Raw genomic sequence first — 111275 nt, forward strand, 5'->3', positions numbered from 1 at the left:
GACGCCGGTTCGGCCGCCAACGGCGGGGAATTGCCACCCTTCGGCACGGGCCGCATGATTCCGAGCTTCGAGGAAGCCGCTTTCAAGCTCCAGAACCCCGGCGACCTGGCCGCGCCCGTGCAGACGCCCTACGGCTGGCACATCATCAAGCTGATTGAAAAGCAGTCGGTGCCCAAGTTCGAGGACATGGAGCCCGCCCTGAAAAGCAAGGTGTCCAAGGACTCCCGCTCGGAGCTGAACCGCGCCGCCTTCCTCAAGCGCATCCGCACCGAAAACAGCTTCACCGAAAACGCCGCCAGCAAAGAGTACGTGCTGGCCAAGGCCGACACGGCCCTGGTGCACGGCCGCTTCAAGTACATGGCCCCGGCCGCCACGGCCAAGGCCACCAAAGCCGCTGGCGACAATTCCCCTCTGTTTACCATCAAGGGCAAGCCCTACCTGGTAAAGGACTTCCTGACCTATGCCCAGCAGAACCAGCGGGCCCGGCCCGGCGCGGAGCCCCGCTTCACCATGCAACAGCTCTATGACCAGTACGCCGACCAGCAGCTGACCGACTACGAGAAGGCCAACCTCGAAAATAAGTACGAGGACTACCGCATGCTCGTCAAGGAGTACCGCGACGGCATTCTGCTGTTCCAGCTCATGGACGAGAAAGTGTGGTCGAAGGCCATTGAGGATACGGTGGGGCTGCAGAAGTTCTTCACCGAAAACCAAGGCAAGTACCAGTGGGATTCGCGGGTGCAGGGCACGGTTATCAGCGCGGCCACGCCCGAGCTGCTCGCCAAAGCCCAGCAGCAGCTCAAAGGCGGCCGCTACCCCGTGAAGGCCGGCGTACCCGCTACCGTGGCTTTCCGCCCCGGCACGGCCGACATTCTGAAGGGAGCCTGGAGCGGCCTCGACCGGCTGGCCAGCCAGATGCAGGGGGATTCGTCGCTGCAACTGGTGGTGACGGGCCGCGCCAAGAAAGGCGAAAGCGCCGCCCTGGCGAAGAAGCGCGCTAACAATGTGGTGACTTACCTGAAAAGCAAGGGCGCCCCCGCGAGCCGCGTGCGGGCCGCGGCCAACACCCTGACCGCCGCCGATGGCTCGGCCCAACTGGCCATGACCGGCACCAACACGGCCGCGCTGGAGGAAATGCTCAACGAGCAGAACCCGCTGGCCGTGCAGGTAATGCAGCGCAGCTTCCAGAAAGGCGACAACAAGGTGGTTGACGAGCTGATGGGCCGCGGCCCCGGCTCCTACAACGTGCAGAAAGACGGCCGCTACTACGCCGTTACCATCGATAAGGTGCTGCCCGCCGGCCCCAAAACGCTGGCCGAAGCCCGCGGCCAGGCCACGTCCGACTACCAGAACTACCTGGAGAAGCAGTGGATTACCCAGCTCCGCGACATGTACCCGGTGAAGGTGAATCAGGCCGAAGTCGACAAGCTGGTTACCAAGTAGCCCCACGCGCACTAGCAGTGAAAAGCCCCGGCATTGGTCGGGGCTTTTCTTTTAGGCGCCCGGCCATGCAACGCGCCCGGGCCGGAGCGGCTCTATGCTGAAGTCGGCCGGGCTTGCCAATAACTAGTGGTTTTTGCCGGAGAAAGGATTTATGTTGAAATTTACGGGCGGCTTTGCGCGTTTCATAAGCCGACCGGTCCGGGCTGCTGCTCAGCACTCCGGACGTTACTCTTCTCGATTCCATGATTCAATTCGTTCGTTTGTCGGCCCGCGTAGCGCTGCTGGCCATGGTGCTGCTGGCCGGTACCGTTAGTTCCAGCCAGGCCCAGCTTGGCGTAGGCCGCCCGGTGGGCCGCACCGTGGTGGACGCCATCATTGTCAAGGTGGACAACCAGATTGTGCTTAGCTCTGACCTGGAGGCCATTTATGCCCAGCAGTTGGCCCAGGCCGAAGGCAAGCCCCTGCCCCCCGACCTGCGCTGCCGCATCCTGCAGAGCATCGTGCTCAACAAGCTGATGCTGGCCAAAGCCGAAACCGACTCCGTGGTGGTGGAGGATGCCCAGGTGAAAAGCGAACTGGACCGCCGCATGGCTTACTTCGTGCAGCAGATTGGCTCGGAGAAAAAGCTGGAGGAGTACTATAACAAGCCCATCAAGCAGCTCAAGGACGACCTGCGGCCCCAGGTGAAAGAGCAGCTGGTCCAGCAAAAAATGCAGGAAACCATTGCCGGCAAAGTCACCGTGACGCCCCGGGAGGTACGCCAGTTTTTCAGCCGCATGCCCAAGGACAGCCTGCCCTATTACTCCACGGAAGTGGAAGTGGGCCAGATCATCAAGCTGGCGCAGGTGAACCCCAAGGCCAAGCAGGAAACCATTACCAAGCTCAACGATATCCGGGCCCGCATTCAGGCCGGCGAAGATTTCGCCACCCTGGCCAAGCAGTACTCCGAAGACCCCGGCTCGGCCGCGGAAGGCGGCTACCTGGGCTTCTTCAAGCGCAAGGAGCTCGTGCCCCAGTACGAAGCCGCAGCCCTGAAGCTGGAGCCCGGCCAGATGTCGCCGGTGGTAGAGTCGCAGTTCGGCTTTCACCTGATTCAGCTTATTGAGCGCAAGGGCGACTCCTACAGCACCCGCCACATTCTGCTCAAGGCCGCAACCGGCAACAACGACGTCAACGAGGCGGCCAACCAGCTGGCCAAGCTGCGCACCCGCATTCTGGCCGACAGCATCAGCTTCGCCAAGGCCGCCAAGGAACAGTCGGACGACAAGCTCACCAGCGGCAACGGCGGCCTGATTGCCAACCGCCAGGACAACAGCACCTACCTGCCCCTGGACAAGATTGACCCGGCCATTTTCTTCACCATCGATACCATGAAGGTGGGCCATATCACCCCGCCCCTGCCCTACCGCACCGACGACGGCAAGGACGCCATGCGCATCATCTGGCTGAAGTCGAACACCCCGCCCCACCAGGCCAACCTCAAGGACGACTACCAGAAAATAGCCCAGGCCGCCCTGAACGAGAAGAAAAACAAGGCGCTGGACGAGTGGTTTCTCAAGAACCGCGGCAGCGTGTATATCGAAGTCGACCCCAAGTACGCCGACTGCAAGCTGCTGGACCAGGTTAACTAAAGGTGACGTTGTGAAATGGTGAAGTTGTGCTGGCCGGTTCTGCGTATGCAACCGACACGGCAGATTTACGACAACTGACCATCCAACTCCCAATTTCACCACTTCACTATTTCACCGTTAGATGCGCACATTCTCCTCCGATAAAGAAGCCGCCGACGCGCTGGCTGCCTCCTACCAAACGCTGCGCAAGGAAATCGGCAAGGTGATTATCGGGCAGGACGACGTGGTGCGCCTCGTGCTGACGGCCGTGTTTTCCCAGGGCCACTGCCTGCTGGTGGGCGTGCCCGGCCTGGCCAAAACCCTGCTCATCCAGACCATTGCCGACTCGCTCGACCTGTCGTTCAACCGCATCCAGTTCACCCCGGACCTGATGCCCTCCGACATCGTGGGCTCCGAGACCCTGACCCAGCAGCGCGACTTCCAATTCGTGAAGGGCCCTGTGTTTGCCAACATCGTGCTGGCCGACGAAATCAACCGGACCCCACCCAAAACCCAGGCGGCCCTGCTCGAAAGCATGCAGGAATACTCCGTGACGGTGGCCGGGCAGCGCTATCCGCTGGAGCGGCCGTTTTTCGTGTTGGCTACTCAGAACCCGATTGAGCAGGAAGGCACCTATCCGCTGCCCGAAGCCCAGCTCGACCGGTTTATGTTCAACATCGAACTGGGCTACCCCAGCTACGAGGCCGAGCTGCAAATTGTGAAAAACACGACGTCGGATACCAAGCCGACGGTAGGCAAAATTCTGCACGCCGACGATATCCAGGCTTACCAGCACTTGGTGCGCCGCGTGCCCGTGGCCGACAACGTGGTGGAATACGCCGTGGGGCTGGTGCACAAAACCCGGCCGAACACCGACCGTGCCGCCGGCCGCGCCACCCAGTTGCTGGAGTGGGGCGCCGGGCCGCGGGCTTCCCAGCACCTCATTGTGGGGGCCAAGTGCAACGCCCTGCTCAACGGCAAGTATTCCCCCGACATCGAAGACGTGAAGGCCGTAGCTTTGCCCATCCTGCGCCACCGGCTGGTACGCAACTTCAAAGCCGAAGCCGAAGGCATCAGCGTCGAGCAAATCATCAAAGAACTCCTGTAGGTGGTAGGGCCCGGCCCCTGCTCCGGTTAGCCGAAGCCCAACAACCTACGTCCCTAAGCCCTAACCAATGGAAGCCCAGTCTTATTATCAGCAATTTGAGCGCAACGTCGATATGATTCTCGACGCGGTGCGCGTCGGTCTGGATCTGCGGACCACTTCCCTGCTGACCTCCCTGCCCCTGGAAGTGTACGTGCTCTGCGAAGTGCTCAACCAGGGCGGCGGGCAGTACCGCCTCACTACCGAGGGCCTCGACCGGCTGGCCGAGTTCAAGCAGCAGTATTTGCAGCACGAGTCGGAAACGGAAGCCATCATGCGCCGCATCCTCGACGACAAGCGCGCCACGATGCGCACCCCGGAAGGCCGCGTGCTGACCAAGGAAATGCTGATTCGCCGCCTGGAGTTTTTCAACGAAACGGCGCGGCAGGTAAACGTGATGCGCACCCAGCAGGCCCTGGGTAGCCCCATGCAGTACCAGCACCCTCATTTCACGAGCCTAGTCATCAACAAATAACTTCCGGCCCCCAGCCGGCCCAAAAGCGCCTCCCAACCCGGGGGCGCTTTTTTGTTGGGCGTCCGGCGCCCACCCAGCTGCCAGCTTCGCCCGTACACAGGCGGGCCTGGCTTCTTTGCTGCTGCCCATGAATGCTACTCTGCCCGTCGTTCTCTCCCTGGCGCCAATTTCAACGGCCCGCCTGCTACTGCGCCCCTACGAGCCCACCGACGAAGCCGACTTTTTCGCCGTAATCGACGCCAACCGGGCTTACCTGAGGCCGGCCTTTCCCACCCGGGTTTCGTCGGTGCAAACCCTGGCCGATGCGCGCCGGGTGCTGGCCACCTTCCGGCAGGACTGGCGCACGGGCCGCCTCTACGTCTTTGGCATCTGGCACCACCTCACCCAGGCCTACCTCGGCGACATCAGCCTGAAGCCCACCTGGAGCGCCGCCGTCACGGCCGAAATCGGGTATTACCTGGCTCCCGAAGCCCAGGGTCAGGGCTACGCCAAGGAAGCCCTGGCCGCCGCCGTGCACTTCGGCTTTCACTCCGCCCTGCGCGCCGCCCGCCTCGACCTCCGCTGCCGCGCCGACAACCCCCGCAGCTGCGCCGTGGCCGAGCACGTGGGCTTCCGCCGCCTGCCCGTCCGGCCCCGCCTCTGGCCCTTGCGCAGCGCCGCGGCGCCCGAAATTCTGCACTACGCCCTGTATCCGGCAGCCTAAGCATAGGCCAACCTCGGCCCTATTCCACGTCCCCCCCGCGAATTGTTTTCAGCAGGAAGCTCTGGTTGAAGTTGAAGTAGAGCGCCATCGAGAAGTCGAACAGGCCGTGGTTGAGGTCGTAGAGCGGCTCGAGCCGGGTGGTGATGATCAGCCCACCCGGCAGGTGGTAATCTTTCAAAAACCGCACGATGAGCAGCTGCCGGTTCTTTTCGGTGTAGTTCGGGTCGCTGACGGTGCTGGAAATGGAGCGGTAGAGCCGGCCGCCCAGCGGGGAGATGTAGCCGTTGCCCCGCCAGTAGGCCACCTGCACGTTCGACAGCTTGGTATCGACGCCGGCGTTCAGGTAGAGCCCGCTGCCCCGGCGGAATGCCAGCACGTCGGTGAAGGAGTAGTCGTCGAAGTACGTGACGTAGCCATCGAAGTGCACCGCGTGGAAAAACTCCGTGGCTAGGGGCCGGCGCACCCGCACCCCGCTCGCCACGTTGAAGAGCGTCTGCAAGGGCTTGTCGATGGTGTCAATCTGCCCGCCGCGGTGGGTGGCCGTAAACTGCACCGGGATGCGCAACGACCAGCCGGTAGAGTCGCCGAGCACGGCCGCTTCGGCCGACAAGCCCCCCGCCACCTCTTCCTGAAAATTGCTGAACCGGTACTGCTGCCGTTGCCAGTCGATCCAGGCGTCCAGGTTCAGGCGGGGCTTGCGCATTTTGTACTGCAGGCCCTCCTCCAGCCGGTTGGTCATCACCCGCTCAAAGTCGAATAGGGGCTCGATGTAGCCGTGCTGCAGGTTGCCCTCGATGTTGCCGAACAGCAGGCTGTGGGGTCCGTTCTGGTACTTCACCGTCAGTAGAGGCCGCACTTGGCGCAGGCGCGGGGTGCCGTAGTCTTTCCACAGAAACACGCCCGCCTCCACCCGCAGGTTAGCCGTCGGGAAATACACGAGCCGGGGCAGCAGGTGGGCACCGAAGTACGTACGGCCCTCGTCGATCTTGTTGAAATACTCGTTGTCCTTGTTGAAGAGGAAAGCTTGTACGTCGAGGCGCAGCTGCCGCTCGTACTGCGGCCCCACCGGCAGGGGGCGGCCAAAAGCGGAGTTGTCGAGTTGGGCCCAGGCCTGCTGCTGGCCGCCGCTGACTGCTAACAGCACCAGAATCAGCCAGTAGCACCGGCCCTGCTTTGACAAAAATTTTAGCATTACTCTATACTCCGAAATTCAGCAAATTTTTTTAGCATTGTGGGCACAAAATATAGCCGGGGTATGTTACCCATTGCCGACCAGAAACAGCCTTCTTCGCCCTGCGTAAAAGGCCAGTTAATGGTAGGTTAGGCGGCCAAAAACGCCTACATTCACCAAACCTAAGCATTTATCCTCAACCCTCTTCTAATGGCTGCTACCACAGACAAAGCCGAGAAAACTCCCGCAAACCCACAGGCCGAAAAGCTGAAAGCCCTTCAGCTCACGATGGATAAGCTCGACAAGGCTTATGGCAAAGGCACCGTCATGAAGCTGAGCGACAACAAAGTGGTCGACATTCCGGCCATCAGCACCGGTTCGCTGGGCCTGGATATTGCCCTGGGCATTGGCGGCCTGCCCCGCGGCCGGGTGGTCGAAATCTACGGCCCGGAATCGAGCGGTAAAACCACGCTCACGATGCACTGCATTGCCGAGGCCCAGAAGAAAGGCGGCATTGCTGCTTTCATCGACGCCGAGCACGCTTTCGACAAATCCTATGCCGAGAAGCTCGGCATCGACACCACCAACCTGCTCATTGCCCAGCCCGACAATGGCGAGCAGGCCCTGGAAATAGCCGACCACCTGATTTCGTCGGGTGCCATCGACATCATCGTTATTGACTCCGTGGCCGCCCTGGTGCCGAAAGGCGAACTGGAAGGCGACATGGGTGACTCCAAGATGGGTCTGCAGGCCCGTTTGATGAGCCAGGCCCTGCGTAAGCTCACCGGTACCATCAACAAGACCGGCTGCTGCTGCATCTTTATCAACCAGCTGCGCGAGAAAATCGGCGTGATGTTCGGCAACCCCGAAACCACGACCGGCGGTAACGCCCTGAAGTTCTACGCTTCGGTTCGCCTCGACATCCGCCGTATCGGCCAGATCAAGGAGGACAAGGACAACGTGACCGGCAACCGCACCAAGGTGAAGGTGGTCAAAAACAAGGTGGCGCCGCCGTTCAAGGTGATTGAGTTCGACATCATCTATGGTGAGGGCATCAGCAAAGTGGGCGAAATCCTCGACCTAGGCGTCGACATGGGCATCATTGCCAAGTCGGGCTCCTGGTTCTCCTACAACGGCGACCGGCTCGGTCAGGGCCGCGAGGGCGTCAAGCAGATTCTGCTCGACAACCCCGAGTTGGCCGACAAGATTGAGCAGCAAATTCGTCAGATGGTAAAGGGTGAGCCTGAGGCGGCCCTGGCGGCCATCCCCACCGACGAATCCGTTGACGAGGACGACGAATAGTAGAATTTCGTTTTCGCTATTTAAAAAAAGCCTTCCCGGGAAACCGGGAAGGCTTTTTTTGTCGTTAGTGATGGCCCGCTGAAAATCTGACCGTCAACCCCCTGAACGGGATTTGCGTTCCTTTTGCTGAGGTACGGTGCAAGTTTGCGGGGTTACTAATATCTTTGCTGGCACCCCGTTTGAATGAGCACCGGCCAGATCCAATTTTGCCAATTCCTTATGAAGCGCCGCTCGCTCCTGCTTTCTACTTTGCTGCTGCCACTGGCAGCACTCCTCGCTTTTGGCCCCGGCGACGCGGTCCGCAGCGTGCCCAATACCAGCTTCGAACGGGGTGAGGTGCTGCAGTACAAAGTGCACTACGGCCTGATCAACGCCGCGGAGGCGACTATCGAGGTGTCCAACGACATCCACCGCGTTAATGAGCGGCCCTGTTTCAAGGCCACCGTGACGGGCAAGACCACTGGCTCCTTCGACTTTTTCATGCGCGTGCGCGACACCTGGCGCACCTACATCGACACGACCAGCATTCTGCCCCAGAAGTTTTTCCGCAACATCGAGGAAAACAGCTACCGCAAAAAGGAAACCATCGACTTCGACCACCACCGCAACACGGTGCAGGTCGAAACCCAGAAAAAGAACAAAGCCGACCGGCACGAAACCTTCAAGGTGCCCGACAACGTGCAGGACATGGTCAGCGGCTTTTATTTCCTGCGTACCTTGAGCTACGATAACCGCCGCATCGGCGACATCATCCGGGTGCAGGGCTTCTTCGACAACCAAGTATTTACGATGGACGTGATTTATAAGGGCCGGGAGACGGTGGAAACCAAAGCCGGCAACGTGCGCGCCATCAAGCTGGTCCCGAAAATGCCGAGCAACAAGCTCTTCCGCGGAGAAAATGCCATATCTGTCTACCTCTCCGACGACCGCAACAAGATTCCGGTGCTGATTCAGGCCGAGTTATTCGTGGGGGCCGTGAAGGTGGATATGTTCAAGTATCAAGGACTTAAAAGCCGGTTGAATCTGGTGGCTCAAAATTGACTTTCATTGAAAAGCGACTCCTTTCGGGTCGCTTTTTTTATGCCCATACTGCATGTCCGACCGCCGCTCCACGTTGCCTGCCACCACCCGCCGCTCCCGCCTGGCCGCAGCGGTGGCGGCCTCAGTTCACAAAAAGGTAACACGCCCCGCCGTCCGGCAGGCGGTATTTTTGTCTTCGCGCATCTTCTTTTACCCCCAAACCCCTCGACCCGTGCACCCAAACGCCTCCTCCCATCCCTACAAGATTCTCGTCGTGGATGATGACCCGGATATCGTGGAGCTGCTGGAATATAACCTGCGCAAGGAAGGCTATACCGTGGCCAGCGCCCCCGACGGCCGCAAAGCCCTGGAAGTAGCGCCCGCCTTTGCCCCCGACATCGTGCTGCTCGACGTGATGATGTCCCACCTCGACGGCATCGACACCTGCCGGCAGTTGCGCGAACAGCCTAAGTTCAAGGATACCTACATCATCTTCCTTACCGCCCGGGCCGAGGAATTCTCCGAAGTGGCGGCCTTCGAGGCCGGCGCCGACGACTTCATCGCCAAGCCCATCAAGCCCCGGGCCCTACTCAGCCGCCTGGCCGCCTTCGTGCGCCGCGACAAAGACCCGCAGGCCGTGTCGGAAACCATCGAAATCAACGGGCTGACCATCGACCGGACTGGATTTGCCGTGTATCAGGAGGGCCGCAAGATCAGCCTGCCCAAGAAAGAGTTTGAGCTGCTGGCCTTTCTGGCCGCCGCCCCGCACAAGGTGTTCGGGCGCGACGAGCTGCTGCAGAACATCTGGGGTAACGACGTATTCGTGCTGGCTCGCACCGTGGACGTGCACGTGCGCAAGGTGCGCGAGAAAGTCGGCGACCACCACATCCAGACCATCAAGGGCGTCGGCTACAAGTTTAACAGCGACTAACTGCCCCCTGGCTTTTAGGGTCAGGCGTCTGTGAGCGGGAATAGCGGCCCGCTCACAGACGTATTTTTATAGCTCACCTTGGCTGCTTTCGGCGTGTTTGCTTCCTCCCGTACCATTGCCATTCTGATTGCGTTCCTGGTGGCCGGAGTGCTGACCACGCTGGCTTGGATTGCCCCTACCCTGACGCTGGAAGACGGCGCCCTGGCCGCGGGCATCACCGTGGCAGCCTGCTTTCTGCTCGTTTACCTGGCCTTTGAAGCCCTGATCTTCCGGGAAATCAACAACATCTACGCCGGCCTGGAAAACGTGAAGCGCAAGGAGTTCCGGCGCCTGTCGAACAAGTTTCTGTTCCGGCCCGAGCCACTTAAGCGCATGCGCGACGAAATCCTGCAGATGGCCGAGCGCAAACAGCAGGAAATCGACGAGCTCAAGCGCCTGCAGGCCCTGCGCCGGGAGTTCCTGGCCGACGTGTCGCATGAGCTGAAAACGCCGATTTTCGCCGCCCAGGGCTTTTTGCACACCGTCCTCGACGGGGACGTGGACGACGAATTTCTGCGCCACAAGTTCCTGAACAAGGCTGCTACTGCCCTCGACGCGCTGGATGCGCTGGTCCAGGACCTGGTTACCATTTCCCAGCTCGAAAAGGGCGTGGTGCGCATGCGGCGGCAGGCGTTTGACCTGGCCCAGCTGGTGCGCGAAATCTTCGAGCAGCTCGAGCAGAAAGCTGCCCAGCGCCGGGTGTCGCTGGAGCTGTTTCCACCTTCGTTGGCCACCGAGCCAGTGCGCGTGCTGGCCGACCGCAACCGCATCCGGCAGGTGCTTATCAACCTGATCGATAACGCCGTGAAATATGGCAAGGAAGACGGACACGTGGTGGTGAGCCTGGTGGAAAACAGCAAAAGCGTCAAGGTGTCGGTGCGCGACGACGGGGCCGGCATTGCCAAGCAGCACCAGAGCCGCATCTTCGAGCGGTTTTACCGCATCGACAAGAGCCGCTCCCGCGACTCCGGGGGCTCGGGCCTGGGCCTGGCCATCAGCAAGCACATCGTGGAAGCCCACAAGTCGACTATCCGCGTGCGCAGCGAGGCCGGGCTGGGCACCACGCTTGAATTTAAGCTGCCTAAGCCCCGCAAGCCCGGCCCCGACGCCTCAGCGCCGGGGGCCGAGGCCGGGGCGTAGGCTTCCCAAGTCTTCGCCGTACCTTTGCGGCCTCTATGAAGCTTCCCGATTTCCAAGACCTTATTCTGTTTGAAGACGACGACTTCATCGTCATCAACAAACCCCCGTTTCTGGCCACGCTCGACGAGCGGTTCGGCAACGCGCCCAACATTCTGCGCATGGCCCGGCAGTACACCGACGACGCCCAGGCCTGCCACCGCCTCGACAAGGAAACGTCCGGCGCCCTGGCCCTGGCCAAGAACTCGGAGGCCTACCGCCACCTGTCCATGCAGTTTGAAAACCGGGAGGTGAAAAAACTCTACCACGCCGTGGTCTGGGGCGTGCACCGCTTCGACAATCAGTTGGTAGACCGCAGCATCGAAACCACGACCAAGGGCAAAGCCCGCCTGGCGTATAAGGGCAAGCCGGCCGAAACCTACTTCACCACCCTCGAAGCCTTTGCCCGTCACACGCTGGTGCAGTGCGTACCGGTCACGGGCCGGATGCACCAGATCCGCCTGCACCTGATGTATCTTCAGGCGCCCATCGTGGGCGACGCCATGTACGGGGGCGAAGATTTCTACCTGTCGTCGTTGAAAAAGAAGTTCAACGTGAAGGAGGGCGAGGAAGAGCAGCCCTTCATCAAGCGCTTCGCCCTGCACGCCGCCAAGCTGATTTTTACGGGTCTCAACGGCCGGGAAATCGTGGTTGAAGCACCCTACCCCAAGGATTTCCGGGTGCTCGTCGATACGCTGCGGCAGTACAGCTAGCCGCCCGCCCCCGCCCATATTCTACGGGCAGGTGCGGGCAGAGACTTGGTTGTAGCCGTAATCCTGCAAAGCGGAAAAAGTCCTGCGCTCAGCGCCGCTATAGCGGAGGCGGAGGCTTGCTTCGCAGAGTGCCTTAGCGCCCTGCCAGGGTCAGTAAGGCACTCTTTCAGAAACAATTATTGAATCCCGGTTTGCATTTGCCCGCCAAAAGGGTAACTTTGTGTCCGTTTTTCCCGAACCCTTGCCGGGTTCTATCTCATTTTCAAACGCTTACTCAACTCCCCAATGGATCATCTGAGCTTCAAGACGGTATCCGTCAACAAAGCCAACGCCAACAAGGGCTGGGTCGTAATTGATGCTGGTGACAATACCCTGGGCCGCGTGTCCAGCCAAATTGCCAACATTCTGCGCGGCAAGCACAAGCCCTCGTTCACGCCCAACTCTGATTGCGGCGATTCGGTTATCGTTATCAACGCCGACAAACTGCGCGTGACCGGTAAAAAGATGACCGAAAAAATCTACGTATCGCACTCCGGCTACCCAGGTGGCCAGAAGCGTAAATCGATGCGCGAAGTGATGGAGAAATCCTCGATCCGCGTAATCGAGCACGCCGTACGTGGCATGCTGCCCCACAACCGTCTCGGTCGGGAGCAGTTCCGCAGCCTGTTCGTGTACGAAGGTGCCGAGCACCCGCACGAAGCCCAGCAGCCGAAATCGGTTGATCTGACGAACCTGTAAGCCTTCGCCGGCTTCTCTTTTTTCCCCAATTCGTTTCATTAAATGGACATCCTCAACACCTCTGGTAGAAGAAAAACCTCGGTGGCCCGCATCTACATGCAGGCCGGGCAAGGGAATATCACTATCAACAACCGGGACATGAAATCGTACTTCGGTAACGAGCTCCTGGAAAACATCGTGAACCAGCCTTTCGCTACGCTCGAGAAACTCGGGCAGTACGACATCAAAGTGAACGTAAGCGGCGGCGGTATCTCGGCTCAGGCCGAAGCTATCCGTCTGGCTATTTCGAAAGCTTTGGTTGAGCAGGACGGCGAAAGCCGCCCGGCCCTGAAGAAAGAAGGCTTCATGACGCGCGACCCCCGCATGGTTGAACGCAAGAAGTTCGGCAAGCGCAAGGCCCGTCGCTCGTTCCAGTTCTCGAAACGCTAATCCCAGAGGAAATACATCATGGCTCAGTCCACCACCTATAAAGACCTGCTCGACGCGGGTGCCCATTTTGGTCACCTTACGCGCAAGTGGGATCCGAAAATGGCGCCGTACATCTTCATGGAGAAGAACGGCATCCACATCATTGACCTGAACAAAACCCTGGTCTCGCTTGAGCAGGCTTCGCAGGCTATCCGCAACATCGCCAAGAGCGGTCGGAAAATCCTGTTCGTAGCCACCAAGAAGCAGGCCCAGGAAATTGTGACGGAAGAGGCCAAGCGGCTGAAAATGCCTTTCGTCACCGACCGGTGGCTGGGGGGCATGCTCACCAACTTCGCCACGGTTCGCAAGTCGCTGAAGAAAATGAGCACCATCGACAAGATGGTGAAGGAAAACACGGCGTACGCAGCACTTGCCAAGCGTGAGCGGCTGATGATGTCGCGCGAGCGGGAGAAACTGGAGCGCGTACTGGGCGGCATTGCCGACCTGAGCCGCCTGCCCGCTGCCCTGTTCGTAATCGACGTGAAGCGTGAGCACATTGCCGTGAAAGAAGCTCAGAAATTGGGCATTCCGGTATTTGCCATGGTTGACACCAACTCCAACCCCGAGCTGGTTGACTTCCCAATCCCCGCTAACGACGACGCCTCGAAGTCGATTCAACTGATTGTTGGCGTTATCAGCAAGGCTATCGAAGATGGCCTGTCCGAGCGCAAAGTCGACAAGGACGAAGCTGACAAGAAGCAGTCGGAAGACGAAGGCATCAAGGAAAAACAAGCTGCTGACGAATAAGCCCGTCAGGTAGCGAGAAGAGGGGAACATGCGAAGCACTCGGCTCCGGTGTTCCCCTTTTCTATTGTCAGTTGTTAGTTGTCCATTGTTTGTTGTCGGTTAATTCAACGATTACGAACAACTAACCACGGACAACTAACAACTAATAACTCATCAACACCCCCACTCCTAATCTCACTAGAATGGCCGCAATTACTGCCGCAGACGTGAACAAGCTCCGCACCATGACTGGCGCGGGCATGATGGATTGCAAAAAAGCCCTGACCGAAGCCGATGGTGACTTCGAAGCCGCCCGCGACATCCTGCGCAAGCAGGGTCAGAAAATCGCCGACAAGCGCGCTGAAAACGAAACCTCGGAAGGTTTCGTGGCCGTAGCCCTCAACGACGACTCCACCTCGGGCAAACTGGTTGCCCTGGCCTGCGAAACGGAATCGGTAGCCAAGGTTGCCAACTTCCGCGAGCTGGTGCAGCGCATCCTGGACGCCGCCGTGCGCACCAACGCCGCGACCAAAGAAGATCTGCTCGCTACGAAGGAAGAAGATGGCCTGACCATTCAGGAGCACATCACCGACCTGATGGGCAAAATCGGCGAGAAGCTGGACTTGACCTACGCCACGCTGAGCGCCGAGAAAGTAGCTTCCTACATCCACTCCGACAGCAAGAAAGGCGTACTCGTGGGCCTGAAGAACGTGGGTGGCGCTGACATTACTGCCGTTGGCCGCGACGTCGCCATGCAAATCGTAGCCATGAAGCCCGTTGCCGTTGACAAAGACGGTGTGGACGCTGCTACGGCTGAGCGCGAAATCGAAATCGGCAAAGAGCAGGCGCGTGCCGAAGGCAAGCCCGAAGCCATGCTGGAGAAGATTGCTCAGGGCAAACTCAACAAGTTCTACAAGGAGAACACCCTGCTGAACCAGGAGTTTGTGAAGGACGGCTCTATGACCATCGCTCAGCTGCTCGACAAAACGTCGAAAGGCATGACCGTAACCGACTTCAAGCGCGTGGCTATCGGTGCCTAAGCTTTAAGTTTAAAAGTACAAAAAAGCCCCGCTAGCATCGTGCCGGCGGGGCTTTTTTGTGCCCCTTCCCCAAGCTCTACTGGCAGGTAGTAATCGGTGCGGACTATGAATGGCAATAGAAACTAGGTAGCTCCTGATACTTCAGCGCGTAGTTGCTCTCTTCGTCACAAGATCATAAGGTGAAGCCTGAAAAATAGTGGAAACAAATAAAACATTCCTAATAATGGCCTGAGCTCAACCGTATAATAACTAGTAAAATATGATTGCTATATATTTATTAAGTACCATTCCCATTTTGGGATTAGGCATAATGGATTACTATTCTCGTTATCCGGAATATTTACAATAATTATCGACTGGAGCTTGCAGCTTAGATCATGACAAGCCTCAATAGCGCTGATTACCGATGAGCCCACTATATCATCTATGCTAAATGCAATATATAAGCTACTTCGATACTAATCCTGGTAGTAACCGCTCAGTAAAACCCCTCCAAGAATGGGAAAACCAACTTATTCACCGCGTGATTAGGCTGGTTCATGGTCGGTTTTATTCTATTTTATCGAATTATGAATATTTTCATGAACTCTTACGTATAAGTTTACAGCTTGGCGCGTTCATGGCGCCTGCCGCCCTTACTTTTCTACCACCTGTTTCAACATCATCCTATCTGATGGCACTAACCGCATACCCATTTCACCCGACAACTGGCGAATTGCTTCCCAGTTATCGGGATGCCTACCTGCGAGGCGACTTAACCCTCAAAAACGCCGAGCTCGTTGATGCTTACCTGAAAGCCAACCCGGCCCAGGGCGACGAAACCCTGCAGCGCTTCTACGCCATGCAAACCAAGGGTGACAACGTTAAGCCCGTTGGCTGGATCCAACAGCAATTTCACCTCATGCGTACCGAGCCCGTGCGTTTTCGCCGCCGCGCTGGTTCCATCATTCTCGTAGGTTCCCTGCTCAGCGGAGCTCTGCTGGCGGGCAACAGCCGTCCCGCAACCTTGCCCACCGATTTGCCGGCTACGTCTCCCACCACCCTTACTAATGACAATGTGGTAGCGTCGGCAGAAGCCAGCGGAACGGCTGCCACCGCGGCCAGCACCATGTCCGTTATCAAAGGTCGGATTCTGGATGAAAACGGCCATCCGCTAGTTGGTGCCACCGTGATTGATAAGGTAAGCGGCCGGGGCATCAGCACCAACGCTCAGGGCGCCTACACCCTGCTCGTGCCCGCCAACCAGACTTCGCGCCTGCAGTACGGCTACGGAGGCTACAGCGAGGAAGAAATCCAGGTGAAAGGCCGCAGCACGCAGAACGTGACGCTGCTGCCCCGCACCGACGCCCCCGCCAAAACAAAGAAGCGTCACTGGCGCCTGTTTTAGCCCTGTAGGCTTCCTGCTTCCGAACGATGCAAGCTTGGCGGCAGCATTCGTTCGTGAGCAGGTCCCAGCCGGGTAAGCCTTGCTTAGGGTACCCTACCAACCAACAGGCCTGAATCCAGGCCGCTTCTACTCTCTATCTAGTTTTCCTGCTGCGCATGGGGCTGCCTAGCGTTGTCCCAGGCCCATCCGCAGCGTCGACCGGACGTCTTTTGGTTTCCTTATTCCTGAATGAAATTCCCATTTTTCAATCGACTGCAACTCAAGAAAATCACCGTAGCGGTGGCCGATGAAACGGGAAAGCAGGCGCAGAAGGTACTGGAAGGACTGCTGGCCGAGCTCCCGGACCTGCTAATGACTTGCGTGGTCGATATTTCCTCCGGGCAGGTGCTGGCGTTTTACACCGTCAGCAGCGACTACAATCCCAACCAGATCAGCCTGCGCCATGCCAAGCTGCTGCGCACCATGGATCAAGCCCTGGCCAGCAACGCTTGGGTGGGCGGCCCCCTGACGGACGTGTCCGTCATGCTGGAAGACCAGCTTCATCATCTGCGCCCAATGAATGCCGGCAAATGGTACTGCTTCCTGGCCGTACGCACTGCCGACGTGAACCTGGGCATTGCCAAAGAAATCATGCGCCGGCATACGGCCTGATTCTCCTCTCCTGTTTTCATTTTTTCAACTACCCCCTAGTTTTCCCCTTGTATGGCCACCAGCCCCAAACAAACCGTTCAGGATATCCTTGCCGAACTCCCCACGTTGCTCGCCGTAGCCGTAGTAGAAACCGAAACCGGCATGCCGCTGGCCTCGCACGCTAACATTGCTGATTTCGACATCGAAACTGCCGCCGCCTACAACACGGAAGTGGTAAAGGCCAAGCTGAAAGCCATCCAGGCCCTGAAGCTTAACCAGACGGTACAGGACATCCTGCTCACGCTGACGGACCAGCTGCACCTGCTCAAACTCTCCCCCGACGGTTCGAAGTTCGTGTACCTGGCCGTTAACGCCCGGGATACGAACCTGGCGCAAGCCCGCCAGATCCTGAAAGCCCATTCCGGCCTCTAAGCCCGAAAGCAAACAAAATGCCCCGCTGGCATTCTGCCGGCGGGGCTTTTTTTGTGTTATACTTATCAGATGGAAAACTTGCGCAAAGCCGCTTACCGAGGCATTCTATATAATTTTCTAGTCGGTATCAGATGTGCGCCCGTTGCGCTGACGGACGCTGAAGAGGCTAGAGCAATCCGCATCGGCCGACACGCTGGTCCTGTGGCTTATTTGCTGCACAATCTGGCTTTGGCCTCCGTGCAGGATTTTGTCGGCTTTGACGAGGATGCCTTCTGGCGGTCAGTTGAAGCGTTTAACAACCGTAATCCTAGTATTGCAGTGCCGCACTTTCGCAAGCAGTTTGAAGCCGATTTATTTGCTCACTGAATACCAGGCCCGCACCCGCGCCTCGGCGTTCTGGCGCAGGTTCATATAAAACAGGCCGTAGTCGGCAATGTGGAAGGAGTGACGGAGCTGGGGCTGGCCGGGCAGCAGAAAGCGCGGGTAGCCCAGGGGTTTGGGCGGGTGAATCCAGAGCAGGCCATTGTGCACTTTAGCGTCGACCACGGCCGTATCGATTCGGTCGAAGCCGATGGGTACGCCACCGTGGTTTAATGCGCTGGAAGCCGTCATGGTGTCCAGCTTCCAAGTGAGCGGATTAGTGGCCACGCCCCCGGCGAAGGGCGGATACTCATTGCCCCACTCCACCGCGTTCCAGGTCACGTAGCAGCCCGTCTGGGTGGAGTCGGCGCAGGGACGCACGGCCTGATACTCGTCGGTTTTGACTTTGAAGCCTATCAGGTAAGCTACCACCAGCTGTTGGCGCAGCTTGGGGTTGGTATCGAAAAACTCGTGCAGCAGGCGCGTGGCGTGGAAAGTGCCCTGGCTGTGGCTGGCAATGATAATAGGCCGGCCCTGGTTGTAGTGGGCTAGGTAATACTGAAAAGCGGCCTTCACGTCGCCGTAGGCCAGGTCGAGAGCGCGGCGGCCGTTGTCGCTCTGCTCGTCGAAGAAGGAGTAAAGCGTAGCCTGCCGGTAGCGGGGCGCGAAAATGCGGCCGGCGGAGTTGAACACGCCCGCCTGCTTGCGAATCACGCTGCCGTCGGTGAACCGATTCAGGCGCTCATCGGTCAGGTCGGCATTCCAAGCTTCGCGCTTGAAAAAGGTGGTGGGATGCACGTAGAACACGTCGGCCCGGGCCGTCTGCTGCTCGTCGCGCAAGGCCGTGTGGCGCGGCACTACGTCGGCGGAGTCGCGGCGGCTGGGCAGGGCGGCCCAGCTGGCGGGCAGGGAATAGTCGGGAGCCAGGGCGGGCTGGTAGGCCGTAAACTGCTTGCCGGGCTTGATAAGGGTGGTGCAGGAACTCAGCGCGGTGCTGCCGGTCAGCAGCACACCCAGCGCCGCAGTCCGCAGAAATACAGAAGTAGTAAGCATGACGACTAGTTAGAACACAAAAATAGCTCACGCCGGGTTGGCGGGAGCTATTTCGTTTGGGCTAACCAGCTGGTGACTACTCCGTGAAGGTATTTTCCAGCAGTCGTTCCTGCCGCAGGTACTTGATTTTGAAGTTGCGGTCGAACCGGACGCGGACCTGGGCGCGAGTTTGCTGGTGCTTTTGCAACGACTGCCGCAGGGCGCTGCTTTTTTCCAGGAACGTGACCACGCGGGAGCCGTCGTTGACGGGGGCACTAACCTGCAGGCTGCCGGGCTCAATCTGAGTTTCGGCCTCCAGAAACTCCGGGAAATGGCTTTTGGTCAGCTCTTCGTTGATGGCGGCCGGCGTGGTATTCTGCATCGTGTAGAACCGCTCCACGGTGGGCGCAAAATACTGGGCTGCGCTAAACGGAGCCGCTTTCAAATCCTCGTAGTAAGCCGACAGCACGCCCTCAATCCGGGTGCGGGCGGCGCTGTCGTCGGCGGGAGTTTCGGCGGGCGGCGCATCAGCGGGGGAAGTGGCGGGAGCCGTGCGGGCCGAATCCGGGGCCGCTGCCGGGGACACGACGGGCGGCGCCACCCGAATCGTTTCGGGCGCCGGGGCGGGTGGCAGGTCAATCTGCTCGGCCTGGGGGCCGGTTTCAGGCTCTACCTGCACGCTGTCGGCCTCGGTCTGGCTGGTACTGCTCAGGTGTTCCGACTCCCGGTTGCCCAGCATCAGGTAGGCCACCAGGGCCAGCAGCGCCACGATGCCGCCGATGATAAGCACAGTCATCAGCGGGTTGCGGGCCGGGGCCACGTAGGGCATATCGACCTCTTCCGCTTCCACCGGCGGCAGCGGCTCGGCGTCGTAAACGTCTTCCGCGCTGGGCGAAGCCCCTGGCCGCCCCGACTCGATGGGCCGGCTAAATGGATCGGCCGGCGGGGCCGGCGCGCTCGGGGGCACGATGGGCGGCACGGATGGCGGCGGCGGATGGGACACGATGGGCGGCAGCAGGGGCTCCTCCACCGGGGCGCTGGCCGTCAGCGGCGGGGGCATTTCCATCGGCGGCGGCGCAACAGGGGCCGACTCGCTGAAAAGGAGCTTTTGTTTGAGCGTGGTAAACTCTTCGGGGGTGATGGTGCCCGCGTCGAGCCATTCTTTGAGCTGACGCAGGGTATCGAGGGGGGAAGGATCTTTTTCCATTGGGAGCTAAGCGGAGAACTTGACGAAGCCAGCCGGCCCGCCTACTTACGTTCCAGGGCCGTCATTCGGTCACGCTTGCGCTGGAGCTGGAGCTTGCGCAGGTCCATCTGCTGGGCATTGCCGATGAGCTTAACGGAGTCTTCGCGGGCTTTAAGCGTGTTGCTGATGTTCTGCTGCTTGAGGGCCTCGATTTTCGCCAGGTTGCTGGTGGTGTTGGTCTGGAGGCTGGTGCGGTCCTTTTCCAGCTTCTCCTTTTCCTTCTCGGCTTCCTTGAGCTGCTTTTCGGCCTCGGCAATCTGCTCCCGGTAGGCCTTGAGGCGGGCAGCCGAGGCAAAGCTCTGGGTGATGGTGCGCAGGGCCGCAAACTCGGTGGCGTTCTTGTCGGGGCTCAGGAAAGTGTCGGCGCCGAAAGCGGCCCACACCGACAGTTCGGAGGTAGAGTCGGTGGGCGAGGTGACGGTGGAATACAGGTCGATGAGCTTGCCCGACACGCTGGAGGCCGGCGTCTGCTTGGCCACGAGCAGGTCGCTCTTGCCCAGCCCAAGCACGCCCCCACCCTTGAGGCGAATGTTGTAGGTATCCTTGAGCCACGACTGCCAGAAATCCCGCGTCCAGGCGGCGGTGCCTTCGACCTGCACCTTCACCGCGTCGCGCTCCTTTTTCTCGAAGTTGACGCTGGTCGTGCGCGCGTCGTAGAGCTGGGCCTGCACGGCCGTGCAACAGGAGCAGAAAATCAACAGAACAGCAACGTAGAATTTCATAGGATTCGAAAAATTAAAAGCTCACAAATTCACTAGTCCGCCACTCTACAGGTCGTGGCGGTCGAAAGCGGCCTGCAGGTCGTGGCGCATCTGCTGGAAGCGCTGCACGGCGGCAGCAATAAACTCGGCGTCGAGCAACGTGCGCACGTCGTCCTCACTGGTCACGTCCATCTCGCTCACCTTGTAGGTTTGCTCGAGCTGGCCTTTTTCGAGCTTGATGAGGTACTTGCCGTTCCAGGAAAAGAGCGTGATTTTGGCGTCGGGGTGGGGAATATCGGCGAGTTGGCGCATGGCGGCAAAGGTTGGCGAAATTGACGGGGCGAAGATAGGCAGGCGGCCGCTACCAGCCCGCCGCCGGCAAGCTCGACATAACACCCGGCTGGCTCCCGCGTAAGCCCTCGTAACGCAGTTTTGTTTCACCTAAACCATTCTTGCACCATGCCCCAGGGAGATAAATCGGCCTACACCGACAAGCAGAAGCGGCAGGCTGAACATATTGAAGAGAGCTACGAAAAGCGCGGCGTCTCGGCCGATGAAGCCGAAAGCCGCGCCTGGGCCACCGTCAACAAGCAGGACGGCGGCGGCAAGAAAAGCGGCTCCGGCCGCAAGAAAGCCGACAAGTAACCTACCGAGTATCCAAAAAAGCGGGCCGGCCTCCTCCCAGGAAGCCGGCCCGCTTTTGCAATTTCAGGTCTGGGCAGCGTTTAAGTCCGGGCTTAGGCTACCGCGTGCAGGATCACCCACAGCGAAACCGTGGAAATGACGGCCCACAGCAGCACGCCCTGCACGAAGGGCCGTACGCCCACCGAGCGCAGTACCCGGGCCGACAGCCCCGCCCCGATCAGAAACAGCGTGACGGTGAGACCGAGCTTGGCCACGGTCACGATAAACGGGGCCAGCGGGTGCAGGGCCGGCACGTAGGTATTGAGCAGCATGGCCCCCACGAAGCCCAGAATGAAGTAAGGCAGCTTGAGCTTGGTGCCGGGCGTTTTGAAGAGCAGAGCCGTGCCCAGGCTCACCGGAATAATCCAGAGGGCGCGGGCCAGTTTTACGGTGGTGGCAATCTGCAGGGCCTGGTCGCCGTAGTGGCTGGCGGCGCCTACCACCGAGCTGGTGTCGTGGATGGCAATGGCGCACCAGAGGCCGAACTGGTTCTGGGTCATCTGCAGCCAGTGGCCCACGGCCGGAAACAGGAACAGGGCCACCGAGTTGAGCACGAACACCGTGCCCAGGGCCACCGACATCTGCGACTCTTCAGCCTTCACTACTGGCCCCACCGCCGCAATGGCGCTGCCCCCGCAGATGGCGGTGCCGCAGGAAATCAGGTGGGCGGTTTTACGGTCAATTTTCAGCCAGCGGCCCACCAGAAAGCCCAGCACCAACGTGCCGAAGATGGAGGCCACGGTGAACAAGATTCCTTCCCGGCCGGCCTGCAGGGCCTGCTGCGCGTTCATGCCGAAGCCCAGCCCGACCACCGAGTACTGCAGCAGCTTGCTCGTGTACTGCCGGCTTTGCGCCGGAAAGGGGTTGCCGAAGATTAGCGCCACCACCAGCCCCAGGGCCAGGGCTAGCGGCGGGGAGCCCCAGGGCGTCAGGCACAGCAGCAGGGCCAACCCGAATACCAGCATCGGCAGCGTCAGGCGCCGGCCGAAGAGCGGAAAAGACCACTGCCGCAGGGCAGCAGCGTCGGGGAAAATACGGGAAGAGGCAACAGGGCGGGATGGGTGGGCAAGCTTCATGGCGGGTGGCAAAGGCTACCCCAAAAGTACGGCTCCCCCACCCCGGTCGATAATCAAAAATACGAATAGCTTATTACCTGAGGTAATCTGTGAATTAGTGAGTTGGTGCTTTCGTGAGTTGTCGTTCTGGTACTTAGGAAAGCACTAATTAACTCACCACTTCCCCGCTAAGGCTCCGGTGGGCGTGGGCGAGGAAGCGCTGGGCCTGGGCCGACAGGGGCTGGCCCTGTACCCAGACGGCTTCGAAGCGCCGGGGCAGGTGGAGTTCCCGCACCGGAATGATTTCCAGCTCCCCGGCGGCTACCTCCTTGGTCAGGGCCCGCTTCGAGACGAACCCGACGCAGTCGGGGGCCGCCTCCAGGTAGGCCTTGATGGCTTCGGTGTTGTCGAGGTAAAAGGCCACTTTTAGCTCGGCGAGCTTGATGTGGTGGGCGCGCAGGGCAAACTCCAGCACTTCCAGCGTGCCCGAACCCCGCTCCCGCAGCACCAGCGGGTGCCGCAGCACTTCGGCCAGGGGCAGGGGCTCGGCGGGCGGACCGGTGGGCGTGGCCCGGCGCACGGCCAGCAGCTCGTCGTGGAGCAGCAACTCGTAGTGCAAATCCCGGCTTTTTACCTGCCCCTCCACGAAGCCCAGGTCGATGTGGCCCCGCAGCAGGGCCTCGGCTACCTGCTCGGAGTTGGCGTTGAGCAACGTCAGCTCGACATGGGGGTAGCGCTGCTGGAAGCTGGGCAGAATGGGCGGAATCAGGTACTGGGCCAGGGTGGTGCTGGCCCCCAGACGCAGGCGGCCCGCGGCCTCATCGTGTAGGGTGTGGAGCTGCTCGGTAAGCTGCCGGTGCAGGCTCTCCACGGCGTCGGCGTGGGCCAGCAGCAGCCCGCCGGCGGTGGTGAGGCTGACGCGGTTGCCGCGGCGCTCAAACAGGCGCTGCCCGTAGAGCCGCTCCAGCTCCCGGATGTGCTTGGTCACGGCGGGCTGGGTGATGTAGAGCTCCTGGGCGGCCTTGGTAAAGCTCAGGTGACGGGCCACCGACTGAAATACGCGCTGACGAAAATCGGGCATGCGCGCAAGATAGGATGGTTTTTGGTGGGTGGTTTTTGGTTTATGGCTTCCGGAATGTTCAAAAGCCATAAACCAATCACCAAAAACCAGTCTTACCTTTCCCTTCCAATTCCTTCCCTCCTTCTTCTCCTGATGAATAAATCCATTCTGACTGCGCTGCTGGCTTTGCCACTGGCCGCCGGAGCCCAGCAAAGCGTGCTGACGCCCGAAAAGCTCTGGCAGCTCGGCCGCCTGGGCGAAATGCAGGTTTCGCCCGACCACCGGACCGTGGCCTTTACCGTGACCCGCTACTCGCTCACCGACAACAAGGGCAACACCGACATCTTTACCGTGCCCGTGGCCGGCGGCGCGGTGCGGCAACTGACGACCACGCCCGGCTCGGAAAACACGATTAATTGGCGCCCCGACGGCAAGCTGACCTTTATTTCCGGGGAAGGCGGCACCGACCAGCTCTACGTGATGAACGCCGACGGCACGGGCAAACAGCAGCTCAGCGCCTTTCCCGACGAGGGCCTGAGTAACCTGAAGTACGCGCCCAAGGGTAACTTCATCCTGTACACCCAGGACGTGAAGACCGGCAAGGAAATCAAGGACTGGTACCCCGACCTGCCCAAGGCTGACGCCAAGATTATCGACGACTTGAACTACCGGCACTGGAACGTCTGGGACGATTTCAAGGCCACCCACGTGTTCTTCCAGCCCATCGGGGCCGACGGCAAGCCCACCGGCTACGGCAAGGACGCCATGGCCGGGGAGAAGTTTGACGCGCCCCTGCAGCCCCTGGCCGGCTCCGAGCAGCTCGCCTTTTCGCCCGACGGCTATTCGGTGGCCTACACCTCGCGCAAGCTCACCGGCAAGGCCGAGGCCGAAAGCACCAACTCCGACATCTACCTCTACAACCTGCGCGACGGCAAAACCGAGAACCTGAGCCTGGGCCTCGAGGGCTACGACACGGAGCCTGCCTTCTCTCCCGACGGCACTAAGGTGGCCTGGCTGAGCATGGCTACACCCGGCTTCGAGTCGGACCGCAACGGCATCGTGGTGTACGACTTCAAGACCAAGAAGCGTGCGGACATCACCGCGGGCTCGGAGCAGGCCGCGGGCAACATCCGCTGGAGCCCCGACGGCAAGGCCATCTTCTTCACCGGCGTGGTGCAGGGCACCGACCAGCTGTTTTCGATTCCGAGCAAGGGCGGCAAGATGCGGCAGCTGACGAGCGGCGCCCAGAACTACAACTCTTTCGAGCTGGCCGACGCCACCACCGCCATTGCCAACAAAACCACCATCGGCAGCCCCGCCGACCTGGTGCGCCTCGACCTGAAAACCGGCAAGGAAACGCCGCTCACCACCCTCAACAAAGACGACCTGGCCGGGGTGACGATGGGCAAAGTGGAAGACCGCCGCGTGACCACCACCGACGGCAAGCAGATGCAGGTCTACGTCATCTACCCGCCCGGCTTCGACCCGGCCAAGAAGTACCCGACCCTGCTGTACTGCCAGGGCGGCCCGCAGAGCCCGATTACCCAGAGCTGGAGCTACCGCTGGAACTTCCAGCTGATGGCCGCCAACGGCTACATTGTGGTGGCGCCCAACCGCCGCGGCCTGCCCGGCTTCGGCACCGAGTGGAACAACAGCATCAGCGGCGACTGGGGCGGCCAGCCTATCCGCGACTACCTCTCCGCCATCGATGACGTGAGCAAGGAAAGCTACGTGGACAAGGACCGCCGCGGCTGCGTGGGCGCTTCCTACGGCGGTTACTCGGTGTATTACCTGGCCGGCCACCACGAGGGCCGCTTCAAAACTTTCATTGCCCACGCCGGCCTGTTTGACCTGACCAGCTGGGACCCGAGCACCGAGGAAATGTTCTTCGCCAAGCACGACATCGGCGGGGCGCCCTGGGACGTGCCCCAGCACAAAAGCTACACCCAGTTCAGCCCCCAGCTGTTCGTGGGCAAGTGGGACACCCCGATTCTGGTCATCCACGGCGGCAAGGACTTCCGGGTGCCCGAAGGCCAGGGCATGGAAGCCTTCGGCTCGGCCCAGCTGCGCGGCATTCCGAGCCGCTTCCTGTACTTCCCCAACGAGGGCCACTGGATTCAGAAGCCCCAGAATGCCGTGCTCTGGCAGCGGGTGTTTTTCGAGTGGCTGGGCCGCACCCTCCACCCCGACAGCCCCGCGGCCAAGTAAGCCCGGATTACCCAACAGGTCCCGCCGCATCCGGCGGGACCTGTTTGCTTTTGGAGTTTTCGCGCCTTAGGTCTTATCTTCTGCCTCCTTTCTATCCAATTAGCTTCGCCGTGTTCCGCTACCTATCCTGTCTGTTGCTTGCACTGCTGCTATCCCCCCCAGCGGGTCGGGCCCAGAATCCCTACCCCCAGAACACCTACCCCAGCCAGTTTCGCCAGCCCATCCGGAGCTACGGACCGGCCCAGTCGGGGCTGCAGTCCCGCTCCAACCGGATTACCATTGGCCCCAGCATTCCTATTGCGCTGCAAAGTGCCGACGACCTGATTATTGGAGAGCCGGACTCAGCCCGCCGCCGCCAGTACGTGCAGCAGCGGGTGCGCTCCGTGGTAAAAGTGCGCCTTGATGGGCGGGGCCAGGTCCAGGACACGCTGGAATACCAAGCCTTCAACGAGCAGGGCCGCGCCACGGAAGCGGGCACTTCTCCCGGCCGGATTAGGCGGCAGTGGAGCTACAATGCCCAGGGCCACTGCACGGCCTTGGTAGTGCTGCCAGCGACCAGTCAACCCTACACCTTCATCACGAGCTACCATCCGGGCTTGCGTCGGGGGCAGCAGGAAGTGCTCCAGCCCAATGGCACCCGCACCGTGGTGGGTGAAAGGCAGCTCTACCAGCACGCCGACACGCTTCTCACGGAGGCCGTCGGCCACAACCTGCTGGTGGGCAACCACCAGTACTTGGACTATTACCAACGCAGCCTGCGGCTCCAGCCCCACCCCGACACTGTACTCTGCCTGACCGGCTTCTACGACCAGAACAAGCAGCTCACCGGCTCCCGGGTCGACTACTTGCTTTATCAAGCCGGGCAGCTCACCGAAAGCGGCCGGCTCGACCTTGGCCAAGCCGCCAAGGCCCAGCCTGAAGCCGGGGGCGCGGCCGGAACGGTAGTGCCGCTGCTTAGTTCCCACCAAGCGCTGCTGGCGTTGCGCCGCGGATCGGGGCGGCTGGAGGTGCGCCGCTCCCACTACGATGCCCGCCGCCGCCTGATCAAGCAGGAAAATCTGCCCCAGGCCGGCACCAGTCGGGAAGTGCTCAACACCTACAACTCCCTCGACCAGCTCATTGGCCAGCAACTGGTTACCTCCGGCATCTCCTCCCCGACCCGCTCGGCCTTCACGGTTTATTCGTATTCGCCCACAGGGCTGCTGCTTGGCGAAACTACCAATGCCCGTTCCAGCAAGCCGGTATTTTACCGGTATCTGTACCAATACTACCGTTGAGGCTGGGCAGCGGCCGGGGAGGTCGTTCTACGGTTCACCTTGGCTGTTTCGGGCGCTTTTCCTCCTCCCCGTCGGGAAAGAGGAGGCTGTATTTAATATTATAATTCCTATGTTTGGTGGTACTGCGGGGCGGAGTGGGCGAGAAATCAGGTATCCGTTTATAATCCATCGGCATTGCATACTCCCTATCCTTACCTGACGAGCAACGCGACCCGGCCCGCGGCCCCCTGGTTGCTGGTACTGCTTTTGCTGCTGGGCAGCTGGCTAGGCAGCCCCGCCGCCCGCGGCGCCGAGGCCCCCCACATCGTGCGCGACACGCTGTTGCTCAAGGACCCCAAGGGGCCCCACATTTCGGAGGCTTACCGCTACTACACCGAGCCCTTCAGCACCCCGCCCGACCCCGAACGAGTGGAAGCCCTGTGGCGGGCGGGCAAGCTCCAACCCGGGCCCTGGCACAAAACCCTGAATCTGGGCATCCTGCACGAGCGGGTCTGGATGCGGCTGGTGGTGCGCAACACTGACCCGGAGCGCCTGCGGTTTCTGTGGAGCATCTTCAACTTTGCCGACAGCGCCGCCCTGTACTGCCGCCGGACCGGCGAAACGAAGTTTACCCGCCTGGGCGCGGGCAGCTCCTGGGTGCCGGCCGCCGACCGGCAATTCCCGGCCCGCTCCCTGAGTTTTCCCTTCGCCCTGGCGCCCGGCGAAACAGCCGTGCTGCTGCTGCGCATTGAGGTGCACACGGGCGGGGTGTACCTGCCCACCTACATCGAAACCACCGAGCACTTTCTGGCCTGGGAAATGAACTTCCCCTTCGACCGATATTGGGTGTGGTTGCTGGGCTTCTACTTGGGCAGCGCGCTCTTCAGCCTGGTGCTCTACGCCTTTCTGCGCGACCGAATCTACCTCTGGTACGTCACCTACGTGGCCTGCATCACCCTGTTTCTGATGATGGAAGACGGCCTGGATGCCATGCTGCTGCCCGCGGGCCTGTACCGGGTGCTCTGGTCGGTTGGGCAATATAATCTGATGATGCTGGCGGCGGCGGCGGGCATCCGCATCATGCAGCTGTTTCTGCGCCTGCGCGCGGGCTGGCCCCGCCTGCACCGCACCGGCAACTGGCTGGCGGGCCTAGCCGTGGGATTCGTGGTGCTCTACGCCGGGCTCTATCCCTGGGCCGTGCGCCACAACAGCCTGCTGCTGGTGCAGATTCTCAACGATGCCCGGGAAGTGCTGCTGCTGACGGTGTTCGGCTACGGCTGGGTGGCCCTGCTGGCGCTGATCCTGAGCCCGCGGCGGCGGCTGGCGGGCTACTACCTGCTCACGTACTTCTTCTTCATCGTGGGCTTTGCTTTGTTCTGGCTCAACCACATCGGCCTGACCAGCTTCAACCCCATTTACCCCAACGCCCTAGCCTGGGGGCTGTTTTGCGAGCTGCTGGTGCTCAGCGCCCTGCTCACCGGCCGCTTCCGCCACACCCTGCGCCACAACGAGCGGCTGCGCACCCGCCAGCTGCGCCAGCGCAACCTGCTCGGCAGTCGCCTGATTGCGGCCCAGGAAGAGGAGCGCGAGCAGCTGGCCCGGGAGCTCCACGACGCGCTGGGCCCCAACCTGGTGGCCCTGAACATGGCCTGGCAGGGGCCGGCCCTGCAGGAAGCCCTAGCCACGACGCCCGCCGCCGCGGCCGTGGGCCGGCAGAGTGAGCTGCTGCTGCGCCACCTCTACGACAGCGTCCGCTCGATGAGCCACTCCCTGCTGCCAGCCCAGCCCGGCCTGGGCAGCCTGGTCGATTCGCTGCAGGCTTTGGGCGAGCTGTTCAACCTCTACGGCACGCCCGCCGTGCTCATTCGCTGCGACCCGGGCCTGAATGAGCTGCCCGCCCCGCTGCAGCTGGCCACCTACCGCATTGCCGCCGAGCTGCTCAACAACGCCATCCGCCACGCCCACGCCACCGAAGTGCAGGTGCGGGTCCGGCCCTCGAATGACCGCCTGGAAATCGTGGTGCAGGACAACGGCCGCGGCTTCGGGGCCGCCGTGCCCGAGGCCGGCATCGGCCTGCGCGGGGTAAAGGCCCGCGCCGCCTATCTGCGCGGGCAGGTCGATATCAACAGCTCCCCCCAGGGTACTACCGTTCTGGTGCTGCTGCCGCTTTAACCGGCCAGACGCATCCCCTGCTATCCCACCCCATTTCATTACTTATGAAACCCACTTTATTCCTCTACGCGGGCCTGCTGCTGCTCACCCAGTGCAGCAAGTGCAAAAAAGACGACCCCACCCCTGCCGAGCAGTTGCCACCCGCCACGCAGACCGGCGCCAACACCTTCGGCTGCCTGGTCAATGGGCAGCCGTACACGCCTAGCGGCTATAATGGCGTCAGTAATTATGCAGTGCTCTATGATCCTGGCTTCAAAGGCGGAAGCTTGGACGTGCGCACCTATCGATACCCAAGACCAGGCAAAAGTCAATACCTGATCTTGAGTAGCACTAACATTGATAAGCCAGGCGTTTATCAATTCTCTCCTACAGCAGGAGCGTTTTTTACGGATGCGCTTAGGCCTGTCCCATGCAACAATTACGACAGTAGTGATAACAACACCTATTCGAAGGGAACCATCACCATCACTCGGCTGGACCTTAATGCCGGCATCATTTCCGGCACGATTGACTTCACCTTAGCCCAGCCTGGCTGCGACACGATTAAGGTCACGCAGGGGCGCTTCGACAAAAAGCTGTGACGCCCCGCGAAATGCCGGGTTGGTCCTGCTCAAGCGGTTTTAGGCGCCTGCGGCTCCTTGGGGCGGCCATTCGGCTTTCAGTACCGACATCACCAGCTTGTCGTGAAACACGCCGCGCCGGCATGCCGCCTGGCGGAGTCGCCCTTCCAGGATGAACCCCGCTTTGGTATAGGCTTTCACCCCGCCCGGGTTCAATTCGGAAACCGTGAGCATAATCCGGTTGAGCTGGTGGCGGGTGAAGCCCAGGTCGACGATTTGCTGCGTGACGGCCGTCCCCACGCCCTGGCCCCAGGCGGCTTTCTCGCCGATAAAAATGAAGTATTCAGCCGACTGGTTTGCTGTGGAAATGCCGGTGAGGCCGGCGTAGCCAATCAGCTTGTTGGTTTCCGCCCAATAGATGCCCAGGTTCAGAGTGTTGGGCTGCACCAGGGTGGCGGCAAACCACTCGTCAATCTGCTCCGTGGTTTTTAGGCGTTGGAACACTGAGAGCGAATACTCGATGACCTCGGGGTCACGGAGCCACGCGTAGAAGTGCGCGGCGTGTTCGGGTTGCAAAGGAGCGAGCTTCACCATGGCCTGGGCTGGTCGTTAGCTGCCTGGGAGCAGGCAGGCGCTAAAGGTAAGCACCCACCGCCCCGGCGCACACTCGCGGCATAAAGAGCCAGGGGCGGTGGGCGGCCAACCGGGCAGGCGGCGCAGGCCTTACGCCAGCACTGCCTCGGTTACCTTGCCGATGTCGGAGCTGACTTTCTGGATGAATTCGAGCTGTTCGAGCAGCAGCCGGTCGTCGGCGGTGAGGTCGGCTTTCTTGAGCTGCACGGGCTCGATGAGGGCCGTGTCGGCGGGGGCGGGCGGGGCCGGGGCTTCGAGCTTCTTCTGGCTGCGGCTCAGCACGGCCATGGCCTGTTTCACGGCCCGCATGCCCTCGGCCGGGTAAGCGGGTCGGTGCTGGGCCAGCACGGCCGAGGTGATGGTGGCAATGTTGGAAGACAGAATGTGGTTGAGCACCACGAACTGGTGCACTTGGGCGCTGTTGCGCTGCTTGCTCTTGGGCTCCGACAGCATCCGCTGAAACGCCGCCGCCAGGTTGGCCGAGCTTACGTAGACCGTTTTGCGGGTCAGGCGGTAGTCAGTGGCCTGAATGGGGGTACCGGCCAGGCTGTCGGCCAGCTTCTGCAGATAGCTCACGTTGGCTTGCAGCACGGCACGCATAAAGTCACGGAGCTGGTCGGACTCCCAGCGCGGAAACAGCAGATAGCCGGCCATAAACGCAATGATGCAGCCGATGACGGTATCCAGAATACGCTCCTCCACCACGTCGAGGTAGCCCAGGCCCAGGAAGCTGAACAGAATCAGCAGGTAGGGCGTGAGCGAAATCACGGTGACGATGTAGTTGATGCGCTGGAAGCTGTAGGCCACCACCATCAACACCACCAGCAGGGCAAACTGGGCCGTCTTGTCTTTTACCAGCAGCAGAATGGCCACCCCAATCACTCCGCCCACCACCGTACCCAGGATACGCTGGTAGTTGCGCTGCTTGGTCAGGCTGAAGGCGGGCTTGAGCATGTAGGTGGTCGTCATCAGAATCCAGTAGCCGTGGTGGCCGTGCAGAAAAAACTTCGACACGATGTAGCCCACCAAGCAAGCCAGCGTCATGCGCACGGAGTGGCGAAACACCGAGGAGTTGAAGGTCAGGTTGTCGCGCAGGGCCTTGCCCTCGATTTCCTGGTGCGACACGAACTGATTGTACTCGGCGGCCCCGCCCCGGGCCGGGGCCAGGGCGGCCCGGTCGAAGTAGTTGAGGATGTCGCGCACGCGCTGGGTGAGGTTGCGCAGGTTCACCAGGATTTTCTTGAGCACGATGCTACTGACCTCGGGGTGGCGGGCACTCACGGCGTCGGTGCGCTGCTTGAGGCGTTCGAGCTGCCCGGTCAGGTCGGCTTGGCTACGGTAGGGCCGGTTGGCCTGGATGGCCAGCCCGATGCGGTCCAGCTCCACGGCCAGGTCCCGGATCAGGCGGGCCACGTCGTCGAGCACGCCGGTGGGGCCGTACCGCTCGCGCAGCGCCGCATAGTCGTAGTAGGTGGCCGTGATGTGCTCGTAGAGGTCCACCACGTCGACGAAGGTGAGCACCATGCGCCGCCCCACGCTGGTCGACTCGTTTACAATCTGCCGGCTCTTGAACAAGACCTCGCGCACGGCGTCCTGCTTTTCGCTCACCACCACCTGCTGGGCCACGAGGCGGCGGTAGTCTTCGTCGAGGTTGGTAGTGGCGCTGTAGAACTCGGCCTTGATTTCGAGAAACTGCGAAATGGCGTGAATGCACTGCCCCAACGCCTGCTGGGCAGGCCGGTAGGGCCGCACCCGGTAGAAAATCAGGGCCAGGGCCATGTACCAGAGCCCGCCGGCCAGCACCAGGCCGCTGTAGGGCAGCACCTGGGCCGGCGTCAGGGGCCGGTCCATCATCAGGATCATAATCAGCAGCGAGGCCGTGCCCACGAGCGAGGCGCGGTTGCCGTACACGAGCAGCATCGTGAAGACGAAGCTCAGCGCCACCACTTCCAGGCCCATCAGCACCACGCTGCTGCGCACGAAGCCCGTGAGCACGGCCACCAGAAACACCGACAGGCAGGTAATCAGCATGCCGTTGCGCTTGTGCGCCACCGGCCCGGGCGTGTCGACCACGCTCACGCACACGGCCCCAGTGGACAGCGTGATGCCGGTTTCGAGGTAGCCAAGCTGGCCGAAGAGCAGGGACGGAATCAGGATGGACAGCGTGATGCGCACCCCATCGGAGAAATCCTGGCTGGAAAAGAAATATTGAACGGAACGGGTGGAAGGCGACATCGACGGCGGCGGGCAGCGGTTTTGGCTCGGAAGCCTATACGGCGCTACCCGCTGCATAGGCCGCTCCGGGCCGGGCCAAGCTACCAAAAATCCGGCCCGCGGCCCCCGGGGCCAGTAACGGCCGGCAAAAAAAATCGGGGCGCAATGCCCGGCGCGTTGCTAGCTTTACGAGGGGCCGCCGGCCCGGCCGTTTCACTATCTGCTACTTTCTGCGCGCTATGCGTCACTCGTTATTGCTGCTGGGCCTGCTGGCCGCCACTACTCTCCCCGCCCGGGCCCAGTGGGTGCTGCAGCCCATCAGCTTTGCCTCCCAGGACCACGAGCCCGAGGTAATTGCGGCCCTGGATGCCAACACGGCCTGGACGGCGGCCAACTTCCGCTTTTACCGCGCCGCGCCGCCCCAGGTGGCCCGCACCGCCGACGGGGGCGCCACTTGGCGGGTGAGTACCGTACCCGTGCCCACGGGCAGCCAGGGCAATGGGGTCATGGACCTCTCGGCTCTGGACGCCAACACGGCCTGGATTGCGGTAGCCAACCACTTCAGCGGACCAGCGGAGGGCAGCATCCGCAAAACCACCGACGGGGGCCTGACCTGGACGACCCAGACCACGGCCGCCGAGTTTCCGGTCAACGGCGCCCAGCCCAGCTTCGTGCACTTCTTTGATGGCAGCACCGGCATCTGCGGGGGCGGCTACGGCGGCGACCCATCTTTCCGGCTCTTTACCAGCAGCAACGGCGGCACCACCTGGACCCGGGTGCCAGCCTCCCGGCTGCCGGCTTTGCTGCCCAACGAAAACGGCCTCGCGGCCACCTACGCCCGCGGCAACACCATCTGGATCAGCACCAGCCTGGGCCGGGTTCTGCGCAGCCCCGACCGGGGCCTGACCTGGACCGTGGGCAGCACCGGCCAGCCCAACGGCCTGGCCAGCCTGGCCTTCCGCGACGACCTGCACGGCCTGGCCGTGTACGCCTACAACCGCAACAACCTGCTGCTGCGCACCACCGACGGCGGGCTGACCTGGACGGTGGTCAACTACTCCGGGCCCCTGCGCGGGGATATGGCCGTGCAACTGGTACGCGGCTCCAACACCTACTTTTCCCTGAGCGCGGCCCCGCTGCTGAACCGCGGCTCGGTGATTTCCACCGACGATGGCCAGACCTGGACGGCCCTCGAAACCACGTTTCTGCACGGTTACGCCGCCGACTTTGCCTCACCCACGGCCGGCTGGGTCACCCAGTTTGAGCCCGACGCCGATGGGGACCCCAACGGCAGCCGGGGCTTGCACAAGTACGTGGGCACCCCGCTGCCGACCCGGGCCAGCCAGCCCCAGGCCGCGCTGGGAGCGTATCCTAACCCCAGCACCGACGGCCGCTTCCGCCTGCCTCTGGACGCTGCTTTGCGCCAGACGGCCACCCAGATGCAGGTTTACGACGCGCTGGGCCGGTTGGTGCTGCGCCAGGACGTTCTTAAAGACGCCGGGCAGCAGCTGCTCGACCTCGGCACCCAGCCCGCGGGCTGGGATTTGGTGGTGGTGCCCACGCCCGCCGGGCCCCGTCAGCAGCGCGTGCTGGTGCAGCCCCGCTAGCGTACCTAGCTTACCCCGCCAGCCGCTGCGGTGCCCAGACGTGGTTGATCCGCTGCTGACAATACTGCTGGGCATCGAGCAGAGTGGGCACAATCAGCGGGGCGAGGGCGGGGTCTTGGGTGAGCAGCTCCTTGCGCACGGCCTCGCTCAGGTGACACAGAATCAGGCTCACGCCCTGGCGGTTGAGCTTGCGGCCGTAGCGCGTGAGCAGGGCCGCGGCGTGGGCGGGCAACTGATGCAGGCTGCTGCAGTCGACCCAGACGCTGCCCTTGCCGCTGCGGGCGGCCCGGCTCAGGGCCTGGTGCAGCACGGTTTCGGACGGCGCCGTGGGCAAAGCCTCATCTACCAGGATCAGCAGATAGCTTTCGGGTAAAATCTCTCGATAGATTTCCATTAACGTAACGTGCAGTTTGCAAAGGTGTCGGGGAAAGCAGGGCGGAACTAACGACTCCGGACGCGGGTACGAGCCGGCCGGTACTGAACTACTAGCTAAAACCAAAGCCGCGGCCAGCAGCCGGGACTTTGCAGATTCTTCGCCCGCAAGGCTGGCCGGATACGGCTGCCCAGCGGCGGCATTGGCGACTTCTTCCGGCGCCCCCACGGGCAGCCCACACAGGCTCAGCAGCTTACCTGACTACCAGAAGATGATGGCCTCTAGACCCGATTTTGCACGGGATAGTTTCCCAGCGCAATCCGTTATTAGAATTACACAAAACAACTTCACCCGCCTATCCTTGGCCCGCTCCCGCGGCTTCTCCCCGCCATATTACCCGGTATAGCCGGACTACTGCTCTCATGCGCCGGCATCGCCCAGCTTTAGGCTGATACTTGACCCACAAGAGGTTAGCTATATTTACTTCTAATAATACAACTCCTTCAACGCCCTAGTACAGAATGTCATCCACCGGCTTGAGGACTTCGGGCAGGTTGGTTTCGCCCAGCATTTCGCGCAAGTCGATTTCGATGGTCCGGCACAGGGCCGTCATGGGCACGTCGTTCATCTGGTTCTCAAACGGATTCTCGCTGGTGTGGCCCACTACCTCAATCGTGTTGAACACCCACGACACGAGCATCGAAAACGGAATGGTAAGCCAGATATGGTCGGGGCCGAGGCGGGAAAACTCGGCAATCAGGCCCAACGGTAGCAGGGCCACGAACAGCCACACGAAGAGGTAGCTGAAAAAGGCGTACTGCCGGGGAAAAGGCGTGTTCTTGATTCGCTCGCAGCCGCCCTGCAGGTCGTAGAGCCGGTCCAGGGTGCGCATCATGGCCACGTGCTGGAAATCGTTGAGCAGGCCCCGCTCCTCGCGCAGGCGGCGTAGCTCGGCGCCCTGCTCACGCACGAGGTGGGTGGGCGGGTTGCGCTTGTGGCGCGTCGCCTCCGACTCGGCCGGGTCGAGGAAGGGCGCCACGTCGGTGTCCCAGAGCTCGGGCTGCTGGCGCAGACGGATGCGCAGGGCGTTGCACCAGGCCAAGTGGCGGTAGAGCAGGCGGCGGTGGCGCACGCTCAGCTCCTCGAGTGTGGCGGCCGGGGCCTCCACGCCGGGAGCATCCACTACGGAGGTCACAAACTCCAGGGCCTGCACGGCCCAGCTGCGGCTGCTGTTGACGATGCCGCCCCAGATCTGGCGGGCGTCGAGGAAACGGTCGTAGGAGCCGTTGTTTTTAAAGCCAATGTAAAAGGACACGGCAATACCGAGCGTGCCCACCGGCTGCCACGGAATAGCCACCGAGTGAACGTTCAGCGGCCCGTACACAATGCAGACCACCGCCGACCAGATGGCGAAAGCCAGCAGGCTGCGCCAGGAAGATTCAAAAATGAGGCGCCAACGGAGGTTACTGCGAACGTACATGGAAGGAAATTGAGCGGGAAACGTGAACGAAATAACGGCGGCGCTACTGTTTAGTTGGCCGGCTTAGGCTTCATGGTCATCTTCCAGGTCGATGCCCATGAGCTGCATGAGCTTGCTGGCGTTGAAGCTGCCGCAAACCCCGGGCGTGAGGTGGTAGTCAAACAGAATCCGGTCCCCCTCGATGACGCTGTTGAAGCTGTAGTTGGTCACGGCCCCGGGCAACTCGTCGGCCATGGCGGCCAGCTCCAGGTCGTGCGTGCTGATCAGGCCGCTGGCCGGGCGGCGGTGTAGCTGCCGGATCAGGGCCCGGGCCCCGCGGTGCCGGTCCCGGGAGTTGGTGCCCTTCAGGATTTCGTCGAGCAGGTAGAAAACCGGGAATTCGGGAGGGGTTGTCGGCGCACCGGCAGCAGCCGGCCCGGCCGTAAGCTCCAGCAGCAGGCGCAGGCGCTTGAGCTCGGCATAAAACGAGGACGTGCTTTCGGCCAGGTTGTCCTGGGTGCGCATGGCCGAGTACACCCGGGCCGGGCTCAGGTGCAGCCGTCGGGCGCAGACCACCCCGCCGGCCAGAGCCAGCACCATATTCAGCCCCACGGTGCGCAGGAAAGTGCTTTTACCCGACATGTTGGAGCCCGTAATAACGCCTGTCCGACCGTAGCCGGCGGTGTGGAAGTCGTTGGTGGTGCGCCCGGCGCTGAAAATGAGCGGGTGGCCCAGGGCTTCGGCCGTTACTTCCAGGGGCTCGGGGCTGAGCGTGGGCACGGCGTACGCGGGGTTGGCAAACTGAAATCCGGCCAGGCTGACCAGGGCCTCCAACTCGGCCTGCACTTCCAGCACGGTGGTCAGTTCGGGCCCCAAGTGGCGTTTCCAGCGCTCCAGCTGCCACATGGCGTGCAGGTCCCAGAGCAACAGGCTGTTGGTCAGCAGCAGGGCCAACGGATGTTCCCGCACCGAAAACATGCCCGCCACCGTGGCCAGCCGCCCCAGGCGCACCGTGGCCGCCGTACCGTGGCTGGCCGTGCGCAGCCGCGCGCGCAGCTCCCGCAGCCGGGGGGCCTGCCAGTCCTGCTCGGTGTCATCTTCAAACCAGGCCAGCTGAGCCTGGGTGGCCCGCAGGGCGTCGCGCATGGCCAGGGCCTGCTCCCCGTACTCAGCCCGGATAGCGCCGAAACGGCCGTTGAACAGACTGATGGCCAATACCACGAAGGCCACGGACCGGTAGCCCAAGCCCAGCACGCCGGCCCCGATGGCCGCCAGCAGCAGCAGGGGCAGCAGCACGAGCATCGGCTTGAGCCAGGGCTTGTCAGCAAAATAGTCGGGGCGGGCCAGCCAAGTGCTGAAGGCCCGCGGGTCGGCCTGCTGGTGGGGAAAGTGCCGGGCCCGGGCCTGCCACTCCTGCCGCCAGCTGGTTTCGGGGGCCAATTCGGCGGCGGCCTGCTGCCGGGCCACCACTTCCGGCGCCGCCGCCGGGGCCAGCAGCCAGCCGGCCAGCCAGTCGTGGCCCAGGCGGGTGGTAGCGCGGTTCAGGAGTTGAAACAGGGACTGGGCCCCGAACACGTCGAGGTCGGCGGCGTAGGCGTGCTGGGCGTCGAGGTAGCGCAGGCCGCCGTCGAAACCCGAAAGCTGGCCGGACAGGCGGCGCAGCTCCTCCTGGTTGAGCTGGGCCAAAAGGCGGTGATGCTCCCGCTGGTAGTGCATCCGGGAGTGCCAGCGCACCAAGAGCCAGAACGCCAGCCAGACCGCGGCCAAAAACCCGATGCCCGCCCCGATCTGACCGTTCGTAAACAGCCCCCAAGCCCCGGCCGCGCCCAGTCCGAACAGCAGCACCCGCAGCCAGCCCCCAAGCTGGTGCCGGCCGGCAAAGTGCTTTTCCTGGTCGGTGTGGACGGTCAGGTTTTCGGTGAAAACGTCGGCGGGGGCAATGGAAAGCGAACGAACAGCGGCGGAAACGGGCATAATAACGAAACAAGTAGCAGCCACGAAGGTACGCCGCCCCGGTCCGCTTCGGCCACTTATTTCCCGGTTTCAGCCGGGCCCGCCTGGTCCCAGTCCGCCGGGAGCTGCTTGTGCGACCCGTCGCAGTAGGGCTTATTGGCCGATTGTCCGCAGCGGCACAGGGCGGTGCGCGGGTGCAGTTGCTGCTGCCCGTCGGCGCCGCACACCAGCACCGGGCCGTGCACCAGCAGCGGCCCGCCGGGACTTACCTCCACCCGCGGCAGGTCGGTGGGGCGGGTTTCGGCCACGGTGGCCCGCACGTCGTCGGTAACGGGCAAAGTGGCCGGCTCGGCGGCCCGGTCGGCGTTGCGGAAGTAGCTTAGCGCCCCGCTGGGGCAGGTTTCAATCTGCCGCTCAATGGCGGCCGAGGATGCCGCCGTGGGGTCAATCCAGGGGCGGCGCTCAAAGTCGAACACGGCGGGCAGGCCCTGCACACACTTTTTGGAGTGAATGCACAGCGCCGGCTGCCACACCACCGTGACTTCACCGTTGGAGTAGTGCTTAACGATGGGGCGCGGAGTGGGGTCGGCGGAGCTCATGGCAAGGCAGGGTGGCGGTACAGGTGAGCTTCAAGCTAGCATTTTGGCGCCAGATGTCGGCACTATCCTGCTGCTGATGGAGCAGCGCAAAGTAGAATTCGGGAATTATTGCTGCCTGCTCAGCATTATTTTCCCCACCGAATTTCCGCCCGGCTTTATCCGCAATCCACGCCCTTTATTGATGATTACCTGTAGATTAGAAACTAAGAAGTTGGACATGTTGATAAAAAACAAAATCTTGTGTCAGCAAATCAATTGATTCCTATCTACCGCTTATTGCCATGAAACTATCCACCCGTCTGGCCCTGGGGCTGGCCCTGGCCTTACCGGCCTGCCACAAGAAAGACGTACCCGCCGACCCCTGCAAGAAGCTGCAGCTCCCCCACCTGAACATCCGTTACCTCGAGGGCACGGGCACCCCCTCCCCCGACACGGTCTACACCGGCCAGGTCGTCGGCTTCGAGGCCCCCGCCGCTCCCTATACCAGCTACCAGTGGCAGGTGGGCAGTGCGGCCAATACCCGTACCGAGCGCCGCTTCGCGCTGGACTTCCCCGAGGCCGTCACCGGCCGCATTCCCGTGCGCCTGATTGCTCGCCGCCCGCCCAGCACCGCCTGCTTCCCCAAGGACGACGGCGTGGACACGCTGCTGACCACGCTCACGCTCATGCCCCGCGGCGACCTGCGCGCGCCCATCTACGGCAAGTTTCAGGGCGCCAACGTGGACGCGCCCCGCGACACGTTTACCGTGCGCATCTTTCTCGGGCCCAACTATGTTTTCCCCAACAACCCGGCCGCCCCGCTGCTGAACTACCTGCGCAACCTGGGCAAGGGCTGTCAGTCTCCTTCCTTCGAGGTAGGCCTGCGCTGGCGCGGCATCAATATCAACCATGACATGAATGACTCCGGCTGCCTGAGCCCTTACGGCAAGGGCTACCTGACCACGCGCGACAGCCTGCGCATCGAGTACGACGAATATCTATCCTCTACAAGCTTACAGAAGCGCAGCCGCGTGTTCCTGGGCAAGCGCGTCAAATAGTAGCTTTTTCATCCGCTATCATTTCAAACCTCCTGGTACGGCTTTCGGAGCGGGAAGGACGGCAACGCCGGGCCAGTCAACCTTTACACCGCACTTGCGCACTTCTCCCCTACCGCTCAAACCGCACGGCCAGGAAGAAATTGCGGCCCGCGCCGCTGATACCGGAGGCAAAGACGCGGTAGTTGGTATCGAGGATATTTTCCAGGCCCGCCTGCACGGCCCAGCTACGGGTGAGCTGGTAGCTGGTCCGCAGGTTGAGCGTGTACCAGCCCAGCGCCCCAACAGGAGTAGCCTGGGGCAGGTTGTCCTCGCCGGACGGGCTGTACTCGTGCACCCGCTTGCGGCCGTTGAACAGCACCGAGCCCTCGGCCGTGAGCTTGGCCTGCTGGTAAGTCAGCGCGGCGCGGCCGTAGAGCGGGGAAATATGGTCCAGGGGCACGTCGGCCACCCGGTCCCGGCCCTGGGTGTAGGTCAGGGTGCCATCGAGGCGCAGGTGGGCGGGCAACGCCAGCTGGGCCCGGGCCGCCACGCCCCGAATGCGGGCCTTCCCGGTATTCACGGTGGCCACGGTAGCGTAGGTTTGGCCGTTGTAGGTCGTGGTGGTCTTGCCGTCGGGCGTGGTGAAGGGGCGTACTACCAGCGCGTCGCGCAGGGTGGTGTAGAAGCCGGTCAGGGACACCAGCAGCCGGTCCTGCACGGTTTCTGACAGTTCCACCTCGTAGTTCACCACGCGCTCCGGCTTCAGGCCGGGGTTGGGCACGATGAGCGTGCCGTTGTTCTGCTCGAAGGTTTTGTTGATGTCGTCCACGTTGGGGTTGCGGAAACCCGTCGCCACCAGCCCGCTCAGGCGCAGGCCGGCCGGCAGCAGGGCCACCAGCCCCACGTTGCCGTCGAGGGAAGCGGAGCTCTGGTCGACCTGCCGGTACTGCGTATCGAAAAAGCGCGGGTCAAACTCAGCATTCACCTGCACCCGGCTGTAGCGCAGACCGTCGGAGAGGATCAGGCGGTCCGTAATTTCCCAGCGGTGGGCCGCGTACAGACCCTGGGTGGCGTAGGTTGAGCCGTTGGGGTAGCGCGTCACGATGGGCGTCACGGCCCCGGTCACGACGTTGACGCCCTCGCCGATGCTGCGCACCCGGTTGTGGGTAAGCTCGGCCCCGTAGCGCAGCTCGTGCCGGCCGATATTCTTGAACAAGTCCAGGTTGGCACTGAGTACCCGCACTTTCTCGGTGTTTTCCTGGCGTACGTCCTTGCCAAAGTCGCGCACGAGGCGGCTTTCCTCCACGGCCTGCACGGCGGGCGTGAGGCGCAGCACATCGAACAGGCCGCGGCGGCGGGTCAGCTCGAGTTGGTAGGAGCCGAAAAGCCGCTTCTGGGGACCATAATCCCACTCGGCGTAGCGCAGGGCGCCGTTGCGGTAGGTTTGCAGCCTATCGAAGCGGGGCACGTCGGAGGTCGTGGACAGCTGTAGGTTGAGCAGGTGGCGCTGGCCGGTTTTGGGCTGAAACAGCAGCTTCTGCACCACGTCGAGCTGGCGGTAGCCGGTGAACTTCTGGCGGTTCACCTCGTCGTTGGCCACCACCACGTCCTTGCCGTTTTGGCGCTCCACGTACTGCTTCACTTCCCCAAAGCCGGGGTAGGCGTCGATGCCGTGGCGGCCTTTGCGCAGGTCGTCGAAGTCGGTGGCGGTGATGCTGGTAAACGTGGCCCAGCGCTTCCAGCCCAGGGAAAAGTCGGTGTGGGCGGTTTTTTCGCGGGCGGCGGTGGCGTAGCGCAGCAGGTTGGTGGTACGGGCCGCGAAGCCGGTGCTGTCGGCCAGCCGGGGCTGCTTGGTGTAGAGGCTGATAACCCCGCCCAGGGCGTCGGAGCCGTACATCACCGCGCCCGCGCCATTCAAAATCTCCACCCGCTCCAGGGCGTTGGCGTCCACGCTGAGAATGTTCTGCAAATGGCCGGCCCGGTAGATGGCGTTGTTGAGCCGCACCCCGTCGACGACCAGCAGCACCTTGTTGGCCTCGAAGCCGCGCATCACCGGGGAGCCGCCGCCGTGCTGGGACTTCTGCACGAACACCCAGCCCGAGTTCTGCAGCGCATCGGCTATGGTGGCCGGGTTTTGCAGGCGGATGCGCCGGGCCGTGAGCACGTCAATCTGCTGGGGAATGTCGCGCTTGGTTTCCAGAGTGCGGTTAGCCGACACCACCACCTCACTGAGCCCGATAACCTTGCTCGAATCGGGGGAAAACTGCTCGGCGGGGCATTCCGGGCCGGCAAAGAGCTCCAGCAGAGCGGGTAGCAAATGTTTCATGAAGAACAGATGAAGAAGGAAGCCAAAGATAGGCTACGCGGTTCTTTGTCGAGCTTACTCCAGCCTGTTCAGCGCGGCATAAGCCGCCGCAGCGGGCTGTCGGGCTTCAGAAAAGCGTCGAGCTCCGCCCAGCTGAAGTCCCCCGTGAAGCTGCCCTGCAAGGTCCGGAACAGGAAGTTCGACATGCCGTACTGAGTCGGGTGGTCGAAGGTAAGGCCGTTGGGTGCCACCTTGAACTCGCGCACACTGGCCAGGGAAAACTGCTCGGCGCGCAGACCCTCCCGGTCTTCGTCTTGCAAGAGCTCCTGCTGTTCGGCGATAATGCCTTCCAGCACCGGTCGCAGCTTCTGCTGGCCCAGGGCCAAAAACCGGCTCAGCTGCTCGGGCCGGATTTCATCGGCCAGGTCTACTGCAAAGCCCGTGTTGAGGTCAATGGCCTGGGACTGGTAGCTGTGCCAGATGCTGGCGCCCACGCCCTCCTCCCAGACCGTGATGCTGAGCAGGCCCCGCTCGTTGCAGTTCACGTCGTAACGAAGCTCCTGGGAGCCGTAGTGTACGCCGCTTTCCCGCTGGTCGGCGGCGTGGGCCCGCAGGCTGGCCAGGTCTTCCCCCATCAGGCTTTGCAGGGAGAATCGGTGCGCCAGCAGGGCCCTGACGCCCGCATCCGGCACGGTCACGACGGGTACCTCGAAGGTGCGCAGGTAGGTACGGGTCTGCACCCGGGCCGCCGCCACCCGGGCCGTTGTGGGCACCCGGGTCAGGTGGAAGGGCAAAAGCACGGTGCCCGCCGCGTTGTACCAGGTGCCCGTCAGGGAGTGGTCGGGCTGCAGGCGCAACACAAACCGCCCCGTGGTGACCGTGTCGTTTTCGGCCGTTTCGCGCAGGGCCACGGCGCCGCCCTCGCCCGTGGGGCGGCCGGTCAGATCCAGCAGGCGGCCGTTGGCGCAGTAGTAATACTGCCCGGTCAGGGCCGAGTCGCGGGTGGAAAGCTGCAGCCGGATGGGGTAGCGGCCACCCAGCGCGCCTTCGTAGGAGCCCACCAGGGGCTGCGCCTGCCGCAGCTCCCGAAGCTGCGCGGCCCGGAATTGTCCCGGGTCCTGTTGGCCGAATGCAGCTCCACCGGCGGAAAGCAGGGCAACTACCAGCAGGCAATACCGATGGTGCATGCTAAGCCCCGGCAACCGCCGCCACGCACTTGAGCTCGATGGCAATGGGCGTGGGCAGGCAGTTGATTTCGACCGTGGTCCGGCAGGGCTGGCTGCTGGCGAAGTACTCGGCGTAGAGCCGGTTGTAGACATGAAAGTCGTCCTTCATGTTGGTCAGAAACACGGTCACGTCCACCAGGTCTTCCCAGCGGGCGCCGGCTTCTTCCAGGATGTAGCGCACGTTCTGAAACACGGCGTGGCACTGGCTTTCGAAGTCGTAGCTCAGGATGTTGCCGTCCTCGTCCAGCTCCACGCCGGGCACGGCCTTTTGCCCCCGCTGCCGGGGCCCGACGCCCGACAGAAACAGCAGGTTGCCCACCCGGCGGGCGTGCGGATACAGGCCGACCGGTTCGGGGGCCCGGCTGGAATTGTGCGCAGAGGAGGTTTCGTCAGGTGCCATACGGCCAAAACTACCGAATTCCGGCGCAATTCGTAAGGATAATGACCTGTTTACCGGCTGGTGCGGTTGTTGTAAACTTCGCTGGCATCCTCTCCTTCTAACCCCTGCTTCCTATGCTCACCTCCGTCCGTCGTCTGGCGCTGCTCGTAGTACTCAGCACCGTTTCGCTCACCGCCGCCCAGGCCCAGAAAAAGCTTAAGTACCCGAAAGTGCAGGCCGACCAGATCTACGACGCCGTGCAGAAGCCAGCCGTGCCCGTGGGCGGGCTGCAGGCCTACGCCGACTACCTCGAGAAAAATCAACAGTACCCCACCAAGGCCCTGCAGGCCGGGCAGGAAGGCACGGTCAACGTGACGTTCGTGGTGGAAAAATCGGGCGGTATTTCCAACGTGGCCGTTACGCAGGCCGTAGCCCCGGAGTTGGACGCGGAAGCCATTCGCCTGATTAAAGGCGGGCCGAAATGGACGCCGGCCGAGCACAAGGGCGGCAAGGTGCGGCAGCGCGTGACGGTCCCCATTTCCTACAAGCTGCCCCTGGGCGCCGGCGGTCCCGCCCCCGCCGTGGCCGACGACGGCACGCCCCTGAAGCCCGCGGGCACCAACGGCGCTCCGGCCCCGACGGTGGTGGCGCCCGAGCAGCCCGCCCGGCCCGTGGGCGGCACCGACGCCTTTTTTGAGTGGATCCAAAAAAATCAGCGCTACCCCGCCTTGGCCCGGCAGCGCAAGGTGGAAGGCCGCGTGCCGGTGGAGTTCATGATTCAGAAAGACGGTACGCTGACCGACGTAAAGCTGGCTGGCAAGCGCCTGGGCTCCGGCCTCGACGAGGAAGCCCTGCGCCTGATCAAGGCCGCGCCCAAGTGGACGCCCGCGCAGTTTCAGGGGCAGCCCGTAAAGCAAAAGATGGTGTTGCCGGTTATATTCCAGTTGTAGCATACTCCGCGCCTTGCCGCGGGTTAAAATATCGGCCGTCGTTATCCGTCCTGCCTAGAGACCTTCCTTTCCGTTTGCGTTATGCTTGCCCCGCTGCCCTTGATTTCCGCCCCGCCCGTCGCGCCCATGCTGCCACCGCTGACCCCGGTGAACGAATTAACCATCTGGCCCTACCAGGCGCGTTTTCGGCAGGCGGCGCAGGGCATTGCCGACGGCATCTTCGAGGCCCTGGACGATGAGCTGGACCCGGACGTGATTGTGGTCGGAATTCCGCTGGACCAAACGACGCCCGAGCCGACGGCCGTCTGCCTGGAACCGGCCGACTGCGGTCTCGACTTCCGCCGCTTCGGCGACGTGCTGGCCCGGGGGGAGCATTTTCAGCTCACCGAGCCCTGGCCTTCGACTTCACCCTCACCCGAACGGGAACATATTACTACCGAAATGGCCGTTCGGCGCCAGCACGCCATGGGGCTGCGCCGGGCCATGCAGGAAGTCCTCGACGAGCTGGATACGCCCACTGGCCGGCGCCAAAGCTTTGCCGGCTGGCCTATTCAGGTGGGCAGCTACTACGTGATAACCGTACTTCAGCTCAACCGCAAAGCCCTACGCCTGCACCCGACGCTGCGGCCCAACCGGTTTTACACCGACGGTAAGCTATTGGCGCCTTCGCTGCTGCAGGCGGCCATTCTGCGCTTCAATGAGGAGTGCATGAAGTCGCTCACCGAACCGGAGCCGGGCTCGGGGCTGCTGGTACGCCCCCGCGAAACGGAGGAACTGGTGCGGGCAGCCGGCAAGTTGCTAATGGATACCCTGGCGCAGGCGCTGGGCATCAGCCCGGGTTCGGCCAAGCTGTTTGCGACCTGTAACACGATTTCGTCCTTGCGCTACGAGGGCGCCGAGGGCGTGGGTAAGCTGATTCTGGCCGCCCGCCGCCACCCCAACCTGGAAGAAGTTTTTGCCCTGACCTGCCCCACCCCGCTCACCGATTACCGGGCCGTGCGCAAGCTGCTCGAAATGACCACTGCCGACGTAAGCCTGCTCGCCGACGGCGAAAATGTGTACGCTCTGGGCCGGCAGATTGGCACCTACGACGCCTCCCGCGAGGACTTGTTTCTGATCAACTTCGTGACTCATTACGCCTGGGAATTTCAGCACGACGGCAAGGTGCTTATGCGCAGCAACTACGGCCTGCCCAGCCTGCCCCGCGCCCGGCTCAACCGTTCCAAGTTCCGCAAAGACCTCAAGCGCACCTTCGAGTTGACCGACCCGATTAAAGTGGAGCGCCTCTGGGACGTGGTGCTCGAAGCCAGCCGGCAAAAGCACGGGACGTTGGTTGTCATCACCACCGAGGCCCTGGCCGAAGCCGACCGCCTTAAGCTGCAGTGCACCCTCATTGAGCCCGTCCCGCTGACTCCGCTCATCACCCGCCTCATCACCGCCATCGACGGCGCCATCCTCATCGACCCCGAATCGTACTGCTACTCCATCGGCGTGATTCTCGACGGCAAGGCTTCCGGCAACGGCACCAGCACCCGCGGCGCCCGCTACAATTCGGCCATCCGCTACGTGGAAAGCAGCCCTTACCCCTGCATGGCCATCGTGGTCAGCGAGGATGGCCTGGTCGACGTCATCACCAAAGACAGCAACCGCGAGGAATAATGTCGTTACGAGGGGGCTCGCCGCAGCACGCCGCCCTGTGCAATGCAGCCAACTCTTTAGTAGCAAAAAGCCCGGTCGATTAGCTCCGACCGGGCTTTCCATTTTACAAGGCGCTGCTTATGGTTTGCAACGGATTGCTTCGCCTTGCTCGCAATGACAGTTTTTCCCTGGAAGAGAGACTTTATTTTTTGGCCCGGTACGACCACGTGATGCGGAACACGGCCACCGTGTCGCCGGCCTGGTCGGTGCCGGTGCTGGTGCAGACCACGGTGCGGCCCTCGCCGGTGGCCCGGCTCTCAGCGATGGCTTGGGCAATACGGGGCCCGTCGGAGCTGGTGAAAGCAATCAGGCCCACGGCTTTCTTGGTGAATTCCGCTTCCAGCCCCACCACCAGCATCGACACGCGCCCGCCCTGGGTGTGCATCATGGAGAGTACGCCGCTGGCCATTTCGGCGGCCATGCTCAGGCAGGCGAAGTAGATGCTGCGAAATGGATTTTTGGTCAGGTACTTAAACGGCACCGTCACCGTGGCTTGCTCGGGCGTGATTTCGCGGATGCGCAAGCCGGCCAGGTAGGCCATGGGCAGGCTGCGCAGCATAAACAGGCGCAGCTTCAGCGGGTTGGAAATGGTACGCCGGAAAGCCGCCGCCTGGGGCGTATCCGGGGAAGCGGGAACAGCTGCGGAAGTAGACATGGCCAGCGGACTACGTGGAGAAGCTGCAAAAAGCAAAAAATATTCGGCATGCCGAGCTTTTTCACATGTTTATCCGCGGGCAGTATTTACAAAGTTTCTTAACGGGGTACTGGGCCTACTTTTTAGGCTTTGACGACCGGGTCGGAGTCGCGGGGCGCGGGTAGATACTCAGCTCCTTGTAGGTGGAAACCGGGTCAGTTTCGCGGCGAAAATCCAGCTCGTCCAGCACGCCAATTACCAGCTCCACGGTGGTATAGACAATGCAGCCGTCGAGCAGGTGGCCACCCAGGGTGCGGCCGGTGGAGTCGGCCACGGACAGGTGTAGGTGGCTGCCGTTGGTGGAAAGCGTGCCGACCAATGACACAATTTCGAAGTGCCCCCGGTACACGGTCGGGCCGGGTTGATTGGCCAGGCGCAGGGTGGTCGTGGTCAGGCTGCCCACGCTGGTCACGAGGGCGCCGGCCCGGATCTGGTGCTGCTCGGTGAAGGCTTGGAGCTGTTGGCGCAGGTCGTCGCCGGGGCGCAGGCGCAGGGCGTACGTGCGCATGATGGAGGCGTGGGCGGTGGGAGCCGCGGAGGAAGTGGACATAGCAGAAGCCGTTTGCTGGGCCCGCGCCGCCGAAGCGCTCAGGCACAGCATCAATAACCAAAGACAACGCATCGGGAGCCGAAAGCAGGTGAACCATAAAGGTACGCGCGGCCCACCAAGCGGCTGGACGGCAACGCAAAAAAGCCGGCAGGAGCCGGCTTTCAGATGATAATTGCTCACTGAAGTATAAATCAGCGGTTGAAGCGCACGTCGCCGTAACGGACTTTCACGCTCACGTTGCCGGCGTTGCGCACTGGCACCACCCCGAAGCGCCCCTGCATATCACTGGATGACGAGCTGTTTTCCTCGGCGTCTACTTTCACCAGGCGCTTGTCCACGAGCAGCTTGCCGTGCTGGGTGTTCACGTCGAAGTTGAAGCCGGCCCCGTCAGGGAAGTTGAGCAGAATGGTGCTGAAGCCCCCATCCACGTTGATAGCGCGGAAATTGCGGCCCGTGGTGCGCACCTCAAACGAAGGGCAGTACTGCACGGCCATGTCCAGCCGCTCGTCGATTCGGTCGATGCTGAAGCGGGAGTAGCCCGAGGTGCCGCGCAGGCTGCGCACGGTGCCTAGGGCCACGTCGCCGTACTTGCTGTGCACGGTCAAGTCCTGCACGGTGCCCATGTCGATGTCGGAGTAGTTGTTGCGCAACGTCACGAGTTGGCCCTCATCGAGGCGGAGCTTGGAGTAGGAAGCATCGATGCTGGCCCGGCGGGCGTAGCTGATAGCGGCCTGCCCGTTGCCCACGCGCAGCAAGTTCTGCGGGCCTTCGAGGCGGCCGGTGCGCAGGGTGCCATATTCGACGGCCAGCTCGGTGCTGCCGGTCAGGTCACTGGCAATGCTGATTTCTCCGAAGGCGTTATACACCCGCAGGACCGTGTTTTTGGGCAGCCACACTGTATAGTTGACTTCGTAGAGCTTGGCGTGGCTCCCGCAGGCCTTGGGCATGGCCCCAAACTGAGTGCGAAAGGCAATGCCGCCGGTTTCGGCGTCGTGGTCGGTGCTCTGCACCCGGATCATGTCGAGCAGCTGCTGGGCTTTGTCCTCGCTGTCGGCGCGGCTGAGCACTTCCACGTCGGTGCGAATCTCGTTGCGGGTCCAGGTATTGATCTGCACCCGGCCGTAGCGGGTGTCTACGGCGTAGGACCGGCCAGCGGCCGGGTAGGTGCGGCTCAACTTGCGGCTGCGCTCCACCAGCAAGCCGGGCTGGGCTTCATCCTGGGGGCCCTGCGCGGTCTGCGCATTCTGCTGGGGTTCCTGGGGCTTGCCGCCATTTTGCAGGGGCTCCGCTTCCGCGGCCGGCAGGTCCCGGTACAGGGCAAAGGCCGTCAGCGGCACGGGCGTCGCGGTGGGCCGCTCCCGGGCGGGGCTGACGGTGGTCAGACCCAGCAGAAAGAGTGTCCCGAGGGCGCAGGTGCGCAGGATCTGGCGTGGGTTCATGGCTTACTTGGTGACCGGCTCAACGTATTGCTGGACCTGGGCCCGGGTACGCAGCTGCTGATTCAGAATATCGAGCCGGATCTGCAGGTTGCGGTTCATGGCGTCGAGCACGACGTCGGGCTCGGGGTTGCGGGCCAGCTCCACCTTGAGCTGCTGGTAAGTCGAGTCCAGGGTCGCCATTTCGCGCTTCCAGTCGTCAGGACCCGCACCGAGCTGCTTGTCGAGTTGCACCAGCTCAGCCTGGCGCTCCTTGATCTGGCTGGCGTAGTAGGTTTCCATGCGCAGCACGGCGGCGGCGGTCCGCTGCACCGGCGTAGCGCCGGCAGCCGTGGCTACCGATTCGGAGCCCAGCCCGAAGGGGTTCGACTCCACCGCCGCGGCCTCGTCCTCGGAAACAGCCGCCACGGTGGCGGTACCAATGCTGGTCCAGGCGCCCGATTGGGGGTCGTTTTTCAACCATACCACGCCCACGCCGGCCAGCAGCAATACCAGCAGAGTGGCGGCTATGCCGTAGGCAAAGCGGCGCCGGCGCCCCGGCGCAGCAGGCGTCGACGTAGCCGGCCGCAGGGGCAGAATGCGCAGCGGAGCGGCGTCGGCCACCTCTTCGGCGTCCAGGCTCTGCTCAATGGCATCCCACAAATCCGGGCGGGGCTCGAATGCGTCGAAGTCGGCGCGGTGCCGTCCGACGAAGTCCTCAAGTCCGGTTTTATCCTTTTTCATAACGGTGAGTATACGCACAATTCTTTCTCCAATCGGTTCCCGGATACGCTATCCGGGGTTTTGGGCTTTCTTACAACCCATGCTGGCGGGCCAGCTCCAGCAGCTTCTTACGGGCCCGGCTGTACTGCGACTTCGAGGTGGACTCGGTGATGTTCAGAATGCCCGCAATTTCGGCGTGGTCGTAGCCTTCGAGCAGGTACAAGCTTAGTACCACGCGGTAGCCGTCGGGCAGTTCCTGCACGCAGCGCCGCACCACGTCGGCCCGCCACGAGAGTTCCTCAGCGTCAAACTCGCCCTCGGCTTCATCGGCCGTGGGCGCGTCGTGCTGGTCGGCCAGGGGCACGAGCTGCAGGCGCCGGTTGCGCAGGCAGTTGATGCTTTTGTTGATGACGATACGCTTGAGCCAAGAGCCGAACGAGGAGTCACCCTTGTAGCTGTGCAGCTCCCGGAAGGCGCTCAGAAACGACTCCTGCAGCACGTCCTCCGCCTCGGCGTAGTCGCCGGTGATGCGCACGGCGGCGTTGAACATGGCCTTGGAGTAGCGCTTGTAGATTTCGGCCTGAGCCCGCCGGTCGCCCAGGCGGCAGCGCTCCACGAGCGGGGCGTTGATGTCGGTGTACGCGAATGCCTCCATACGGTCCTGGGTTGGGGGTGAGCTGGAATCTGGGGGAGGGTAAATATCCAACTTTCCGGGCTAAGCAGCTAGTGCTGATGGGTAAGTGCCAAAAAGACAAGGGAAGTTCCGCCGGGTTGCACCCCGCCCCAGGATATCCGCTGCCGCCGCCCTACCTTAGGGGTTGCCTTGTATACTTCCCTACTTTTCTCCATGCGTTATACATTCGTTTTGAGCGCCCTCTGCGCCACGGTGCTGCTGACCGGCTGCGGCAAGAAAATCGACTTCGGCCAAGACGCCGGCATCACCATGCGCGATGAGCGGAACGTGCCCCAGGGCGCCGGCGACCCCACCGACTGGACCACCGACGGCACCTGGAACAAGACCGAGCGCGGCCTCTTTCACCTCGCCCCTGCTGTTGACCTGAACGGCAGCCAACAGGGCGGCGTGTCGGGTCTAAGTTTTTATCCAAACCCGGTGTCTTCCGCTACGCGGTCTGCCCATTTCAATTCCGGCACTGCCCAGGCCGATATGCAGCTGAAACTGGTGTTCGTGGACCGTAAATACAAAGTGGTGCTGGAGCAGGATGCCCAGGCTGCCAAGGGCAAAAACATGCTGTTTGCCCTCACTCTGCCCGCCGACAAGTTCAAGGCCGACGCTACTTACCGCCTGTACTACGTGTACTACGGCGCCGATGGAACGCTCTACTACAAGGGCCACGGCGACATCCGAATCGATGAGTAGCGCGCCCCGCTTCCAACGAAAAAGGCCCGTCCGGAACTTCCGGACGGGCCTTTGTATAACGGTTGAGCAAGCTGCTTACACGTCGAACTTGATGCCCTGGGCCAGCGGGAGCTGGTCGGAGTAGTTGATGGTGTTGGTTTGCCGGCGCATGTACACTTTCCAGGCGTCGGAGCCGGACTCGCGGCCGCCGCCGGTTTCCTTCTCCCCGCCGAAAGCCCCGCCGATTTCGGCGCCCGAGGTGCCGATGTTCACGTTGGCAATGCCGCAGTCAGAGCCGGTAGCCGACAGGAAGGCTTCAGCCTCGCGCATGTTCAGGGTGAAAATGCTCGATGAGAGGCCCTGCTTCACGCCGTTTTGCAGCTCAATGGCGTTTTCCACGCTGCCCGAGTACTTAATCAGGTACAGGATGGGCGCGAAGGTTTCCTCCTGCACGGTGTGGTACTCGTTCTTGGCTTCCACCAGCGCGGGCTGCACGTAAGTGCCCGTGGGGTAGTCGGCGCCTTCCAGCACCTGACCGCCGGTGAGCAGGGTACCCCCCTCGGCCTGCACGGCCGCCAGCGCTTTGGTGAAGCCTTCCACGGCGTGCTTATCAATCAGCGGGCCCACGAGCGTACCTTCCTGGAGCGGGTTGCCGATGGGTAGTTTGGGATAAATGGCGAGCAGGCGCTGCTTCACATCTTCGAAAATGCTTTCGTGGATGATGAGGCGGCGGGTGGTGGTGCAGCGCTGGCCGGCGGTGCCCACGGCCCCGAATACCACGGCGCGCATGGCCATGTCGAGGTCGGCGTGCTGGGTCAGGATGATGGCGTTGTTGCCGCCCAGCTCCAGCAGGGCGCGGCCTAGGCGGGCGCCCACTACCTCGCCGACTTTCTTGCCCATGCGGGTGCTGCCCGTAGCCGACACCAGCGGTACGCGGGTATCGGCGGCCATGGCGGCCCCGATTTCGGCGCCCCCAATGATGACGTTGAATACACCCTCGGGCACTTCATTCTCGGCCAGCACGTCCCGGATGATGTGCTGCACGGCCACGGCTACCAGCGGGGTTTTCTCCGAAGGCTTCCAGATGCTCACGTCGCCGCAGACGGCGGCCAGCATGGCATTCCAGCTCCACACGGCCACCGGGAAGTTGAAGGCCGAGATGATGCCCACGATACCCAGGGGCTGGTACTGGTCGTACATGCGGTGGGCGGGCCGCTCGGAGTGCATGGTGAAGCCGTGGAGCTGGCGCGAGAGGCCCACGGCGAAGTCACAGATATCAATCATTTCCTGGACCTCGCCCAGGCCTTCCTGCATGATCTTGCCCATCTCGTAGCTCACGAGCTTGCCCAGGGGCTCCTTGAACTCGCGAAGCTTGTTGCCGATCTGGCGCACGATTTCGCCGCGCTTGGGCGCCGGCACCAGGCGCCACGACTTGAAGGCTTCCTGAGCTTTGAGGACCACCTGCTCGTAATCGGCGGTAGAGGCCATGTGCACGCTGGCAATCTTGCGGCCGTCGGCGGGGGACTGGATGGCCGTGGCGTGGTCGGTGGAGCCACCCCAGGCGCGGCCGGTGCTGTAGGCGGCATTCTGGGGCTCGACGCCTAGCTCGCGCAACACGTGCTGGATACCGTGCGGGTCGGCGTGGGCCGGGGCGTCGCCGGTGGCGGTGGCTTCTTCGAGGGCTTGTTTCATGGGTACTGCTATGGGTTGGATGGGATGTGCGGAAGCGGGGGCCGAAGCCGGGCCGTAAAGCTAAGAAATCGGCGCGGGCCGGACGAAGGGCCGGCCTCACGTATTAGTTTTCTCCGTGGGCATGCAGGTCATTGCGGGCGCCATTCAAGCAGCCAAAGAATAACCTGGAAAGCACGAAAAAGCCCCACCAGATACCTGACGGGGCTTTTTCAGTGTTAAGGCTGGCCGCTAAGTTAGTTCGACTGCCCGATGGGGTAATAGGCTTTGCGGCCGTCGGGGTACACGCCTTCCACCAGCGTGCCGTCCCCGTTCTTGGCGTCTTCCAGGTAGCGCTGCACATCCTGGGGGTTATTCACCCGGTTCTTGTCGATGCGGGTGATGATAAAGCCGTCCACGATGCCGGTTTCCTTGAAGTTGGAGCCTTTGATGCCGCTGATTTTGGCGCCGCCTTCCAGGCCCAGCTTGTTGAGTTCCTGCCGGCTTACCGGCGAAAGGGTGGCGCCTTCGTACTTCAGGCCGCTGCTTTCGCGTACCACGTCGGTGGTGCCGGTGGCGTTGCGCAGGGTGGCGTTGGCTACGCGGGCATCATTGCCGCGCAGGAAGCCCACCTTGATTTTGTCGCCGGGGCGGAAGCGGGCCACCTGCTCCTGCAGCTGGGACGAGGTGTTCACCTTCACCCCGTTGATTTCGGTGATGATGTCGCCCTCCTTCAGGCCGGCTTCCTGGGCGGCGCTGTTGGCCGTTAGACCCACCACGTACACCCCGTTGAGGGTAGCCAGCTTCTTCTCGGAAGCCAGCGTGGCATCCACTTCGCGCATGTTCACGCCCAGCAGGGCGCGCTGTACCACTTTATACTTGAGCAGGTCGTCCACGACTTTGCTCACAATAGCACTGGGCACGGCGAAGGAGTAGCCCTCAAAAGCGCCCGAACGGGAAGCAATGGCCGAGTTGATACCTACTAGGTCGCCGTTCAGGTTCACCAGGGCCCCACCCGAGTTGCCGGGGTTTACCACGGCGTCGGTTTGCAGGAAAGACTCAATGCCCATCCCCTGCCGGTCGCGCAGAATGTTGATGTTACGGCCCTTGGCGGAGATAATGCCGGCCGTCACGGTGGAGTTCAGGTTGAAAGGGTTGCCTACGGCCAGTACCCACTCCCCTACTTTTACGTTGTCGGAGTTGCCGTAGCGCACGAAGGGCAGGTTGTCGGCCTTCACTTTGAGCAGGGCCAAGTCGGTATTGGGGTCAGTGCCGACCAGCTCCGCCTGAAACTTACGCTTGTCGTCCATGACCACCTCAATCTTATCGGCCTTGTCGATAACGTGGTTGTTGGTCACGATGTAGCCGTTGGCGGCAATGATAACGCCCGAGCCGGAGCCGACTTGCGGGCCCTGCTGCTGCCGGAACTGCTCGGCATCGTCGCCGAAGAACTGGCGCAGGAAGGGGTCCATGCGCATGGCGGCGTTGTTGTCACTCGATTTAGGACCGTATTCGGTCATCACGTGCACCACGGCGGGCGTCACCGAGGAGGCGGCGGCCACAAAGTTGAGGCCTTCCGGCACCACGTACTTGCTGCTGTTTAGTTCGCTGGTGTAGCGCACGTTGGGGTCGGCAGCCACTACCACGGGCGCGTTGGTGCGCTCGGGCTCCAGTAGCTTATACCCACCCACGGCCACTCCGCCACCGAGAACCGCGGAACCGAGCAGGCCGAGCATCATCTGTTTTGCTTGCATGGGGGTTTAGATAAAATTGAGGGGAAGGGAAGTTTAGGGGAAGTTACAGCAGCAGCGTGAGCTCTGAATGAACTACAGCCTGCTAACGCTAGAGTCGGGCTGGGTGGTATAGAGTTGCATTAAGTTGCATTCCGGGCTTTAAGCTACTAACACCGAAACCAACAAAAAAGACACCGCCGGGGTGTCTTTTTTGCCGGCAACGGGAGCCTTAACGCACCTCAATGTGGTGCTTGGTCACTTTTTTACTGTCAAAGGGCAGCGTCACGCGCAGCACCCCGTCGGTGAGTTCGGCTTCGATGGCCGTGGCGTCCACGGTGTCGGGGAGGCGGAAGGTGCGGCGGAACGTGCCGTAAGCCGTTTCCACGCGGCGGAACTTCACGCCGTTTTCCTCACCGGTGACGGGGGCTTTGCGCTCCCCGCTAAGTACGAGGTTGCCTTCCTGAAAGTCAATAGAGAGGCTGTCCTTAGCCACGCCGGGCAGAGTCAGCAGCAGCTCGAAGCCGGTGGCCGACTCGAGGATATCAGCCTGGGGCACAAACGAGGTGCCGGGCGTGGTGGACGCTACCTGCGGGTCGCGCAGCAGCTCATTGAGGACGGAGTTGAAAGCGGCGCGGGAAGGACGAACGGAAGGGCGGTTGTTATAAACGAGAGTTGCCATGGGAAGCAGAATGGTAAAGTTGAAGGATTGAACTACCGGTTGCGGTATGCCCCTAACCTATAAATTCTGTACCAGTCGGCCTCCAGTCCTTTTTCAAGACAAAAAGTCCTGATTCAGCGAATTCAGTTTTGCCTTTTTTTCACTCGTCTTCATAAATGTGCCTTCAAAAGCTCTCGATACACTTTTCAGCTCTATCAGAAACAGACTTATTGTCAGTAATCTGTTTCCGTGCGAGCATTTAGTGTTGGGAAGGCAAGGGTTGCCGCTCCGTCACGGCGCCCCCGCGGAACAAAGTCAGGCGTAGGTCCAGGCCCGCGACGGGCGTCACGAAATTGGTGCGCCCCCCGCTTACCTGCTCGCCGGCGCTGTTGAAAAACGGCAAGGAGTTGCGGTAGATGGTCTGGTAGGCGAACCACGGGGTCAGGTCGAAACGGGGAGAAAACCGCACGCCCACTTCCGCCCGCAGGCTGCCAAAGTCGAGGGTGCGCTCCTTGAGCTGGTTTTCGTCGCGCTGGAAGCGCAGGTAAGCCACTGCTTCGTAGGCTAGGCGGGGGCGCAGGGTGAACTGGTCGCCCAGGGCAAAAATGCGCTCAGCATCGAGCCGCAGGCGGGCCAGGGCGCGGTTGTCATTTTCGACCAGCTGATTGCGGGTAATGACGTATTCCACGCCTAGGCGCTGCCCCAGGCTCACGGGCCCGAGGGCCCCGCGGTGGCGCACCAGCAGGCCGGGCACCACGCTTCCCGGCAACCCCAGCAGCTCCCCGTTGCCGCGGTTAGTGCGCGGCACGTAGCGCAACGTGGCGCCCCCGCTCCAGTGCTCGGACCAGAAATGCTCGTAGCCCAGGCTCAGCTGCCCCTGCTCCAGGCGGGTCCGGTAGCCCGCCCCGGTGAAGACAACCGGGCTGTAGGCGGCCAGCAGATAATCATTGCCCGCCAGCGCCATTTCCACCTGGGCCTGGGGCACCAGCACGGTCAGCGGGTTGGCAAGGCGTTGCTGGGCAGCGGCAGCAAGGGGAGCAACCAGGCTGGTCAGGGCCAGCAGAAAGCGGGGAGCAGCAGTCATAGCAGAAACTACGGGATAAGGATACGCAAGGCAGGCTGGGGCCTTATTCGGCGGCCAGTTCGCGTAGCGTGAGCCAGGTCATGAGGCCGGGGCCAACCTCGAGGGCCCTGGAGTCGATGTCGAAGGTGGGCGTGTGCACCGAGGCGGCAAAGCGGCCGTCGGCGGCCCGGGTGCCCAGGCGGTAGAAACAGGCATTGGTAACCTGGGAATAGTAGGCAAAGTCCTCGGCGGCCATCCACTGGTCCAGCTCCACCACGTTTTCGGCGCCCAGGTACTCCTCGGCGGCGGAGCGGGTACGGGCCGTGAGTTGGGGCTCGTTTTCCAGGTAAGGATAGCCGCGCCGGATTTCCAGCTCGCAGCTGGCCCCCATCGACTCAGCCAAGCCTTCCACGAGCTTGCGTAGGTGGCCGTGGGCCTCGTTGCGCCACTCCTCGTTGAGGGTGCGGAAGGTGCCCTCCAGCTTCACCTCGTTGGGAATTACGTTGGTGGCGCCGTTGGCAATGACTTTCCCGAACGAGAGTACCGAGGGCAGCTTCGGGCTGGCCCGGCGGCTGACAATCTGCTGGGCGGCCACGATGATGTGGGCGGCCACCAGCACGGGGTCAATGTTCTGCTCGGGCATGGCACCGTGCCCACCCTTGCCGCGCACGGTCAGGTAGAGCTCGTCGGTGCTGGCCATGTAGCGCCCGGAGCGCAGCCCCACCTGTCCGGCCGGCAGTAGCGGAAACACGTGCTGGCCCAGAATGCTGGCCGGGACCGGGTTTTCGAGCACGCCTTCTTGTATCATCAGGGAAGCGCCACCGGGCAGCAGCTCCTCGCCGGGCTGGAAAATCAGCTTCACAGTACCCTCAAACTCGTCGCGCAACTGGCTCAGGATGCGGGCCGTGCCCAACAGGGACGACGTGTGCACGTCGTGGCCGCAGGCGTGCATCACCCCGGCGTTGGTAGATTTGTAGGGCACCTCGTTTTGCTCCTGAATAGGCAGTGCGTCCATGTCGGCGCGCAGGGCCACGACCCGCCGGCCGGGGTTGCGCCCTTCGATGAGCACCACCAAGCCCGTGGTGGCCAGCGGCTGGGGGTGCAGGCCCAGCTTTTCGAGCTCCTGCCCTACGAAGGCCACCGTCTTGAACTCCTTGAACGAAAGCTCGGGGTTGGCGTGCAGGTGCTGACGCAGGGCCACCGTGTCGGCGGCGGCTTCGGCGGCGAGAGTTTTGACGCGGGCAAGCAGGTGTTCCATAGTAGGGGCAGACAAACCAAAACGCCCTGCGCGGGGCTCCGGCACGGCGTTCGGCAACAGAAGAAAGCTTAGAAAGTGGTTTTGTTGAGCAGCACCTGGGTGGGTTCGAGCTCGGCCTTGGGGGCCAACGGGCGCAGGCGCAGCATGGCCTGCTCGGCTTCGAGGCGGGTCAGGTAGTCGCCTACCCAGAGGCGGTACACTGGCTGGCGGAAGGTCAGATAGTCGGTTTCCTCAGGGTAACGGCTGATGATGGCGCGCCGGATGGCCATGGCCTGCTCCCGCTCCAGCCCCACGTAGGCCAGGATGCGGAAACCCTGGGCATACTTCACGTTCTGGTTGGTAAAAGCCTGGTCGCGCAGGCGCTGCTCAATCTGGGCATTAACCTGATTGGTGGGCGTGACAACCGTCTTGGGGCCCGCGCCGGGTGCCAGCGCAGTCGGCTTAGGGGCGGTGAAAACGGGCCGGTAACGGCTTAAGTCTTCGGGCGCCGCGGTAGCTGGGCCGCGGCGGGCCGTGTCGGGGGCCGCGGTGTTAGAAGAGGCAACGGGTGCGGAGGCTGCGCAGGCACTCAGCGCAATCAGGGCAGGAAATAAGAGCACGTTAGGAAACAGGTTTTTCATTTTCTTCCAGCAAAGCTAAGCTATTGGAGGAGCCAATCCGGTCGGCGCCGGCCGCCACCAGCGTCAGGGCCGCCGCCCGGGTCCGGATTCCACCCGCCGCCTTGATACGCATCGTGCCCGGTAGCGTACGGCGCATGAGCTCAATATCAGCCAGGGAGGCGCCCCGGCTGGCGAAGCCGGTGGAGGTTTTCACGAAGTCGGCGCCGGCGGCCACGCAGAGCCGGCAGGCCTGCACGATTTCCGTTTCCGTGAGCAGGGCCGTTTCGATAATGACTTTGAGCAGGGCATTTTTGAAGTGGCAGAGTTCGGCCAACTGCCCGATTTCGTCTTCCACCTCCTCCAGCCGGCCCGACTTAAACGCGGCCACGTTGATGACCATGTCGAGCTCGGTGGCGCCGTCAGTGAGGGCCTGGTGGGCTTCGAAAAACTTGACCTTGGTAATCTGGTAGCCCAGGGGAAACCCGATGACGGTGCAGACCGGTACGCTGGTGCCCTGGAGTTGCTCGGCGGCATAGCGCACGTAGCAAGGCGGCACGCATACGGAGGCAAAACCGGCCGCCGCCGCCTCGGCGCAGAGCGTGGCAATCTGGTCCTGGGTGGCATCGGGGCGCAGCAGCGTGTGGTCGATGCGGGCGGCGAGGTTGGTAAAGGTTGGGCTCATAAGGGTGGTGGTAGTTAGAGCAGAACGGCAGCATGACCGAAGCCGCCCGCAGGAGCTCCCAGTCACCTAATACTAGTCATTTTCCGGCGGGCGGAGGGCGGCCCATATGTACGGAATACAGCGGCCAACGGCGGTGAAGGAAGCAGGCTGTTGTACGCGCAAAAATATTGCCTCAAAGTCGGGGGCCTGCTGGCCGCAACGCTAATGGCCGGCAGCTCCTTACGGAACTGCCGGCCATTGGTACGGTTTGCGCGTCGAAACCGACTTTAGTCGATAATCGTGCAGCGGTTGTGGGCGAGGTCTTCTTCCACGCTCTTGTACTTCACGTCGCGCACGATGCGGCCGTCCATGTACTGCACGCTCACCTTCTCATTGCGGTTGGCGACTTTCTGGCTGCGCGCGGGCTGCTGCTTTTCCAGCACCGGCGTGGGCTCGGGACCCATATCCTCAGGGCCGGCACCCAACGATACCGACGAGACTTCCTTCTCAGCCTTGAGCTTGGGAGCCGGGGCCGCCTTGGGCAGTTCGTCTTCGATGTAGTACTCCACCTCCTCGGCGTGGCCGGGCTGCTGGTTCATGGGCACGTCGGCCTTGAAGAGGAACGAAACCGTTTCCTCGTTCACCTTGCCAATCATGAGCTTGAAGAGCTCAAACGACTCAAACTTATACACCAGCAGCGGGTCTTTCTGCTCGTACACCGCGTTTTGCACCACCTGCTTGAGGTCGTCCATCTGGCGCAGGTGCTGGGTCCAGGCCGTGTCGATGACGGACAGCACCACCACTTTCTCCATACCGCGGATGGCCTCGTGGCCGCCGTTGGCCTGGGCCTTGCGCAGGTTGGCCACGGCCGTTACCTGCTTGCGGCCGTCGGTAAACGGAATGGCAATGTTCTCGTAGGGGGCGTTGTTCGAAAGCAGGTCGTTGACCAGTGGCAGGGTGTTGCCGGCAATGTGGTCGTTCTTGCTGTGGTAATAGCCCAGGGCCTCGTCGTAAAGCTTCTGGCTGAGTTGAGCGGCAGGCAGGGCGCTGAACTGTTGCTGGGTCAGGTGGGTGTCGTAGCCGAAGACGCGGATGATGGCCAGCCGGAAGCTTTCGAAGTCGTTGGTGACTTTGTGGTTGGCCACAATGTCGTCGCAGACGTCGTAGATCATGTTCCAGATATCCAGCTCCAGACGCTCCCCAAACAGGGCGTTGCGGCGGCGCTTGTACACCACCTCGCGCTGGGCGTTCATCACGTCGTCGTACTCGAGCAGGCGCTTGCGGGTGCCGAAGTTGTTTTCCTCCACCTTTTTCTGAGCCCGCTCAATGGAGCTCGTGATCATGGAGTGCTGAATCACTTCGCCCTCTTCCAGACCCATGCGGTCCATGAGCTTGGCAATGCGGTCGGAGCCGAACAGACGCATCAGGTTGTCCTCGAGGCTCACGAAGAACTGCGAAGAACCCGGGTCGCCCTGGCGGCCGGCGCGGCCCCGCAGCTGGCGGTCGACGCGGCGTGATTCGTGGCGCTCGGTGCCGATGATGGCCAGGCCCCCGGCTTCGCGGGAGGTTTCGCGCAGCTTGATGTCGGTACCACGGCCGGCCATGTTGGTGGCAATGGTCACGGTGCCGGGGTAGCCAGCGGCGGCCACAATCTCGGCTTCACGCTGGTTCTGCTTGGCGTTCAGCACCTGGTGGTTAATGCCCTTGAATTTGAGCATGCGGCTCACCAGCTCCGAAATTTCCACCGAGGTGGTACCCACCAGCACCGGGCGGCCGGCTTTCACCAGCTCCTGGATTTCGTCGGCCACGGCGTTGTACTTCTCGCGCACGGTTTTGTAGACCTTGTCGTGCTCGTCTTTGCGGGCAATGCCGCGGTTGGTCGGAATCACGACCACGTCGAGCTTGTAGATTTCCCAGAACTCGCCGGCCTCGGTTTCGGCCGTACCCGTCATGCCGCCCAGCTTGTGGTACATGCGGAAGTAGTTCTGGAGCGTCACAGTGGCGTAGGTCTGCGTCGCGTCTTCCACGCGCACGTTTTCCTTGGCCTCAATAGCCTGGTGCAGGCCATCGGAGTAGCGGCGACCTTCCATCACGCGGCCGGTCTGCTCGTCCACGATTTTCACCTTGCCGTCCTCAGTCAGGATGTACTGGTCGTCCTTTTCGAAGAGCGTGTAGGCTTTGAGCAGCTGGTTCACGGTGTGTACCCGCTCCGACTTCTCGTTGTAGTCGGCCATGAGCTGCTCCTTCTGGTGGAGCTTGTCTTCGGTACCGAGGGCTTTGTTGTTTTCGATGGCCGCAATTTCCATCCCGATGTCGGGCATGATAAACAGGTGCGGGTCTTCGCCCTGGGCCGTAATCAGGTCGATGCCTTTCTCGGTCAGCTCGATCTGGTTGTTCTTCTCGTCGATGGTGAAAAACAGCGGCATGTCGGCCTCCGGCATCTGGCGGGAGTTGTCGGCCATGTAGTGGTTTTCCACCTTCTGCAGCACGGCCCGGATACCGGTTTCCGACAGAAACTTGATCAGGGGCTTGCTTTTGGGCAGGCCGCGGTAGGCGCGGAACAGCATCAGGCCGCCGTCACCTTCCTTGGGGCCGTCCTTGCCCTCAGCAATGAGCTTGCGGGCCTGGACGAGGTAGTTTTGCACGAGCTTTTTCTGCTCGTCCACGAGGCGCTGAATGCGGGGCTTGAGCTGGTAGAACTCGTGCACGTCGCCGCGGGGCACGGGGCCGGAAATGATAAGCGGGGTCCGGGCGTCGTCAATCAGCACGGAGTCCACTTCGTCGACCATGGCGTAGTGGTGCTTGCGCTGCACGAGCTCTTCCGTTTCGCGCGCCATGTTGTCGCGCAGGTAGTCGAAGCCGAACTCGTTGTTGGTGCCGTAGGTCACGTCGGCCGCGTAGGCCTTGCGGCGGGCGTCGGTGTTGGGCTGGTGCTTGTCGATGCAGTCGACGGTGATGCCGTGGAATTCGAACAGGGGCGCGTTCCACTCCGAGTCACGCTTGGCCAAGTAGTCGTTGACCGTTACCAAATGCACGCCGCGCTTGGCCAGGGCATTGAGGAAGGCGGGCAGGGTCGAAACGAGGGTTTTGCCTTCCCCGGTGGCCATCTCCGAAATCTTGCCCTGGTGCAGCACCACGCCGCCAATCAGCTGCACGTCGTAGTGCACCATATCCCAGGTGATTTCGGCGCCGGCCGCGGTCCACTTGTTGCTCCACGTAGCCTGGTCGCCGCTGATGGTCACGTTGCCCTTGCGGGTCGCAATTTCGCGGTCGAAATCGGTGGCCGTCACCACCAGCTGACCATTCTCCTTGTAGCGGCGGGCCGTTTCCTTCACAATGGCGAAGGTGGCGGGCAGCACTTGCAGCAAGACCACTTCCAGCTCCTTATTGCGCTGTTTTTCCAGCTCGTCGATCTGGTCGAAGACCTTTTCCTTTTGGGTGATGTCGAGGTTGGGGTCGGCGCTGATGCGCTGGTGCAGGCCGGCAATCTGGTCGTCGATACCCTTCAGGTGGGCGTCGATGCGGCCGCGGACTTCATCCGTGCGCTGGCGGAGCTGGTCGTCGGAGAGCTGTGCCAGTTTGGCATATTCAGCGTTGATAAGCGCTACATACGGGATAATCTCCTTCAAGTCCCGGTCCGATTTGGTACCGAAAAGCTTGGCGACGGTCTTCCCAAAGAAATCTAACATACTGGTCTTTTTAAGCTGAAACGCCGGGGCGTACCTCAAATTTAAGGCGTTTTTCGGGAATTCCCCGACCAAAGCGCCCGCCATTCATCGCCCCGACCTCCGAAACGACGAAACCCCGTACCTCAAAGAGTGTGCGGGGTTTGCCAGGAGTGCATTGTTGTCAGGCGCAGCCGGCAGGTGCCGTTGCCAGCAAAGCCCAGCCTTCCGGCCCGGGCAGTGCGCCCGGGCCCGTATAGCAACAAGCCCCGCCATTGGTGCACGGCGGGGCTTGATAGATCAGGACAGTGCTTTGGGTTTGGCCAAGCCCGCGCCCGGGAACTACTCCTTCTGCGGAGCCCGGCTCACGAGCTTTTCAACCAAGGAAGCTGAGCCGCTGATGGCGGGCTTTTTGGCCAGCAGAGCCTCCTCCGACTTTTCAGTGAGCTTTTTGTAGAGCGTCAGGGCCTGGGCTACTACCTGGTCCATGTTGTAGTACTTGTAGGTCGCCAGGCGGCCTACGAAGTGCACGTTCGGCGTTTCATCGGCCAGCTTCTTGTACTTGTTGTACAGCTCGGCGTTTTCGAGGCGCGGAATGGGGTAATACGGGTCGCCCTCGGCTTTAGGGTACTCATACACCACGCTGGTTTTGGGGTGCTGCTGACCGGTCAGGGCCTTGAACTCCGTGATGCGGGTGTAGAGGTGCTCGTTGGGGTAGTTCACAACCGGGGCGGCCAGGAACTTCTCCACGTTCAGCGTTTCGTGCTTGAACTCCAGGGAGCGGTAAGGCAGCTTCCCAAACTTGAAGTCGAAATACTCATCGACGGGACCCGTGAAGATGATTTCCTTGAACGGAATGAAATCGATGATTTCATGGTAATCCGTGTTCAGCATCACCTTGATGTTGGGGTGGTTGAGCATGTTCTCAAACATCCGGGTGTAGCCGTGCAGGGGCATGGCTTGGTAGGTGTCGGTGAAGTACCGGTCGTCGCGGTTGGTGCGGGTGGGTACGCGGCTCGTCACCGACTTATCCAGCTCCGAGGGGTCCATTCCCCACTGCTTGCGGGTGTAATTCTTGAAAAACTTCTCGTACAACTCCCGGCCCACTTTACTCACCACCACGTCTTCCGACGTTTTGATGACCGGAATTTCCTCGGCCAACGACTCCAGAAACTGCTCTACCTCGAAGCTGTTCAGCGAGAGGCCGTAGAGCTTGTTGATGGTATCCAGGTTAATGGGCATCGGCACCATCTGTCCATCGACGGAGGCCAGCACGCGGTGCTCATAGGGGCGCCAATCGGTGAAGTTGGACAGGTACTCGAATACGTCCTTCGAGTTGGTGTGGAAGATATGGGGGCCGTATTTGTGCACCAGCACGCCCTCCTCATTGTAATGGTCGTAGGCGTTGCCCGCAATATGGTTGCGCTTATCGATGATAAGCACTTTTTTGTTTGAACGGGTGGCAAGGCGCTCGGCCAGAACACTGCCGGCAAAGCCGGCCCCAACGATGAGATAATCAAACATAGCGAAGCGGGTCTTGGTGGAAAGAATGCGGTGTGGAAGGAATAATACGGGCAATACGAAAGGGGTACGAGTGCAGTTAGGTCGAGCTTAGGCCTTGGCCTTCAGGCGCTGCTGCATCAGCTCCACCATACGTTGCCAGGTCAAATCCCAGGAAATGGTTGCCAGGTACTCATCGGTGCGGGTGCGCCAGTTAGTATCCTGGGTTTGGTGCAGGGCCGTACCAATAGCTTGGCCGAACTCGTCGGCCGTGGAGGCAATCTGCACCAGGTTCAATTCGCCGTAAGGGCGTACCACGTCCCGAATCGGAGTACTCACCACGGGTTTACCGGCCGCGAGATATTCGGGCGTTTTGGTGGGTGAGATAAACTTCGTGCTTTCGTTGTCGGCGAACAGCAGCGTGGCTACATCCCAACCGCATAAATATGCCGGGAGTTCCTTGTATTCTTTACCGCCCAGATAATGGATGTTGGCCGTGCGCGGCAGGTCGGCCGGATCAATCTTGACCACGGGCCCGATGATGACGAACTGCCATTCGGGATGGGCGGCGGCCAGTTCCCCGAGCAGGGCAATGTCCAACCGCTCATCAACCACTCCAAAAAACCCAACCCGTGGGTGGGCAATGCCGGCCTGGTCGGCCGGCTCCGCAAGCTTGGTCCGCGCCTGCCCAAAGTGGTCTTTATCGATGCTGCTGGGGAAGGCGTGGGCATCGTGGTGCTGCAGGCTTTTGGCCTCGTACAGGCTCTGGCCGCCCGTAAACACCAGGTCCGCCTTCTGAAACAGCTCCTGCTCCAACTCGCGCAGCTTCGGCGGCGCAAACTTGAAGGCCGCCAGCTCGTCCATGCAGTCGTACACGGTGAGCACGGGGTGCAGGTGGCGCGACTTGCTGAGCGCCATCGGGGTATAATACCAAAAAAGGTATTTGCTTATATTATTCTCGGCGAAATAAGCCGTGAGCAGCTTGGCCTGCAGCGCGTCGGACTGCTCCTCGGAGAGGCCGACCGGCAGGTGAGCAACCAGCACCTTGACGCCGTTCTGGCGCTCTTTTACTTCGAAATGCGCAAAGCTTTCTTCGGTCTGGTCGTGGTGCAAAAAGGGCTCCTCCACGTAGAAAACGCGGCCGTGCTGGGCGAAGCGCGACAACAGGTGCTGGGGACGCTGCCAGACAAAGTCCCAGTGCAGGTGGGCAAAGCACACCAGGTCGGGCAGGGAGTACGTAAAATCAGAACCAGATACGGCGGATTTAGCGGCGGAAGATGGGGCAGTGAGGTTGTTGACGGAGGTGCGCGGGGCAGCCTCCGCTGCAGTTGAGGGCGGCATAGAAAGAAGCTGGGAAGAAAAGGTTGGGCCGCGAAAACCCGAAATTGCTCCCTGTGCTTTTCCGCGGCTTACTCTTATACGTTACCGCCCGAAAAAAGGATACCGCCCGCGGCCCGCACCAGCCAGCCCCGCTTTTCGGAGCTCAACGCTACTGCTCAGCTGCTTACGCCTGACCCCGGCTAACGTGTTCTGCCTCATCTTGCTGCTACGCCAGCAAGTATTGCATTTCGACGGCGTGCTGCCAGAGATTTTCTTGCCGCAGCCAGTCGCGACGCACGCCCACGCGCCGAAAACCCGCCTGCCGGAACAGCCGCAGGCTGGCGCGGTTGTCGGCCGCCACGGTGCAGTAGAGCTGGTGCAGGCGCAGGGTACGGCGGGCGTAGGGTAGCAGCAGCAGCAGGGCCGCCTGAGCGAAGCCCCGGCGCCGCTCGGCGGCCAGCACCGTGATGCCCACACCGGCCCGCTGGTGCAGGGGCTCGAAGTCGAACAGATCGAGCGTGCCCACGGGCCGGGCATCAGCGGCGGCGCAAATTATGAGGCGCAGCTGGCGCACTTCGTGAAAATCGGCGGTGGCGTGCTCGAGGTACTGTCGCAAGGCGTGGCGCGACACCGGCGCCAGCGTGTCCGAAACGCCCCAGATAGAAGGATCATTTTCCAGCGCGTAGAGAAACTCCAAGTCGGAGGGCTCGAGGGCACGCAGAAAAACCGGACCGGACTGCAGCAAGGGACGAAACGAATTATAAGTGGTCAGACAACGCGCGGCAACTCCAAGCCGGCCCCCCAGCCGCTGCGGGATTAGGTCAGGGAAGGTACGTCAATCTGCCCGCCGAACACGCGCACAGCCGGCCCGCTCAGGTACACCTGGGTAAAGGAGCCGTCGGGCTGGGTTTGGAAAGCCACCTGCAGGTCGCCGCCGGGGGTGCGCAAACGCACCGGGCTGGTAGCGCCCCGCCGGGACGCGGCCAGCGCCACGGCCGTCACGCCGGTGCCGCAGGACAAGGTTTCATCTTCCACGCCCCGCTCGTAGGTGCGCACCTGCCAGGGCTGGTCGTCGGCCACCGGGCCTTCCACAAAGTTGACGTTGGTACCTTTCTCGCGAAACCGCTCACTGTTGCGCAACAGGCGGCCTTCGGCAAACACGTTGAGCTCGGCCAGGGTGCTGGCGGGCAGAAACCGGACGAGGTGGGGCGAGCCGGTATCCAGAAATACACCCATCTCGTCGATTTCCTGCTGCCCCAGCACGTCCTGCATGCGCAGATGCACGATGTTGTCGGCGTCGACGTGCGCCTCGTGGGGGCCGTCGGCGGCCAGGAAGTGGGCCCGGTCCTGCATCACGCCCAAGTGGCGGGCAAAGGCCACGGTGCAGCGGCCGCCGTTGCCGCACATCGAGCCTACGTAGCCGTCGGCGTTGAAGTACACCATCTCAAAGTCGTAGCTGGGGTGGTTGCGCAGCAAAATCAGGCCGTCGGCGCCGATGCCCCGGCGCCGGTCGCAGAGGTGGCGCACGAGGCGGTAGTCGGTGGTGTCGAACTGCTGGGCGCGGTCATCGAGCATCACGAAGTCGTTGCCGGTACCCTGGTACTTATGGAAGGTGAGCGTCATGGTCATAAAGTATACAAAGATGGCAGGAAACCCCGGGAAGCCAGCCGCGGGGCTGCGCTACTCCCCCCCTGCTTTGCGCAGCAAGGCAATCTGACCGGCGTGGTAGAGGTTGTGCTGGGCCAGTCCGTGCAACAACACGTAGCGGGTCACATCCGTGCCCGGCGCCCCTACTGTCTGCTCCAGCTCCTCGTCGGTCAGGGTCGGCAGCTGGGTCAGCAGGCGGCTCTGCGCCTGAACCAACGCCTGCCGGGCCTGCTCCCAGGCTGCCGCGGTGGCAGCTTCGGGCACAGCGGGCCAATCCAGCGCGTCAGGCACAGGAACTTCCAGCCCGGTAACTACCCGCTCATGCACCACGTTTATCCAGGTGGTCAGGTGCAACACCAACTCCCAGATGCTGTGCGCCCCAGGTATCGGCCGCCGGGCCGCCCGAACGGCGTCCACCCCGCGCAGCGTTGTGAGCAGGCTGGGGCCCGACCACGTGTCGCCATCGAAGGCGCGGGTCAGCTGGTCGGTCAGGCGGGAAAGCTCGGTCATGGCGGGCGGCGGCAGGCAAACGCAGGGAAGATACGAACTCGGGCCGGCACCCGGGCACGGGGCCGCCGCAAAAGGGGATTCGGCGCGGATGCCCTACCTTTGACGGCCCGCCCGGCGGCGGCTTAGCTTTCTACTATGTACTCCTTTCTGACCACTGGCCCTTGGCCTGATTACGAGCTGATCGACTCGGGCAACTTCGAAAAGCTCGAGCGTTTTGGCCAGCACATCCTGGCCCGCCCCGAGCCCCAGGCCATCTGGGACCCACACCTGGCTGCGGCCGAGTGGGGCCGGGCCCACGCCACGTTTACCCGCGAAAAAGGCAGCCAGGAGCGCGGGCAATGGAAAATCAAGCCCGGCACGCCCGAGCAGTGGCTCATCAACTACGACCAGCACGGGCTGAAGCTGCGGTTTCGGCTGGGCATGTCGTCGTTTAAGCACGTGGGCCTGTTTCCCGAGCAGGACCCCAACTGGCAGTTTATCTACCAGCAAACCAAACAGCGCAAGGCCGCCACGCCGCGGGTGCTGAATTTGTTTGCCTACACCGGCGCGGCTACCCTGGCGGCTCGGGCCGGCGGCGCCGACGTGACCCACCTCGATTCGGTGAAGCAGGTCAACTTCTGGGCCCGCGACAACATGGAAGCCAGTGGCCTCGACGGGGTGCGCTGGCTGGTGGAAGACGCCATGAAGTACGTGAAGCGCGAAGTGAAGCGCGGCAGCAAGTACCAGGGCCTGATTCTGGACCCGCCCGCTTACGGCCGCGGCCCCAACGGCGAGAAGTGGCAGCTCGAAGACGAACTCAACGAGCTGCTCAAGCTCTGCAAGGAGCTGCTCGACCCCCAGGACCACTTTTTTCTTATCAATCTGTACTCGCTGGGCTTCTCGGCCCTGATTCTGGACAACCTGGTGACTGAAATCTTCCCCAAGAATCACGCTACCCGCGAAATCGGGGAAATCTATCTGCACGACTGGGGCCAGCGCAAGCTCCCGCTGGGCACGTTCTGCCGGTTTGCCACCTGAGTTTAGTTGTTAATTGTCAGTTGCTAGTTGTTCATTGTTAGGTCGTTCAAGAACTGGCAACGAACAACTAGCAACTGACAACGAACAACTGACAACTAATAACTAACAACCAATGCTGCACCACCGCCGCCTGGCCCTGATTGACATGGGCACCAACACGTTTCACCTGCTGATTGTGGAGCTGCCCGAGGCCCGGCACGCCGAGCCCCAGGTGCTGCTGCGTACCAAGGTGGGCGTCAAGCTCGGCGAGGGCGGTATCAGCAAGGGCGAAATTGCTCCCGAGGCCTACGCCCGGGCCCTGCACACGCTGGCCGCGTTTCAGGAGGAAATCGAGCTGCACCAGGTCACCGACGTGCGGGCCACGGCCACCAGCGCTGTGCGCAACGCCGCCAACGGCCCCGACCTAGTCAAGGATATCTTCGAGCAAACCGGCATCCGCGTCGACATCATCCCCGGGGCCCGGGAGGCGGAGCTGATTGCCAAGGGCGTGCGCCAGGCCGTGAACCTGGGTCAGGAGCCCCACCTGCTCATGGACATCGGTGGAGGCAGCGTGGAGTTTATCGTGGCCGAACAGCAAACCATCTTCTGGAAGCAAAGCTTTGAAATCGGGGCCCAACGCCTGCTGGACAAGTTTTTCCGCCACGACCCGCTCACGGCCGCCGACGTGCAGGATGAACAGGACTACCTGGCCCAGGTGCTGAGCCCGCTCACGGCGGCCATTCAGCATTTTCGCCCCCGGGCCCTGGTGGGCGCATCCGGCACTTTCGACACGCTCGGCGACCTGCAGGCGGCCCGCGACGGGGCCCCGCGCGGCACCAGCGTGCCCCCCGAAACGGCCATTCCGCTCGACAGCTTCTACCGGAGCTACGACGAGCTGCTCAGCACCACCCACGCCCAGCGCCTGCTTATGCCGGGCATGACGCCCCTGCGCGCCGACATGATTGTGGTGGCCTGCGTGCTGATTGACTTCGTGCTCAAAACCTACGACTTCGCCCACATCCGCGCCTCAGCCTACGCTTTGAAGGAAGGCCTGCTGTCGGAACTGCTGGGCGCGGAGTAGAACCTGCTGCGCCGTAGCGCCTAGCCGCCCGCGCCACCGCCACCGCCACCAGAAACGTTTTTTCTTTGCTTCCCTTCTCTGGTTATGACCAACACGTTTTCCTATAACCACCTGTTTGCCTTCACCGAGTCCGTGTTTCGCAGCATGGGCTGCCCCGAGGAAGATGCCACGCTGGCCACCGAAGTACTGCTTTCCGCTGATTTGCGCGGCATCGACTCCCACGGCGTGGCCCGCCTTGTGGGCTACGTGCGCCTCTGGGAAGCCGGCCGCATCAATGCCACGCCTCGGGTAGGCATCGTGCACGAGACGCCCAGCACGGCCGTCGTCGACGGCGACGGGGGCCTGGGCCTGGTAGTAGCCCCCAAGGCGATGGCAATTGCGTTGGAAAAAGCCCGACTGGTGGGCACAGGCTGGGTATCGGTGAAGAACTCCAACCACTTCGGCATTGCCGGCTACCACGCCATGAAGGCCCTGGCCCACGACATGATTGGCATGGCCATGACCAACGCCAGCCCGCTCGTGGCCCCTACTCACTCCCTCGACCGGCTGTTGGGTACCAACCCCATTGCCGTGGCCATTCCCGCTGGCGACCAGCCCGACTTCGTGGCCGACTTTGCCACTACCACGGCCGCCAACGGCAAGCTCGAAATTGCCCAGCGCAAGCAGAAGCCCGTGCCCGAAGGCTGGGTGCAGAACGCTGACGGCTCCGGCTCCACCGACGCCAACGCCGTCAAAAACGGCGGGGCCCTGCTCCCGCTCGGCGGCGACACCGGCTCCCACAAGGGCTACTGCCTGGGTAGCATCGTGGACATCTTCTCGGCGGTGCTGTCGGGAGCCAACTACGGGCCCTGGGTGCCGCCCTTCGTAGCCTTCCTGCAGCCCCCGGCCGACCCGGTGGGCCAGGGGCTGGGTCACTTCTTCGGGGCCATGCGCATCGATGCCTTCCGTCCCGCCGCCGAGTTCAAGGCCCACATGGACAACTGGATCAGTACCTTCCGCAACGCCCGGGCCGTGGAAGGGCAGCAGGTGCTGATTCCCGGCGACCCGGAGCGGGAAATGGCCGCCGTGCGCCTGCTCGACGGCATTCCCCTGCTCGACCCCGTGGTGAAAGACCTCGAAACCGTAGGCGCCAAATTCGGCCTGACGCTGTAGCGCAGCAGTCTACGTACATAAAAAAGCCCGTCTGCATCGTGCAGACGGGCTTTTTTATGTCACTAATAGCTGAGCCTAGCTGTTGTTGGCCAGCAGGGTATTCATGGCCACGTCCTGATTGAGGTATTTCGACGAATACGAAGCGTCGTTGCCATTCAAAAACAGGCAGGTGCCATTACCGACGGCGTCGATAATCTGGGCGTACTGGTCCATCGGCAAAGCCGGGCAGCCGAGGCTGCGGCCCAGGCGGCCGTACTGACGAATAAACTCCTCGCTCACGTAGTCGGCGCCGTGCATGACCACGGAGCGCATCATGGCGTTGGTGTTATAGCCCTCATCGACGCCCTGCAGCTTCAGGGAACGGCCGTGCTTGCCGTTGTACTCGCTTTGGGTCACGTAAAAGCCCAGACTGCTCATGTTCGACTCGTTCTCGTTAGAGAAGTTGGTCGCCACGTTCTCGCCCGAGTTGTGTCCGTGGGCCACCAGGGTGTGGAAAACCACCTGCTTGCTGGCCAAATCCAGCACCCACAGGCGCTTTTCGGTCGAGGGCAGGTCGAAGTCAATAACGGTCAGCAGTTTTTTGTCGCCCAGCTTGCCTTCTTTCTCCAAGTTGAGGTAGCCGGTCATGGCTTTCTCAAACACGGAGTAGTTGAGGCCCTGCTGCTCCACCTTCAGGTCGCGGTACAGATCGTGCAGCTCCTGGTCGAAGAAAGCGGCCTGCATGGCCTTGGGCGAAGGCATTTTGGCTGGTACATCCGTAGCGTGCGCCAGCGACTTGCTGACGGGCGAAGCCATGGGCGTCGCGAGAAACAAGGCGGCCACGAAGGGCAGTACCCGGCGCGTCAGCACGCGACGAGCCCGGATTTTAAGACGCTTCCGCTTGGTTACACTCGGCTTTTCCATTTACTCAGGTGTTTCAGTTGTAAAAAAGGCCTCCCAAACTCCGCAAGCCCCAACAAACGCACATACGCAAATCAGCGGCATTCCGATGCATTCGTTCGGGCCGCAATTCATTCAACATCATCAATATTCAATTAATTCCCTCAATGCGCTAAGCGGAGGAAGCCAAAGGAAAAATTTCGGCATTGTATAAATAATATCATATTCCTAAATATCTTACAACCCGAAAATATTACGCAAGTAATTTTTCCTTCCCGCGCCTTTTTCCAACCCAAATTCCCACGTACGAATGCAAAACTCTACTCGCCGGCCCAGCCGTTGGCTGCTGGCTGCCCTTGCCCTGTTCCTGACCATGACCAACAGCCCGGTCCGCGCCCAGAAAGTGGTGCTGCAGGGCTTCTGGTGGGACTATTGGAACACGAATTACCCCAATGGCTGGGCCAACTACCTGGCCGACCTGGCCCCGCGCCTGAAGACGATGGGCGTGGATGCCGTCTGGCTGCCACCATCCATCAAAAACGCCAACCAGGGCAACGGCTACTCCCCGTTTGACAACTACGACCTCGGCGACAAGTACCAGAAGGGCTTTGTCGGGACGCGCCTGGGCACCAAGGACGAGCTGCTGCGGGCCGTAGCCATTCTGCACGCCAACGGCATTGAGGTGGTGCAGGACGTGGTGCTCAATCACAACGACGGGGCGGGCTCAGCCAACGGCTCGGGCGGGCAGGATCCGGCGGCCTGGGAAGACGGCACCACGAGCAAGTACAAAAATTTCCGCTACGTGAGCTACGCCACCCCGGCCACCGACGAGACGGCGGCCAACTATCTGGCCCGCAGCGGACGATTTTCCAAGAACTGGGAAAACTTCAACCCCAACCAGGGCAACAACTCCACTTCCGGCGACTGGAACGCGGTGTATTTCGGGCCCGATGTGAGCTACTACCCCGGCTCCTACGGGCAAAGCTCCAACGCCACGTTTAACCCGGCTCAGAGCAGTGACTACATGCGCAACAACGCCCGCAACTGGCTGGTCTGGTACAAAAAGCAGGAAGGCTTCGACGGGGTGCGCCTCGACGCGGTGAAGCACTTCCCCGACTTCGCCACCGAAGATTTTCTCTACAACCTGCAAAGCAACGCCGGCTGGGCCAGCGGCAGCGCCACCATGTTTGCCGTGGGCGAATGGGTGGGCTCGGCGGGGCAGATGGACGGCTGGGTGAGCAACGTGCAAAACCGCGCCGGCACCTTCGACTTCTCCCTGCGCAACGGCCTCTACAGCATCGTCAGCGGGGGCGGCAACTTCGACCTGGGCACCTTGCCCGGCTACCAGCAGGGTACCCGGGTGGTGCTCATCAACGGGCAGTACGTGCACCGCACCGTGCCGTTTGTCAACAACCACGACACGTTCCGGCCCCAGGTCAGCGCCGCCGGCGACTACACCGGCTGGAACTCGGGCTCGGAGCTGGCTCCCCACATCGACCCGTTTGATCCGCGCCTGTCGGCTACCTACGCCGCGGCCCTGGCCCTGGACGGCTCGCCCCAGATTTTCTTCGAGGACCTGTTCAATATCGGCAGCACCGGCAAGCGGTATTCGCACAGCCCCAAAAGCACCGTGGACCTGCCCACCCGCGGCGACCTGGAAAACCTGATCTGGTGCCACCAAAACCTGCACTTCAAGGACGGCGCTTACAAAGTCCGCTGGCAGGCCGCCGACCACCTCGTGATTGAGCGCAGCACCAAGGCCATCATCGGCATCAACGACAACTACTCCACCTGGCAAAACAGCGTCGTGAGCACGGACTTCGCCCCGGGCACCGTGCTCAAGGACTACTCCGGCGCCAACGGCACGGCCACCGTCACGGTGAGCAGCTCCCAGACCGTGGCCATCAACACGCCGCCCTGCAACGGCACGGCCGCCGGTGGGCGCCGCGGTTACTCGGTGTGGGCCCCCACGGGCATCGGCACCAACTACACCCGCGCCGCCATGAGCACGACCCAGGAATGGGAGCTGGCCGACGACCTCGGCGACAAAGACACCCGCTCGTTGCAGCAGGGTGGGCAGTTGCCCGCCGCCTCCACGGCTTTACGTACCGCCGGCCGCATCTACTCCGACGCCAACAAATCAATCACTTACAGCCTGTTTCCGACCGACGCCACCCGTAGCCTCACGGTGGCGCTGTATAACAACGCCGGTACGCTGGTGAGCTCCCAGACCGGCACCGGCAACCTGACCGGCACCTACACGCCCACCACCGCCGGCTGGATTACGCTCAAGGCCAAGAACGCCTCGACGGCCAACCCTGCCCAGCGCGCCTTTGTGAAAGCCACCTACACCGCGCCCACCGTGGTCAGCGGCTCGATGACGGCCCGCGAGGTGACGGCCACCACGCCGCCCGCCGCGGCCACTGCTGCTGCCGACAAAGCCGAGCTGGCCGTGTATCCAAACCCCACGGCTTCGGACCGCATCGAGCTGACGCTGAAAACCAGCCGGGAGCAAACCGTATCCCTGCGCCTGTTTGACCTGACGGGCCGCCTTGTGCACGAGCAAGCGCTGAAAACCTACCCCGGCGCCAACCAGCTCCGGCTGGCCGTGACCAAAGTCCTGCCCGCAGGTGTCTACCAGCTGACGGTGCCCGAGCTGGGCCTCAGCCAGAAGCTGGCGCTGCGCTAACCGATAGTCTGCCAGAAAAAAGCCTCCCCGGTTTCGGGGAGGTTTTTTTTATATGAGCTACTCATGTCGGCGGGTTGTAACAATTCTGTCTGCAACAATTTAAAATGTTACTGGAAGAAATGTTACAACCCGCCCGTGTTCTGGCGCCTGGCACCGACTCAGCGCCAGCCCCGGGCGGCGAAGGCCCGGCCGGCGGCAGCCCCGTCGAGCCAGCGAGATTCCAGCGCCGAGCCGCTCAGCAGCAGGCAGGCACCCTCACCCACCGCCCCGATAATGGCTTTGTACTGCTCGGGCGGCAACGCCGGGCAGCCCCGGCTGTAGCCCAGCTGCCCGTGCTGCTGCACGTACTGCGCGCCGGCGTAGTCGGCGGCGTGCAGCACGATGTAACGGTCCTGGGCATTGCTGTTCTGCCCAGCATCGAGGCCCCGCAAGCGGCGGGAGAGGCCGTGAATGCCGTCGTAGGTGTCCTGGGTGCGGTAGAAGCCCAGGGCCGTGCACGCCGACTTGATGCGGTTGGAAAAGCGGCGGGCCAGCAGCTTGCCCGAGCCGCGCCCGTGGGCCACGTAGCTGTGGTGCAGCACCCGGCCGGCCCGCAAGTCCACGACCCAGAGCCGCCGCCGATTCGAGGGTAGCTCCATATCGGCCACGGCGAGCACGCCCGGGCGGCGCACCCGGCCCTGCTCCCGCAGCGTGAGGTAGCCCACGCAGGCCCGCTCCCACACGGCTGGGCGCAGGTCAGCCGCCGCTGGCCCCAGGGCCGCGCGCAACTCCGTAATCTGCTGCCGCAAGGCGGCGGGCACGGCCGGGACCGGAGTTAGCGGGGGCGGCGTTAGGGAATCAAGAGCCGCGGGGGCGGGCGCGGCCGCGCACAGCGTCTGGGCGGGCACCGCCGCTACCCGCTGTCGGGGCGGCTCGGCCGACTGGCAGCCGGTTAGCAGTGCCAGCGCCAGCAGCGTGGTCAGCTTGTTTTCCCTTACCCGGACTGGAGTGAATTTCATCGACAAAGTAGCCGGCGTAACTCCGGCGCTGGTCTAAAGTACGCCTTCTGGCCACAACGACCGGAAAAAAGCAGGAATTCTGCGGCCGATGGGCCAGGCGGGCGCTTAAAAAAACACGCTGGCGTTGAGCTTCAGGAAAAAGGGCGTACCGGGCGTGAAGTGCAACTCATCGACGGAAGAACCCAGCGGCTCGGTGGGCAGGCGGGTTTCGGTGGCAAACTGGGCCTGGTTCCACTCCACGTTGAGCAGGTTCTCGACTGTGGCCCCCACCTGAAAGCGGGATTTGGTATAATTCACCACCGCGTCGAGCAGAAAGTAGCCCCGGGCCGTGATACTGCCGTCGTCGTTGGCGGGCCGGTCGTCGATGTAGCGGTAGCGCAGGCTGGCATTCAGCCCGCCGGGGCGCTTGAGCGTGAGCCCGCCGGTACTGGTAAAGCTCGGCGCCAGCGGAATGTAGTTGGCCCCGGCGGGCGCGCCTACCTGTCGGCCGTGGTTGTAGTTCAGGTCCGCGTCGGCAAACAAGGCCTTGGTCAGCTGGTAGCGCACCGACACGTCGAGGCCGAAGCGGCGGGTGGGACCGGCGCTTTCCACCTCGCCCGCATCCCCGATGTAGACCAGCTCGTCCTGTAGGTGCAGGGCCCACAGCGCCGCATTCACTACCAGGCTCGGCCGGGGCTTGAACGTACTGCCCACCTCGTAGCCGATGGCCCGGGGCAGGGCGTTGTCGGCGCGGGTGCTGCGGATGACGCCGCGGGCATCGTTGGAGTGGAAGCCGAAGCCGGAGCGGGCAAACAGCTGCACGGCGGGCGTGAGCTGGTAGTAGGCGTTGAGCTTCGGCGACACCCGGGCCCGGGTTTTGCGGCCCCGCAGCGGGGTCAGCGCGGCCGCCGTGGTGTCGTAGAGCTGCCCGCGGAAGTCGAAGGTGAACACGTCGAGCCGGACCGAGCCGTTCAGCGTCAGGCGTTCGGTGAGGTTCAGCGTCTCGTCGAGGTAGGCGTTCAGGTTCCGCTCGTAGAGCCGGCCGTTGGTGATAGTGCCCAGCCGCGTGTCGCGGCGCACGGTGTGAAACAGGCCCAGCGTGGAAAAGTCGTTGCGGGTACCCGCGCCCAGCGTCGAGTGCAGGCCGCGCCCGCCGAGTTGCGCGTCCCGGTCGTAAGTGGCGGTATAGCCCAGCAGGTGCCGGTCGTCGGTCTGGTGAATCTCGTCGCCATTGACCGGGTCCTGGAGGTAGAACGTGAAGTTGGAGTACAGGCTGAAATCGTACTTCGAGTAGTACACCTGCTGGCGCAGCACCGCGTCGTGGGGCAGGCCGGTGGTGAGCACCGCCGAGGCGTTGGTACGGCTCGTGCTGCCGCCCTCGGTGGGGTCGATGCTGCCGTAGCGCGAAATCAAGCCTTCACGCACGCCCCGCTCCGGAATCTGGCCGCTGGCATCCCAACGGGAAGTGAAGTGGGAGCCCAGCACCATTAGGGAGGTGCGCTCGGAGAGTTGGCCGGTGTACTTGGCCAGGCCGTTGAAGCGGTTGAAATGCTGCTTCTGGTCGAAGTAGGAGTTGGTGAAGTTGTACTCGGCCGCCAGATAAGCGCTTTCGGGCTTTTTACTCAACAAATGCCGGTCGTTGTGCCCCAGCAAATCGAGCAGCACCAGGGCCCGGCGGGTATCGAACTGGCCCAGCTCCAGCTTCACTTGGCTGTGCTCGAGGCTGGTCTTGGTGGTAAACTCCCCGGCCCCGGCCGTGGCAAAATCCCCGAAGCGCGCCGTGTATGGCCCTTTATAAACCCGCAGCTGGTCCACGGTTTCCGGAATCACGAAGTGAAAGTCGGCGTAGCCCTGGCCGTGGGCGTGGCTGACCATGTTCACCGGCAGCCCGTCGATACTCACGGCGAAGTCGGTGCCGTGGTCGCAGTCGAAGCCGCGCAGAAAAATCTGCTCGGCCTTGCCCCCGCCCGCGTGCTGGGCAATAAAGAGCCCCGGCACCAGCCGCAGCAGATCCTGGGCCGAGCTAACGGGCCGCAACACCTGGTCGATGTGGGAAATAGCGGCCAGCGACTGATTCACGTCCCGGGGCTGCGACACGGTGACTTCGCGCAGGCTCAGCGCCGCCGTGGGCAGGCTCAGGGAGATAGTGCGGGATTCACCGGCTTTGAGCAGCACGACCTGGGTGCGGGTGCCGTAGCCCAGGGCCGTGGCCTGCAGGGTGTAGGTGCCCGCGGGCAACCCACTGAAGCGGAAGTTACCCAGCGCGTCGGAGGCCGTGCCGCCGGGCTGCCCGAGCAGGCGCACGCCCACCCCCGGCAGCGGTTGTCCGGAAGCGGAGTCAGCCACGACGCCACGAATAACGCCGGCATTCTGGGCCAGCAGCGGCAGCGAACTGAGCGTCAGCAGAACCACGCATAACCAGCGCAACAGTGGTTGAAAACGCGTTGGGGCAACCTCAAAGCAGTTGGGGACAACGGCCGGCCGCGCCCAGACAGTGCGGATAGGAGAGCAGCATCTCATGGCTACCAACGCTTGGCCGAAGTGCGCACCGGCGTCCGGCGCTGGGTCAGCACCCGGGCGCGGTGCTCGGCCACGGTAGCGAGCTGGCGAACCTTATGCTCCTGCCGGGGCAGGGTACGATACGCAGTGGACGATGCGGTGGCCCAGGCAGCCGGGGCGGGCAGCGTCATAGGGGCAGCTTGCGTCGGGGTAGCCCGAGGCAGCTGAAAAGCAGTAAAGAAGGAGTTCATACGTCGGGAAAGTGCAGCGCGGACCAAGCCGCACAGCTGCAGGTAGCTTAGGATAAGACGAGCAGCGCGGAATTCTCAACGCGCTGGGTGGCGAACGGCAAAGCGGTTCACCGGCGGCTTATCCCCGACGGGGAGGGAAATCCAACCGGGTTCCGAATCCGGTTGCTAAGGGCTGCACCAACTCGGCTGCAACCAGGGGCAGGCGGCCGAAACGAGGGCGGGAAATAAGAATGGGCGTCGTTAGGCAGTGCAGATCAATGCCCTTGCTCATCGTGAGTAGCTGCTGCGAGGTGGGCGCTTTCTGCTGTTTGTCCAGGGCATGCTGGTCGCCGTTGCAGGTGCCGAAGCAGTCGAGGCGCAGGTAGTTCTGCTGCTGGCAGGCGTGGCTGTGCACGTAAGGGTGCGCAGCGGTATAGCGGGGTGCTTCGGGCCGGTTCACCAAGCCGGCGCCCACTACCAGCAGGTAGTTGCAGAGCAGCAGCAGAATGAGCCAGGAACGCAGCATTGGTGAATTGATTACGCTAAAAATCAGGCGAAGAAAACCCGCTCCACCGTCCAGTAGGCCGCCACCAGCCCGATGAGCACGGAAGCCGGCACCACCACGCGGCGCTTGTACCAGGGCTTGTCGGCAAACCAGCGGCCGATAAGCAGCCAGGCCAGCAGAATCACTGACACCTGGCCCAGCTCCACGCCCACGTTGAAGGAAATCAGGGACTCGAAAAACATGGACCGCGGCAGCCCCAGCGAGGTCAGGGCGCTGGCAAAGCCCAGGCCGTGAATTAACCCGAAGCCGAACACGATGGCCACCCGGAACGGATTGAGCCGGTCGGCGAAGATGTTTTCAATGGCTACGAACAGAATCGACAGCGCAATGACGGGCTCCACAATGGCCGCCGGCGGGTTGATGAAGCCGTACATGGCCAGCCCGAGCGTGATGGAGTGGGCAATGGTAAAGGCCGTGGCCTGCCACAGCACCGGTTTGAGCCGGGGTTCCAGAAAAAAGATGCTGAGCACGAACAGAATGTGGTCGAGGCCCAGGGGCAGAATGTGCGTGTAGCCGAGCTTGAGGTAGGTCCAGACGATGTCGGTGCGGGAAAGCTTACTCAGATCCACGTCCAGCACGTGGGCTGCGGCCAACTGCGGCAAGGCCAGCAGCAGCAGCGGCACCCAGTGGCGCCCGCGCAGCAAGGAGAAAACAGCTTTCATAGCAGCGGGAAAAGCGCGTTAGTTAACGGCCAGCAGCTTTTTACCTTCGTCGGCCAGGTCCATGCTCAGGTACGGGTTGGTAGCTAGGGCCTTGCGAATCAGGGCTTGACCCTCGGCGGCGCGGCCGTTTTTGGTGGCAATCAGGCCGGCCCGGCACAGCAGCGTCGGGTTCTGCGACTTGGTGCGCAAAGCTTTGGTGATGTAGGTTTCGGCATCCCGGTACTCACCGCGCTTGTAGTGCACCCAGGCCAGGGTCTCGTTCACGTCGATGTTATCGGGCCGCCGGTCGTATTCAAGCTTGGCGTGTTCCAGGGCTTTGTTCAGCTCGTTGGTTTTGAGGTAGGCATAGGCCAGCTCCCGGTCGGCGTAGTGGCCCATCTGCTCGTTGTCGTCGGCATTTTTGGCATCCGAGGCGAGCATGGCAATAGCTTCCTGAGCCATTTGCGCGGCCTTATCGGGCTCGTGGTTGAGACGGTAGAGGTCGGTGAGCTCATCGGCAAAAGCGTAGTCTTTCACCGTGGCGCGGGCCTTGCGGAAGTAGTCGATGGCGGCAGGATAGTTCTTACGCGCTTTTTCCACCCGGCCCAGCCCGGCCAGGGCGTAGGCGTAGTAGGGCCGCTCCAGCAAAGCCTGCCGGTACTGCTTTTCGGCCTGCAGCAGGTCGCCGGTGCTTTCGTAGAGGTGGCCCAGCGTGGTGCGGGCCCACTCGGTTTGCTCCAGCCCGGCATAACCGGCCTTGGTGGCCATGTCCATGGCTTCGATGGCGCCGGGGTAGTCGCCGTAAATCTCGCGCAGATACGACACGCGGGAGTAGGAGCGCAGATCGGGGCGCACCTGGTTCATCTTGTCGGCCATCTTCACGGCTTCGGCGTAGCGGCCCAGCTCCACGTTGGCATCGCAGAGCAGCCCGTACACGAAGGCGTTGTTGGGATTGATAGCCACGGCTTGCTCAGCTACGGCCAGCCCTTCGGAAAAGTGGTGCTGGGTCAAACTCAGCGAAGCCTTGCAGCACAGGGCCTCAAAGTTTTCGGGCTCCTGCCGCAGCACGCCGTCGAGCAGCTGCATGGCGGCCATGTCGTAGTAGGGATGGTCGCCGGTGACGCGGCCCTCCTGCATGTAGGCCTGGGCCAGCAGCAGCTTGGCTTTGTTGTCGTCGGGCTTAGCCCGCAGTTGGGCCAGCAGCCCGCCAATGGCATTTTTGGTGTTGAGCCACTCCCCTCCCAGCGCCAGGTCGCCGTGGCGTTCCTTGAGGGTCGGAATGGGCTCGGGCTGGCGGAAGAAGAACAGGGCCGCCACGGCCGTTGCAAAGCTCAGCACCAGAATCGGGTAGAGGTATTTACGCAAAGCGGTTGGTTCTGAAAGGTGGGAAAAAGGGGCCGGCCTGCGCCGGCCCCGACGTTTCCAAAAAAAGACAGCCGGACTCACCCGGGCCCGGCTATCAATCTACCACTCTATCGGTACGGCCCCAAAAGAAAGCCTTTGCGGCCGTACCGACGGGTTATGGTTAGTTGGTATGCACAAGCTTGATGGACTGCAGCACCGTTTCGCCCGACTTAACGGTTGCAATGTAGGTACCGGCGGCCAGGGTCGGCACGTTCCAGACGAAATCATAGGCGCCGGCGCGGTGTTCCTTGTTGTTGATGAGCGTGGCCACCTTACGACCCATCATGTCCGATACCACCAGCGTCACGGGACCTTTCGCCGCTACCTCGTAGTGGAACGTGGTCTTGCTGGTGAAGGGATTCGGGAAGTTTTGGGCTACCTCAACCGGCGAAGTCGACATGTTCAGACCCGAGCCAGTGCGCTGGGCCAGGGCCACGCGCTGAGCCTTGGTGCCGCTCCACGGCGTCTGCATGTAGGGGAAGGTCGATTTGAAGGTCGTGTCGTTGGCTTCAATCCCGGTGCGGAAGCCCAGGTTGCCGGCCAGACCGGGCGTGTTGGCTTCGTAGGGCAGGCCAATGGCAGCCAGCACTACGCCACCTACGGCTTGCAGCTCGATGCGGGTCACGTCGTCTTCCAGACGGCGGCCGTTGGGGAAGCCGTCCATGTTCGGAATGAATTCCAGGTTGGCGTTGGTGTTGTAGGGCGCCTGGGTCAGACCCAGCACTGCCGCGGCCAGCAGGCCTTCCGAGCTAAACAGCGGGGAGTTACGGGGCGTCGCGGGCACGGCCATGTTCAGGCGGAGCATGTCACCACCCACGCCGGCAGCAGCGGCGGGGTTATCCACCAGCGGCATGAAGTTGTTGATAAACGGCTTGCCGGGCGTCAGAGGCTGCCCGGCGGTTTTGCCGGTGGCCAGCTGGTAGGGCGGCAGGTTAGGCACCCCGGTGTGGAAGATGGGTAGAATGTCGACCGAGCGGGGCTTGGCCGCGCGCAGCAGATACTCGCCGTAGCCTCCATCAGCCACTTTGGCGAAGGCCGTACCGGCCACCGCCGCCGCCGGGGCGCTCAGCAGGGCCGATACCCCGCCTTTGCCGTTGGCAAAGTCAAACGTGTTGAGCGAGTTGCGCTGAATCCGCAGGGCATTCAGGCCGGGAACGGCGGCGCCGAAGTAGCCCGTGCCCTCGGCCATGTACAGGCCCAGTTCGGGGTTGGAGAGGTAGTCTTCCGTGGCGGCCACTTCCGTGTAGGGAGTTACGGCGTTCCAGCGGTCCTTGGCCCCAATGGGGTTGATAACCTCGTTGAGCAGGGGCATGCCGATGCGCGACACCTGCACGTAGTTGCCGCTGTGGGTCTGGGTGCCGTCCACGTTCAGGGTGCGCAGGGCGGGCCGGCTGGCCGAGGCCCACACCCCAATGATATAGTTCGAATCGAGGATGTTGGCGGCCTGCGCCCCGGTTTTACCGTCCTTTTGCAGAATGGCAATGGGGAGCTGCATAGCAATGGTATGGGTATTTTTGCGGGCCAGGCCGTCGCGGGCCGCAGCGGCGCGGATACCACCCAGGTCGAAGATGCCACCCAGGTCGGCGAAGAACGGGTCATCCACGGGGCCGCAGAACACCCGGCCCGTGCCGCCACCAGCCGGAATCGTCTGGATGGCGCCGGTCATCAGCGTGTTGTAGTCGGCTGCTCCCAGGCCCGCCGGGCCCGAAATGGAGCGCGGCCCGATGTTGGTCGGGGGCACCACGCCGTTGGTTATCACGTTGGTAAAAGCCCCGCCGTTGCGGCTGACCTCCATCGTGTAAGTCGTTTTCAGGTTTTGCTTCGGACCCGCGCCGGCGTTACGGATGTTGAAGAACGTGGTAGGGTCTTCGTTGGTGCGGGTGAAGGTGAAGCGGTAGGTGATGTCATCCTGGTTCACGTTCGTCGCCGAGTTCTTGATGTGAATCTCGTAGCGCACGTTTTCCCCGAACGTGTTGTAGTTCGGTCCGCCCTGGGGCAGCTCCAGCGGAACATAGTTGGCGATGATGTTGATCATCTCCGAATTGACCGGGTCGCGGAAGGCGTACAGGTCGGTGTTGTCGGCCAACGGGTCGTCGGCAATAAGCGGGGCTTCCCGGTGGCTGGAGGCTTCCAGACGGGTGTTTTGTCCGCTCCAGACCAGGGCTCCGGCCACGGCGGTAGCCGCCAGCGACAAATGGAGAATCGGACGCGTAAATGTCTTCTTCATGATGAAATGAGTGGGAAAGTGGATAAAAAAAGGGCACGCGGACCAGCCCAAGAATTCGGGTGGCAAAAGCAGGAAAGCAACAGGTAGTGTGGCGGTAAGCGGAATAGAAGCGCCGGGGGCCGGCTGGAAGCACCCCCGGATAAGAAAAGCCGGTCCGGGGGCCGGAGGGGCTTAGTAAAGCGCAAGCAGCTTGCCGCTTGCTGATCCACATACGGACCATCTTCCTTTCCCGGATTCGCGGCAGTTGAACTTTTTTCAGAAAAATTTTAGGCCTGGCTTTGCATCCGGCCCGCCCCGGCAAGGCCTACCACGAGCGGCCGGCAATTCTTGGTTACTTTTGGCCCCCCAAAGCGGTTATGCCACTCGTATAGCTCAATCCGTTCTTTCACCTGCGCGCCCCGCGCGCCGCCCTCCATTCGCATGGCTAAAGTCGCAATCAACCTTTCCACCGGAAGTATTCAGCAGGAAGAGATTATCGTCGGTATCGACCTGGGTACGACCAACAGCCTGGTGGCCTATATCCACCCCGAAGGCCGGCAGCCGACGGCTATCAACGACCTGGGCCGAGGTACCATTGTGCCCTCGGTGGTGCACTTTCCCGCCGGCGGCGTCGAGCCTATCGTGGGCACGGAGGCCAAGGATTTCCTGCTGACCGACCCGCAAAACACGATTTACTCGGTGAAGCGCCTGCTGGGCAAAAGCTACCACGACCTGGGCGGCCACGCCACCGACCTGGGCTACAAGGTTATCGACGACAACTCCGAGGGTTTGGTCAAGATCCGGGTCGGCGACCGGTTTTACTCCCCCATCGAGCTCAGCGCCGAGATTCTGAAGGAGCTGCGCCAGCGGGCTGAGCACGCCCTGAAAACGCCCGTCAACCGCGCCGTAATTACCGTGCCGGCCTACTTCAACGACTCCCAGCGCCAGGCCACCCGCGACGCCGGCCGCCTGGCGGGCCTCGAAGTGCTGCGCATCGTGAATGAGCCCACCGCCGCGGCCCTGGCCTACGGCATCGGCCTGAGCCCCGACGAGCACAAAACCGTGGCCGTGTACGACCTGGGTGGCGGCACCTTCGACGTGAGCATTCTGCGCATTCAGCAGGGCATTTTCGAGGTATTGAGCACCAACGGCGACACCTACCTCGGCGGCGACGACCTCGACCGCGCCATCATCAACCACTGGACCGGCGAGTATCAGCTCGCCGCCTATCTGTACGACAACGGCAGCGCCCAGCAGGAGCTGCGCCTCCTGGCCGAGGAAGCCAAAAAGCACCTGAGCCAGCACGAGGAATTCGGGGCCGACTTCGGCGGCACCCGCCTGCCGCTGACCAAGGCCAAGTTCAACGAGCTGATTCAGCCGTTGGTGGCGCGTACCATCGACTCGTGCCGACGGGCCCTGGCCGATGCGGGCCTCACCCCCAAAGACCTCGATGCGGTGCTGCTCGTGGGCGGCTCCACCCGGGTACCGCTGGTGTACGACTCGGTATCGGAGTTTTTCCAGCAGCCGGCCAACAACTCGCTCAACCCCGACGAAGTCGTGGCCCTGGGCGCCGCCATTCAGGCCGATATTCTGGCCGGCAACCGCCGCGACGTACTCCTGCTCGACGTGACGCCGCTCACGTTAGGCATCGAAACCCTGGGCGGGCTGATGGACCCCATTATTCCGCGCAACTCCAAGATTCCAACCAAGGCCGGCCGCCAGTACACCACCAGTGTGGACGGGCAGGTGAACCTGAAAATCTCGGTGTATCAAGGCGAGCGGGACCTGGTGAAGGAAAACCGTAAGCTGGCCGAGTTCGACCTGCGCGGTATTCCGGCCATGCCCGCCGGGCTGCCTAAGGTCGACGTGAACTTTCTGCTCAACGCCGACGGCATTCTGCAGGTCGAAGCCATTGAGCTGCGCTCCAACACCCGGCAGGCCGTCGAAATTAAGCCCCAGTACGGCCTTACCGACGAGCAGGTGGAGCAGATGCTGATGGATTCGCTCACCCACGCCCGCGAGGACGTGGCGGCCCGCATGGTGATTGAGGCCCGCACCGTGGCCGAGCAGATGATTTACCAGGTGGAGCGGTTTGTGGAAAAAAACTCCCAGTACCTGACCGAGGACGAAATCACCCAGACGGCGGCCCAGACCCAGGCCCTGCGCGAGGCCCTCGACACCGGCGACAAAGACACCATCCTGGGTGCCGTCGACAAGCTCGAGGAACTCACCAGCCCGTTCGCCGAGCGGGTGATGAACATTTCCATCAAGCAGGCCATGGCAGGCAAGAAAATCGAGTAGAGCTGCCCTGCTCCCAACGCCCCGACTTCCGCCCGAAGTCGGGGCGTTTCTGTTTAGTCGGCTTTCTTTGCTGCTTTAGCCCGCAAGCCAGCCGCCCGGCGGGTTCGATGGGCGGTGTTGTCCGTTTTATGCTCGTTAGCTTATGAATGCCAACCTCACCCGGCTAGTTGCCAGCGCCCAAAAGCCCTCGCGGCGCATTATCGGCCTGATGTCGGGCACCTCCCTGGACGGCCTGGACGTGGCCTTGTGCCGTTGCGAGGGCCACGGCCCGGCCACCCGCGTGCAGGTCGAACAGTTCCGAACCGTGCCGTATACCGACGCCATCCGGCAGGAAATCCGCCGCGTGTTTGCCCGCCGGGAAGTGGAGCTCCAGCACCTGACGCTGCTCAACGCCTGGCTGGGCCGGCTGCACGGGCACCTAGTGCTCGACTGCCTGGCGGAGTGGAACATCGAGCCCGGCGCCGTGGATGCCATTGCCAGCCACGGCCAAACCGTTTTTCACGCCCCTAGGCACCAGCACGGTCTGCCCGACTGGCCCGACGCCACCCTGCAGCTCGGTGACGGGGACCATCTGGCCGTGCAAACCGGCATTCTGACCATCAGCGACTTTCGGCAGAAGCACGTGGCCGCCGGCGGGCAGGGGGCTCCGCTAGCCGTGTACGGCGACTACCTGATTTTTTCCCAGCCTGGGGAAGACCGGCTTCTGCTCAATCTGGGCGGCATTGCCAACTTCACCTACCTGCCCGGCTCCCTGGCCGCCCCCGACGTGTTCAGCACCGACACCGGGCCGGGCAACACCCTGCTCGATGCCTTCGTGCGCATGTATTATCCTACCCAGGAATACGACGAAGGCGGCGCGCTGGCCGCTCAGGGCACCGTGCACCCGGCCCTGCTGGCGCAACTGCTGGCCCACCCCTTCTTTGCCGAGGAACTGCCCAAAACCACCGGCCCGGAGCTGTTCAATCCGGACTACGTGCGGGCGGCCCAGGCCCGTACCGCTACCGGCCACCTCTCCCCCCTTGATCTGCTGGCCACGCTCACAGAGTTTAGTGCGGCCGGAGTGGCGCTGGCCGTGGAGCGGGCATTTGGCGCCCAACGCCCGTTTTGGGCCTACGCCAGCGGGGGCGGCATGCACAACCCAGTGCTGATGGCAGCCCTGCAGCGCCGGTTGCCCCAGTGCCGGTTTGCCACCACCGAGGCCCTCGGCATTGCCCCCGACGCAAAGGAAGCAGTGTTGTTTGCCATTCTGGCCAATGAAACGCTGGCCGGCGAGCCCATGCCCATCGGGGCGGGTCAGCAACGGGTGCCGGCCGTGGCCCTGGGCAAGATTTCCTTTCCGGGCTAGCTTCTACTTGGCGCGGCGAGCCTTGGTCTGCGGGGCCGGAATCAGGCCAAAGGACAGGATGCGGGTGGCCGTGGAGTCGCGGAAGGTCACGTCGAGCTGCACCTCGGGCTTGGCGGCCAGCGTATCGCTCTTGAACATGAAGCTGTAGAAGTGGCGCACATCGTTGTTTTCCTGAATGCGCATGCCCAGCTTGTAGAGGTCGATGGCGGGCTGAAACTGCTGCCCTTTCTCGTAGAGCGGCCGGGCCGCAGCCCGGAAGCGGGCCGGCGTGACGGCGGCGCTGACCTCGGGCGCGAGCAGCTGGTAGGCGTGGTTATAGTCGGCGCGGAGCACGGCCAGCAGAAACTGCCGCGCCACCTGCACCTGCGAGAGGCGCACCCGGGCTACGGCGGGTGGGGCCAGGCTCAGGGCGGCCAGCAGCCCCAGGGTCAGAACGCGAAATCCGGATTGCCGCAGACGAAAAGGGAATATCATGTGCCAGCAGCAGTCAAATACGGGGCCACGCTGGCCCAGCTGTGGTGCGCCGCCCGGCCTGGCGCGGTTAGTTGGCTTCCTGGGGCACTAGGATGAACACGTCTTCGCCGGGACGCTTCATGATGTATTTCTCGCGGGCAAACTTTTCCAGCAGCTCCGGACTACTCAGCAGCTCGGCCCGGTCCTTTTTCACCGTTTCAATGTTTTTCAGGTAGTACTCCTTCTCGGCCTGCAGCTCCCGCCACTTGGCGTACATGTCGTACTGCTTGAGCAGGTCGTTGGAGTCGAAAACGAACATCCAGAGTAGGAAGCCCACCGTGGTGAAAAAGTAGAAGCTGCGGAGAAACCGGGGCACCCGGTCGAGAATGGCGGAAATCTGCATAGCTCTCAAAGATAAACAAAGCGCGCGTACGCCAAGCTACCGCAGCAGCACCCGCTGGGTAGCGTTCAGGCCGGGGCCCGTAGCGCGCAGCACATACACGCCCGCCGGCAGGCCCTGGGTCGGCAGCTGCGTACGTGGGCCGGCCGCCGCCATTCGGGTCACTTCCCGGCCCAGGGCGTCATGCAATCTGAGGTCGGCGGCTTGTGCAAAGCCCGGCAGCAGCACGGTTAGCGGCGCGCCCACGCCCGCCGGGTTCGGATACACGGCCAGCTGCGGGGCCGCGGCCGGCGCGGTACCGGTAGGGCTGCCTGTCACGCGCAGGGGCAGAGCCCGGGAGTTGTTGTTTTCGTTGGACTCAACGACGAGGTTTCGGGGGTCCACCATCAGCACGAGGTAGTAATTGCCCGGCGTGGTTGTGGCGGGCACTGTCAGAATCGGAATGGAATGGACTGTGCCCCCACTTGGCGGCAGGTTACTTCCCGTCACTAGGCCCATGAATACATCGGTACTGGCCGAGAATACCGTATCCGTCGACAGAAAGTAGCCGATTTCGTAGGCCCCGACCGAGCCGGTACCCACGTTATTGATAAAGGTAAAAGACCCGGTGCTGCCGCCGGCTGGCACGGCGTTAAACGAAATCGATGGGCGCCACAGCGTCAGGTCCGGCCGGTTGGTAGCGCCGGCCGCCGCTACGGTCAGTGCGAAACTCACGACGTTGTTGTTCTCGTTGAGCTCGGGCTCGGCGTTAAGCGGATCGGCCACCAGCACTAGGTAGTAGTTGCCCGGCACTGTACCCGCCGGAATGGTGGCCGTGATACTGCACGGCCCCGACTGCCCCGGAAACATCAGGCCCTGACAGCTGGTGCCCAGGAAAGCGTCGTTGGCATCCCAGGTCGCATTAGTCGACAGATAAAACCCGATGCAGTTGAACTGAGAGCCGTTGGTGCCCTGGTTTTTTATCACGGCCGACATCGGGTACAAGCCCCCGGCCTGCACCGTGGTGGGCAGGTTGAAAGGCGCGACAATAACTAAATCCGTCAGGTTTTGGGCCCCGGCCACTTTGGACAGGCCGGCCAGTAGCAACAGAACCAGCGTAAAGATTTTAGGCATACAACAATGCGTTGAGAATTAGAGGATAGCTAAATGGCAATGGGCCGCTACAAAAGTAAGGTATTGTCCGGCCATCCTTCGGGAAGTCAGCCCACAAAAAAAGCCCACCCGATGTTGGTCGGGTGGGCTCTGAAGTCGGCAGCAGCGGCCGCAGCGGGTCCTTACATCTTCCGGCCGGGGAAGTAGGCTACTTCGCCCAGCTCTTCCTCAATGCGCAGCAACTGGTTGTACTTGGCCATGCGGTCGGAGCGCGAAGCCGAGCCGGTCTTGATCTGACCGGTGTTCAGGGCCACGGCCAGGTCGGCGATGGTGTTGTCTTCGGTTTCGCCCGAGCGGTGGCTCATGATGCTCTTGTAGCCGTTGCGGCGGCCCAGGTTCACGGCGTCGATGGTCTCGGTGAGCGTGCCAATCTGGTTTACCTTGATCAAGATGGCGTTGGCAATCTGCTCGTCGATACCGCGCTGCAGGCGGCTCACGTTGGTCACGAACAGGTCGTCGCCCACGAGCTGGGTGGTGCTGCCGATGCTGTCGGTAAGCTGCTTCCAGCCCGTCCAGTCGTCCTCGTCCATACCGTCCTCGATGCTGATGATGGGGTACTTCTTGGTCCAGTCGGTCCAGTAGGCTACCATTTCCGAGGAAGTCAGCTTGTCGCCGGTGCTTTTCTTGAAGTGGTAGTGCCCATCGGAATAGAACTCCGACGAGGCCGCGTCCATGGCAATCATCACGTCGTCGCCGGGCTTGTAGCCGGCCGTTTCGATGGCCTGGAGCACAATCTTGATGGCGTCCTCGTTCGACTTGATGTTGGGAGCAAAGCCGCCTTCGTCGCCCACGTTGGTGCTGAAGCCCTGCTTTTTGAGCACGTTCTTCAGGTGGTGGAAAATTTCGGTACCCCAGCGCAGGGCCTCCGAGAACGAAGACGCGCCCACGGGCATAATCATGAACTCCTGGAAGTCGATGCTGTTGTCGGCGTGGGAGCCGCCGTTGAGGATGTTCATCATCGGCACGGGCAGCGTGGTGGCCCCTACGCCGCCCACGTAGCGGTACAGCGGCATGCCGGCTTCCTGGGCCGCGGCCCGGGCAATGGCCAGGGAAGCGCCCAGAATGGCGTTGGCACCCAGGTTAGCCTTGTTCGGCGTACCGTCGATTTCGAGCATGATCTTGTCGAGCAGGCCCTGCTCAAACACTGAGAAGCCCATCAGCTCTTCGGCAATCTTGCTGTTCACGTTTTCTACGGCCTTCAGCACGCCCTTGCCCATGTACTTGCTCTTGTCGTCGTCGCGGAGCTCCACGGCTTCGTGCTTGCCGGTGCTGGCGCCCGAAGGCACGGCGGCGCGGCCCACGGCCCCGCTTTCGGTCGTCACGTCAACTTCGACGGTTGGATTACCGCGCGAATCAAAAATCTGGCGGGCATGGATGGCCGTGATAATGCTCATGTGGAAAAAACTAAGGTTGAAAATGGGGTTTCGACGAGAAAAGCGCAATACAGCACCAGTCGGGCACCGGGCAGCACCGAAAAGCGGCGCCGCGGCATTGCGGGGGCCAAGGTAAGGAATTCGGAAAAGAGCCGGCCCTACTTTTTGCCGGCCGGCCCCGCTCCTACCCTTCCAGCCAGCGCCGAAACTCCGGGGTTTGGGCGGCACTAGTGGTCAGCACCACGGCCCCGCCGCGCAGCTTCACGGCCAGCCGGTTGTTGAAGTAAGGCTCCACTTTCTCGATAAAGGCAATGCTGACGAGCTCGGAGCGGTTGAGACGGCCGAAGCGGGCCGGGTCGAGCTGGCGCTCCAGCTCGGTGAGTGTGCCCTGGAGCGGGTAGCGGGTGCCGGCCCCATCCACGGCGAAGGTCACGCCCTCGTCGGCCTGCACGTAAGCCACGTCGGCCACCTGCAGAATGTGCAGCCCCTGGCGCAGGCGCACCGAAAAGCGCTGCTTGTACTGGGGCTGGACACTTTGGCGCAGGGCCTGGCTCAGCTCCCGCACCACTTCGGCGCTGAGCCCCGGAGCTTCGGCCGCCGGCGCCGCGCCGGCCGCAAAGCCCTGCTGGAGGGTGCGATATTTGGCCAGGGCCGCCGCAAACTCCGCGTAACTGAAGGGCTTAAGCAGGTAGGCAATACCGTTGCCGCGGAAGGCCGGGAGCAGAAACTGGTCGTAGGCGGTGGTAAAGATGATGGGGCAGCGCACGGCCACCCGCTCGTAGAGGCCGAACACGTTGCCGTCGAGCAGCTCAATGTCGGAGAAAAGCAGGTCGGGCGCGGGGTTGGCCTCCAGCCAGGCCCGGGCTTTTTCCACGCTCCGCAGCACCGGCACGGGCTGGGTGGTCAGCTCGGCCAGCGCCACAAACTCCAGCAGCTGCCGGGCGGCGGGTTCTTCGTCTTCAAGGATCAGAATGCGCATAGGAAAGGATTGCAGCTAAAACGGCGCGAGAAGCGGCCCAGTATTGCCGGTTTGGGCTCATTAGGTGGCCCGCTGCCAAGCCGGCAGGCGCCCGGCCCGGCTGTTACCGGCCGTCGGCAGCACCGGCACGGTCACGCAAAACTCCGCCCCGCTGCGCACCTGAAGCAACTGGCCGGTCAGCAATTGGTACCGCTCCCGCAGGTTGGCCAGCCCGGTGCCGGTGCTGTCGACGGCCGTCAGCTTGGGTCGGCGCGGGTGGCGCACGGTCAGGGCCGTGGCCGTGGCCTCAATGGTAATAACGAGTGGGTCATCCTCGTCGCCGGCATTGTGCTTGATGGCGTTTTCAAGCAGCAGCTGCAGCGTGCCGGGCACCACCAGCAGCTGCTCCAGCTCCGCCGTGGGTAGATGTTCCCGAAACGCGTAAGCTGCCCCGAAGCGGTGGCGCAGCAGGTAGATATACTCCTGGCCGAAGTGCAGCTCCTCGGTCAGGGGCACGAAGTCTTCGTCCTTGTGCCGGATCAAATAGCGGTACAGGCCGGCAAAGTGAGTCAGGTATTCGTCGGCCACCCGCGGGTCGTGCTGAATCAGGCCGCGCAGTACGTTGAGATTGTTGAACAGAAAGTGCGGGTCGAGCTGGGCGCGCAGGTTGCGCAGCTCACTTTCGGCGTGGGCCTTCTGGCTCAGCACCAGGCGCTGCTGCACCTCGAAGTAACGCTTGCCGGTCAGCAGCACGGCCAGCATCCCGTAGCTGAAGGCGTGGCGGATGATGCCGGCCACCAGCGCCATGGGCGTCCAGGCTACCGGTTGGCGCAGAATCAGCCCGTACCCGCCTGCGTACAGCACCCCGCTGGCCAGCATAAACCCCACTAGCAGCAGCAGGGCCGGCCGGCGGTAGCGGGCCACGAGCAGGTTGGGCACTAGGCCGAAGACGAGGCAAAACACCGTGGCCGAATCGAGCAGCACCGTGTAGGCCATGGTAGTCAGGGCCAGGGGCCAGCCAAACTCCTGCACGTAGGCGGGCAGAATGACGGCCGTGGCTACCGGCCAGTAGGCGGCGGCAGTGAGAATATCGGAGCGGGAAGGACGCAGAAACAGCATACGCAGCAGCTTAACCAGCCCGGTGGGCGGGCCGGCGGAAAGTTGCCACTCTTTCCCCACAAGTGCAGCATTCCATCCGGCTGCCCGGCTGCTCCGGCCATCCGTTGGGGCGATGCGCATGGTGCTCAGGGCTGCAGGGGCTGCACCATTGGGGAGTCGCGCACCAGCACCAGGTACTGCACGTAGGCCGCCGCGGGCCGCTGAGGGTCAAAGCGCATTTGCTGCGTGGTGGGCACGCCCGGAGCGTACGTTACCTGAATGGGCTGCCGAGTAGTGGCCGCGCCCGGAGCGTCGAGCCGGAACAGCGTCAGGCTGCCGGGCGTGGTTCGGGTTTTGAGCTCGTCTATTCCCCGGATTACCGTCAGGGGCCCGTCGTGGTTGAATTTGTCGGTGCCAGTATAGGTCTGCCCCTTGCTTTGCCAGGGCGCGGGCAGCCCGGCCGTCGGGTACAGCATCTGGCAGCCCGAAAACGCGCACATAATGGACACCACTTTGTCGTGCGCGGGCAGCGCACTCTGCCGCACCAGGCCCGCAAACATAGTCTGGCCGCCCTGTAAGGGGCTTTGCAGCACGTGAGCCAGGCCCCAGAGGCCGTACATCTTCTGGCCCGCCAGCTTCTTGGTCTGGCTCAGGGCCCGGAAGTTGGCGAAGATAATTTGTTCCCGCCCCAGGCCGTCGGCGCGGTACGTGAGGTTGGTCAGCAGATGCCATAGCCGTTCGTAGGAAGCACCCAGCGCAAACCGGTAGGCCTTCTCCTGCTGCTTTAGCTCGGCCATAGCCAGGCGGGCCAGCGGCGGTAAAGCGGCCGTAGTGGGCTGCCGCAGCAGCATTTGCAGGGAGTCGCCCTGCCGCCATAGCTCGTCGGTACGGCCCTGGACGTGCTTCCGGCTCAGCAGCCGACGCAGGTAGTCGGCAGCCAGGGCCCGGTCCTGCACCTCATCGAGGCCGACAAATTCAAACCGGTGCTTTTCGGGCAATTCGAGGTTCAGGGCGCGCAGCTTCCGAAACTTGTTCAGTAGCGCCTGATTCGCCCACTGTGACTGGTCGCGCACCCAGCTGCGGAATACCAGCTGCAGCAGGCTGTCGTTGCCGGTGCGCAGGTAGTAGTTGAGGTAATCGGCCTTGGCGCAGTCAAATTCACCCACGTAGTACCGCACGCCGGCCCGCTGGTTGAGGTGTTTGAACAGCGCAAAGTCAACTTCCTGGGGCTTGGCTACCCCGTGGGCCTCGCCGAGCAAGAACAGCTGGTTGGCGTAAAAATCCGCGCCAAACGGTGGAAAGCTTACCTCTGCCCCGGAGGCAATGGATTCCTGGGGCACTCCGGCAAACGTGGCCGCAGCCGGGGCCACGGCCTGAGCCGCCGCGGGCCGCGGATGTAGCAGCAGCAGAAGGCCGCTACCCAAGAAAAGGCAAAAAAAGCGGAGAGTACGCATCGGACCGGGATTAGAGTGAATCGATGCCGAAAGCACGCTCACCGCCGGCCGTTTACCCGGCGCGTTCTGGCCAACTGCCGCAAATTGTTGATAAACCCGGGTAAAAGTCCCTCGAACAGCGGCGCGAGGCTGGCGTCAAACCCGTTTCCCGGCGTGGGTACTACCACCTCACCGGCGCCGCGGCATATACTGTGGTTCTGATATATTTGACGAGGCGAGAGAATTTCCCTTCGGCCCGTAATTTCACCGTACCCATGTTGTGTGCCCGTCTGCTCACGTTGTTGGTTGCTTGCCTGCTCGGCTGGATGGCTTATCCTGTTAGCGGGCAAGTCCCTACGGGCGGTTCAGTCACCGATTCCGTCCGCTGCCGAACCCACCCGGAGCTGACCTACGCGCTGTATCTGCCGAAAGGCTATGCTTCCGGCCGCGCCTGGCCCGTGCTGTACCTGTTCGACCCGGCCGGGCATGGGGCCGAGCCCGTCCGACTGTACCAGGCCGCCGCCGAGGCGCTGGGCTTTATTCTGGCTGGCTCCAACGACTCCCGCAACGGCTCCCTGCAGAATTCGCTGGAAGTCGCCGAAATCATGCAGCAGGACGTGCAGGCCTGCTTCGCCGTCGACGGCCGCCGCATCTATACGGGCGGCTTTTCCGGCGGCTCCCGGGTGGCGGCGACCGTCGCTCTACTCTCCGATAACGTGGTGGGCGTACTGGGCTGCGGCGCGGGCCTGCCCACTCTGCCTAACGTCCCCACCAAGCCCCCGACTTGGGTGTATGCCGGCTTTGCCGGCCTGGAAGACTTTAATTACGCCGAAATGCAGGAGCTGCAGGGCCGCTGGAATCAGCAGCAGGTCGTGAACACCTTCTTCGCCTTTGACGGCAGCCACGCCTGGCCGCCTGCCCCCACGATGCTGGAAGGGCTAACCTGGCTGGAGCTGCAAGCCTTGCAAGCGGGCACTAGCACCCGGCCTTCCACCTGGCTTGACTCCGTGTACCAACGCTCTATTGCCGCTGCCGCCGAACAGGAAGCCGCCGGCCTGCTGGTAGCGGCCGCCAACGCCTACCAACGCACCAGTGCCAGCTTTTCCGGTCTGCACAACGTTGCCGCGGCGCAGCAGGGCACGGCCCGACTGGTTAACTCCCCGCTATTGGCCCAGCAGCAAGCCCAGCAGCGCACTTTGCACCAGCTGGAGCTCACCCTGCAGCGGGAGGCAGTGCGGGCCTATCAGCAGGCCCTGAGTACCCGCAACGATGCCGCCGCGCTGGATGCGGCTTGGTGGCAGCAGTATGCCGCCCAGTTAGGTCAGTTGCAGCACAGCGCCATCCCGGCCGAGCAGCACCTCGGCGCCCGCGCCCTCAGCAGCCTGCGGGTGCAGATTTTCTCGCGCGGCTATGCCGCTCTTACCGCCGCCGACTATTGGGCCGCTACTACCACTTTTCGCCTCTGGACTTTCGTGGAGCCCACCGCCGCGGAGCCCTACTTGCAGCTGGCCACGGCTTATGCCTTGTCCGGGCAGACCAGCGCCGCTTTAAAAACCCTGGAAGCCGCAGTTGCCAAAGGGCTCACCGACCGGCAGCAGCTTGAAGGCCCGGCGGCTTTCACCAAGCTAAAGCAGGAGAAGCGCTACCAGAAACTGCTGCTGCACCTGCCTCCGGCCCAATGAGCCGGTAGCTGGCCACGAGAAACCTTCGAACTACTGCATAAGAAAAGGGACGCACCTTGCGGCACGTCCCTTTTCTTAGGGGTTGGCTTCTTCAGTATTACGAAGCAGCTTCTTCCGATTTCTCGTCGCGGGTTTCGCCTTCTTTCAGCGTCTCGGTCGGAGCATCGGTAGCAGCGGCAGCTTCTTCGCTTACTACAGCAGCCGGAGCAGCGGTAGTAGCAGCGGGAGCAGCCGTGTCAGCCTTCTTCTTGCTGCGCGAGCGGCGGGTCGTGGTCTTCGCCTCACCAGCCGTTTTAGCTTCCAGCAGGGTCTCGTTGTAGTCCACCAGCTCGATGATGCACATCTCGGCGTTGTCACCCAGGCGCGAATCACTCATTTTGATGATGCGGGTGTAGCCACCGGGACGGTTAGCGATTTTGCCAGCTACCGAGTCAAACAGCTCCTTGATGGACTCTTTGTTCTGCAGCGTAGCAAATACGGTACGACGCGAGTGCGTGGTGTCGCTCTTCGCCTTGGTCAGCAGGGGCTCTACGAACTTGCGCAGGGCTTTGGCTTTGGCCACCGTCGTCTCGATGCGCTTGTGCACGATCAGCGACGAAGCCATGTTCGACAGCATGGCGTTGCGGTGCGAGGCCGTCCGGCCCAGGTGGTTGATTTTTTTACCGTGTCTCATGGTACTTGCTTAACTAAGCGGATGTATGGGCTTGCGGGCGTGGCCACGGCGGGCGGCTGATTAGGTAGCCACCTCATTAGAACCACTGCCCCTCGGGGCCCATTGGTGAAAAAAGGAGTTAAAAAAGAAATGTGCTGATCAAGTCCGGCCGCCGGCTGCTTGCGCAGCGCTTGGCTTTTTCTTGATCAGCACATCAGGCTATTCTTCGTCGAGCTTGTACTTGCTCAGGTCCATCCCGAAGGTCAGGCCTTTTTCTTCTACGAGGTTTTCCAGCTCGGTCAGCGACTTCTTACCGAAGTTGCGGAACTTCATCATGTCGCTCATGTCCAGCTGTACCAAGTCGCCCAGCGACTTGATGTCGGCGGCCTTGAGGCAGTTGTAAGCCCGTACGCTCAGGTCCATATCCGCCAGTGGCGTTTTCAGGACTTTACGCATGTGCAGCGTTTCCTCGTCCACGGTCTCCTCTTCTTCGGCTTTAGCCGTTTCGAAGGTCATCGTGTTGTCCGAGAACAGCATGAAGTGTTGAATCAGAATATTGGCAGCACCTTTCAGAGCCTCTTCGGGGTGGATCGAACCATCCGTCTGAATTTCAATCAGGAGCTTCTCGTAGTCGGTCTTTTGCTCTACGCGGGTATTCTCGATGCTGTACTTCACGTTCTTGATAGGCGTGAAGATGGCATCAATGGCAATCTGCCCGAATACTTGGTCGGCAGGGCGGTTTTCTTCGGCGGGTACGTAGCCGCGGCCTTTCTGCACCGTAAATTCGAACTCCAGCTCTACGCTGGGGTCGATGTGGCAGATGACCAGATCCGTGTTCAGGACCTCGAAACCGGTGGTGAACTTGTTGATGTCGCCCGCCGAGAAAGCATCCTGGCCCTTGATGCGGACCGTGATTTTATCCTCAATTGCGTCGCTGACCTTCTTAAAGCGAACCTGCTTCAGGTTCAGGATGATTTCGGACATGTCCTCAATCACACCTTCGATGGTCATGAATTCGTGCAGCACGCTGGCCGTCCGAACCGACGTAATGGCGTAGCCCTCCAGCGACGACAGCAGGATGCGGCGCAGTGCGTTGCCGATCGTGACGCCGTAGCCTTTCTCCAGCGGTTTAAATTCAAACGTTCCGTAGAAGTCGTCGGATTTCTCCATCACAACCTTCTCCGGCATTTGAAAAGCTAAGATTGACATAAGTGGGGCTTTAAAATTACAACAGGGAGAAAAACGAAGTAAAAGGGCCCGGCCGCAGCCGGAACCCTATTTGTTACTTCGAGTAAAGCTCGACGATCAGCTGCTCCGTGATTTTCTCGGGGATCAGCTCGCGGGCAGGGGCGTTCAGGAACTTACCTACCAGCTCCTTGCCGTCCCACTCCAGCCACGAGAAAGCGCGGGAGTTGCGGGCCGACAGGCTCGTCGTAATAGCTTCCAGGGACTTCGACTTCTCGCGAACGGCCACGATGTCGCCGGCGCGGAGCTTGTACGAAGCAATGTTTACCACTTCACCGTTGACGGTGATGTGACGGTGCAGCACGAGCTGACGGGCAGCGCGGCGCGTTGGGGCGATGCCCAGACGGTACACCGTGTTGTCGAGGCGCGACTCGAGCAGGCCGAGCAGGTTTTCACCCGTGATGCCTGGCAGCGCAGCAGCTTTGTGGAAAAGGTTCTCAAACTGCTTTTCCAAGATGCCGTACATGTACTTCACCTTCTGCTTCTCCATCAGCTGCACCGCGTATTCCGACTGCTTCTTGCGACGGCCACGGCCGTGCTGGCCTGGAGGATAATTCTTTTTGTTGAGCGCTGTGCTCGGGCCGAAGATCGGCTCTGCGAAGCGACGAGCAATCTTGGACTTGGGACCGGTATAACGTGCCATTTCGGGGATGTTGAGTTTTGGAGGGGTTGAACCACGCGTGTCGGGCTTCTCAGACGCAGCTTACACTGGGTAAGGGCATCAGAAACCCGACACGGGCGGCCCGCTCTGCAGCGGACCAGTTCAGTATATCAGACGCGACGACGCTTAGGTGGACGGCAGCCGTTGTGCGGCAGCGGAGTCACGTCGCGGATGGTAGTTACCTCAATGCCCACATTCTGGAGCGTACGGATGGCCGACTCGCGGCCAGCACCCGGACCCTTCACGAACACTTCGGCTTTGCGCAGACCCAGGTCGTGGGCTACTTTGGCGCAATCCGTGGCAGCCATCTGGGCGGCGTAGGGAGTGTTCTTTTTGGAGCCTTTGAATCCCATCTTACCAGCCGAGGCCCAGGAGATAACCTGGCCGTTGTTGTTGGTGATGGAGATGATGATGTTGTTGAAGGAAGCCTTGATGTGGATCTGGCCTACGGATTCAACAACGACAACGCGCTTCTTGGCTTTGTCTTTTCTTTTTTGTGCCATTTGGTTATCGCAAAAAACTGCGGAAGGTGTTGAAGCCCGTCCCGGTGATAGATTCACCCGGGCAGGCTTCGATTCCCGCTACAATTTATTTAGTAGCTTTTTTCTTGTTCGCAACGGTCTTCCGCTTGCCCTTGCGGGTACGGGAGTTGTTCTTGGTGCGCTGCCCACGAACTGGTAGACCCTTCCGGTGACGCAAGCCGCGGTAGCAGCCAATGTCCATCAGACGCTTGATGTTCAGCTGCACTTCCGAGCGCAGCACACCTTCGGTCTTGATTTCGGCAGCAATGATGCTACGGATTTCACCGGCTTCTGCTTCCGTCCAGTCCTTCACTTTCTTGTTCAGATCGATGCCGGCCTGGTTCAAGATGCGTTGTGCGGATGGACGGCCGATGCCGAAAATGTACGTCAGCGAGATTTCGCCGCGCTTGTTGTCTGGGATGTCTACCCCTGCAATACGAGCCATGTGCTTTTTTAAAAAGTCTGGTGCTTAACCCTGACGCTGCTTGAAGCGGGGGTTCTTTTTGTTGATGACGTAGAGTTTGCCGTTGCGGCGAACCAGCTTACAGTCAACGCTGCGCTTTTTGACCGAGGTTTTAACTTTCATGTGAGTAGGGAACTTAGAAACTTAGGGGCTTGGGGTCTTGGATTCAGAGCTGAAGCCGGATGGATTAGCAGACTAACCCGTTGAAACTCCAGGCACCTAAGACCCTTTATTTGTAACGGTAGACAATGCGGCCCTTCGACAGGTCGTAAGGCGACATTTCCAGCTTCACCTTATCTCCCGGCAGGATCTTGATGTAGTGCATCCGCATTTTACCGGAAATGTGCGCCACCAACGTGTGCCCGTTTTCCAGTTCCACGCGAAACATTGCGTTGGAAAGTGCTTCGAGAATTACTCCGTCCTGCTCAATGGAGGATTGTTTGGCCATAAGGCTACTGTAAGGCTTTTTCTATGTAGTCGAAGGAGGTCAGAATTTCCGCCTTGTCTTTTCTAATCACAACAGTGTGCTCAAAGTGAGCGGAAGGCTTGCGGTCCTTAGTGCGGATTGTCCATCCGTCCTTTTCCTGCACCACGCTTTTCGTGCCCAGGTTCACCATGGGTTCAATAGCAATGACCAAGCCTTCCTGGAGCTTAACTCCCGCGCCACGCTTACCGTAATTCGGTACGTCCGGGCCTTCGTGGAGCTTCTTGCCCAATCCGTGCCCGACCAGTTCCCGAACCACACCGTAACCCCGTTTTTCAACGTAGTTCTGCACGGCGTAGCCGATGTCGCCGATGCGGTTGCCGACTACGGCCTGCTCGATACCGAGGTACAAAGACTGCTTGGTGTCTTCCAGTAATTTGAGCACCTCTGGTGCCACCTCCCCGATTGGGTAGGTGTAGGCGCTATCCGAATGATAGCCGTTGAGATATACGCCGCAGTCAACTGAAACAATGTCCCCACTCTTCAGCGGCTCATCGTTCGGAAAACCGTGCACCACCACCGAGTTGGGCGAGATGCAGAGGCTGTATTCAAAACCGTTATATCCCTTGAAGGATGGTTGTCCGCCGTGGTCCCGGATGAACTCCTCCGCGCGACGGTCGAGCTGCCGCGTGGTGACTCCCTCCTTGATCATGCCCGCAACCTCTCCGTGGGCTTGAGCCAACACTTTCGCGCTGGCCCGGATGAGTTCTATTTCTTCTTCAGTCTTGAGAACAATCATGACTGAACTAAGAGGCCATGGCTACGTCCTGGGTCGAACGGCCGCGGAGCTTACCGGTTTTCATCATGCCGTCGTAATGACGCATCAGCAGGTAGCTTTCCACCTGGTTGAGCGTATCTAGTACCACACCGACCATGATGATCAGCGAAGTACCACCGTAGAAGGCGGAGAACGGACGTGTCACGCCAGCCAACAGTGCGAAGGCCGGGAAGATGGCAATCAGCGCCAGAGCAATAGCACCGGGCAGCGTGATACGGGTCAGAATCTCGTCCATGTGCTCCGAGGTGTCGCGGCCGGGTTTCACACCGGGTACGAAACCGCCACTGCGCTTCAGGTCGTCCGCAATCTGGTTGGGGTTGACGCTGATGGCCGTGTAGAAGTAGGTGAAGACAATGATCAGCGTGGCAAATACCACGTTGTACTGCCACGAGGTGTAGTCGGAGAACTTCTGACCGATAAAGCTGGCCGTTTCGCTGTCAGCCTGCCACACCGAGGCGAGGATGGCTGGAACGAACATCAGCGACTGCGCGAAGATGATTGGCATAACGCCGGCCGCATTCACTTTAAGTGGGATAAACTGGCGCTGGGCGTTGAGCTGGGTTGTACCGCCGACTTGCTTGGCATACTGCACCGGAATCCGGCGCACAGCCTGCGTCAGCACGATAACGCCCATCACGACCAGGAACAGCACCACAGCTTCGATCAAGAAGATCAGCGAGCCACGCATGCCTTTGGCCAGTGCTTCCCCAACAATAGCGCCGGGAAGGCGAGAAACGATACCGATCATGATGATCATCGAGATACCGTTGCCGATACCTTTGTCGGTAATCTTCTCCCCCAGCCACATGCAAAACAGCGTGCCGGCCGTAATGATCATCATCGTAGAGATGGTGAAGAACGTACCGGGGTTCACGATGGCTTCCGAATTGATGGTGGCAATGAAGCCAACCGACTGCGCCATCACGATAGGAATGGTCAGGATGCGGGTGTACTGGTTGATTTTCTTGCGCCCCGATTCACCTTCCTTCTGGAGCTTCTGAAAGTAAGGCACGGCAATGGTGAGCAGCTGCAGTACAATCGACGCCGAGATATAGGGCATGATGCCCAGGGCGAAGATCGAAGCGTGGCTGAATGCCCCACCGAGCAGCGTGTCCAGAATGCCGAAGAGGCCTTCCGCACCTTGCTTCAGCCGGGTCGCGTCGACGCCGGGCAAAACCACGTAGGAACCCAGCCGATAGATGGCAATGAAAAAAAGCGTATTGAAGATCCGCGTACGCAGATCTTCAATCGCAAAAATGTTCTTTATCGTGGTGATAAACTTGTTCATTGCCAAACAGGCTTAGAGCGTCACTGCTTTACCACCGGCTTTCTCGATGGCTTCAACAGCCGATTTCGAGAAGGCGTGGGCATGTACTTCCAGAGCCTGGGTGATTTCACCACGGCCCAGAACTTTGATTTTGGCATTCTTGGAAGCCAAACCGCTAGCCACGAAGAAAGCAGCGTCCATGGTGGTAGCACCATGCTGCTCGTTCAGGCCTTGCAGTACGTCCAGGTTAACACCCTTGTACTCGACGCGGTTGATGTTCTTGAAACCGAACTTCGGAACGCGACGCTGCAGGGGCATCTGGCCACCTTCGAAGCCAGACTTCTTGGAGTAGCCCGAACGCGACTTTTGACCTTTGTGACCACGCGTCGAAGTGCCGCCGCGGCCGGAACCCGTACCGCGACCCAAGCGCTTGTTATTGCGCGTAGATCCTTCGGCGGGCGAGAGATTGCTGAGATTCATATCGAGATGCGTCCTAGAGTTCTGTTACTTCTACCAGGTGCTGTACTGCCGCTACCATCCCAGCAATCTGCGGGTTGAGTTCTTTTTCGGAAGTGCTGCCCATTTTGCCGAGGCCCAACGCCTTGACGGTACGCTTTTGACGCTCTGGGCGGTCAATCACGCTTTTTACGAGTTTGATTTGGATCTGCGCCATCTCTACTTAGCCGTTAAAAACTTGGGCGAGGGTGATGCCACGAGCCTGAGCAATTTGCATCGGGTCGCGCATTTTGAGGAGAGCATCGAACGTAGCCTTAACTACGTTGTGGGGGTTCGACGAGCCTTTCGACTTGGCCAAAACGTCCTTGATGCCGGCGCTTTCGAATACGGCACGCATAGCACCACCAGCAATTACGCCGGTACCAGCTGCTGCGGGCTGCACGAGTACGAAACCACCCGAATATTTGCCTTCCATCACGTGGGGAACGGTGTGCTTATACAGCGGCACCTTCACCAGGTTCTTTTTAGCATCGTCAATGCCTTTGGCAATGGCGTCGGTTACTTCGTTGGCTTTGCCCAGGCCGTAGCCTACGGTGCCGTTGCCGTCACCTACTACCACGATGGCCGAGAAGCTGAAGCGACGACCGCCTTTCACTACTTTGGCTACGCGGTTGATGGCAACCACTTTCTCTTTCAGATCAGAATCGCCGGTGCGAGACTGCTCGTTGTTGTTACCACGACGGTCGTTGTTGCCAGCGCCGCGACGGTCGTTGCCGCCGCGCTCATTGCCACCACCACGGGGATTGTTGTTGAATTCTGCCATGATGCCTTAGAAATTGAGGCCGCCTTCGCGGGCTCCTTCTGCCAATGATTTGATGCGGCCGTGGTAGAGGTAACCGGAGCGGTCAAATACCACTTTCGAAAGTCCTTTTCCTGTAGCACGGGCAGCAAGTTCTTTGCCGACTGCGGCAGCGAGGGCGACTCCGTTGCCCCCTTCCACCGAAACGTGCTTCGAGGAAGCAGACGCCAGCGTGTTGCCGGTCGTGTCGTCAATAATCTGGGCGTAGATACCCGTATTGCTGCGAAACACCGACAGACGAGGGCGCTCGGACGTGCCAGCCACCTTAGTGCGGATGATGCGCTGGATCCGTTTTCTTCTAGTTGCTTTATCGAAAGCCATGATGCGAAATTATTTCGAAGCCGTTTTACCAGCCTTACGACGAATTTGCTCGCCCACAAAGCGGACGCCTTTGCCTTTGTAAGGCTCGACTTTGCGCAGGGAACGAATCTTAGCCGAAACCTGGCCCAGCAACTGCTTGTCGATGCTGTTCAAGGTAACGATTGGGTTTTTACCTTTCTCGGTCAGAGCGGTAGCCGTTACTTCCTTCGGCAGGGCCAGGAAGATGTTGTGCGAGTAACCCAGCGACAATTCCAGCGTAGTACCGGCCATTGCAGCTTTGTAACCTACACCTACCAGCTCCAGCTTGTGCTCGAAGCCTTCGCTTACACCCACAATCATGTTGTTGAGCAGCGCGCGGTACAGGCCGTGCATCGCCTTATGGCGCTTCTGCTCGGTCGGACGGGCTACTACCAACTGACCGTCGGCGTTGCTGAGGGTGATGTCGCGGTCCACGGGGGTAGACAGGGTGCCTTTCGGACCTTTCACCGTTACCGTGTTATCGTTGCTTACTTCAACCTGCACGCCTGCGGGCAGATTGATCGGGAGTTTACCAATGCGTGACATAGTCTGGTCTTTTCTCGATTAGTAAACGTAGCACAATACTTCGCCGCCAACGTTCTGGGCTTTGGCTTCCTTCTCCGTCATTACGCCCTTCGACGTCGACATGATAGCAATGCCCAGGCCGCTGAGTACGCGGGGAAGGTTTTCTACGTGAGCGTAGGTACGCAGACCAGGCGAGCTGATACGCTCCAACTTGGTGATGGCCGAAGCCTTCGTGGTTGGGTTGTACTTCAGCGCGATTTTGATCGTGCCCTGCACCGCGGAATCATCAAAACGATAGGACTGGATATAGCCCTTGTGGTAAAGCACTTTCGTGATTTCCTTTTTGATGTTGCTGGCCGGAATTTCTACTACCCGGTGGTTTGCCTTGATGGCATTGCGTACCCGGGTCAGGTAGTCGGCAATTGGATCTGTATTCATTCGGTTTAGAAGAGCACTCGTTTTTACGGAGCGCAAAGATAAGAAAATTTCGCCCCCGCGGAAAGCGGCAGCGAAATTTTCGGTGAAGACTTCTTGGCTCGACTTACTGAGGCTCGGCCAATGGTTTCTCTCGGCAACCTGCCAAGTGGTGTTGTCTGATAGCGTTGCTACGTAGACAACGCAAGCTGTTCTACCAGCTCGACTTCGTGACGCCGGGGATTTTGCCCGCCAGCGCCATTTCGCGGAAGCGTACGCGGCTGATGCCGAACTTACGCATGTAACCACGAGGACGACCGTCGATCATATCCCGGTTGTGAAGACGTACGGGCGAAGCATCCTTGGGAAGCTTGTCCAGACCTTCGTAGTCGCCGGCAGCTTTCAAAGCTTTGCGCTTCTCAGCATAGCGGGCTACCGTAGCGATGCGCTTGCGCGCTCTTGCTTTTGCGGATTCCTTAGCCATTGTTTTCTTTCTTGGCGTTAGCGAACGGCATTCCGAAAGCTTTGAGGAGCTCGTAGCTCTGCTCGTCGTTTTCGGCCGTCGTTACGAAGGTAATGTCCATACCCGAAATCGACTTGATTTTGTCGATCGAAATTTCGGGGAAGATGATTTGCTCCTTGATGCCCAGGGTATAGTTACCACGGCCATCGAAGCCTTTATCGTTGATGCCTTTGAAGTCACGCACGCGGGGCAGCGCTACCGTCAGCAGACGGTCCATGAATTCGTACATCTGCTCACCACGCAGCGTGACGCGGGCGCCAATTGGCATGCCCTCGCGCAGCTTGAAGTTCGATACCGAACGCTTGGCGATGGTGGCAACAGCGCGCTGACCGGTGATGGTCGTGAGCTCGTCAACACCGTTATCAACCAGCTTCTTGTCGGCTACAGCCGCCCCGATACCCCGGTTGATGCAGATTTTGGTGATGCGCGGTACCTGCATGATGCTCTTGAACTGGAATTTCTCCTGGAGCGCGGGTACTACGTCTTTCTTATAGATTTCTTTGAGTCGAGCCATTGTCGTAGCGGATTAGGCGTTAGTCGAATCAACGGCCTTCACGTTGCTGACGTGGATGCCAGCCTCGATCTTGGTGATACCCCCTTGCGGGTTCTTAGCACTGGGTTTGTTGTGCTTGGTCACCAGGTTCAGGCCTTCCACGATGACGCGCTGGGTCGTACGGTTCACCGATTTGATGACACCGGTCTTGCCGCGCTCGTCGCCGGCAATCACCTTCACGGTGTCACCGGTCTTGACGTGCAGTTTAACGGGCTTCTGGGCTTTCGATTTCGTTGCCATTGCTTAGAGAACTTCAGGAGCCAGCGAAACGATCTTCATGAACTGACGCTCGCGCAGTTCGCGGGCTACTGGACCGAAGATGCGGGTACCGCGGGGCTCGTCGTTATTGTTGAGCAGAACAGCGGCGTTGTCGTCGAAGCGGATGTACGAACCGTCTTTGCGGCGTACTTCCTTCTTCGTGCGAACTACCACGGCCTTCGATACAGTGCCTTTCTTGGCGTTGCCCGAAGGAATAGCCGACTTGATCGAAACCACGATCTTGTCGCCTACGCTGGCGTATTTCTTGCCCGTGCCACCGAGGACACGGATGCAGAGAACTTCTTTGGCGCCGCTGTTATCAGCGACGGTCAGACGGGATTCTTGCTGTATCATCTTACTTGGCGCGTTCTACGATTTCTACCAGTCTCCAGCGCTTGCTCTTGCTCAGCGGACGGGTCGACATGATGCGAACCGTATCGCCTTCGCCGCATTCGTTGTTCTCGTCGTGGGCCATGAACTTGGTCGACTTGGTAACGAACTTGCCGTAGATCGGGTGTTTCATTTTGCTTTCCACCATCACCGTGATAGACTTGTCCATTTTGGAGCTCGTCACCCGGCCGATGATTTCTTTGCGCAGGTTCCGCTCTTCCGAGGCGGCCGTTGCTTTGGTTTCTTCGTTGGTTGCCATCGTTAGTTAGCAGTTTGGTTAGCCTGCTCGTTTTCGCGACGGGTCAACTCGGTCTTCAGACGAGCAACGTTCTTGCGGCTATGCTTCAGGCGAATCGGATTCTCCAGCGGGGAAATGGCGTGCGCGAAGCGCAGGGCCTGACCGCTGGTCTGTTCGGTCTTAACTTGGGCTTTCAGCTCCTCGAGCGAAAGACCTTTGATTTCGGATTGCTTCATCTTACTTGCTCTCTTCGTAATCGCGACGAACAACAAACTTGGTCTTCACGGGTAGCTTCTGAGCAGCGAGACGCAGCGACTCCTGAGCTACTTCCAGCGGAACGCCGTCCGACTCGAACATGATGGTGCCGGGTTTCACGCAGGCTACCCAATATTCTGGGCTACCCTTACCCTTACCCATCCGTACTTCGGCTGGCTTCTTGGTGATTGGCTTATCTGGGAAAATGCGGATCCACACTTGACCTTCACGCTTCATAGCGCGGGTCATGGCGATACGGGCAGCTTCGATCTGGCGGGCCGTAATCCAGGCAACCTCCAGCGACTTGATGGCGAACGAACCGAAGTCGATGGTGGAGCCCTTGTAGGCGAGGCCAGTCACGCGACCCTTCTGCATCTTCCGATACTTGGTTCTTTTCGGCTGTAACATGAGTTATCGAAAAAAAGGATTCGAGAAGAGAGAAAAGTTAGCGACGGGGTGCACCTGCACCACCACCGCGGTTCTGGCCACCAGCACCTGGGCCACGGCCCCGGTCACCGCCACGCTCACCACCACGGTCGTTGCCGCCCCGGTCGTTACGACGCGGGCCACGGTCACCACCACGGTCGCCACGCTCACCGCGTGGGCCACGGTCGTTGCCGCCGCGGGTGTCGTTGCCTTGGTTAGCCGGTACTTGGTTTGGCGACAGGTCGGGCTTGCCGAACACCTCGCCACGCATGATCCACACCTTGATGCCGATCTTGCCATATACCGTCTGAGCTTCCGACAGAGCGTAGTCGATGTCAGCACGCAGGGTGTGCAGCGGAGTGCGGCCCTCTTTGTACTGCTCGGAGCGGGCAATTTCAGCGCCACCCAGACGACCACCACACTGAATCTTGATGCCTTCAGCACCTACGCGCATGGCGGCCTGAATCGACATCTTCATGGCGCGACGGAAGGAGATACGAGCCTGGAGCTGCTGAGCAATGCTCTCGCCTACCAATTTCGCGTCCAGTTCAGGGCGCTTGATTTCGAAGATGTTGATCTGAACGTCCTTGCTGGTGATCTGCTTCAGCTCGTCTTTGATCTTATCTACCTCGGCGCCGCCTTTACCGATAACCACGCCCGGACGAGCGGTATTAATGGTGATGGTGATGCGCTTCAGCGTACGCTCGATTACGATGCGGCTAATGCCACCTTTCGGAATCCGAGCCATGATGTATTTGCGGATTTTTTCGTCCTCAACCAGCTTGTCGGCAAAGTCCTTGCCGCCGTACCAGTTCGAGTCCCATCCTTTGATGACGCCCAGGCGGAAGCCAACCGGATTTACTTTCTGTCCCATAGTGCTTATGCGGTGGCTTCTGCCTTCGTTTCAGTTGATTTCTTAGCCGAGCTGCGACGAGTCTTGGGCTTAGCGTCAGCCGTGGCGGCGGTATCTTTGGTCTCAGCAGCCTGTTGAGCAGCAGCTTTGCTACCCAAGGGTTCTACTTTCGAATCAATGACCAGCGTCACGTGGTTGCTGCGCTTGCGGATGCGGTGACCACGACCCTGAGGGGCGGGACGCAGGCGCTTCAGCTGGCGGCCTTCGTCGACGAAAATCTCCTTGATGTAGAGATTAGCATCTTCGATACGCTCGTCTTCGTTTTTCTGCTGCCAGTTGGCCAGAGCCGACAGGAGCAGTTTTTCGATCCGCTCAGCACCCGAGTTGGCTTCGAATTTCAGCAAGCCCAGGGCGCGGGTCACTTTCTGACCGCGAACCATGTTGGCTACCAACCGCATCTTGCGCGGGGAGGTAGGCACGTTATTGAGTTTAGCTCTTGCTTCCATCTTAGCGCTTGCCTTTATCTTTCTTGGCTACGTGGCCGCGGAAGTTGCGGGTAGGAGCAAACTCACCGAGCTTGTGACCTACCATGTTTTCCGTGACGAAAACCGGGATGAACTTATTACCGTTGTGAACCGCGAAAGTGTGCGTCACGAAATCCGGGGAAATCATGGAGCGGCGCGACCAGGTCTTGATAACGGCTTTCTTGCCGGAACCTTCCATTGCGGTTACTTTCTTCTCGAGCCGAAAGTCAATGTACGGCCCTTTTTTTAGTGAACGTGCCATTGATTATCTCTTGCCTTTACGGTTAACGATGAGCTGCTCGGAGTACTTGTTCTTGTTACGGGTCTTCTGGCCTTTCGAGAAGATACCGTTACGGCTGCGTGGGTGACCACCCGACGACTTGCCTTCACCACCACCCATGGGGTGATCCACTGGGTTCATGGCAACACCACGAACACGTGGGCGACGGCCCATCCAACGGTTACGACCGGCTTTGCCGAGACGAACGTTCATGTGGTCGCCGTTCGAAACGGTACCAACCGTAGCCATGCAGGTCACCAGGACCATGCGCATCTCGCCGGAAGGCAGTTTCAGAGTGGCGTACTTGTCTTCGCGGGCGACGAGCTGAGCGTAGGTGCCAGCCGAGCGAGCCATGGCTGCACCATTACCGGGCATCAGCTCGATGTTGTGCAGGATGGTACCCAGGGGGATTTCACGCAGCGTCAGCGCGTTGCCAACTTCGGGAGCAACACCGGGACCCGATACGATAACCGTGTCTACGGCCAGACCGGCGGGCGCGATGATGTAGCGCTTTTCGCCGTCGGCGTAGTGCAGCAGCGCGATGCGCGCCGTGCGGTTTGGATCGTACTCAATCGTCTTCACCGTGGCTGGAACCCCAGCTTTGTCACGCTTGAAGTCGATGACCCGATACTTTTGCTTGTGACCACCGCCGATGTAGCGGTTGGTCATTTTACCCGCGTTGTTGCGGCCACCGGATTTTTCCATGGGTGCCAACAGCGACTTCTCCGGCTTCGACGTCGTAATCTCGTCGAAGGCCGGGGCGATGCGGAAGCGCTGACCCGGTGATGTTGGTCTTAGTTTTTTGAGTGCCATTTTATTTTAAAATGCGCGTTGCGTCGGTTGCCCGACTTAGATACCGCTATAGAAGTCGATTACGTCGCCTTCTTTCACAGTTACAATAGCCTTTTTCCCGTGAGGACGACGACCCGAAACGGAGCCGCCCTTGGTGAATTTCGACTTCAATTTGCCGTTGGTGCGGATCGTGCTAATGCCCGTTACCGTCACGCCGTACAGCGCCTCGATTTCCTTTTTGATCTGAACCTTGTTGGCCGTGCGCTCTACTTCGAAAGCGTACTGACCTTTTTCGTTCAGGGCGGTGGCCTTTTCGGTCACGATGGGTTTCTTCAGCGTGCTCATTACTCAGCGGTAGTATAGAGTTGTTCCAAAGATTTCAACCCGTCTTCCGACAGCAGCAGCGTGTCCGTGTTGAGCAGGTCGTGCGTATTCAGGGCAACGGGCGTAGCCACGGTTACTTTCTGAATGTTACGAGCCGACAGCACCACGTTCTTGTCGATTTCGCCGGTCACGAGCAGGGTTTTCTTGCCGTTGTTCAGCTTCAGACCCGACAGGATCGAGAGGAAATCTTTCGTTTTAGGAGCGCTCAGCGAGATGTTCTCTACCAGAGCAATTTTGCCATCCTGGGCCAGTACCGACAGAGCGGACAGACGAGCCAGGCGCTTGGTCTTTTTGTTGAGCTTGAAGCCGTAGTCGCGGGGCTCGGGGCCGAATACGCGGCCACCACCGATGAACACGGGCGACTTCATGCTGCCGGCACGGGCACCGCCCGTACCTTTTTGTTTCTTGAGCTTCTTCGTGGTGCCGTGCACCTCGTTGCGCTGCTTCGACTTGTGCGTGCCCTGGCGCTGGTTGGCCAAGTACTGCTTCACGTCGAGGTACATCACGTGCTCATTCGGCTCGAGGCCGAAGATGGCGTCAGACAGGGTAACCTTGCGGCCGGTGTCTTCGCCTTTGATGCTATATACTGCGAGTTCCATCGTAATCGTCTATTTCTCGAGTACCACGTAAGAATTCTTGGCACCGGGAATCGAACCGCTCACTAGGATGAGGTTCTTGTCGGCTACCACGCGCATTACCTTCAGGTTCTGCACTTTTACACGGTCACCGCCCATGCGGCCGGCCATGCGCATTCCTTTGAATACGCGCGAAGGCCAGGAGCAAGCACCGATCGAACCGGGGTGACGCAGACGGTTGTGCTGACCGTGGGTCTGCCCGCCGACACCAGCGAAGTTGTAGCGCTTTACTACGCCCTGGAAGCCTTTACCTTTCGAGGTGCCTACTACGTCCACGAACTCGCCTTCAGCGAAGAGGCTCGCGTCGATGGTGGCGCCTGCAGCGTAGGTAGACTCCGCGTCGAGGCGGAATTCAACCAGCTTTTTCTTGGGAGTGGTACCGGCTTTAGCGAAGTGACCAGCCAGAGCTTTGGTCGTGTTCTTCACTTTTTTCTCGCCGTAGCCAACCTGAACGGCGGTGTACCCGTCGTTGGCGACTGTCTTAACCTGCGTCACTACGCACGGACCCGCCTCGATGAGCGTGCAGGGAATGTTTTTCCCGTCCGGAGTGAAGAGGCTTGTCATACCGATTTTTTTACCGATGATGCCAGGCATTCTGTTAGATTTTATGAAAGACGCAAAAAGAAAACGCCCAAATGACGTTTTCGGAATTGGAGTGCAAAGCTAGGAAATTGTAGGACAAAAATCTAACGGCCCTCTGAAATATTTTCAGGGTCACGCAGTTGGCTCTTTTTGGCAGCTATTTCCTGGCCATCAGCCCTTTCACTACGGCTCCAGTATTTCCGGCGCGCAAAAGTGGAACGGCGGCCAAGTCACGGCTGGCGTGTTGCCGACGGTCCGGCTCCTGCAAAGTGCAAAACTGTAGTGTTCTACTCCGGGCTAAGCCGGGCGCCACTCCTGCTCCGGCTGCTCCGGCTTCAGCAGGGCATTGATGGTCAGCAGCAGGAAGAACAACGAGAAGGTGAGGCCGATTTGGGTCTCGAGGGTGTACTCTACCAGAAAGGAAAGCGTGACCAGGGTGTACTGGGCCACGAGCAGGGGCGTGAACCGCGGGGCAGCCCACAGCGCCGGGTAGAAAAAGCAGATGGTAAAGAGCAGCGTACCTAGAAAGCCGAATGCCACTAGGTCGTAGATAAACTGGTTGTGGGGCAGCAGGTACGACTCCTTATCAATCCCGGGGTAATTCTTCCGGAACTGCTGGGCCATTTCGTCCTTCATGTCGGCTTTGCTTACCCCGACGAGCGGATGCTGCTTGATAATTTCCCAGGCCGCTTTATAGGAGTACACGCGGGCTACGAGCGAATAGGTGTTGGCCGCCTTGGTGTCATCGACCTTGCCCAAGTCCTCCTTGGTATTGGTGAACTTGTTGCGAAACGTGGGGAATAGCTGGTAGCTGACCATAGGCAGCACCAGCAGGATGCCGGCCAAGTATATGGCTTGCCGGTACTGTTTGGTACGCAGCACCAGCCACACGAACAGCACCCCTCCTACCGCATAGAAGGTAACCAAGCCGCTGCGTACGGCCAGCATGTGCTGGAACAAAGCCAGTAGCACTGCGGTAGCCAGCAAAAGTCGGTGCTGCCCGGACGGGTTGTTACCCCACGACAACAGCACCACCGCCGCGCCCACCGCCAACGTCACCATTAGGCTGAAGCGGATATGGTCGGGTTCCGTGGGCATGATCTTCGAATGCAGATACATTTCGTTGACCTCTTCCAGGTGCAGCAGATAGTACCCGGTGCTCACCAATGCTGCTGCTACCACGCACCCAATGAAGAGCAGCCACAGGTTTTGCAGTTGTCGGGCGGGCAGCGCCGGTAGCAGCCAAAACGCCAGCGGCAGCAGCAGCAGCGGCAATTGCAGCACTACGTCGCGCCAGTAGTCGGGCAAGTTAGGCGGCTTCACATTCAGGCCGCTCAGCACGTGGATTAGGTAGATGACGATGAAAGCCCCAAACACCGGCCAGTGCTTCCGGTTAGCCACCCGCTTGTGCACAACCGAGTACGTGAGAGCCGTCACGCTAAGCCCAACAATACCGATGCTGGGCAGAATCCGAATGTAGTTGGCTACG

113 protein-coding genes and 1 pseudogene (2 of these 114 running past the window's edge) are annotated in these 111275 nt (G+C 61.4%); 35 read left to right on the forward strand and 79 right to left on the reverse strand.

Features of this window, described 5'->3' with window-relative positions:
* The 5 genes from EWM57_RS00890 to EWM57_RS00910 form a co-directional block, all read left to right on the forward strand.
* On the forward strand, nucleotides 1–1443 hold the 3' portion of the coding sequence (locus EWM57_RS00890; RefSeq protein WP_129919247.1) for a peptidylprolyl isomerase. Its footprint begins 855 nt before the window's first position; only the last 1443 of its 2298 coding nucleotides appear in the window; the start codon falls outside the window, past its left edge; its stop codon occupies nucleotides 1441–1443.
* A 242-nt stretch (nucleotides 1444–1685) separates the two neighbouring features.
* Nucleotides 1686–3074, forward strand: coding sequence for a peptidylprolyl isomerase (locus EWM57_RS00895; RefSeq protein ID WP_129919248.1), 1389 nt, complete (start codon nucleotides 1686–1688; stop codon nucleotides 3072–3074).
* A 121-nt stretch (nucleotides 3075–3195) separates the two neighbouring features.
* Entirely contained in the window at nucleotides 3196–4161 is a 966-nt protein-coding gene (locus tag EWM57_RS00900) for an AAA family ATPase (protein ID WP_129919249.1), read from the forward strand.
* A 67-nt stretch (nucleotides 4162–4228) separates the two neighbouring features.
* On the forward strand, nucleotides 4229–4672 hold the full coding sequence (locus tag EWM57_RS00905) for a hypothetical protein (RefSeq protein ID WP_129919250.1): 444 nt from the start codon (nucleotides 4229–4231) through the stop codon (nucleotides 4670–4672).
* A 127-nt stretch (nucleotides 4673–4799) separates the two neighbouring features.
* Nucleotides 4800–5375: a GNAT family N-acetyltransferase gene (locus tag EWM57_RS00910; RefSeq protein ID WP_129919251.1), complete on the forward strand. Its 576-nt coding sequence runs from the start codon at nucleotides 4800–4802 to the stop codon at nucleotides 5373–5375.
* 19 nt (nucleotides 5376–5394) lie between these two features.
* Here the strand turns inward: EWM57_RS00910 and EWM57_RS00915 are convergent, their stop codons facing one another.
* A complete protein-coding gene (locus EWM57_RS00915) occupies nucleotides 5395–6555 on the reverse strand; it encodes a hypothetical protein (RefSeq protein WP_129919252.1) in 1161 nt (386 codons plus the stop codon).
* A 201-nt stretch (nucleotides 6556–6756) separates the two neighbouring features.
* Between EWM57_RS00915 and recA the strand changes: the two genes are divergently transcribed.
* The 13 genes from recA (at nucleotide 6757) to EWM57_RS00980 (ending at nucleotide 17514) form a co-directional block, all read left to right on the forward strand.
* Entirely contained in the window at nucleotides 6757–7848 is a 1092-nt protein-coding gene (gene recA, locus EWM57_RS00920; RefSeq protein ID WP_129919253.1) for a recombinase RecA, read from the forward strand.
* A gap of 219 nt (nucleotides 7849–8067) precedes the next feature.
* Nucleotides 8068–8889, forward strand: a complete 822-nt coding sequence (locus tag EWM57_RS00925) for a DUF3108 domain-containing protein (protein WP_129919254.1) — start codon at nucleotides 8068–8070, stop codon at nucleotides 8887–8889.
* A 52-nt stretch (nucleotides 8890–8941) separates the two neighbouring features.
* Nucleotides 8942–9799, forward strand: a complete 858-nt coding sequence (locus EWM57_RS00930) for a response regulator transcription factor (protein ID WP_129919255.1) — start codon at nucleotides 8942–8944, stop codon at nucleotides 9797–9799.
* 93 nt (nucleotides 9800–9892) lie between these two features.
* Nucleotides 9893–10978, forward strand: a complete 1086-nt coding sequence (locus EWM57_RS00935) for a sensor histidine kinase (protein WP_129919256.1) — start codon at nucleotides 9893–9895, stop codon at nucleotides 10976–10978.
* Nucleotides 10979–11013: 35 nt separating this feature from the next.
* Nucleotides 11014–11727 (forward strand): RluA family pseudouridine synthase, encoded by a 714-nt coding sequence (locus EWM57_RS00940; protein ID WP_129919257.1) that lies wholly within the window; start codon nucleotides 11014–11016, stop codon nucleotides 11725–11727.
* A gap of 285 nt (nucleotides 11728–12012) precedes the next feature.
* Nucleotides 12013–12465: a 50S ribosomal protein L13 gene (gene rplM, locus EWM57_RS00945; RefSeq protein WP_129919258.1), complete on the forward strand. Its 453-nt coding sequence runs from the start codon at nucleotides 12013–12015 to the stop codon at nucleotides 12463–12465.
* A gap of 42 nt (nucleotides 12466–12507) precedes the next feature.
* Nucleotides 12508–12894 carry a 30S ribosomal protein S9 gene (gene rpsI, locus EWM57_RS00950; RefSeq protein ID WP_129919259.1) on the forward strand — a complete coding sequence of 129 codons (387 nt, stop codon included), beginning with the start codon at nucleotides 12508–12510 and terminating at the stop codon, nucleotides 12892–12894.
* An 18-nt stretch (nucleotides 12895–12912) separates the two neighbouring features.
* Nucleotides 12913–13680 (forward strand): 30S ribosomal protein S2, encoded by a 768-nt coding sequence (gene rpsB / locus EWM57_RS00955; RefSeq protein ID WP_129919260.1) that lies wholly within the window; start codon nucleotides 12913–12915, stop codon nucleotides 13678–13680.
* A 182-nt stretch (nucleotides 13681–13862) separates the two neighbouring features.
* On the forward strand, nucleotides 13863–14699 hold the full coding sequence (gene tsf, locus EWM57_RS00960) for a translation elongation factor Ts (RefSeq protein WP_129919261.1): 837 nt from the start codon (nucleotides 13863–13865) through the stop codon (nucleotides 14697–14699).
* Nucleotides 14700–15414: 715 nt separating this feature from the next.
* On the forward strand, nucleotides 15415–16086 hold the full coding sequence (locus tag EWM57_RS00965; RefSeq protein ID WP_165370370.1) for a carboxypeptidase-like regulatory domain-containing protein: 672 nt from the start codon (nucleotides 15415–15417) through the stop codon (nucleotides 16084–16086).
* A 228-nt stretch (nucleotides 16087–16314) separates the two neighbouring features.
* Nucleotides 16315–16737, forward strand: a complete 423-nt coding sequence (locus EWM57_RS00970; RefSeq protein ID WP_129919263.1) for a roadblock/LC7 domain-containing protein — start codon at nucleotides 16315–16317, stop codon at nucleotides 16735–16737.
* A gap of 51 nt (nucleotides 16738–16788) precedes the next feature.
* Complete coding sequence (locus EWM57_RS00975) at nucleotides 16789–17148, forward strand: hypothetical protein (RefSeq protein WP_129919264.1); 360 nt, start codon at nucleotides 16789–16791, stop codon at nucleotides 17146–17148.
* Nucleotides 17149–17217: 69 nt separating this feature from the next.
* The gene (locus tag EWM57_RS00980; protein ID WP_129919265.1) at nucleotides 17218–17514 is read left to right on the forward strand and encodes a hypothetical protein; all 297 of its coding nucleotides are present in this window, start codon (nucleotides 17218–17220) and stop codon (nucleotides 17512–17514) included.
* On the opposite strand, the gene EWM57_RS00985 is transcribed toward EWM57_RS00980, so the two are convergent.
* The 4 genes from EWM57_RS00985 to EWM57_RS01000 form a co-directional block, all read right to left on the reverse strand.
* Nucleotides 17500–18561: a DUF3089 domain-containing protein gene (locus EWM57_RS00985; protein ID WP_129919266.1), complete on the reverse strand. Its 1062-nt coding sequence runs from the start codon at nucleotides 18559–18561 to the stop codon at nucleotides 17500–17502. The genes EWM57_RS00980 and EWM57_RS00985 overlap by 15 nt on opposite strands.
* Nucleotides 18562–18637: 76 nt before the next feature.
* Complete coding sequence (locus EWM57_RS00990; protein ID WP_129919267.1) at nucleotides 18638–19747, reverse strand: SHOCT domain-containing protein; 1110 nt, start codon at nucleotides 19745–19747, stop codon at nucleotides 18638–18640.
* Between the two features lie 41 nt (nucleotides 19748–19788).
* Complete coding sequence (locus tag EWM57_RS00995) at nucleotides 19789–20508, reverse strand: hypothetical protein (RefSeq protein ID WP_129919268.1); 720 nt, start codon at nucleotides 20506–20508, stop codon at nucleotides 19789–19791.
* 45 nt (nucleotides 20509–20553) lie between these two features.
* On the reverse strand, nucleotides 20554–20799 hold the full coding sequence (locus EWM57_RS01000) for a hypothetical protein (protein WP_129919269.1): 246 nt from the start codon (nucleotides 20797–20799) through the stop codon (nucleotides 20554–20556).
* Nucleotides 20800–20946: 147 nt separating this feature from the next.
* On the opposite strand from EWM57_RS01000, the gene EWM57_RS01005 reads away from it, so the two are divergent.
* On the forward strand, nucleotides 20947–21132 hold the full coding sequence (locus EWM57_RS01005; protein ID WP_129919270.1) for a hypothetical protein: 186 nt from the start codon (nucleotides 20947–20949) through the stop codon (nucleotides 21130–21132).
* 92 nt (nucleotides 21133–21224) lie between these two features.
* On the opposite strand, the gene EWM57_RS01010 is transcribed toward EWM57_RS01005, so the two are convergent.
* Complete coding sequence (locus EWM57_RS01010) at nucleotides 21225–22247, reverse strand: YeiH family protein (RefSeq protein ID WP_129919271.1); 1023 nt, start codon at nucleotides 22245–22247, stop codon at nucleotides 21225–21227.
* Nucleotides 22248–22395: 148 nt separating this feature from the next.
* Nucleotides 22396–23307: a LysR substrate-binding domain-containing protein gene (locus EWM57_RS01015; RefSeq protein WP_129919272.1), complete on the reverse strand. Its 912-nt coding sequence runs from the start codon at nucleotides 23305–23307 to the stop codon at nucleotides 22396–22398.
* 132 nt (nucleotides 23308–23439) lie between these two features.
* On the opposite strand from EWM57_RS01015, the gene EWM57_RS01020 reads away from it, so the two are divergent.
* From EWM57_RS01020 to EWM57_RS01035, 4 genes are all read left to right on the forward strand, one after another.
* The gene (locus EWM57_RS01020; protein WP_165370371.1) at nucleotides 23440–25494 is read left to right on the forward strand and encodes a S9 family peptidase; all 2055 of its coding nucleotides are present in this window, start codon (nucleotides 23440–23442) and stop codon (nucleotides 25492–25494) included.
* A 134-nt stretch (nucleotides 25495–25628) separates the two neighbouring features.
* Nucleotides 25629–26771 (forward strand): hypothetical protein, encoded by a 1143-nt coding sequence (locus EWM57_RS01025; protein ID WP_129919273.1) that lies wholly within the window; start codon nucleotides 25629–25631, stop codon nucleotides 26769–26771.
* Between the two features lie 174 nt (nucleotides 26772–26945).
* Nucleotides 26946–28922: a sensor histidine kinase gene (locus EWM57_RS01030; protein WP_129919274.1), complete on the forward strand. Its 1977-nt coding sequence runs from the start codon at nucleotides 26946–26948 to the stop codon at nucleotides 28920–28922.
* A gap of 44 nt (nucleotides 28923–28966) precedes the next feature.
* On the forward strand, nucleotides 28967–29503 hold the full coding sequence (locus tag EWM57_RS01035) for a hypothetical protein (protein WP_129919275.1): 537 nt from the start codon (nucleotides 28967–28969) through the stop codon (nucleotides 29501–29503).
* Between the two features lie 39 nt (nucleotides 29504–29542).
* Here the strand turns inward: EWM57_RS01035 and EWM57_RS01040 are convergent, their stop codons facing one another.
* Both EWM57_RS01040 and EWM57_RS01045 read right to left on the reverse strand, forming a co-directional pair.
* A complete protein-coding gene (locus EWM57_RS01040) occupies nucleotides 29543–30076 on the reverse strand; it encodes a GNAT family N-acetyltransferase (protein WP_129919276.1) in 534 nt (177 codons plus the stop codon).
* A 129-nt stretch (nucleotides 30077–30205) separates the two neighbouring features.
* Nucleotides 30206–32350, reverse strand: coding sequence for an FUSC family membrane protein (locus tag EWM57_RS01045; RefSeq protein WP_129919277.1), 2145 nt, complete (start codon nucleotides 32348–32350; stop codon nucleotides 30206–30208).
* A gap of 218 nt (nucleotides 32351–32568) precedes the next feature.
* Here EWM57_RS01045 and EWM57_RS01050 point away from each other — a divergent pair, with 218 nt between their 5' ends.
* Complete coding sequence (locus EWM57_RS01050; protein WP_129919278.1) at nucleotides 32569–33936, forward strand: hypothetical protein; 1368 nt, start codon at nucleotides 32569–32571, stop codon at nucleotides 33934–33936.
* Nucleotides 33937–33946: 10 nt separating this feature from the next.
* Here the strand turns inward: EWM57_RS01050 and EWM57_RS01055 are convergent, their stop codons facing one another.
* The 4 genes from EWM57_RS01055 to EWM57_RS01070 all read right to left on the reverse strand — a co-directional run bounded on the left by EWM57_RS01055 (nucleotide 33947) and on the right by EWM57_RS01070 (nucleotide 38320).
* Complete coding sequence (locus tag EWM57_RS01055; protein WP_129919279.1) at nucleotides 33947–34330, reverse strand: STAS domain-containing protein; 384 nt, start codon at nucleotides 34328–34330, stop codon at nucleotides 33947–33949.
* A 490-nt stretch (nucleotides 34331–34820) separates the two neighbouring features.
* Complete coding sequence (locus EWM57_RS01060; protein ID WP_129919280.1) at nucleotides 34821–35789, reverse strand: bestrophin family protein; 969 nt, start codon at nucleotides 35787–35789, stop codon at nucleotides 34821–34823.
* Between the two features lie 63 nt (nucleotides 35790–35852).
* The gene (locus tag EWM57_RS01065; protein WP_129919281.1) at nucleotides 35853–37742 is read right to left on the reverse strand and encodes a MutS-related protein; all 1890 of its coding nucleotides are present in this window, start codon (nucleotides 37740–37742) and stop codon (nucleotides 35853–35855) included.
* A gap of 56 nt (nucleotides 37743–37798) precedes the next feature.
* Nucleotides 37799–38320, reverse strand: a complete 522-nt coding sequence (locus EWM57_RS01070) for a (4Fe-4S)-binding protein (protein ID WP_129919282.1) — start codon at nucleotides 38318–38320, stop codon at nucleotides 37799–37801.
* A gap of 281 nt (nucleotides 38321–38601) precedes the next feature.
* Between EWM57_RS01070 and EWM57_RS01075 the strand changes: the two genes are divergently transcribed.
* Entirely contained in the window at nucleotides 38602–39357 is a 756-nt protein-coding gene (locus EWM57_RS01075; RefSeq protein ID WP_129919283.1) for a hypothetical protein, read from the forward strand.
* Between the two features lie 109 nt (nucleotides 39358–39466).
* On the opposite strand, the gene EWM57_RS01080 is transcribed toward EWM57_RS01075, so the two are convergent.
* The 3 genes from EWM57_RS01080 to EWM57_RS01090 form a co-directional block, all read right to left on the reverse strand.
* Entirely contained in the window at nucleotides 39467–41662 is a 2196-nt protein-coding gene (locus EWM57_RS01080) for a TonB-dependent receptor (protein WP_129919284.1), read from the reverse strand.
* A 68-nt stretch (nucleotides 41663–41730) separates the two neighbouring features.
* Nucleotides 41731–42828, reverse strand: a complete 1098-nt coding sequence (locus tag EWM57_RS01085; protein ID WP_129919285.1) for a hypothetical protein — start codon at nucleotides 42826–42828, stop codon at nucleotides 41731–41733.
* Nucleotide 42829: 1 nt separating this feature from the next.
* Nucleotides 42830–43267 carry a RidA family protein gene (locus tag EWM57_RS01090; RefSeq protein ID WP_129919286.1) on the reverse strand — a complete coding sequence of 146 codons (438 nt, stop codon included), beginning with the start codon at nucleotides 43265–43267 and terminating at the stop codon, nucleotides 42830–42832.
* Nucleotides 43268–43380: 113 nt separating this feature from the next.
* Here EWM57_RS01090 and EWM57_RS01095 point away from each other — a divergent pair, with 113 nt between their 5' ends.
* Together EWM57_RS01095 and EWM57_RS01100 are read left to right on the forward strand one after the other, a co-directional pair.
* Nucleotides 43381–44196: an energy transducer TonB gene (locus tag EWM57_RS01095; RefSeq protein ID WP_129919287.1), complete on the forward strand. Its 816-nt coding sequence runs from the start codon at nucleotides 43381–43383 to the stop codon at nucleotides 44194–44196.
* Nucleotides 44197–44277: 81 nt separating this feature from the next.
* Nucleotides 44278–45855: a DNA integrity scanning protein DisA nucleotide-binding domain protein gene (locus EWM57_RS01100; RefSeq protein WP_129919288.1), complete on the forward strand. Its 1578-nt coding sequence runs from the start codon at nucleotides 44278–44280 to the stop codon at nucleotides 45853–45855.
* Nucleotides 45856–46036: 181 nt separating this feature from the next.
* Here the strand turns inward: EWM57_RS01100 and EWM57_RS01105 are convergent, their stop codons facing one another.
* The 5 genes from EWM57_RS01105 to EWM57_RS01125 all read right to left on the reverse strand — a co-directional run bounded on the left by EWM57_RS01105 (nucleotide 46037) and on the right by EWM57_RS01125 (nucleotide 49931).
* Nucleotides 46037–46549 carry a PaaI family thioesterase gene (locus EWM57_RS01105; RefSeq protein WP_242509940.1) on the reverse strand — a complete coding sequence of 171 codons (513 nt, stop codon included), beginning with the start codon at nucleotides 46547–46549 and terminating at the stop codon, nucleotides 46037–46039.
* A 115-nt stretch (nucleotides 46550–46664) separates the two neighbouring features.
* Nucleotides 46665–47138, reverse strand: a complete 474-nt coding sequence (locus tag EWM57_RS01110) for a PPC domain-containing DNA-binding protein (RefSeq protein ID WP_242509941.1) — start codon at nucleotides 47136–47138, stop codon at nucleotides 46665–46667.
* Nucleotides 47139–47329: 191 nt separating this feature from the next.
* Nucleotides 47330–48577 carry a hypothetical protein gene (locus EWM57_RS01115; RefSeq protein WP_129919290.1) on the reverse strand — a complete coding sequence of 416 codons (1248 nt, stop codon included), beginning with the start codon at nucleotides 48575–48577 and terminating at the stop codon, nucleotides 47330–47332.
* Between the two features lie 3 nt (nucleotides 48578–48580).
* Nucleotides 48581–49297 carry a hypothetical protein gene (locus EWM57_RS01120; RefSeq protein ID WP_129919291.1) on the reverse strand — a complete coding sequence of 239 codons (717 nt, stop codon included), beginning with the start codon at nucleotides 49295–49297 and terminating at the stop codon, nucleotides 48581–48583.
* 70 nt (nucleotides 49298–49367) lie between these two features.
* Nucleotides 49368–49931, reverse strand: a complete 564-nt coding sequence (locus EWM57_RS01125) for an RNA polymerase sigma factor (RefSeq protein ID WP_129919292.1) — start codon at nucleotides 49929–49931, stop codon at nucleotides 49368–49370.
* A 192-nt stretch (nucleotides 49932–50123) separates the two neighbouring features.
* Between EWM57_RS01125 and EWM57_RS01130 the strand changes: the two genes are divergently transcribed.
* Entirely contained in the window at nucleotides 50124–50654 is a 531-nt protein-coding gene (locus EWM57_RS01130; RefSeq protein WP_129919293.1) for a hypothetical protein, read from the forward strand.
* A 75-nt stretch (nucleotides 50655–50729) separates the two neighbouring features.
* Here the strand turns inward: EWM57_RS01130 and amaB are convergent, their stop codons facing one another.
* From amaB to EWM57_RS01195, 13 genes are all read right to left on the reverse strand, one after another.
* Nucleotides 50730–52325, reverse strand: coding sequence for an L-piperidine-6-carboxylate dehydrogenase (amaB, locus tag EWM57_RS01135; protein ID WP_129919294.1), 1596 nt, complete (start codon nucleotides 52323–52325; stop codon nucleotides 50730–50732).
* A gap of 233 nt (nucleotides 52326–52558) precedes the next feature.
* On the reverse strand, nucleotides 52559–54055 hold the full coding sequence (locus tag EWM57_RS01140; RefSeq protein ID WP_242509942.1) for a Do family serine endopeptidase: 1497 nt from the start codon (nucleotides 54053–54055) through the stop codon (nucleotides 52559–52561).
* Between the two features lie 208 nt (nucleotides 54056–54263).
* Nucleotides 54264–54713, reverse strand: coding sequence for an Hsp20/alpha crystallin family protein (locus tag EWM57_RS01145; RefSeq protein ID WP_129919295.1), 450 nt, complete (start codon nucleotides 54711–54713; stop codon nucleotides 54264–54266).
* Nucleotides 54714–54951: 238 nt separating this feature from the next.
* Nucleotides 54952–55776, reverse strand: a complete 825-nt coding sequence (locus EWM57_RS01150; RefSeq protein WP_129919296.1) for a hypothetical protein — start codon at nucleotides 55774–55776, stop codon at nucleotides 54952–54954.
* 43 nt (nucleotides 55777–55819) lie between these two features.
* Nucleotides 55820–57013, reverse strand: a complete 1194-nt coding sequence (locus tag EWM57_RS01155; protein ID WP_129919297.1) for a M20 metallopeptidase family protein — start codon at nucleotides 57011–57013, stop codon at nucleotides 55820–55822.
* A 68-nt stretch (nucleotides 57014–57081) separates the two neighbouring features.
* Complete coding sequence (locus tag EWM57_RS01160) at nucleotides 57082–57633, reverse strand: sporulation protein (protein ID WP_129919298.1); 552 nt, start codon at nucleotides 57631–57633, stop codon at nucleotides 57082–57084.
* Complete coding sequence (gene deoC, locus EWM57_RS01165) at nucleotides 57614–58294, reverse strand: deoxyribose-phosphate aldolase (protein WP_129919299.1); 681 nt, start codon at nucleotides 58292–58294, stop codon at nucleotides 57614–57616. The genes EWM57_RS01160 and deoC overlap by 20 nt, the downstream gene beginning before the upstream one ends.
* A gap of 266 nt (nucleotides 58295–58560) precedes the next feature.
* Complete coding sequence (secA, locus tag EWM57_RS01170; protein ID WP_129919300.1) at nucleotides 58561–61962, reverse strand: preprotein translocase subunit SecA; 3402 nt, start codon at nucleotides 61960–61962, stop codon at nucleotides 58561–58563.
* Nucleotides 61963–62280: 318 nt separating this feature from the next.
* On the reverse strand, nucleotides 62281–63462 hold the full coding sequence (gene glf / locus EWM57_RS01175) for a UDP-galactopyranose mutase (RefSeq protein ID WP_129919301.1): 1182 nt from the start codon (nucleotides 63460–63462) through the stop codon (nucleotides 62281–62283).
* 87 nt (nucleotides 63463–63549) lie between these two features.
* Nucleotides 63550–64779, reverse strand: a complete 1230-nt coding sequence (locus EWM57_RS01180) for a glycosyltransferase family 1 protein (RefSeq protein WP_207218258.1) — start codon at nucleotides 64777–64779, stop codon at nucleotides 63550–63552.
* Nucleotides 64780–64984: 205 nt separating this feature from the next.
* Nucleotides 64985–65503, reverse strand: a complete 519-nt coding sequence (locus EWM57_RS01185; protein ID WP_129919302.1) for a GNAT family N-acetyltransferase — start codon at nucleotides 65501–65503, stop codon at nucleotides 64985–64987.
* A 71-nt stretch (nucleotides 65504–65574) separates the two neighbouring features.
* The gene (dapF, locus tag EWM57_RS01190) at nucleotides 65575–66381 is read right to left on the reverse strand and encodes a diaminopimelate epimerase (protein ID WP_165370372.1); all 807 of its coding nucleotides are present in this window, start codon (nucleotides 66379–66381) and stop codon (nucleotides 65575–65577) included.
* A 57-nt stretch (nucleotides 66382–66438) separates the two neighbouring features.
* Entirely contained in the window at nucleotides 66439–66915 is a 477-nt protein-coding gene (locus EWM57_RS01195) for a DinB family protein (RefSeq protein ID WP_129919304.1), read from the reverse strand.
* A 135-nt stretch (nucleotides 66916–67050) separates the two neighbouring features.
* Between EWM57_RS01195 and EWM57_RS01200 the strand changes: the two genes are divergently transcribed.
* From EWM57_RS01200 to EWM57_RS01210, 3 genes are all read left to right on the forward strand, one after another.
* Complete coding sequence (locus EWM57_RS01200) at nucleotides 67051–67932, forward strand: class I SAM-dependent methyltransferase (RefSeq protein WP_129919305.1); 882 nt, start codon at nucleotides 67051–67053, stop codon at nucleotides 67930–67932.
* 112 nt (nucleotides 67933–68044) lie between these two features.
* Nucleotides 68045–68992, forward strand: coding sequence for a Ppx/GppA phosphatase family protein (locus EWM57_RS01205; RefSeq protein WP_129919306.1), 948 nt, complete (start codon nucleotides 68045–68047; stop codon nucleotides 68990–68992).
* Nucleotides 68993–69076: 84 nt separating this feature from the next.
* Nucleotides 69077–70144, forward strand: coding sequence for an Ldh family oxidoreductase (locus tag EWM57_RS01210; RefSeq protein ID WP_129919307.1), 1068 nt, complete (start codon nucleotides 69077–69079; stop codon nucleotides 70142–70144).
* A 75-nt stretch (nucleotides 70145–70219) separates the two neighbouring features.
* Here the strand turns inward: EWM57_RS01210 and EWM57_RS01215 are convergent, their stop codons facing one another.
* Nucleotides 70220–71047: a murein L,D-transpeptidase catalytic domain family protein gene (locus tag EWM57_RS01215; RefSeq protein ID WP_129919308.1), complete on the reverse strand. Its 828-nt coding sequence runs from the start codon at nucleotides 71045–71047 to the stop codon at nucleotides 70220–70222.
* Nucleotides 71048–71333: 286 nt separating this feature from the next.
* Here EWM57_RS01215 and EWM57_RS01220 point away from each other — a divergent pair, with 286 nt between their 5' ends.
* A complete protein-coding gene (locus EWM57_RS01220) occupies nucleotides 71334–73712 on the forward strand; it encodes an alpha-amylase family glycosyl hydrolase (RefSeq protein ID WP_129919309.1) in 2379 nt (792 codons plus the stop codon).
* Between the two features lie 158 nt (nucleotides 73713–73870).
* On the opposite strand, the gene EWM57_RS01225 is transcribed toward EWM57_RS01220, so the two are convergent.
* The 7 genes from EWM57_RS01225 to EWM57_RS01250 all read right to left on the reverse strand — a co-directional run bounded on the left by EWM57_RS01225 (nucleotide 73871) and on the right by EWM57_RS01250 (nucleotide 82255).
* Entirely contained in the window at nucleotides 73871–74710 is an 840-nt protein-coding gene (locus tag EWM57_RS01225) for a murein L,D-transpeptidase catalytic domain family protein (RefSeq protein WP_129919310.1), read from the reverse strand.
* A gap of 105 nt (nucleotides 74711–74815) precedes the next feature.
* Nucleotides 74816–77116 carry a TonB-dependent receptor gene (locus tag EWM57_RS01230; protein WP_242509943.1) on the reverse strand — a complete coding sequence of 767 codons (2301 nt, stop codon included), beginning with the start codon at nucleotides 77114–77116 and terminating at the stop codon, nucleotides 74816–74818.
* A gap of 95 nt (nucleotides 77117–77211) precedes the next feature.
* A complete protein-coding gene (locus EWM57_RS21040) occupies nucleotides 77212–77379 on the reverse strand; it encodes a hypothetical protein (RefSeq protein WP_165370373.1) in 168 nt (55 codons plus the stop codon).
* A 178-nt stretch (nucleotides 77380–77557) separates the two neighbouring features.
* Nucleotides 77558–77944 carry a hypothetical protein gene (locus EWM57_RS01235; RefSeq protein WP_129919311.1) on the reverse strand — a complete coding sequence of 129 codons (387 nt, stop codon included), beginning with the start codon at nucleotides 77942–77944 and terminating at the stop codon, nucleotides 77558–77560.
* A 23-nt stretch (nucleotides 77945–77967) separates the two neighbouring features.
* Nucleotides 77968–78645 carry a HupE/UreJ family protein gene (locus EWM57_RS01240; RefSeq protein ID WP_242509944.1) on the reverse strand — a complete coding sequence of 226 codons (678 nt, stop codon included), beginning with the start codon at nucleotides 78643–78645 and terminating at the stop codon, nucleotides 77968–77970.
* An 18-nt stretch (nucleotides 78646–78663) separates the two neighbouring features.
* Complete coding sequence (locus EWM57_RS01245) at nucleotides 78664–79989, reverse strand: tetratricopeptide repeat protein (RefSeq protein WP_129919312.1); 1326 nt, start codon at nucleotides 79987–79989, stop codon at nucleotides 78664–78666.
* A gap of 160 nt (nucleotides 79990–80149) precedes the next feature.
* A complete protein-coding gene (locus EWM57_RS01250) occupies nucleotides 80150–82255 on the reverse strand; it encodes a DUF4331 family protein (RefSeq protein WP_129919313.1) in 2106 nt (701 codons plus the stop codon).
* Nucleotides 82256–82675: 420 nt separating this feature from the next.
* Here EWM57_RS01250 and hscA point away from each other — a divergent pair, with 420 nt between their 5' ends.
* Together hscA and EWM57_RS01260 are read left to right on the forward strand one after the other, a co-directional pair.
* Nucleotides 82676–84535 carry a Fe-S protein assembly chaperone HscA gene (hscA, locus tag EWM57_RS01255; protein ID WP_129919314.1) on the forward strand — a complete coding sequence of 620 codons (1860 nt, stop codon included), beginning with the start codon at nucleotides 82676–82678 and terminating at the stop codon, nucleotides 84533–84535.
* A 142-nt stretch (nucleotides 84536–84677) separates the two neighbouring features.
* Nucleotides 84678–85880: an anhydro-N-acetylmuramic acid kinase gene (locus EWM57_RS01260; protein WP_129919315.1), complete on the forward strand. Its 1203-nt coding sequence runs from the start codon at nucleotides 84678–84680 to the stop codon at nucleotides 85878–85880.
* Nucleotides 85881–85883: 3 nt separating this feature from the next.
* Here EWM57_RS01260 and EWM57_RS01265 read toward each other — a convergent pair whose 3' ends face one another.
* From EWM57_RS01265 to EWM57_RS01295, 7 genes are all read right to left on the reverse strand, one after another.
* A complete protein-coding gene (locus tag EWM57_RS01265) occupies nucleotides 85884–86354 on the reverse strand; it encodes a hypothetical protein (protein WP_129919316.1) in 471 nt (156 codons plus the stop codon).
* A gap of 67 nt (nucleotides 86355–86421) precedes the next feature.
* On the reverse strand, nucleotides 86422–86736 hold the full coding sequence (locus EWM57_RS01270) for an FtsB family cell division protein (protein WP_129919317.1): 315 nt from the start codon (nucleotides 86734–86736) through the stop codon (nucleotides 86422–86424).
* 36 nt (nucleotides 86737–86772) lie between these two features.
* The gene (locus EWM57_RS01275) at nucleotides 86773–87846 is read right to left on the reverse strand and encodes a CARDB domain-containing protein (RefSeq protein WP_129919318.1); all 1074 of its coding nucleotides are present in this window, start codon (nucleotides 87844–87846) and stop codon (nucleotides 86773–86775) included.
* 161 nt (nucleotides 87847–88007) lie between these two features.
* Entirely contained in the window at nucleotides 88008–89279 is a 1272-nt protein-coding gene (eno, locus tag EWM57_RS01280) for a phosphopyruvate hydratase (protein ID WP_129919319.1), read from the reverse strand.
* A 163-nt stretch (nucleotides 89280–89442) separates the two neighbouring features.
* Entirely contained in the window at nucleotides 89443–90237 is a 795-nt protein-coding gene (locus EWM57_RS01285) for a LytR/AlgR family response regulator transcription factor (RefSeq protein ID WP_129919320.1), read from the reverse strand.
* Nucleotides 90238–90297: 60 nt separating this feature from the next.
* Nucleotides 90298–91335, reverse strand: a complete 1038-nt coding sequence (locus EWM57_RS01290; protein WP_165370374.1) for a sensor histidine kinase — start codon at nucleotides 91333–91335, stop codon at nucleotides 90298–90300.
* Between the two features lie 125 nt (nucleotides 91336–91460).
* Entirely contained in the window at nucleotides 91461–92738 is a 1278-nt protein-coding gene (locus tag EWM57_RS01295) for a TraB/GumN family protein (protein WP_129919322.1), read from the reverse strand.
* Nucleotides 92739–93073: 335 nt separating this feature from the next.
* Between EWM57_RS01295 and EWM57_RS01300 the strand changes: the two genes are divergently transcribed.
* A complete protein-coding gene (locus tag EWM57_RS01300) occupies nucleotides 93074–94429 on the forward strand; it encodes a TPR end-of-group domain-containing protein (protein ID WP_129919323.1) in 1356 nt (451 codons plus the stop codon).
* Between the two features lie 97 nt (nucleotides 94430–94526).
* Here the strand turns inward: EWM57_RS01300 and rplQ are convergent, their stop codons facing one another.
* From rplQ to EWM57_RS01450, 30 genes and pseudogenes are all read right to left on the reverse strand, one after another.
* Complete coding sequence (gene rplQ, locus EWM57_RS01305) at nucleotides 94527–95102, reverse strand: 50S ribosomal protein L17 (protein ID WP_129919324.1); 576 nt, start codon at nucleotides 95100–95102, stop codon at nucleotides 94527–94529.
* A gap of 198 nt (nucleotides 95103–95300) precedes the next feature.
* Nucleotides 95301–96290, reverse strand: coding sequence for a DNA-directed RNA polymerase subunit alpha (locus tag EWM57_RS01310; RefSeq protein ID WP_129919325.1), 990 nt, complete (start codon nucleotides 96288–96290; stop codon nucleotides 95301–95303).
* 73 nt (nucleotides 96291–96363) lie between these two features.
* Nucleotides 96364–96969: a 30S ribosomal protein S4 gene (rpsD, locus tag EWM57_RS01315; RefSeq protein WP_129919326.1), complete on the reverse strand. Its 606-nt coding sequence runs from the start codon at nucleotides 96967–96969 to the stop codon at nucleotides 96364–96366.
* Between the two features lie 128 nt (nucleotides 96970–97097).
* The gene (gene rpsK / locus EWM57_RS01320) at nucleotides 97098–97490 is read right to left on the reverse strand and encodes a 30S ribosomal protein S11 (protein ID WP_129919327.1); all 393 of its coding nucleotides are present in this window, start codon (nucleotides 97488–97490) and stop codon (nucleotides 97098–97100) included.
* An 85-nt stretch (nucleotides 97491–97575) separates the two neighbouring features.
* Complete coding sequence (gene rpsM, locus EWM57_RS01325) at nucleotides 97576–97953, reverse strand: 30S ribosomal protein S13 (protein ID WP_129919328.1); 378 nt, start codon at nucleotides 97951–97953, stop codon at nucleotides 97576–97578.
* Between the two features lie 24 nt (nucleotides 97954–97977).
* A complete protein-coding gene (gene rpmJ, locus EWM57_RS01330; RefSeq protein WP_046246595.1) occupies nucleotides 97978–98094 on the reverse strand; it encodes a 50S ribosomal protein L36 in 117 nt (38 codons plus the stop codon).
* A gap of 106 nt (nucleotides 98095–98200) precedes the next feature.
* Nucleotides 98201–98419 (reverse strand): translation initiation factor IF-1, encoded by a 219-nt coding sequence (gene infA, locus EWM57_RS01335; RefSeq protein ID WP_073107036.1) that lies wholly within the window; start codon nucleotides 98417–98419, stop codon nucleotides 98201–98203.
* A 4-nt stretch (nucleotides 98420–98423) separates the two neighbouring features.
* Nucleotides 98424–99194: a type I methionyl aminopeptidase gene (gene map, locus EWM57_RS01340; protein WP_129919329.1), complete on the reverse strand. Its 771-nt coding sequence runs from the start codon at nucleotides 99192–99194 to the stop codon at nucleotides 98424–98426.
* Between the two features lie 7 nt (nucleotides 99195–99201).
* Nucleotides 99202–100521, reverse strand: coding sequence for a preprotein translocase subunit SecY (gene secY / locus EWM57_RS01345; RefSeq protein ID WP_129919330.1), 1320 nt, complete (start codon nucleotides 100519–100521; stop codon nucleotides 99202–99204).
* 12 nt (nucleotides 100522–100533) lie between these two features.
* Nucleotides 100534–100980 (reverse strand): 50S ribosomal protein L15, encoded by a 447-nt coding sequence (rplO, locus tag EWM57_RS01350; RefSeq protein ID WP_129919331.1) that lies wholly within the window; start codon nucleotides 100978–100980, stop codon nucleotides 100534–100536.
* 13 nt (nucleotides 100981–100993) lie between these two features.
* Nucleotides 100994–101173: a 50S ribosomal protein L30 gene (gene rpmD / locus EWM57_RS01355; protein WP_129919332.1), complete on the reverse strand. Its 180-nt coding sequence runs from the start codon at nucleotides 101171–101173 to the stop codon at nucleotides 100994–100996.
* 6 nt (nucleotides 101174–101179) lie between these two features.
* Nucleotides 101180–101779 (reverse strand): 30S ribosomal protein S5, encoded by a 600-nt coding sequence (gene rpsE, locus EWM57_RS01360; RefSeq protein WP_242509945.1) that lies wholly within the window; start codon nucleotides 101777–101779, stop codon nucleotides 101180–101182.
* A gap of 6 nt (nucleotides 101780–101785) precedes the next feature.
* Nucleotides 101786–102136: a 50S ribosomal protein L18 gene (gene rplR, locus EWM57_RS01365; protein WP_129919333.1), complete on the reverse strand. Its 351-nt coding sequence runs from the start codon at nucleotides 102134–102136 to the stop codon at nucleotides 101786–101788.
* 9 nt (nucleotides 102137–102145) lie between these two features.
* A complete protein-coding gene (gene rplF / locus EWM57_RS01370) occupies nucleotides 102146–102700 on the reverse strand; it encodes a 50S ribosomal protein L6 (protein ID WP_129919334.1) in 555 nt (184 codons plus the stop codon).
* An 18-nt stretch (nucleotides 102701–102718) separates the two neighbouring features.
* Complete coding sequence (gene rpsH / locus EWM57_RS01375; RefSeq protein ID WP_129919335.1) at nucleotides 102719–103117, reverse strand: 30S ribosomal protein S8; 399 nt, start codon at nucleotides 103115–103117, stop codon at nucleotides 102719–102721.
* Nucleotides 103118–103307: 190 nt separating this feature from the next.
* A complete protein-coding gene (gene rpsN / locus EWM57_RS01380) occupies nucleotides 103308–103577 on the reverse strand; it encodes a 30S ribosomal protein S14 (RefSeq protein ID WP_044016038.1) in 270 nt (89 codons plus the stop codon).
* Complete coding sequence (rplE, locus tag EWM57_RS01385; RefSeq protein WP_129919336.1) at nucleotides 103570–104130, reverse strand: 50S ribosomal protein L5; 561 nt, start codon at nucleotides 104128–104130, stop codon at nucleotides 103570–103572. Before rplE ends, rpsN begins: the two co-directional genes overlap by 8 nt.
* Before the next feature lie 27 nt (nucleotides 104131–104157).
* Nucleotides 104158–104409: pseudogene (gene rplX / locus EWM57_RS01390) on the reverse strand (50S ribosomal protein L24); the annotation flags it as partial.
* Between the two features lie 3 nt (nucleotides 104410–104412).
* Nucleotides 104413–104781, reverse strand: coding sequence for a 50S ribosomal protein L14 (gene rplN / locus EWM57_RS01395; RefSeq protein WP_073107059.1), 369 nt, complete (start codon nucleotides 104779–104781; stop codon nucleotides 104413–104415).
* 1 nt (nucleotide 104782) lies between these two features.
* Nucleotides 104783–105076, reverse strand: coding sequence for a 30S ribosomal protein S17 (gene rpsQ / locus EWM57_RS01400; protein WP_129919338.1), 294 nt, complete (start codon nucleotides 105074–105076; stop codon nucleotides 104783–104785).
* A gap of 2 nt (nucleotides 105077–105078) precedes the next feature.
* Entirely contained in the window at nucleotides 105079–105291 is a 213-nt protein-coding gene (gene rpmC / locus EWM57_RS01405) for a 50S ribosomal protein L29 (RefSeq protein ID WP_073107065.1), read from the reverse strand.
* A gap of 1 nt (nucleotide 105292) precedes the next feature.
* On the reverse strand, nucleotides 105293–105718 hold the full coding sequence (gene rplP, locus EWM57_RS01410) for a 50S ribosomal protein L16 (protein ID WP_129919339.1): 426 nt from the start codon (nucleotides 105716–105718) through the stop codon (nucleotides 105293–105295).
* Between the two features lie 37 nt (nucleotides 105719–105755).
* On the reverse strand, nucleotides 105756–106610 hold the full coding sequence (gene rpsC, locus EWM57_RS01415) for a 30S ribosomal protein S3 (protein ID WP_129919340.1): 855 nt from the start codon (nucleotides 106608–106610) through the stop codon (nucleotides 105756–105758).
* Nucleotides 106611–106615: 5 nt separating this feature from the next.
* Entirely contained in the window at nucleotides 106616–107095 is a 480-nt protein-coding gene (gene rplV / locus EWM57_RS01420; RefSeq protein WP_129919341.1) for a 50S ribosomal protein L22, read from the reverse strand.
* A 1-nt stretch (nucleotide 107096) separates the two neighbouring features.
* Complete coding sequence (rpsS, locus tag EWM57_RS01425; RefSeq protein WP_129919342.1) at nucleotides 107097–107375, reverse strand: 30S ribosomal protein S19; 279 nt, start codon at nucleotides 107373–107375, stop codon at nucleotides 107097–107099.
* A 3-nt stretch (nucleotides 107376–107378) separates the two neighbouring features.
* A complete protein-coding gene (gene rplB, locus EWM57_RS01430; RefSeq protein ID WP_129919343.1) occupies nucleotides 107379–108206 on the reverse strand; it encodes a 50S ribosomal protein L2 in 828 nt (275 codons plus the stop codon).
* Nucleotides 108207–108242: 36 nt separating this feature from the next.
* On the reverse strand, nucleotides 108243–108530 hold the full coding sequence (gene rplW / locus EWM57_RS01435; RefSeq protein ID WP_129919344.1) for a 50S ribosomal protein L23: 288 nt from the start codon (nucleotides 108528–108530) through the stop codon (nucleotides 108243–108245).
* Nucleotides 108530–109168 (reverse strand): 50S ribosomal protein L4, encoded by a 639-nt coding sequence (gene rplD / locus EWM57_RS01440; RefSeq protein ID WP_129919345.1) that lies wholly within the window; start codon nucleotides 109166–109168, stop codon nucleotides 108530–108532. Before rplD ends, rplW begins: the two co-directional genes overlap by 1 nt.
* Before the next feature lie 9 nt (nucleotides 109169–109177).
* On the reverse strand, nucleotides 109178–109798 hold the full coding sequence (rplC, locus tag EWM57_RS01445; protein ID WP_129919346.1) for a 50S ribosomal protein L3: 621 nt from the start codon (nucleotides 109796–109798) through the stop codon (nucleotides 109178–109180).
* A 285-nt stretch (nucleotides 109799–110083) separates the two neighbouring features.
* A protein-coding gene (locus EWM57_RS01450) for an O-antigen ligase family protein (protein WP_129919347.1) crosses the window boundary here: on the reverse strand, nucleotides 110084–111275 show its 3' portion. It continues 89 nt past the right edge of the window; 1192 of the gene's 1281 nt are visible here — the last part of the coding sequence; the start codon falls outside the window, past its right edge — the gene reads right to left on this strand; its stop codon occupies nucleotides 110084–110086.

It is taken from the genome of Hymenobacter persicinus, from assembly GCF_004167665.1.
Taxonomy (GTDB): Bacteria; Bacteroidota; Bacteroidia; order Cytophagales; family Hymenobacteraceae; genus Hymenobacter; species Hymenobacter persicinus.

Coding starts and splice junctions, on each gene's coding strand:
- EWM57_RS00895 (WP_129919248.1), top strand. CDS start 1,686: ATGATTCAATTCGTTCGTTTGTCGGCCCGCGTAGCGCTGCTGGCCATG.
- EWM57_RS00900 (WP_129919249.1), top strand. CDS start 3,196: ATGCGCACATTCTCCTCCGATAAAGAAGCCGCCGACGCGCTGGCTGCC.
- EWM57_RS00905 (WP_129919250.1), top strand. CDS start 4,229: ATGGAAGCCCAGTCTTATTATCAGCAATTTGAGCGCAACGTCGATATG.
- EWM57_RS00910 (WP_129919251.1), top strand. CDS start 4,800: ATGAATGCTACTCTGCCCGTCGTTCTCTCCCTGGCGCCAATTTCAACG.
- recA (WP_129919253.1), top strand. CDS start 6,757: ATGGCTGCTACCACAGACAAAGCCGAGAAAACTCCCGCAAACCCACAG.
- EWM57_RS00925 (WP_129919254.1), top strand. CDS start 8,068: ATGAAGCGCCGCTCGCTCCTGCTTTCTACTTTGCTGCTGCCACTGGCA.
- EWM57_RS00930 (WP_129919255.1), top strand. CDS start 8,942: ATGTCCGACCGCCGCTCCACGTTGCCTGCCACCACCCGCCGCTCCCGC.
- EWM57_RS00940 (WP_129919257.1), top strand. CDS start 11,014: ATGAAGCTTCCCGATTTCCAAGACCTTATTCTGTTTGAAGACGACGAC.
- rplM (WP_129919258.1), top strand. CDS start 12,013: ATGGATCATCTGAGCTTCAAGACGGTATCCGTCAACAAAGCCAACGCC.
- rpsI (WP_129919259.1), top strand. CDS start 12,508: ATGGACATCCTCAACACCTCTGGTAGAAGAAAAACCTCGGTGGCCCGC.
- rpsB (WP_129919260.1), top strand. CDS start 12,913: ATGGCTCAGTCCACCACCTATAAAGACCTGCTCGACGCGGGTGCCCAT.
- tsf (WP_129919261.1), top strand. CDS start 13,863: ATGGCCGCAATTACTGCCGCAGACGTGAACAAGCTCCGCACCATGACT.
- EWM57_RS00970 (WP_129919263.1), top strand. CDS start 16,315: ATGAAATTCCCATTTTTCAATCGACTGCAACTCAAGAAAATCACCGTA.
- EWM57_RS00975 (WP_129919264.1), top strand. CDS start 16,789: ATGGCCACCAGCCCCAAACAAACCGTTCAGGATATCCTTGCCGAACTC.
- EWM57_RS00980 (WP_129919265.1), top strand. CDS start 17,218: ATGGAAAACTTGCGCAAAGCCGCTTACCGAGGCATTCTATATAATTTT.
- EWM57_RS00985 (WP_129919266.1), bottom strand. CDS start 18,561: ATGCTTACTACTTCTGTATTTCTGCGGACTGCGGCGCTGGGTGTGCTG.
- EWM57_RS00990 (WP_129919267.1), bottom strand. CDS start 19,747: ATGGAAAAAGATCCTTCCCCCCTCGATACCCTGCGTCAGCTCAAAGAA.
- EWM57_RS00995 (WP_129919268.1), bottom strand. CDS start 20,508: ATGAAATTCTACGTTGCTGTTCTGTTGATTTTCTGCTCCTGTTGCACG.
- EWM57_RS01000 (WP_129919269.1), bottom strand. CDS start 20,799: ATGCGCCAACTCGCCGATATTCCCCACCCCGACGCCAAAATCACGCTC.
- EWM57_RS01005 (WP_129919270.1), top strand. CDS start 20,947: ATGCCCCAGGGAGATAAATCGGCCTACACCGACAAGCAGAAGCGGCAG.
- EWM57_RS01010 (WP_129919271.1), bottom strand. CDS start 22,247: ATGAAGCTTGCCCACCCATCCCGCCCTGTTGCCTCTTCCCGTATTTTC.
- EWM57_RS01015 (WP_129919272.1), bottom strand. CDS start 23,307: ATGCCCGATTTTCGTCAGCGCGTATTTCAGTCGGTGGCCCGTCACCTG.
- EWM57_RS01020 (WP_165370371.1), top strand. CDS start 23,440: ATGAATAAATCCATTCTGACTGCGCTGCTGGCTTTGCCACTGGCCGCC.
- EWM57_RS01035 (WP_129919275.1), top strand. CDS start 28,967: ATGAAACCCACTTTATTCCTCTACGCGGGCCTGCTGCTGCTCACCCAG.
- EWM57_RS01040 (WP_129919276.1), bottom strand. CDS start 30,076: ATGGTGAAGCTCGCTCCTTTGCAACCCGAACACGCCGCGCACTTCTAC.
- EWM57_RS01045 (WP_129919277.1), bottom strand. CDS start 32,350: ATGTCGCCTTCCACCCGTTCCGTTCAATATTTCTTTTCCAGCCAGGAT.
- EWM57_RS01050 (WP_129919278.1), top strand. CDS start 32,569: ATGCGTCACTCGTTATTGCTGCTGGGCCTGCTGGCCGCCACTACTCTC.
- EWM57_RS01055 (WP_129919279.1), bottom strand. CDS start 34,330: ATGGAAATCTATCGAGAGATTTTACCCGAAAGCTATCTGCTGATCCTG.
- EWM57_RS01060 (WP_129919280.1), bottom strand. CDS start 35,789: ATGTACGTTCGCAGTAACCTCCGTTGGCGCCTCATTTTTGAATCTTCC.
- EWM57_RS01065 (WP_129919281.1), bottom strand. CDS start 37,742: ATGCCCGTTTCCGCCGCTGTTCGTTCGCTTTCCATTGCCCCCGCCGAC.
- EWM57_RS01070 (WP_129919282.1), bottom strand. CDS start 38,320: ATGAGCTCCGCCGACCCCACTCCGCGCCCCATCGTTAAGCACTACTCC.
- EWM57_RS01075 (WP_129919283.1), top strand. CDS start 38,602: ATGAAACTATCCACCCGTCTGGCCCTGGGGCTGGCCCTGGCCTTACCG.
- EWM57_RS01080 (WP_129919284.1), bottom strand. CDS start 41,662: ATGAAACATTTGCTACCCGCTCTGCTGGAGCTCTTTGCCGGCCCGGAA.
- EWM57_RS01085 (WP_129919285.1), bottom strand. CDS start 42,828: ATGCACCATCGGTATTGCCTGCTGGTAGTTGCCCTGCTTTCCGCCGGT.
- EWM57_RS01090 (WP_129919286.1), bottom strand. CDS start 43,267: ATGGCACCTGACGAAACCTCCTCTGCGCACAATTCCAGCCGGGCCCCC.
- EWM57_RS01095 (WP_129919287.1), top strand. CDS start 43,381: ATGCTCACCTCCGTCCGTCGTCTGGCGCTGCTCGTAGTACTCAGCACC.
- EWM57_RS01100 (WP_129919288.1), top strand. CDS start 44,278: ATGCTTGCCCCGCTGCCCTTGATTTCCGCCCCGCCCGTCGCGCCCATG.
- EWM57_RS01105 (WP_242509940.1), bottom strand. CDS start 46,549: ATGTCTACTTCCGCAGCTGTTCCCGCTTCCCCGGATACGCCCCAGGCG.
- EWM57_RS01110 (WP_242509941.1), bottom strand. CDS start 47,138: ATGTCCACTTCCTCCGCGGCTCCCACCGCCCACGCCTCCATCATGCGC.
- EWM57_RS01115 (WP_129919290.1), bottom strand. CDS start 48,577: ATGAACCCACGCCAGATCCTGCGCACCTGCGCCCTCGGGACACTCTTT.
- EWM57_RS01120 (WP_129919291.1), bottom strand. CDS start 49,297: ATGAAAAAGGATAAAACCGGACTTGAGGACTTCGTCGGACGGCACCGC.
- EWM57_RS01125 (WP_129919292.1), bottom strand. CDS start 49,931: ATGGAGGCATTCGCGTACACCGACATCAACGCCCCGCTCGTGGAGCGC.
- EWM57_RS01130 (WP_129919293.1), top strand. CDS start 50,124: ATGCGTTATACATTCGTTTTGAGCGCCCTCTGCGCCACGGTGCTGCTG.
- amaB (WP_129919294.1), bottom strand. CDS start 52,325: ATGAAACAAGCCCTCGAAGAAGCCACCGCCACCGGCGACGCCCCGGCC.
- EWM57_RS01140 (WP_242509942.1), bottom strand. CDS start 54,055: ATGCAAGCAAAACAGATGATGCTCGGCCTGCTCGGTTCCGCGGTTCTC.
- EWM57_RS01145 (WP_129919295.1), bottom strand. CDS start 54,713: ATGGCAACTCTCGTTTATAACAACCGCCCTTCCGTTCGTCCTTCCCGC.
- EWM57_RS01150 (WP_129919296.1), bottom strand. CDS start 55,776: ATGACTGCTGCTCCCCGCTTTCTGCTGGCCCTGACCAGCCTGGTTGCT.
- EWM57_RS01155 (WP_129919297.1), bottom strand. CDS start 57,013: ATGGAACACCTGCTTGCCCGCGTCAAAACTCTCGCCGCCGAAGCCGCC.
- EWM57_RS01160 (WP_129919298.1), bottom strand. CDS start 57,633: ATGAAAAACCTGTTTCCTAACGTGCTCTTATTTCCTGCCCTGATTGCG.
- deoC (WP_129919299.1), bottom strand. CDS start 58,294: ATGAGCCCAACCTTTACCAACCTCGCCGCCCGCATCGACCACACGCTG.
- secA (WP_129919300.1), bottom strand. CDS start 61,962: ATGTTAGATTTCTTTGGGAAGACCGTCGCCAAGCTTTTCGGTACCAAA.
- glf (WP_129919301.1), bottom strand. CDS start 63,462: ATGTTTGATTATCTCATCGTTGGGGCCGGCTTTGCCGGCAGTGTTCTG.
- EWM57_RS01180 (WP_207218258.1), bottom strand. CDS start 64,779: ATGCCGCCCTCAACTGCAGCGGAGGCTGCCCCGCGCACCTCCGTCAAC.
- dapF (WP_165370372.1), bottom strand. CDS start 66,381: ATGACGCTCACCTTCCATAAGTACCAGGGTACCGGCAACGACTTCGTG.
- EWM57_RS01195 (WP_129919304.1), bottom strand. CDS start 66,915: ATGACCGAGCTTTCCCGCCTGACCGACCAGCTGACCCGCGCCTTCGAT.
- EWM57_RS01200 (WP_129919305.1), top strand. CDS start 67,051: ATGTACTCCTTTCTGACCACTGGCCCTTGGCCTGATTACGAGCTGATC.
- EWM57_RS01205 (WP_129919306.1), top strand. CDS start 68,045: ATGCTGCACCACCGCCGCCTGGCCCTGATTGACATGGGCACCAACACG.
- EWM57_RS01210 (WP_129919307.1), top strand. CDS start 69,077: ATGACCAACACGTTTTCCTATAACCACCTGTTTGCCTTCACCGAGTCC.
- EWM57_RS01215 (WP_129919308.1), bottom strand. CDS start 71,047: ATGGAAAAGCCGAGTGTAACCAAGCGGAAGCGTCTTAAAATCCGGGCT.
- EWM57_RS01220 (WP_129919309.1), top strand. CDS start 71,334: ATGCAAAACTCTACTCGCCGGCCCAGCCGTTGGCTGCTGGCTGCCCTT.
- EWM57_RS01225 (WP_129919310.1), bottom strand. CDS start 74,710: ATGAAATTCACTCCAGTCCGGGTAAGGGAAAACAAGCTGACCACGCTG.
- EWM57_RS21040 (WP_165370373.1), bottom strand. CDS start 77,379: ATGACGCTGCCCGCCCCGGCTGCCTGGGCCACCGCATCGTCCACTGCG.
- EWM57_RS01235 (WP_129919311.1), bottom strand. CDS start 77,944: ATGCTGCGTTCCTGGCTCATTCTGCTGCTGCTCTGCAACTACCTGCTG.
- EWM57_RS01240 (WP_242509944.1), bottom strand. CDS start 78,645: ATGAAAGCTGTTTTCTCCTTGCTGCGCGGGCGCCACTGGGTGCCGCTG.
- EWM57_RS01250 (WP_129919313.1), bottom strand. CDS start 82,255: ATGAAGAAGACATTTACGCGTCCGATTCTCCATTTGTCGCTGGCGGCT.
- hscA (WP_129919314.1), top strand. CDS start 82,676: ATGGCTAAAGTCGCAATCAACCTTTCCACCGGAAGTATTCAGCAGGAA.
- EWM57_RS01260 (WP_129919315.1), top strand. CDS start 84,678: ATGAATGCCAACCTCACCCGGCTAGTTGCCAGCGCCCAAAAGCCCTCG.
- EWM57_RS01265 (WP_129919316.1), bottom strand. CDS start 86,354: ATGATATTCCCTTTTCGTCTGCGGCAATCCGGATTTCGCGTTCTGACC.
- EWM57_RS01270 (WP_129919317.1), bottom strand. CDS start 86,736: ATGCAGATTTCCGCCATTCTCGACCGGGTGCCCCGGTTTCTCCGCAGC.
- EWM57_RS01275 (WP_129919318.1), bottom strand. CDS start 87,846: ATGCCTAAAATCTTTACGCTGGTTCTGTTGCTACTGGCCGGCCTGTCC.
- eno (WP_129919319.1), bottom strand. CDS start 89,279: ATGAGCATTATCACGGCCATCCATGCCCGCCAGATTTTTGATTCGCGC.
- EWM57_RS01285 (WP_129919320.1), bottom strand. CDS start 90,237: ATGCGCATTCTGATCCTTGAAGACGAAGAACCCGCCGCCCGGCAGCTG.
- EWM57_RS01290 (WP_165370374.1), bottom strand. CDS start 91,335: ATGCTGTTTCTGCGTCCTTCCCGCTCCGATATTCTCACTGCCGCCGCC.
- EWM57_RS01300 (WP_129919323.1), top strand. CDS start 93,074: ATGGCTTATCCTGTTAGCGGGCAAGTCCCTACGGGCGGTTCAGTCACC.
- rplQ (WP_129919324.1), bottom strand. CDS start 95,102: ATGAGACACGGTAAAAAAATCAACCACCTGGGCCGGACGGCCTCGCAC.
- EWM57_RS01310 (WP_129919325.1), bottom strand. CDS start 96,290: ATGTCAATCTTAGCTTTTCAAATGCCGGAGAAGGTTGTGATGGAGAAA.
- rpsD (WP_129919326.1), bottom strand. CDS start 96,969: ATGGCACGTTATACCGGTCCCAAGTCCAAGATTGCTCGTCGCTTCGCA.
- rpsK (WP_129919327.1), bottom strand. CDS start 97,490: ATGGCACAAAAAAGAAAAGACAAAGCCAAGAAGCGCGTTGTCGTTGTT.
- rpsM (WP_129919328.1), bottom strand. CDS start 97,953: ATGGCTCGTATTGCAGGGGTAGACATCCCAGACAACAAGCGCGGCGAA.
- rpmJ (WP_046246595.1), bottom strand. CDS start 98,094: ATGAAAGTTAAAACCTCGGTCAAAAAGCGCAGCGTTGACTGTAAGCTG.
- infA (WP_073107036.1), bottom strand. CDS start 98,419: ATGGCCAAACAATCCTCCATTGAGCAGGACGGAGTAATTCTCGAAGCA.
- map (WP_129919329.1), bottom strand. CDS start 99,194: ATGATTGTTCTCAAGACTGAAGAAGAAATAGAACTCATCCGGGCCAGC.
- secY (WP_129919330.1), bottom strand. CDS start 100,521: ATGAACAAGTTTATCACCACGATAAAGAACATTTTTGCGATTGAAGAT.
- rplO (WP_129919331.1), bottom strand. CDS start 100,980: ATGAATCTCAGCAATCTCTCGCCCGCCGAAGGATCTACGCGCAATAAC.
- rpmD (WP_129919332.1), bottom strand. CDS start 101,173: ATGGCGCAGATCCAAATCAAACTCGTAAAAAGCGTGATTGACCGCCCA.
- rpsE (WP_242509945.1), bottom strand. CDS start 101,779: ATGGCAGAATTCAACAACAATCCCCGTGGTGGTGGCAATGAGCGCGGC.
- rplR (WP_129919333.1), bottom strand. CDS start 102,136: ATGGCTTTCGATAAAGCAACTAGAAGAAAACGGATCCAGCGCATCATC.
- rplF (WP_129919334.1), bottom strand. CDS start 102,700: ATGTCACGCATTGGTAAACTCCCGATCAATCTGCCCGCAGGCGTGCAG.
- rpsH (WP_129919335.1), bottom strand. CDS start 103,117: ATGAATACAGATCCAATTGCCGACTACCTGACCCGGGTACGCAATGCC.
- rpsN (WP_044016038.1), bottom strand. CDS start 103,577: ATGGCTAAGGAATCCGCAAAAGCAAGAGCGCGCAAGCGCATCGCTACG.
- rplE (WP_129919336.1), bottom strand. CDS start 104,130: ATGGCTCGACTCAAAGAAATCTATAAGAAAGACGTAGTACCCGCGCTC.
- rplN (WP_073107059.1), bottom strand. CDS start 104,781: ATGATACAGCAAGAATCCCGTCTGACCGTCGCTGATAACAGCGGCGCC.
- rpsQ (WP_129919338.1), bottom strand. CDS start 105,076: ATGGCAACCAACGAAGAAACCAAAGCAACGGCCGCCTCGGAAGAGCGG.
- rpmC (WP_073107065.1), bottom strand. CDS start 105,291: ATGAAGCAATCCGAAATCAAAGGTCTTTCGCTCGAGGAGCTGAAAGCC.
- rplP (WP_129919339.1), bottom strand. CDS start 105,718: ATGTTACAGCCGAAAAGAACCAAGTATCGGAAGATGCAGAAGGGTCGC.
- rpsC (WP_129919340.1), bottom strand. CDS start 106,610: ATGGGACAGAAAGTAAATCCGGTTGGCTTCCGCCTGGGCGTCATCAAA.
- rplV (WP_129919341.1), bottom strand. CDS start 107,095: ATGGAAGCAAGAGCTAAACTCAATAACGTGCCTACCTCCCCGCGCAAG.
- rpsS (WP_129919342.1), bottom strand. CDS start 107,375: ATGGCACGTTCACTAAAAAAAGGGCCGTACATTGACTTTCGGCTCGAG.
- rplB (WP_129919343.1), bottom strand. CDS start 108,206: ATGGCACTCAAAAAACTAAGACCAACATCACCGGGTCAGCGCTTCCGC.
- rplW (WP_129919344.1), bottom strand. CDS start 108,530: ATGAGCACGCTGAAGAAACCCATCGTGACCGAAAAGGCCACCGCCCTG.
- rplD (WP_129919345.1), bottom strand. CDS start 109,168: ATGGAACTCGCAGTATATAGCATCAAAGGCGAAGACACCGGCCGCAAG.
- rplC (WP_129919346.1), bottom strand. CDS start 109,798: ATGCCTGGCATCATCGGTAAAAAAATCGGTATGACAAGCCTCTTCACT.